Annotated in this window: 101 protein-coding genes and 1 pseudogene (2 of these 102 only partly in view); 45 read left to right on the top strand and 57 right to left on the bottom strand. The window is 65.3% G+C overall.

All coding sequences use genetic code 11. From position 1 onward, the window contains the following. The 5 genes in view from gnd to QRQ56_RS28470 are tightly spaced (at most 27 nt apart) and all read left to right on the top strand, a layout consistent with a single transcriptional unit that may run on beyond the window. Nucleotides 1–919, top strand: partial view of a phosphogluconate dehydrogenase (NAD(+)-dependent, decarboxylating) gene (gnd, locus tag QRQ56_RS28490; protein ID WP_438744502.1) — the 3' portion only. The gene continues 80 nt to the left of window position 1, outside the view; only the last 919 of its 999 coding nucleotides appear in the window; its start codon lies beyond the left edge, outside the window; it ends in the stop codon at nt 917–919. Nucleotides 920–946: 27 nt separating this feature from the next. Then, nucleotides 947–2,458, top strand: coding sequence for a glucose-6-phosphate dehydrogenase (gene zwf, locus QRQ56_RS28485; protein ID WP_438744501.1), 1,512 nt, complete (start codon nt 947–949; stop codon nt 2,456–2,458). After that, nucleotides 2,455–3,204 (top strand): 6-phosphogluconolactonase, encoded by a 750-nt coding sequence (pgl, locus tag QRQ56_RS28480; protein WP_438744500.1) that lies wholly within the window; start codon nt 2,455–2,457, stop codon nt 3,202–3,204. The genes zwf and pgl overlap by 4 nt, the downstream gene beginning before the upstream one ends. Continuing rightward, the gene (locus QRQ56_RS28475; RefSeq protein ID WP_438744499.1) at nt 3,191–3,721 is read left to right on the top strand and encodes a gluconokinase; all 531 of its coding nucleotides are present in this window, start codon (nt 3,191–3,193) and stop codon (nt 3,719–3,721) included. The genes pgl and QRQ56_RS28475 overlap by 14 nt, the downstream gene beginning before the upstream one ends. 25 nt (nt 3,722–3,746) lie before the next feature. Then, the gene (locus tag QRQ56_RS28470; RefSeq protein WP_438744498.1) at nt 3,747–4,559 is read left to right on the top strand and encodes an HAD family hydrolase; all 813 of its coding nucleotides are present in this window, start codon (nt 3,747–3,749) and stop codon (nt 4,557–4,559) included. Nucleotides 4,560–4,725: 166 nt separating this feature from the next. Here QRQ56_RS28470 and QRQ56_RS28465 read toward each other — a convergent pair whose 3' ends face one another. Beyond that, nucleotides 4,726–6,528, bottom strand: a complete 1,803-nt coding sequence (locus tag QRQ56_RS28465; protein WP_438744497.1) for a glycoside hydrolase family 15 protein — start codon at nt 6,526–6,528, stop codon at nt 4,726–4,728. 43 nt (nt 6,529–6,571) lie between these two features. Then, the gene (malQ, locus tag QRQ56_RS28460) at nt 6,572–8,533 is read right to left on the bottom strand and encodes a 4-alpha-glucanotransferase (protein WP_438744496.1); all 1,962 of its coding nucleotides are present in this window, start codon (nt 8,531–8,533) and stop codon (nt 6,572–6,574) included. A gap of 204 nt (nt 8,534–8,737) precedes the next feature. On the opposite strand from malQ, the gene QRQ56_RS28455 reads away from it, so the two are divergent. The 6 genes from QRQ56_RS28455 to treY are packed head-to-tail and all read left to right on the top strand — an operon-like array spanning nt 8,738 to nt 22,738. After that, nucleotides 8,738–10,684, top strand: a complete 1,947-nt coding sequence (locus QRQ56_RS28455) for a maltotransferase domain-containing protein (protein WP_438744495.1) — start codon at nt 8,738–8,740, stop codon at nt 10,682–10,684. An 11-nt stretch (nt 10,685–10,695) separates the two neighbouring features. After that, on the top strand, nt 10,696–13,986 hold the full coding sequence (gene treS, locus QRQ56_RS28450) for a maltose alpha-D-glucosyltransferase (RefSeq protein ID WP_438744494.1): 3,291 nt from the start codon (nt 10,696–10,698) through the stop codon (nt 13,984–13,986). Next, entirely contained in the window at nt 13,979–16,117 is a 2,139-nt protein-coding gene (gene glgB / locus QRQ56_RS28445; protein WP_438744493.1) for a 1,4-alpha-glucan branching protein GlgB, read from the top strand. The genes treS and glgB overlap by 8 nt, the downstream gene beginning before the upstream one ends. A gap of 3 nt (nt 16,118–16,120) precedes the next feature. Beyond that, nucleotides 16,121–18,199: a glycogen debranching protein GlgX gene (gene glgX, locus QRQ56_RS28440; RefSeq protein WP_438744492.1), complete on the top strand. Its 2,079-nt coding sequence runs from the start codon at nt 16,121–16,123 to the stop codon at nt 18,197–18,199. Next, nucleotides 18,196–19,950, top strand: a complete 1,755-nt coding sequence (gene treZ / locus QRQ56_RS28435) for a malto-oligosyltrehalose trehalohydrolase (RefSeq protein ID WP_438744491.1) — start codon at nt 18,196–18,198, stop codon at nt 19,948–19,950. Before glgX ends, treZ begins: the two co-directional genes overlap by 4 nt. Nucleotide 19,951: 1 nt before the next feature. Beyond that, nucleotides 19,952–22,738, top strand: a complete 2,787-nt coding sequence (gene treY / locus QRQ56_RS28430) for a malto-oligosyltrehalose synthase (protein WP_438744490.1) — start codon at nt 19,952–19,954, stop codon at nt 22,736–22,738. 3 nt (nt 22,739–22,741) lie between these two features. Here the strand turns inward: treY and QRQ56_RS28425 are convergent, their stop codons facing one another. After that, nucleotides 22,742–23,059 carry a polyhydroxyalkanoic acid system family protein gene (locus QRQ56_RS28425; protein ID WP_438744489.1) on the bottom strand — a complete coding sequence of 106 codons (318 nt, stop codon included), beginning with the start codon at nt 23,057–23,059 and terminating at the stop codon, nt 22,742–22,744. Between the two features lie 182 nt (nt 23,060–23,241). Here QRQ56_RS28425 and QRQ56_RS28420 point away from each other — a divergent pair, with 182 nt between their 5' ends. Next, a complete protein-coding gene (locus QRQ56_RS28420; RefSeq protein ID WP_007595743.1) occupies nt 23,242–23,406 on the top strand; it encodes a DUF3309 family protein in 165 nt (54 codons plus the stop codon). A gap of 123 nt (nt 23,407–23,529) precedes the next feature. Here the strand turns inward: QRQ56_RS28420 and ligD are convergent, their stop codons facing one another. Then, nucleotides 23,530–26,205, bottom strand: coding sequence for a DNA ligase D (gene ligD / locus QRQ56_RS28415; RefSeq protein WP_438744488.1), 2,676 nt, complete (start codon nt 26,203–26,205; stop codon nt 23,530–23,532). A gap of 118 nt (nt 26,206–26,323) precedes the next feature. Between ligD and QRQ56_RS28410 the strand changes: the two genes are divergently transcribed. Next, nucleotides 26,324–27,211, top strand: coding sequence for a Ku protein (locus QRQ56_RS28410; RefSeq protein WP_438744487.1), 888 nt, complete (start codon nt 26,324–26,326; stop codon nt 27,209–27,211). Between the two features lie 118 nt (nt 27,212–27,329). Here the strand turns inward: QRQ56_RS28410 and QRQ56_RS28405 are convergent, their stop codons facing one another. From QRQ56_RS28405 to QRQ56_RS28380, 6 genes are all read right to left on the bottom strand, one after another. Further along, a complete protein-coding gene (locus QRQ56_RS28405) occupies nt 27,330–28,019 on the bottom strand; it encodes a response regulator (RefSeq protein ID WP_438744486.1) in 690 nt (229 codons plus the stop codon). Next, complete coding sequence (locus QRQ56_RS28400; protein ID WP_438744485.1) at nt 28,016–30,736, bottom strand: DUF4118 domain-containing protein; 2,721 nt, start codon at nt 30,734–30,736, stop codon at nt 28,016–28,018. The genes QRQ56_RS28405 and QRQ56_RS28400 overlap by 4 nt, the downstream gene beginning before the upstream one ends. A gap of 40 nt (nt 30,737–30,776) precedes the next feature. Continuing rightward, nucleotides 30,777–31,382, bottom strand: coding sequence for a K(+)-transporting ATPase subunit C (locus tag QRQ56_RS28395; RefSeq protein ID WP_438744484.1), 606 nt, complete (start codon nt 31,380–31,382; stop codon nt 30,777–30,779). Between the two features lie 161 nt (nt 31,383–31,543). Further along, entirely contained in the window at nt 31,544–33,658 is a 2,115-nt protein-coding gene (gene kdpB, locus QRQ56_RS28390; RefSeq protein WP_438744483.1) for a potassium-transporting ATPase subunit KdpB, read from the bottom strand. 17 nt (nt 33,659–33,675) lie between these two features. Further along, complete coding sequence (gene kdpA, locus QRQ56_RS28385; protein ID WP_438744482.1) at nt 33,676–35,379, bottom strand: potassium-transporting ATPase subunit KdpA; 1,704 nt, start codon at nt 35,377–35,379, stop codon at nt 33,676–33,678. A 112-nt stretch (nt 35,380–35,491) separates the two neighbouring features. Then, the gene (locus QRQ56_RS28380; protein WP_035698142.1) at nt 35,492–35,581 is read right to left on the bottom strand and encodes a K(+)-transporting ATPase subunit F; all 90 of its coding nucleotides are present in this window, start codon (nt 35,579–35,581) and stop codon (nt 35,492–35,494) included. Between the two features lie 559 nt (nt 35,582–36,140). On the opposite strand from QRQ56_RS28380, the gene QRQ56_RS28375 reads away from it, so the two are divergent. The 8 genes from QRQ56_RS28375 (at nt 36,141) to QRQ56_RS28340 (ending at nt 39,610) form a co-directional block, all read left to right on the top strand. Beyond that, the gene (locus tag QRQ56_RS28375; protein WP_438744481.1) at nt 36,141–36,608 is read left to right on the top strand and encodes a hypothetical protein; all 468 of its coding nucleotides are present in this window, start codon (nt 36,141–36,143) and stop codon (nt 36,606–36,608) included. A 22-nt stretch (nt 36,609–36,630) separates the two neighbouring features. Next, nucleotides 36,631–36,909 carry a hypothetical protein gene (locus QRQ56_RS28370; protein ID WP_438744480.1) on the top strand — a complete coding sequence of 93 codons (279 nt, stop codon included), beginning with the start codon at nt 36,631–36,633 and terminating at the stop codon, nt 36,907–36,909. Between the two features lie 135 nt (nt 36,910–37,044). Further along, nucleotides 37,045–37,299: a hypothetical protein gene (locus QRQ56_RS28365; RefSeq protein ID WP_438744479.1), complete on the top strand. Its 255-nt coding sequence runs from the start codon at nt 37,045–37,047 to the stop codon at nt 37,297–37,299. Between the two features lie 24 nt (nt 37,300–37,323). Further along, a complete protein-coding gene (dapA, locus tag QRQ56_RS28360; RefSeq protein WP_438744478.1) occupies nt 37,324–38,241 on the top strand; it encodes a 4-hydroxy-tetrahydrodipicolinate synthase in 918 nt (305 codons plus the stop codon). Between the two features lie 24 nt (nt 38,242–38,265). After that, nucleotides 38,266–38,664, top strand: a complete 399-nt coding sequence (locus QRQ56_RS28355; protein WP_438744477.1) for a hypothetical protein — start codon at nt 38,266–38,268, stop codon at nt 38,662–38,664. Between the two features lie 112 nt (nt 38,665–38,776). Further along, nucleotides 38,777–38,965, top strand: coding sequence for a hypothetical protein (locus tag QRQ56_RS28350; protein ID WP_438744476.1), 189 nt, complete (start codon nt 38,777–38,779; stop codon nt 38,963–38,965). 48 nt (nt 38,966–39,013) lie between these two features. Then, complete coding sequence (locus QRQ56_RS28345) at nt 39,014–39,391, top strand: hypothetical protein (protein ID WP_438744475.1); 378 nt, start codon at nt 39,014–39,016, stop codon at nt 39,389–39,391. A 90-nt stretch (nt 39,392–39,481) separates the two neighbouring features. After that, complete coding sequence (locus QRQ56_RS28340) at nt 39,482–39,610, top strand: hypothetical protein (protein WP_438744474.1); 129 nt, start codon at nt 39,482–39,484, stop codon at nt 39,608–39,610. Here QRQ56_RS28340 and QRQ56_RS28335 read toward each other — a convergent pair. Then, nucleotides 39,607–40,188, bottom strand: coding sequence for a TetR/AcrR family transcriptional regulator (locus tag QRQ56_RS28335; protein WP_438744473.1), 582 nt, complete (start codon nt 40,186–40,188; stop codon nt 39,607–39,609). The genes QRQ56_RS28340 and QRQ56_RS28335 overlap by 4 nt on opposite strands. Before the next feature lie 86 nt (nt 40,189–40,274). Here QRQ56_RS28335 and QRQ56_RS28330 point away from each other — a divergent pair, with 86 nt between their 5' ends. The 3 genes from QRQ56_RS28330 (at nt 40,275) to QRQ56_RS28320 (ending at nt 43,328) form a co-directional block, all read left to right on the top strand. Next, complete coding sequence (locus QRQ56_RS28330) at nt 40,275–41,015, top strand: crotonase/enoyl-CoA hydratase family protein (protein ID WP_438744472.1); 741 nt, start codon at nt 40,275–40,277, stop codon at nt 41,013–41,015. Between the two features lie 69 nt (nt 41,016–41,084). Then, a complete protein-coding gene (gene upp / locus QRQ56_RS28325) occupies nt 41,085–41,720 on the top strand; it encodes a uracil phosphoribosyltransferase (protein ID WP_438744471.1) in 636 nt (211 codons plus the stop codon). Nucleotides 41,721–41,753: 33 nt separating this feature from the next. Next, nucleotides 41,754–43,328: an AMP-binding protein gene (locus QRQ56_RS28320; protein WP_438744470.1), complete on the top strand. Its 1,575-nt coding sequence runs from the start codon at nt 41,754–41,756 to the stop codon at nt 43,326–43,328. Nucleotides 43,329–43,475: 147 nt separating this feature from the next. Here the strand turns inward: QRQ56_RS28320 and QRQ56_RS28315 are convergent, their stop codons facing one another. The 11 genes from QRQ56_RS28315 to QRQ56_RS28265 all read right to left on the bottom strand — a co-directional run bounded on the left by QRQ56_RS28315 (nt 43,476) and on the right by QRQ56_RS28265 (nt 53,631). Continuing rightward, nucleotides 43,476–44,387: a flagellin gene (locus QRQ56_RS28315; RefSeq protein ID WP_438744469.1), complete on the bottom strand. Its 912-nt coding sequence runs from the start codon at nt 44,385–44,387 to the stop codon at nt 43,476–43,478. A 17-nt stretch (nt 44,388–44,404) separates the two neighbouring features. Next, nucleotides 44,405–46,177 carry a flagellar hook-associated protein FlgK gene (gene flgK / locus QRQ56_RS28310; RefSeq protein WP_438744468.1) on the bottom strand — a complete coding sequence of 591 codons (1,773 nt, stop codon included), beginning with the start codon at nt 46,175–46,177 and terminating at the stop codon, nt 44,405–44,407. 19 nt (nt 46,178–46,196) lie between these two features. After that, complete coding sequence (locus tag QRQ56_RS28305; RefSeq protein WP_438744467.1) at nt 46,197–46,652, bottom strand: flagellar protein FlgN; 456 nt, start codon at nt 46,650–46,652, stop codon at nt 46,197–46,199. Between the two features lie 15 nt (nt 46,653–46,667). After that, on the bottom strand, nt 46,668–46,928 hold the full coding sequence (locus QRQ56_RS28300) for a hypothetical protein (protein WP_438744466.1): 261 nt from the start codon (nt 46,926–46,928) through the stop codon (nt 46,668–46,670). Nucleotides 46,929–46,931: 3 nt separating this feature from the next. Beyond that, nucleotides 46,932–48,197, bottom strand: coding sequence for a flagellar hook protein FlgE (gene flgE / locus QRQ56_RS28295; RefSeq protein WP_438744465.1), 1,266 nt, complete (start codon nt 48,195–48,197; stop codon nt 46,932–46,934). Nucleotides 48,198–48,228: 31 nt separating this feature from the next. Further along, complete coding sequence (locus QRQ56_RS28290; RefSeq protein ID WP_438744464.1) at nt 48,229–48,897, bottom strand: flagellar hook assembly protein FlgD; 669 nt, start codon at nt 48,895–48,897, stop codon at nt 48,229–48,231. Between the two features lie 432 nt (nt 48,898–49,329). Next, nucleotides 49,330–49,602, bottom strand: coding sequence for a hypothetical protein (locus tag QRQ56_RS28285; RefSeq protein WP_438744463.1), 273 nt, complete (start codon nt 49,600–49,602; stop codon nt 49,330–49,332). A gap of 167 nt (nt 49,603–49,769) precedes the next feature. Then, nucleotides 49,770–50,198 (bottom strand): flagellar export chaperone FliS, encoded by a 429-nt coding sequence (gene fliS, locus QRQ56_RS28280; protein ID WP_438744462.1) that lies wholly within the window; start codon nt 50,196–50,198, stop codon nt 49,770–49,772. A gap of 21 nt (nt 50,199–50,219) precedes the next feature. Next, nucleotides 50,220–51,902, bottom strand: a complete 1,683-nt coding sequence (gene fliD / locus QRQ56_RS28275; RefSeq protein WP_438744461.1) for a flagellar filament capping protein FliD — start codon at nt 51,900–51,902, stop codon at nt 50,220–50,222. Nucleotides 51,903–51,963: 61 nt separating this feature from the next. Then, nucleotides 51,964–52,788: a flagellin gene (locus QRQ56_RS28270; RefSeq protein ID WP_438744460.1), complete on the bottom strand. Its 825-nt coding sequence runs from the start codon at nt 52,786–52,788 to the stop codon at nt 51,964–51,966. A gap of 144 nt (nt 52,789–52,932) precedes the next feature. Next, on the bottom strand, nt 52,933–53,631 hold the full coding sequence (locus QRQ56_RS28265) for an RNA polymerase sigma factor (RefSeq protein WP_438744459.1): 699 nt from the start codon (nt 53,629–53,631) through the stop codon (nt 52,933–52,935). Between the two features lie 513 nt (nt 53,632–54,144). On the opposite strand from QRQ56_RS28265, the gene QRQ56_RS28260 reads away from it, so the two are divergent. The 3 genes from QRQ56_RS28260 to QRQ56_RS28250 are packed head-to-tail and all read left to right on the top strand — an operon-like array spanning nt 54,145 to nt 58,490. Beyond that, a complete protein-coding gene (locus QRQ56_RS28260) occupies nt 54,145–56,559 on the top strand; it encodes a hypothetical protein (RefSeq protein ID WP_438744458.1) in 2,415 nt (804 codons plus the stop codon). A gap of 60 nt (nt 56,560–56,619) precedes the next feature. Further along, nucleotides 56,620–57,939, top strand: a complete 1,320-nt coding sequence (locus QRQ56_RS28255; RefSeq protein ID WP_438744457.1) for a hypothetical protein — start codon at nt 56,620–56,622, stop codon at nt 57,937–57,939. Nucleotides 57,940–57,953: 14 nt separating this feature from the next. Then, entirely contained in the window at nt 57,954–58,490 is a 537-nt protein-coding gene (locus tag QRQ56_RS28250) for a hypothetical protein (protein ID WP_438744456.1), read from the top strand. Between the two features lies 1 nt (nt 58,491). Here QRQ56_RS28250 and QRQ56_RS28245 read toward each other — a convergent pair whose 3' ends face one another. Genes QRQ56_RS28245 through QRQ56_RS28220 form a run of 6 tightly spaced genes read right to left on the bottom strand, consistent with a single transcriptional unit; the run spans nt 58,492 to nt 65,421 of the window. Next, nucleotides 58,492–59,736, bottom strand: coding sequence for an acetyl-CoA hydrolase/transferase family protein (locus QRQ56_RS28245; protein ID WP_438744455.1), 1,245 nt, complete (start codon nt 59,734–59,736; stop codon nt 58,492–58,494). Nucleotides 59,737–59,743: 7 nt separating this feature from the next. Next, a complete protein-coding gene (locus tag QRQ56_RS28240) occupies nt 59,744–61,297 on the bottom strand; it encodes an AMP-binding protein (protein WP_438744454.1) in 1,554 nt (517 codons plus the stop codon). An 18-nt stretch (nt 61,298–61,315) separates the two neighbouring features. Beyond that, nucleotides 61,316–62,482, bottom strand: a complete 1,167-nt coding sequence (locus QRQ56_RS28235) for an acyl-CoA dehydrogenase family protein (RefSeq protein WP_232954111.1) — start codon at nt 62,480–62,482, stop codon at nt 61,316–61,318. A gap of 29 nt (nt 62,483–62,511) precedes the next feature. Continuing rightward, nucleotides 62,512–63,801, bottom strand: coding sequence for a TRAP transporter large permease (locus QRQ56_RS28230; RefSeq protein ID WP_438744453.1), 1,290 nt, complete (start codon nt 63,799–63,801; stop codon nt 62,512–62,514). A gap of 9 nt (nt 63,802–63,810) precedes the next feature. After that, nucleotides 63,811–64,359, bottom strand: a complete 549-nt coding sequence (locus QRQ56_RS28225) for a TRAP transporter small permease (RefSeq protein ID WP_438744452.1) — start codon at nt 64,357–64,359, stop codon at nt 63,811–63,813. 33 nt (nt 64,360–64,392) lie between these two features. Then, a complete protein-coding gene (locus tag QRQ56_RS28220; RefSeq protein WP_063201605.1) occupies nt 64,393–65,421 on the bottom strand; it encodes a TRAP transporter substrate-binding protein in 1,029 nt (342 codons plus the stop codon). 226 nt (nt 65,422–65,647) lie between these two features. On the opposite strand from QRQ56_RS28220, the gene QRQ56_RS28215 reads away from it, so the two are divergent. The 4 genes and pseudogenes from QRQ56_RS28215 (at nt 65,648) to QRQ56_RS28200 (ending at nt 68,965) form a co-directional block, all read left to right on the top strand. Further along, nucleotides 65,648–66,850 carry a CaiB/BaiF CoA transferase family protein gene (locus QRQ56_RS28215; RefSeq protein ID WP_438744451.1) on the top strand — a complete coding sequence of 401 codons (1,203 nt, stop codon included), beginning with the start codon at nt 65,648–65,650 and terminating at the stop codon, nt 66,848–66,850. A 32-nt stretch (nt 66,851–66,882) separates the two neighbouring features. Then, nucleotides 66,883–67,350 (top strand): annotated as a pseudogene (locus QRQ56_RS28210) (MaoC family dehydratase); the annotation flags it as partial. Then, nucleotides 67,350–68,201, top strand: coding sequence for an HpcH/HpaI aldolase/citrate lyase family protein (locus QRQ56_RS28205; protein WP_438744450.1), 852 nt, complete (start codon nt 67,350–67,352; stop codon nt 68,199–68,201). The pseudogene QRQ56_RS28210 and the gene QRQ56_RS28205, both read left to right, overlap by 1 nt. Before the next feature lie 23 nt (nt 68,202–68,224). Next, the gene (locus QRQ56_RS28200; protein ID WP_438744449.1) at nt 68,225–68,965 is read left to right on the top strand and encodes an IclR family transcriptional regulator; all 741 of its coding nucleotides are present in this window, start codon (nt 68,225–68,227) and stop codon (nt 68,963–68,965) included. Nucleotides 68,966–68,972: 7 nt separating this feature from the next. On the opposite strand, the gene QRQ56_RS28195 is transcribed toward QRQ56_RS28200, so the two are convergent. The 3 genes from QRQ56_RS28195 to QRQ56_RS28185 all read right to left on the bottom strand — a co-directional run bounded on the left by QRQ56_RS28195 (nt 68,973) and on the right by QRQ56_RS28185 (nt 72,073). Then, nucleotides 68,973–69,764, bottom strand: coding sequence for a transporter substrate-binding domain-containing protein (locus QRQ56_RS28195; protein ID WP_438744448.1), 792 nt, complete (start codon nt 69,762–69,764; stop codon nt 68,973–68,975). A gap of 91 nt (nt 69,765–69,855) precedes the next feature. After that, nucleotides 69,856–70,647 carry a fumarylacetoacetate hydrolase family protein gene (locus tag QRQ56_RS28190; protein ID WP_438744447.1) on the bottom strand — a complete coding sequence of 264 codons (792 nt, stop codon included), beginning with the start codon at nt 70,645–70,647 and terminating at the stop codon, nt 69,856–69,858. Between the two features lie 124 nt (nt 70,648–70,771). Next, on the bottom strand, nt 70,772–72,073 hold the full coding sequence (locus QRQ56_RS28185) for an MFS transporter (RefSeq protein WP_438744446.1): 1,302 nt from the start codon (nt 72,071–72,073) through the stop codon (nt 70,772–70,774). A 522-nt stretch (nt 72,074–72,595) separates the two neighbouring features. On the opposite strand from QRQ56_RS28185, the gene QRQ56_RS28180 reads away from it, so the two are divergent. From QRQ56_RS28180 to QRQ56_RS28170, 3 genes are read left to right on the top strand one after another with little or no spacing between them, the layout of a single operon-like run. Then, nucleotides 72,596–73,810 carry an ABC transporter substrate-binding protein gene (locus tag QRQ56_RS28180; RefSeq protein ID WP_438744445.1) on the top strand — a complete coding sequence of 405 codons (1,215 nt, stop codon included), beginning with the start codon at nt 72,596–72,598 and terminating at the stop codon, nt 73,808–73,810. A gap of 7 nt (nt 73,811–73,817) precedes the next feature. Continuing rightward, entirely contained in the window at nt 73,818–75,551 is a 1,734-nt protein-coding gene (locus tag QRQ56_RS28175) for an FAD-dependent oxidoreductase (RefSeq protein ID WP_438744444.1), read from the top strand. Between the two features lie 22 nt (nt 75,552–75,573). Beyond that, complete coding sequence (locus QRQ56_RS28170; protein ID WP_438744443.1) at nt 75,574–76,368, top strand: IclR family transcriptional regulator; 795 nt, start codon at nt 75,574–75,576, stop codon at nt 76,366–76,368. A gap of 176 nt (nt 76,369–76,544) precedes the next feature. Here the strand turns inward: QRQ56_RS28170 and QRQ56_RS28165 are convergent, their stop codons facing one another. From QRQ56_RS28165 to QRQ56_RS28135, 7 genes are all read right to left on the bottom strand, one after another. Then, on the bottom strand, nt 76,545–77,324 hold the full coding sequence (locus QRQ56_RS28165) for an SDR family NAD(P)-dependent oxidoreductase (RefSeq protein WP_438744442.1): 780 nt from the start codon (nt 77,322–77,324) through the stop codon (nt 76,545–76,547). A 181-nt stretch (nt 77,325–77,505) separates the two neighbouring features. Then, nucleotides 77,506–78,198, bottom strand: coding sequence for a GntR family transcriptional regulator (locus QRQ56_RS28160; protein WP_438744441.1), 693 nt, complete (start codon nt 78,196–78,198; stop codon nt 77,506–77,508). Between the two features lie 114 nt (nt 78,199–78,312). Then, nucleotides 78,313–79,056: an aspartate/glutamate racemase family protein gene (locus tag QRQ56_RS28155; protein ID WP_438744440.1), complete on the bottom strand. Its 744-nt coding sequence runs from the start codon at nt 79,054–79,056 to the stop codon at nt 78,313–78,315. Nucleotides 79,057–79,065: 9 nt separating this feature from the next. Beyond that, nucleotides 79,066–80,331: an NAD(P)/FAD-dependent oxidoreductase gene (locus QRQ56_RS28150; RefSeq protein WP_438744439.1), complete on the bottom strand. Its 1,266-nt coding sequence runs from the start codon at nt 80,329–80,331 to the stop codon at nt 79,066–79,068. Between the two features lie 4 nt (nt 80,332–80,335). Beyond that, the gene (locus QRQ56_RS28145) at nt 80,336–81,997 is read right to left on the bottom strand and encodes a thiamine pyrophosphate-binding protein (protein ID WP_438744438.1); all 1,662 of its coding nucleotides are present in this window, start codon (nt 81,995–81,997) and stop codon (nt 80,336–80,338) included. 161 nt (nt 81,998–82,158) lie between these two features. Beyond that, nucleotides 82,159–83,076 carry an NAD(P)-dependent oxidoreductase gene (locus QRQ56_RS28140; protein WP_438744437.1) on the bottom strand — a complete coding sequence of 306 codons (918 nt, stop codon included), beginning with the start codon at nt 83,074–83,076 and terminating at the stop codon, nt 82,159–82,161. Nucleotides 83,077–84,280: 1,204 nt separating this feature from the next. Beyond that, on the bottom strand, nt 84,281–85,015 hold the full coding sequence (locus QRQ56_RS28135) for a metallophosphoesterase family protein (RefSeq protein WP_438744436.1): 735 nt from the start codon (nt 85,013–85,015) through the stop codon (nt 84,281–84,283). A 221-nt stretch (nt 85,016–85,236) separates the two neighbouring features. Here QRQ56_RS28135 and QRQ56_RS28130 point away from each other — a divergent pair, with 221 nt between their 5' ends. Beyond that, the gene (locus QRQ56_RS28130; RefSeq protein WP_438744435.1) at nt 85,237–85,926 is read left to right on the top strand and encodes an aspartate/glutamate racemase family protein; all 690 of its coding nucleotides are present in this window, start codon (nt 85,237–85,239) and stop codon (nt 85,924–85,926) included. Here QRQ56_RS28130 and QRQ56_RS28125 read toward each other — a convergent pair. Beyond that, nucleotides 85,890–87,404 carry a carboxylesterase/lipase family protein gene (locus tag QRQ56_RS28125; RefSeq protein ID WP_438744434.1) on the bottom strand — a complete coding sequence of 505 codons (1,515 nt, stop codon included), beginning with the start codon at nt 87,402–87,404 and terminating at the stop codon, nt 85,890–85,892. The genes QRQ56_RS28130 and QRQ56_RS28125 overlap by 37 nt on opposite strands. 19 nt (nt 87,405–87,423) lie before the next feature. Continuing rightward, nucleotides 87,424–88,764 carry an MFS transporter gene (locus tag QRQ56_RS28120; protein ID WP_438744433.1) on the bottom strand — a complete coding sequence of 447 codons (1,341 nt, stop codon included), beginning with the start codon at nt 88,762–88,764 and terminating at the stop codon, nt 87,424–87,426. Between the two features lie 206 nt (nt 88,765–88,970). Here QRQ56_RS28120 and QRQ56_RS28115 point away from each other — a divergent pair, with 206 nt between their 5' ends. Beyond that, the gene (locus tag QRQ56_RS28115) at nt 88,971–89,627 is read left to right on the top strand and encodes a TetR/AcrR family transcriptional regulator (protein WP_438744432.1); all 657 of its coding nucleotides are present in this window, start codon (nt 88,971–88,973) and stop codon (nt 89,625–89,627) included. Nucleotides 89,628–89,837: 210 nt separating this feature from the next. Here the strand turns inward: QRQ56_RS28115 and QRQ56_RS28110 are convergent, their stop codons facing one another. From QRQ56_RS28110 to QRQ56_RS28085, 6 genes are read right to left on the bottom strand one after another with little or no spacing between them, the layout of a single operon-like run. After that, nucleotides 89,838–90,623: an ABC transporter permease gene (locus tag QRQ56_RS28110; protein ID WP_438744431.1), complete on the bottom strand. Its 786-nt coding sequence runs from the start codon at nt 90,621–90,623 to the stop codon at nt 89,838–89,840. Then, nucleotides 90,620–91,477, bottom strand: a complete 858-nt coding sequence (locus QRQ56_RS28105; protein WP_438744430.1) for an ABC transporter permease — start codon at nt 91,475–91,477, stop codon at nt 90,620–90,622. Before QRQ56_RS28105 ends, QRQ56_RS28110 begins: the two co-directional genes overlap by 4 nt. A 24-nt stretch (nt 91,478–91,501) precedes the next feature. After that, nucleotides 91,502–92,548, bottom strand: coding sequence for an ABC transporter substrate-binding protein (locus QRQ56_RS28100; protein WP_438744429.1), 1,047 nt, complete (start codon nt 92,546–92,548; stop codon nt 91,502–91,504). 22 nt (nt 92,549–92,570) lie between these two features. Then, nucleotides 92,571–93,878 carry an NAD(P)/FAD-dependent oxidoreductase gene (locus QRQ56_RS28095; RefSeq protein WP_438744610.1) on the bottom strand — a complete coding sequence of 436 codons (1,308 nt, stop codon included), beginning with the start codon at nt 93,876–93,878 and terminating at the stop codon, nt 92,571–92,573. Between the two features lie 15 nt (nt 93,879–93,893). Beyond that, nucleotides 93,894–94,610, bottom strand: a complete 717-nt coding sequence (locus QRQ56_RS28090; protein WP_438744428.1) for an HAD family hydrolase — start codon at nt 94,608–94,610, stop codon at nt 93,894–93,896. 48 nt (nt 94,611–94,658) lie between these two features. Continuing rightward, nucleotides 94,659–95,738, bottom strand: coding sequence for an ABC transporter ATP-binding protein (locus tag QRQ56_RS28085; protein ID WP_438744427.1), 1,080 nt, complete (start codon nt 95,736–95,738; stop codon nt 94,659–94,661). A 211-nt stretch (nt 95,739–95,949) separates the two neighbouring features. Between QRQ56_RS28085 and QRQ56_RS28080 the strand changes: the two genes are divergently transcribed. After that, on the top strand, nt 95,950–96,888 hold the full coding sequence (locus QRQ56_RS28080) for a LysR family transcriptional regulator (protein WP_438744426.1): 939 nt from the start codon (nt 95,950–95,952) through the stop codon (nt 96,886–96,888). A 195-nt stretch (nt 96,889–97,083) separates the two neighbouring features. On the opposite strand, the gene uxuA is transcribed toward QRQ56_RS28080, so the two are convergent. The 6 genes from uxuA to QRQ56_RS28050 all read right to left on the bottom strand — a co-directional run bounded on the left by uxuA (nt 97,084) and on the right by QRQ56_RS28050 (nt 103,308). Further along, complete coding sequence (gene uxuA / locus QRQ56_RS28075; protein ID WP_438744425.1) at nt 97,084–98,274, bottom strand: mannonate dehydratase; 1,191 nt, start codon at nt 98,272–98,274, stop codon at nt 97,084–97,086. Between the two features lie 13 nt (nt 98,275–98,287). Beyond that, nucleotides 98,288–99,337 (bottom strand): L-idonate 5-dehydrogenase, encoded by a 1,050-nt coding sequence (locus QRQ56_RS28070; RefSeq protein ID WP_438744424.1) that lies wholly within the window; start codon nt 99,335–99,337, stop codon nt 98,288–98,290. Next, nucleotides 99,334–100,740 carry a TRAP transporter large permease gene (locus tag QRQ56_RS28065; protein WP_438744423.1) on the bottom strand — a complete coding sequence of 469 codons (1,407 nt, stop codon included), beginning with the start codon at nt 100,738–100,740 and terminating at the stop codon, nt 99,334–99,336. The genes QRQ56_RS28070 and QRQ56_RS28065 overlap by 4 nt, the downstream gene beginning before the upstream one ends. Nucleotides 100,741–100,744: 4 nt before the next feature. After that, the gene (locus tag QRQ56_RS28060) at nt 100,745–101,323 is read right to left on the bottom strand and encodes a TRAP transporter small permease (RefSeq protein WP_438744422.1); all 579 of its coding nucleotides are present in this window, start codon (nt 101,321–101,323) and stop codon (nt 100,745–100,747) included. A 126-nt stretch (nt 101,324–101,449) separates the two neighbouring features. Next, complete coding sequence (locus QRQ56_RS28055) at nt 101,450–102,415, bottom strand: sialic acid TRAP transporter substrate-binding protein SiaP (RefSeq protein ID WP_438744609.1); 966 nt, start codon at nt 102,413–102,415, stop codon at nt 101,450–101,452. Nucleotides 102,416–102,498: 83 nt separating this feature from the next. Continuing rightward, the gene (locus QRQ56_RS28050; RefSeq protein WP_438744421.1) at nt 102,499–103,308 is read right to left on the bottom strand and encodes a FadR/GntR family transcriptional regulator; all 810 of its coding nucleotides are present in this window, start codon (nt 103,306–103,308) and stop codon (nt 102,499–102,501) included. Nucleotides 103,309–103,450: 142 nt separating this feature from the next. Between QRQ56_RS28050 and QRQ56_RS28045 the strand changes: the two genes are divergently transcribed. Together QRQ56_RS28045 and QRQ56_RS28040 are read left to right on the top strand one after the other, a co-directional pair. After that, the gene (locus QRQ56_RS28045; protein ID WP_438744420.1) at nt 103,451–104,950 is read left to right on the top strand and encodes a mannitol dehydrogenase family protein; all 1,500 of its coding nucleotides are present in this window, start codon (nt 103,451–103,453) and stop codon (nt 104,948–104,950) included. Between the two features lie 98 nt (nt 104,951–105,048). Then, nucleotides 105,049–105,456 (top strand): nuclear transport factor 2 family protein, encoded by a 408-nt coding sequence (locus QRQ56_RS28040; RefSeq protein ID WP_438744419.1) that lies wholly within the window; start codon nt 105,049–105,051, stop codon nt 105,454–105,456. Nucleotides 105,457–105,505: 49 nt separating this feature from the next. Here QRQ56_RS28040 and arsC read toward each other — a convergent pair whose 3' ends face one another. The 4 genes from arsC to QRQ56_RS28020 are packed head-to-tail and all read right to left on the bottom strand — an operon-like array spanning nt 105,506 to nt 107,865. Next, nucleotides 105,506–105,907: an arsenate reductase (glutaredoxin) gene (gene arsC / locus QRQ56_RS28035; RefSeq protein ID WP_438744418.1), complete on the bottom strand. Its 402-nt coding sequence runs from the start codon at nt 105,905–105,907 to the stop codon at nt 105,506–105,508. A gap of 17 nt (nt 105,908–105,924) precedes the next feature. After that, nucleotides 105,925–106,980 carry an ACR3 family arsenite efflux transporter gene (gene arsB / locus QRQ56_RS28030; protein ID WP_438744417.1) on the bottom strand — a complete coding sequence of 352 codons (1,056 nt, stop codon included), beginning with the start codon at nt 106,978–106,980 and terminating at the stop codon, nt 105,925–105,927. Between the two features lie 2 nt (nt 106,981–106,982). Then, the gene (locus QRQ56_RS28025; RefSeq protein ID WP_438744416.1) at nt 106,983–107,510 is read right to left on the bottom strand and encodes an arsenate reductase ArsC; all 528 of its coding nucleotides are present in this window, start codon (nt 107,508–107,510) and stop codon (nt 106,983–106,985) included. Then, nucleotides 107,503–107,865: an ArsR/SmtB family transcription factor gene (locus QRQ56_RS28020; protein ID WP_438744415.1), complete on the bottom strand. Its 363-nt coding sequence runs from the start codon at nt 107,863–107,865 to the stop codon at nt 107,503–107,505. Before QRQ56_RS28020 ends, QRQ56_RS28025 begins: the two co-directional genes overlap by 8 nt. Before the next feature lie 114 nt (nt 107,866–107,979). Here QRQ56_RS28020 and QRQ56_RS28015 point away from each other — a divergent pair, with 114 nt between their 5' ends. Genes QRQ56_RS28015 through QRQ56_RS28000 form a run of 4 tightly spaced genes read left to right on the top strand, consistent with a single transcriptional unit; the run spans nt 107,980 to nt 112,160 of the window. Then, nucleotides 107,980–108,297: an ArsR/SmtB family transcription factor gene (locus QRQ56_RS28015; RefSeq protein ID WP_438744414.1), complete on the top strand. Its 318-nt coding sequence runs from the start codon at nt 107,980–107,982 to the stop codon at nt 108,295–108,297. A 49-nt stretch (nt 108,298–108,346) separates the two neighbouring features. Further along, entirely contained in the window at nt 108,347–109,720 is a 1,374-nt protein-coding gene (locus QRQ56_RS28010; RefSeq protein ID WP_438744413.1) for an NAD(P)-binding domain-containing protein, read from the top strand. After that, the gene (locus QRQ56_RS28005; RefSeq protein WP_438744412.1) at nt 109,717–110,904 is read left to right on the top strand and encodes an MFS transporter; all 1,188 of its coding nucleotides are present in this window, start codon (nt 109,717–109,719) and stop codon (nt 110,902–110,904) included. Before QRQ56_RS28010 ends, QRQ56_RS28005 begins: the two co-directional genes overlap by 4 nt. A gap of 56 nt (nt 110,905–110,960) precedes the next feature. Further along, the gene (locus QRQ56_RS28000) at nt 110,961–112,160 is read left to right on the top strand and encodes an MFS transporter (RefSeq protein ID WP_438744608.1); all 1,200 of its coding nucleotides are present in this window, start codon (nt 110,961–110,963) and stop codon (nt 112,158–112,160) included. A 100-nt stretch (nt 112,161–112,260) separates the two neighbouring features. Here the strand turns inward: QRQ56_RS28000 and QRQ56_RS27995 are convergent, their stop codons facing one another. Next, nucleotides 112,261–113,007 (bottom strand): HAD family hydrolase, encoded by a 747-nt coding sequence (locus QRQ56_RS27995; RefSeq protein ID WP_438744411.1) that lies wholly within the window; start codon nt 113,005–113,007, stop codon nt 112,261–112,263. 145 nt (nt 113,008–113,152) lie between these two features. Between QRQ56_RS27995 and QRQ56_RS27990 the strand changes: the two genes are divergently transcribed. Next, nucleotides 113,153–114,001 (top strand): SDR family oxidoreductase, encoded by an 849-nt coding sequence (locus tag QRQ56_RS27990; RefSeq protein WP_438744410.1) that lies wholly within the window; start codon nt 113,153–113,155, stop codon nt 113,999–114,001. 124 nt (nt 114,002–114,125) lie between these two features. Further along, a protein-coding gene (locus tag QRQ56_RS27985; protein WP_438744409.1) for a serine hydrolase domain-containing protein crosses the window boundary here: on the top strand, nt 114,126–114,541 show its 5' end (the start). 853 nt of this gene lie beyond the right edge of the window; the window shows 416 of its 1,269 coding nt (coding positions 1–416); the start codon lies at nt 114,126–114,128; the stop codon falls past the right edge of the window.

Raw genomic sequence — 114,541 nt, 5'->3', positions numbered from 1 at the left:
GGTCTACGACAAGGACGCCAAGGCCGTCGCCGGGCTTGCCGCCGACGGCGCGGTGGGCTCGGCGACGCTCGAAGAGTTCATCTCGAAGCTCGAGCGTCCCCGCACGGCCTGGGTGATGCTGCCGGCCGGCCACATCACCGAGACCACGATCGACACGATCGCAAAGGTGATGCAGGAAGGCGACGTCATCATCGATGGCGGCAATACCTTCTGGCAGGACGACGTCCGCCGCGGCAAGGCGCTGAAGGCGCGCGGCATCCATTATGTCGACGTCGGCACGTCCGGCGGCGTCTGGGGTCTCGACCGCGGCTATTGCATGATGATCGGTGGCGAGAAGCAGGTCGTCGACCGGCTCGATCCGATCTTCGCCGCGCTCGCGCCCGGCGCCGGCGACATCCCGCGCACGGAGGGGCGAGATGGCCGCGATCCCCGCATCGAGCAGGGCTACATCCATGCCGGCCCCGTCGGCGCAGGCCACTTCGTCAAGATGATCCACAACGGCATCGAATACGGCCTGATGCAGGCCTATGCCGAGGGTTTCGATATTCTCAAGAATGCGAACATCGACGCCTTGCCGCAGGATCATCGCTACGATTTCGATCTCGCCGACATTGCGGAAGTGTGGCGGCGCGGCAGCGTGATCCCGTCCTGGCTGCTCGACCTCACCTCGACCGCGCTCGCCGACAGTCCGCAGCTCACGGAATATTCCGGCTTCGTCGAGGATTCCGGCGAAGGACGCTGGACCGTGAATGCGGCGATCGACGAGGCGGTGCCGGCCGAAGTCTTGACCGCCGCGCTCTACACACGTTTCCGTTCACGGCGGGAACACACCTTCGCCGAAAAAATTCTCTCTGCGATGCGTGCGGGGTTTGGCGGCCACAAGGAGCCGAAGCAACCGGGCGCGACGAAGCCGAAATAAGACGCAACAAGCGAAGGCCAATCGTTCGTGACAAAAGACCCGCAAGCCAAGCGCAAGCCGGAAAATTGCGCCTTCGTCATCTTTGGTGTGACCGGTGATCTCACTCACCGCCTGGTGATGCCATCGCTCTACAATCTGGCAGCCGAGCACCTGTTGCCTGAAAAATTCTGCGTCGTCGGCGTGGCCCGCAAGAGCCAGTCCGACGACGAGCTGCGCGAGAGCCTGATGAAGGGCCTGCGCCAGTTCGCGACGCGTCCCATTGACGACGACACGGCCAAACGACTTCTGCAATGCGTCACTTTCGTCGAGGCCGATCCCAAAGATCCGCCGTCATTCGATCGCCTGCGCGAGCATCTGGATTCTTTGGAATGCGCGCAGGAGACTGGCGGCAACCGCCTGTTCTACCTCGCCACGCCGCCGGCTGCGTTCGCGCCGACCGCGCGCGAACTCGGCCGCACCGGCATGATGAAGGAGAACGGCGCCTGGCGCCGCCTCGTGATCGAAAAGCCGTTCGGCACCGATCTCGCATCGGCCAAGGCGCTCAACGCCGAACTTCTGAAGATCATGGACGAGCACCAGATCTACCGGATCGATCACTATCTCGGCAAGGAGACGGTGCAGAACATCCTGGTGCTGCGCTTTGCCAACGGCATGTTCGAGCCGATCTGGAATCGCAACCACATCGACCACATCCAGATCACGGTCGAGGAGAAGCTCGGCGTCGGCCATCGCGGCGGCTTCTACGATGCCACCGGTGCGCTGCGCGACATGGTGCCGAACCACCTGTTCCAGCTGATGTCGCTGGTCGCGATGGAGCCGCCGGCACGCTTCGACGCCCATTCGGTCCGCTCCGAGAAGGCGGAGGTGCTGACGTCGATCCAACTGCCGAGCCGGGAGGATGCGCTGAAAAATTCGGTCCGCGCGCAATATCTCTCAGGCCGCATCGGCGACGACGATGTTCCGGACTATCGCAAGACCGAGGACGTCAAGCCCGGCAGCACCACCGAGACCTTTGTTGCGCTGAAGCTGATGATCGACAATTGGCGCTGGGCCGGCGTCCCCTTCTATCTGCGTACCGGCAAGGCGCTCGGCCACAAGCGCACCGAAGTCGCGATCAAGTTCAAGCAGGCGCCGTTGTCGATGTTCTCGGGGACCGACGTCGACCGCCTGTCGCAGAACTTCCTCACCATCGGTATCGCGCCGACCGAAACCATCGAGCTGCAGTTCAACGCCAAGATCCCGGGGCCGAGCATCACGATCGATGGCGTCGAGATGAAATTCAAGTACGGCGACTATTTCCAGGCCGATCCCTCGACCGGTTACGAGACGTTGATCTACGACTGCATGATCGGCGACAACATCCTGTTCCAGCGCGCCGACGGCATCGAGGCCGGATGGCAGGCGGTGCAGCCGTTCCTGGACGCCTGGAAGAGCGCGGGCACCAACGGCATCGAGACCTATGAGGCCGGCAGCGACGGGCCGGCCTGTGCCGACGAGCTGCTGCGGCGCGACGGGCGAAGCTGGCGGAAGTTTTCGTGACGGACGCAGCACAGCCAAAGCTGATCGTTGCCGCCGATGCGGAGGCGCTGGCGCAGGCCGCGGCAGAGCGGGTGATGGCGCGCATCGCCGCCAATCCCGGCCGCATCGCAATCTGCCTCACCGGAGGCTCCAGCCCGAAGAAGCTCTATCAATTGCTCGGCAGCGACGCGTATCGCGGCAAGATCCCGTGGGAGCGCGTGCATTGGTTCGTCGGTGACGAGCGCTTCGTCCCGGAGAGCGATCCGCTCAACAACATGGCGGTCGCCCGCGCGACGTTTCTCGATCGCAACGCGCCCTCCGGCCATGTCCATCCGATCCCGACCACCGCCGACAATCCCGATCGCAGCGCCGAGGCATATGCGCGCGAGCTGCGGGCCTTTTACGGCGCCGAGAACCTTGATCCGGCGCGCCCCCTGTTCGACCTCGTCCTGATGGGCGCCGGGCCGGACGGCCACACCGCCTCGCTGTTTCCCGGCTTCCCCGAAATCGAGGAAACCGAGCGCTGGGTCGTTGGCGTCCCCAAAGCCAATGTCGCGCCGTTCGTGCCGCGGGTCTCGCTCACCCTGCCCGCTCTCGCCTCGTGCTACGAAATGCTGTTCGAGATTGCCGGCCACGACAAGCAACCGATCTTGACGCGCCTCCTCAATGGCGAGACTCTGCCGGCATTACGCGCGCGCTCGAAGGGTGAGACCGTCTGGCTGGTCGACAGGGCCGCGCTTCCGGAGGAAATTCGTGGGCCGCGTTGAAGCACCTTGTGCATTGATCGTGATGGGCGTGTCGGGCTCGGGCAAGAGCACGATCGCGGAAGCGCTCGGCCAGCGGCTCGGCTGGCGCTTCGAGGACGGTGACAGCTTCCATCCCGCCAGCAATGTCGAGAAGATGCGGGCCGGCCATCCCCTCACCGACGAGGACCGCTGGCCCTGGCTCAACGCCATCGCCGACGAGATCGGGCGGGTCTGCGGACAAGGCGGGCACATCATCATCGCCTGCTCGGCCCTGAAACACACCTATCGCGACGTGCTGCTGCGCGGGCGCGACGATGTCCGCTTCGTCTTCCTGAAGGGCACGAAAGAGCTGATCGCCGAACGGCTCGCGCAGCGCAAGGGCCATTTCATGCCGCCCGGGCTGCTGACGAGCCAGTTCGACACGCTGGAGCCGCCCGAGACCGGCGAGCACGTCATCACCGTCTCGATCGACGAGACCGTGGAGGCGATCGTCGACGGCATCGTGCGGCAACTGAAACTGGGCGGCGCGAAACGCTGAGCCAAAAGGAACGTTAGGTCCTGCCATGACGCAAATCTCACTCGTGGTGTCCGACGTCGACGGCACGCTGCTGACCAAGGACAAGACGCTGACGGATCGCGCCAAGTCCGCGGTGCAGCGGCTGCACAAGGCCGGCATCGGCTTCACCATCACGTCCAGCCGCCCCGCCATCGGCATGCGCTTCCTGATCGAGCCGCTGGCGCTGTGGCTGCCGGTCGGCCCGTTCAACGGCTCCTCCATCATCGATCCCGAGATGACGCCCGTCGAGCAGCACCTCATCCCCGCCGGCGCTGCCGAGCGATCCCTGCAAATCCTTCGCGAGTTCGGCGCCGACATCTGGCTCTTCACCGCCGACAAATGGCTGATCGACAATCCTGGCGGACGCTATGTCGCCCATGAGCAGCACACGATCCGCGCCGACCCGACCATCGTGACCGACTTCTCGCCCTACCTTGCCCGCGCTTGCAAGATCGTCGGCGCCAGCGCCGATGCAGCGGGCCTCGAGGCTTGCGAGAAGGCAATGCAGTCAGCGCTCGGCAGCGAGGCCACCGCGGTGCGCTCGCAGACTTACTATCTCGACATTACCCCGCCCGGCTTCGACAAGGGTACCTTCGTCAAGGCGATGGCGAGGCGCCTCGGCATCTCCCTGGATGCGGTCGCCACCATCGGCGACATGCAGAACGACCTCGCCATGTTCGCCGTCAGCGGCACCTCGATCGCCATGGGCAATGCCACCGACAGCGTCAAGGACAAGGCGACCAACGTCACCGCGAGCAACGAACAGGACGGTTTTGCGGAGGCGATGGAGATGATCCTGAAACGGAATGGGGTGGGCTGAGGTGTTTCAACCTCTCCCGCTTGCGGGAGAGGTCGCCGCGGAGCGGCGGGTGAGGGCTCTCTCCTCTTGGGGGTTCTTGCCAGCGGAGAGACCCCCACCCCAGCCCTCCCCCGCAAGCGGGAGAGGGAGTGCACCTACGCTCTGGATACAGTAGCGGCACCCACTGTCACTGCTTCGACCGCTGCATCGCCGGCTTCTCGCTCTTCTGCCTCGCCGCCGAAAGATTATGCGCGGTGTTGATCAGCGCGATGTGGGTCAGCGCCTGCGGGAAATTTCCGGTCTGGCGCCGGGCAACGGAATCGTATTCTTCGGCCAAGAGCCCAACATCGTTGGCGATGCCGGCTATGCGGTCGAGCAAGACTTGCGCCTTGTCGAGATCGCCCGCCAGTACATGAGCATCGGCCAGCCACAACGTGCAGGCCAGAAACGCGCCTTCGAGCGGCGGCTGTCCCGAAGGCAGCTCGCGCGGATCGTGCCGCAGCACGAAGCCGTCGCGCACCAGGCGGGCCTCGACGGAGGCGATGGTGCCGCGGATGCGCGGATCGTCCGCCGGCAGGAAGCCGACGGCCGGCAGCAGCAGCACGGATGCATCGAGCAGTTTCGAGCCGTAGGATTCGACGAAGGCATTCTCCTCCGCGTCAAATCCCCTGTTGCAGACGTCGCGATGAATGACCTCGCGCAAGGCGCGCCAGTGCAGCAGTGGCGCCTTGAAGCCGAAGGTCTCGGCGCTCTTGATGCCGCGGTCGAAGGCGACCCAGGTCATGACCTTGGAGAACACGTAGTGCTTGGGTTCGCCGCGCCGCTCCCAGATGCCGTGATCGGGCTGATCCCAGACCTCGGCCAGATGATTGAGCACGGCGCATTCCAGCGCCCAGCTTTCCTCGTCGAGCTTGAGCTTGGCCATACGCGACTGGTGGAAGGCGTCGATCAATTCGCCATAAACGTCGAGCTGAAGCTGCGCATGCGCAGCGTTGCCGACGCGCACGGGCTTTGCGCCCTCATAGCCGTCGAGCCAGCCTGCCTCCCATTCCAGGAGCCGGCGCTGGCCCCAGATGCCGTACATTATCTGCATGTTCGCCGGCGAGCCTGCCGCCGCGCGCAGCAGCCAATTGTGCCAGGCCGACGCTTCCTCGGTATAGCCCGAGTTCATCAGCGCCAGCAGCGTGAAGGTGGCATCGCGCAGCCAGCAGAAGCGGTAGTCCCAGTTCCTGCTGCCCCCGAGCTTCTCGGGCAATGACGTGGTGGGCGCCGCGACGATGCCGCCGGTCGGGCCGAAAGTCAGCGCTTTGAGCGTGATCAGCGAGCGCATGATCAGCTCGCGATAGTCGCCGTCGCGGGTGCAATGGCCGCACCAGTCCTTCCAGAATTTTTCGGTCTCCTCGAGTGCGACCTCCGGATCGATCGGCTCGGGCGGCGCGAGATGAGAGGGACCATAGGTCAGCACGAACGGCATGGTCTCGCCGGCCTTCACCTCGAAGTCGGAGACCGTGGTCAGATCCTCGCCGCGCGTCTTCGCCGGCGTGCGCAGCACCGTCATGTCCTGGCCGGCGATCGCCATCAGGGAATGATCGATCCGCCGCACCCAGGGAATGTCCACGCCGAAGCCGAAACGGATCACGAGCTCCATCCGCATCTTGACGGTGCCCTCGAGGCCGCGCACCAACCGCACGATGTCCGACGCCTTGCCGCGCGGCGGCATGAAATCGATCAGCGCGACGGCGCCGCTCCTGGTCTCGATGCGCGTTTCCAGGATGAGGGTGTCGCCGAGATAGCGGCGCGACGTCCCGGTGACGTCCTCGCTCGGTGCGATCAGCCAGCGGCCGTTCTTGTGGGTGCCGAGGATGGCGGCAAAGCAGGCGTCGGAATCGAAGGCCGGCCAGCACAGCCAATCGATCGAGCCGTCGCGCCCGACCAGCGCCGCGGTCTCGCAATCACCGATCAGCGCGTAGTCTTCGATCCTCTGGGACAATATCCTGCGAGCCTGGAAATCGAGCTTGGGAAGCCCTCGCCGATCAACTGCCGCCGGGCAACGAACGTTCCCGCGTCGCCGCTCGCAAGGCCGTGAGGTCGACCTTTGCCGCGATCTTGTCGAGCGCGACGGGAAGACGCTGGCGCCAATTCGGGTGCTCGTCGATCGTGCCGGGAATGTTGGGCTGGTCGATCACGCCCAAGAGATCCTCCATCGACACCGCGAGCAGCCGCGACGGCGTGCGCGACAGGAAGGCGAGCACGGAATAAAGGTCGTTGGCCTTGATGCCGTTCTGGCGCAGGATATCGTCGAGCCCGCCGAGCGCATCCCAGCGCGCCTGGTCGTTCTCGCCGGGATCGAGCCCGAGCGAACGCTTCATCTTGAGATCGCCGAAGGAGCGCCAGCCGGCATAGGTCGACAGATCATGCGTGTTCAGCGTGACCAGCGCATTGGGCCGGTAATGGTCGACGTTGCGGAAATGCCCGGCTTCGTCACGCTCGAACATCATGACCAGATAGGACCAGATGCCGAAATCCTGCATCATCTCGCGGAAACCTTCCGGTACGGTGCCGAGATCCTCGCCGATCACGATGCATTTGTGGGCGGCGCTCTCGCGTGCCACCGCGCCCAGCAGCGCCTCGAACGGCATCTGCACATAGGCGCCATTGTCCGGCTTGAAGCCGCGCGGCACGAGATAAAGCCGCTTCAGGCCGAGCACGTGGTCGAGCCGGATCGCGCCGGCATGGCGCATCGAGGCCGCGAGCATGTCGGCGAACGGCACGAAGGATTGCGCTTCCAAACCGCCAGCATTGAAGCCGGCAAGACCCCAGTCCTGGCCGATGGTGTTGAGCACGTCAGGCGGCGCGCCGACGGCAAGATGACGGGAGATCGCCATCTGCTCGTTCCAGGCATCGAAGCCGTTGGACTGCACGCCGACGGCGACGTCGAGATAGAGCCCGACCCGCATGCCGAGCTGGCTGGCGAGCTCCTTGGCCGCATGCAGCTGGCTGTCCGCCGTCCACTGCACGAATTCGACGAATTCGACCTCGCGCTTGTCAGGACCGTTGCGAAGCTCGGCGCATTTGGCCTCGTCCGGCTGCTGCCATTCCTGCGGCCATTCCCACCACGGCGCGTTGAAGCGATGGCGCAACACCTCGAAACAGGCAAAGCGCGACAGCAGCGGCGCGCGTTCGGCGCGGAAGGCGTCGAACGCGTTGCGACGGACGCCGCTCGCGCTCTTCGTGAAGCTGTCGAAGGCGGCGCGCAGGGCCAGCCATTTCAGCGCGGCCATGTCGGCATAGGGCACGCGGTCGCCTTCGCGCAGACGGGCCGCGGTCGCAGCCGCGTCGGGCACGAGGTCCGCGGAGAATTCGGCAATGGCCTCGACGTCGATATAGAGCGGATTGAGGAACAGCCGGCTGTTGGGCGAATACGGGCTGCAATCGGCCGGATGGTCGTCGAACAGAACGTGCAGCGGATTGAGCCCGACACCGTCGGCTCCGAGCTGCTTGGCGAGCCGCACCAGATTCGCAAGATCAGTGAAATCGCCGATGCCCCAGTTGCGGTCCGAACGGACGCTGTAGAGCTGCACAGCGAGCAGCCAGCCGCGGTCGAAATCGCCGCCGAAGGCCCGCTCCGGCGCCACGATCATCGGCACCTCTTCCGTCACACCCTTGGCATCGGTCAGCGTCAAGCGGTGATAACCGAGCGGCAGGCCGGCGGGCCAGGCGATCACGGGCTCGCGCGTCTCGCCCTGCGCGATCACATTGCCGTTTCCGGCCAATGTCCATTTCAGCGGCGGCGCGCCGACGGCCGCCAATTCCGTGCGCGGGTGTCCAAGCGCCCGAACCACGACCGGGCCGCTGACGAAGCGGTACACCCGCTTTTCTGGCAGGGCGTCGAGGATGGATTTGAGAGCCACGGGATCAGTGACCCGCAGCTTTCCGAGGGCATCGGTGAATTCGGACTGAACGCCCTTGATCTGGGCTTGAGCTAAAAGATCCATTCGGCACGCAGCTTGCAGGCCATTGTAAGGCCGGGGGCATCGATTTTTACGAGGCGACGGAAGACGTTAGTCAAGGGTAACTCACGAGCCGCACCTGCCGTTCCCGAGGGAACCAATGACACACAAGCGGCTTTCTATAGTGGTATCAAGCGTAGGTTCCCGACAAGGGAAACGGGCCCCTGCTTTCTTGTCAATGGCATCACCGTGAACAAGACAATTCAAACTGTCGAAAGTGCCGCAGCCGGCAGCGCTTTCCTCATCGAAGACGTCTATCCCGCGATCGATGGCGGTCGCTTCGCCGTGAAGCGGATCGCGGGCGAGCGCGTTGAGGTCTGGGCTGACGTCTATCGCGACGGCGAGGCCGTGGTCAGCAGCGCGCTGCTGTGGCGCCCAGAGCAGGACCGGGACTGGCGGCAAGAACCGATGATTCATCATGGCAATGACCGCTGGTCCGGCGCCTTCACGCCGATAGAGCCGGGCCAGTATGTCTACGCGATCGAGGCCTGGACCGACGAGTTCGCCACTTGGTCCCACTCGATCCTGCGCAAGCAGCGAGCCGGCGCCGACGTCAGCCTCGATGCGATCGAGGGCGCCGGCCTCCTGACCAAGGCCCATGGCGCCCAGCAGGCTGCCGCCGCGGTCATCGTCAGGCAATGCGAGGATTATCTGCAGACCGGCGATGTCACCTCGCTGCTTGCGAGCGAGCTCGGCGATGCCATGGCCGAGAGCCAGTCGCGGCCCGACCTGACCCGCTCCCAGCCCTTCCCGCTGACGGTCGATCGCGACCGAGCGCGATTTGGCGCCTGGTATCAGATGATGCCGCGCAGCCAGAGCCGGATTCCCGGCCAGCACGGCACGCTCCGCGACTGCATCGCCCGCGTGCCTGATATCGCGGCGATGGGTTTCGACGTGCTCTATTTCACTCCGATTCACCCGATCGGTCACAGCCGCCGCAAGGGCCGCAACAATGCGCCAACGGCCGGCGAAGGCGAGCCCGGCTCGCCCTACGCGATCGGCGCCGCCGAGGGCGGCCACGATGCGCTGCATCCCGAGCTCGGCACCATCGAGGATTTTCGCGCACTGGTCGCGACCTGCCTGGAATATGGCCTGGAGATCGCGCTCGACTTCGCGGTGCAATGCTCGCCGGACCATCCCTGGCTGACGCAGCATCCGGAATGGTTCAAATGGCGGCCGGACCGTTCGGTCCGGACGGCAGATGGCGCCTATTCGGACATCGTCATCCCCGATTTCGCCTCGGTCGACCGCATCGGACTGTGGAATGCGTTCCGCGACGCCATGCTGTTCTGGATCGACCATGGTGTCACCATCTTCGCCATCGACAACCACGACACCGCGCCGCTGGCGTTCTGGGATTGGCTGATCCGCGACATCCGCCGCCGGCATCCAGAGGTGATCCTGTTCTCCAAGACCTATGCACGGCCGAAGCTGATGAAGGGCCTCGCCAAGCTCGGCTTTGCGCAGTCCTTCACCTATTTCCCCTGGCGCACCTCGCGGTCGGAGCTGGAGCAATATCTCGGTGAGCTGACGCGTTATCCCGAACGCGACTTCCAGCGCCCGAACCTGTTCGTCAACACGCCCGACCTTCTGCCCTATCATCTCCAGAGCGGTGAGGCCTGGGCGTTCAAGTCGCGCGTTGCGCTGGCAGCGACATTGTCGGGCAGTTACAGCGTCTACAGCGGGTTTGAGCTGCTGGAGCACGACGCGATCCCCGGCCGCGAGGAATATCTCGATTCCGAAAAGTACCAGATCAAGCAGCGCGACTGGGACAGGCCCGGCAACATCAAGTCCTACCTTGCCGACCTCAACCGCATCCGCAACGACAACGGCGCGCTTCAGCAAACCGCGAACCTGCGTTTTCTCGGCGTCGAAGACGGCGAGACCATCGCCTTCGTCAAGGATGCGGCCGAGCCCGCCAACACCGTCGTCGTCGTGATCGCCCTCTCCCGCCACATCCGCGAATGCTGGCTGCCGCTCGGCGACGTCACCGTTGACGTCGGCGGGCAGCGACACCATGTGACGACACTCGAAAACCTGCTCACCGGCGAACAGTCCCGCATCGAATGGGGCGGGATCAAATTGCGTATCGATCCCGACCGCGATCCGGCGCTCCTGTTCCGCTGCCTGGCGTAAGGGGTCACGCCATGAATGTTCTATCTTCCGTCGACACCAAGAAGGCCGAGGCTGCCGAGATCGTGGATGAGCTCTGGTACAAGGACGCCATCATCTACCAGCTCCACGTCAAGGCCTTCGCCGACAGCAACAATGACGGCATCGGCGATTTCGCCGGCCTGACCGAGAAGCTGCCTTATCTGCAGGAGCTCGGCGTCACCGCGCTGTGGCTACTGCCGTTCTACCCCTCGCCCGGCCGCGACGACGGTTACGACATCGCCGACTATGGCTCGGTCAATCCCGATTTCGGGACCATGAAGGACTTCAAGCGCTTCATCCAGGAAGCGCAGAAGCGCGGCTTGCGCGTCATCACCGAACTCGTCGTCAACCACACCTCGGATCAACACAACTGGTTCAAGCGCGCGCGCCGCAGCCCCGCAGGATCGAGCGCCCGCAACTGGTATGTCTGGAGCGACACCGACCAGAAATACCAGGGCACGCGCATCATCTTCACCGACACCGAGAAGTCGAACTGGACCTGGGATCACGAAGCCGGCGCGTTCTACTGGCACCGCTTCTTTTCGCACCAGCCGGACCTGAACTTCGACAATCCGCGCGTGGTCAGCGCGCTGATCCAGGTGATGAAGCGCTGGCTGGACGCCGGCGTGGACGGTTTCCGCCTCGACGCCATTCCCTATCTGTGCGAGCGCGACGGCACCAACAACGAGAACCTCCCCGAGACGCACGCGATCATCAAGCGGCTGCGCCAGGAGCTCGACTCCTACTCCAAGGGCAAGCTGCTGCTGGCCGAGGCCAACCAATGGCCGGAGGACGTGCAGGAATATTTCGGCCGTGGCGACGAGTGCCACATGGCCTACCACTTCCCGCTGATGCCGCGCATCTACATGGCAATCGCGCAGGAGGACCGCTTCCCGATCACCGACATTCTGCGCCAGACGCCGGACATTCCGGCGAGCTGCCAATGGGCGCTGTTCCTGCGCAACCATGACGAGCTGACGCTCGAGATGGTCACTGACGTCGAGCGCGACTATCTCTGGACAACCTACGCCAACGATCCGCGCGCCCGTATCAATGTCGGCATCCGCAGGCGCCTTGCGCCGCTGATGGACAACGACCGGCGCAAAATCGAGCTGATGAACTCGCTGCTGCTGTCCTTCCCCGGCACGCCGATCATCTATTACGGCGACGAGATCGGGATGGGCGACAACATCTATCTCGGCGACCGCAACGGCGTGCGAACGCCGATGCAGTGGAGCCCGGACCGCAACGGCGGCTTCTCGCGCTGCGACCCGGCACGCCTCTACGCCCCGCTGATCATGGATCCGGTCTACGGCTACGAGTCGGTGAACGTGGAGGCACAGTCGCGCAGCCTGTCCTCGCTGCTCAGCGCCACCAAGCGGCTGATCTCGGTGCGCAAGTCGACGCTCGCCTTCGGCCGCGGCACCATGACGTTCATCCGCCCGTCCAACCGCGCGGTGCTCGCCTATGTCCGGCAATACCGCGACGAGGTGATCCTGTGCGTCGCCAATCTGTCGCGCGCGGCGCAGGCGACCGAGCTCGACCTGTCGCCGTGGAAGGACCGTATCCCGCAGGAGATGCTCGGCCGAACGCGTTTTCCGGCGATCGGCGAGCTGCCCTACATGATCACGCTGGGACCCTACGGTTTCTACTGGTTCCAGCTTCAGGAGCGCGACAAGTCCGAGCCGGTGACGCCGCGCGCGGTGCCGGAGTTCGAGACGCTGGTCGTGCCGGTGAACTCCAACTGGGTGTCGCTGGCCCGCGAGCGCGGCGTGTTCGAGCGCGACGTGCTGCCGGGATTCCTGTCGCGGACCCGGTGGTATCCCGAACACAATCCCAAGCACATCGAGGCCACGCTGACCTCGGCGGTGCCGTTCAGCGACATCGGCGACAACAGGCCCTGGATCGCGTTCTTCGAGACCAGGCGGGACGACGTGACCACGCGCTACGTGCTGCCCATGCAGATCGAGTGGGTGCGCTTCGACCGCGAACGCTTCAACCCGAAGGCGCTCGCCGCCGTGCGCCAGGGCGCGCGCGAGGGCACGCTGCTCGACGTTGCGACCGACCAGATTTTCATCGGCCTTTTCCTGCGCGGCCTGTCGCAGAACCTGGTGGTGGACGAGAACAATCTGCGGCTGGAGTTCAAGGCGACCAGCCGGTTCGGCGATTACACCATCAAGGAGCCCGAGCGAATCCGCGCGATCGAGCAGTCGAACAGCACCGCGCTGGTCGACAACCAGTACGTCGCCAAGATCTACCGCCGGCTGGAAAGCGGCATCAGCCCCGAGATCGAGATCGGCCATTATCTCACCGAGGTCGCGCGCTTTGCCAACACGCCGGCATTGCTCGGCAGCGTCGAGCTGGTCGAGGGTGAGCGGCGTAGCGCGCTCGGCATGCTGCATGCCTTCGTCGAGAACCAGGGCGACGGCTGGACCGTGACCACGGGTTATCTCGATCGCTATATCGACGACCAGCGCGTGCTGGCGGCCGGCGAAGCGCCCCGCGAGACCCAGGAGCAGGCGATTTACCTGCACTTCATCGCACAGATCGGCAAGCGCCTTGCCGAGATGCATGTCGCCCTCGCCGCGGCGAAGGCGGACGATCTGGCCCCTGAGCCGATGGTTGCTACGCATGTCGACGGCCTCGTCTCCGGCCTCAAGGTGCGGGCCGAACGGGTCCTTCAGCGACTGGCCGACGGCCGCGACGGCCTGCGGGAGGTGGACCGGACGCTGATCGACCGGCTCGTGGGCTTGCGCGGGACCCTGCTTGGCCAGATCAATGCGCTCTTGCCTTCCGGAATGGGCGGGTTGAACATCCGTCATCATGGCGACTTCCGCCTCGGGCAAACTCTGATCGTGAAGGACGATATCTTCATCATCGACTTCGACGGCGATCCGCGTCTGCCGCTGGCCGACAAGCGGCGCAAGCTGCCGGCCGCACGCGACGTCGCCGGCCTGATCCGCTCGATCGATCTTTCGGTTAACGCTGCCCTGAACCGCGCGCTGACCGGCGCCTCGGACGAGCATGACCGGCTCGCGTTGGCCCTCGGGGGATGGCGTGAGCGTGCCACCGCGACCTTCCTGTCCGCCTATCGCGAGGCCATGACCGACCGCCGGCTGTGGCCGCAAGATACCGCTGCCGCGGAAGGCCTGTTAAGGTTTTTCCTGCTTGATCAAGCCTTCGACGAAGTAGAGTACGAGCTGTCCCACCGGCCCGAGGGGCTTCATGCGCCGCTGACCGGACTGCTTCGCATTCTGTCCAATGAGAGCGAAGCCCATGCCTAAACTGCCAGCAGAAGCCTACGCGATCATCGAGGGGCGCCACTCCGACCCCTTCCACTATCTCGGCCTGCATCCCGAGGGCGGCCGAAGCGTGGTGCGCGCGTTCTTGCCCGAGGCTTCCAATGTCGAGGCGGTCGGCGAGCATGGCGAGGTCGCCTCGCTCGACCGCGTGCACGATGCCGGGCTGTTCATCGGCGCCCTGCCCAACGGCTCCAGGCACTACCAGCTGCGCGCGAAATTCGGCAACGACGTCGTCGAGTTCGAGGACGCCTACCGTTTTCCGCCGATCCTGACCGATTTCGACCTGTATCTGCTCGGCGAGGGCACCCACCAGCGGCTCTACGACAAGCTCGGCGCGCATCCGATGCGGTTGGAAGGCATCGACGGCATCGGCTTCGTGGTACTGGCCCCGAATGCGCGGCGCGTGTCCGTGGTCGGCGATTTCAATTTCTGGGACGGGCGGCGGCACCCGATGCGGGTGCGCGGTGCCGGCTATTGGGAATTGTTCATCCCGCACGCCAAGGCTGGCAATCACTACAAGTTCGAGATCATCGGCCCGCACGGTCATCTGCTGCCGCTGAAATCCGATCCCATGGCGTTTGCGAGCGAGGTCCGTCCGAAGACGGCTTCCATCGTGTTCGACGAAGCGCATCTGCCGCGGCCGCGTCCTGCGCCCGACGGCATCAACGCGCTGTCGGCGCCGATGTCGATCTATGAGGTCCATCTGGGCTCGTGGCGGCGCAAGAACGGCGATGAATGGCTCACCTATCGCGAGCTCGCCGAGCAATTGCCGGCCTACGCCCGCGACATGGGCTTTACCCATCTCGAATTCCTCCCCGTGAGCGAGCATCCGTTCGACGGCTCATGGGGCTATCAGCCGACTGGACTCTATGCGCCCACCAGTCGCTTCGGCACTCCTGAGGATTTCGCAGCGCTGGTCGATGCCTGCCACCGCGAGGGCGTCGGCGTCCTGCTCGACTGGGTGCCTGGTCACTTCCCCGACGATCCGCACGGGCTCGGCAGCTTCGACGGCACTGCGCTGTTCGAGCACGCCAATCCGCTGCAGGGCCGCCACCTCGATTGGGGAACGCTGATCTACAATTACGGCCGCACCGAAGTGACCAACTTCCTGGTGTCGAATGCGCTGTTCTGGATGGAGCGTTACGCGATCGACGGCCTGCGCGTCGATGCGGTCGCCTCCATGCTCTATCTCGACTACAGCCGGCCGCCCGGCGCGTGGATTCCGAACCAGTATGGCGGCCGCGAGAACATCGAGGCCATTAACTTCCTGCGCCGCTTCAACACCGAGGTGTTTGCCCGCTTCCCGCAGGCGACCACCGCGGCCGAGGAGTCCACCGCCTGGCCGCAGGTCTCGCGCCCCGTCGAATTCGGCGGTCTCGGCTTCGGCTACAAGTGGAACATGGGCTGGATGCACGACACGCTGAACTACATCAGCAAGGATCCGGTTCATCGCAAGTATCATCACGACGAGATCCTGTTTGGCCTGCACTACGCCTTCTCGGAAAATTTCATCCTGCCGCTCTCACATGACGAGGTCGTGCACGGCAAACGCTCGATCCTCGGACGCATGCCCGGCGACGAGTGGCAGCGCTTTGCGAATTTGCGCGCCTATTACAGCTTCATGTTCGGCCATCCCGGCAAGAAGCTGCTGTTCATGGGCGCCGAGATCGCGCAGAGCCGCGAATGGAATCACGACCAGTCGCTCGACTGGCACCTGCTCGAATACAAGGTCCATTCAGGCGTCCAGTCGCTGATCCGGGATCTCAACCGGCTCTACCGGGCGGTGCCGGCACTGCACCAGATGGACTGCGACCCGGCCGGCTTCGAGTGGCTCGTCACGGATGATGCGAGCCGCAACGTGTTCGCCTGGCTGCGCAAGGGATTCGACGAGCACGCAAGGTGCCTCGTCATCGTCAACTTCTCGCCGAACGTCTACCAGAACTATCGCATTCGCGTGCCGCTCGGCGGCAAGTGGAAGGAAGTGCTCAACTCGGACTCCGCCCATTATGGCGGCAGCAATGTCGGCAATGTCGGCGAGGTCCATGCCGAGGGCGGCGAGCTCCGTCTTACCATTCCACCGCTCGCCGCGATCTTCCTCGTTCCGGAAGGCTGACACATGCGCTTGACTGCCGGATCGCCCGCACGCCTCGGCGCAAGCTGGGACGGACGCGGCACCAATTTCGCGCTGTTCTCCGCCAACGCACAGAAGGTCGAGCTCTGCCTGTTCGACACGCAAGGCCGCCGCGAGCTCGAGCGCGTCGAGCTGCCGGAGAAGACCGAGGACGTCTGGCACGGCTACCTCAACGACGTCTCGCCGGGCCAGCTCTACGGCTATCGCGTGCACGGCCCCTACGAGCCCGAGCACGGCCATCGCTTCAATGCCAACAAGCTGCTGCTCGATCCCTATGCCAAGCGCCTGGCGGGACGTCTGGTCTGGAGCGACGCGCATTTCGCCTACCGCACCGGCTCGCCCCGCGAGGACCTGTCGTTCGACCGGCGCGACAACGCGCGCGGCATGCCCAAGGCCGTCGTGGTCGACGAGACCTTCAACTGGGGCCGCCGCGAGATCCGTCCCAACATTCCCTGGGAAGACACCGTCATCTACGAGGCTCACGTCAAGGGCCTGACGCAGAAGCGCGACGACGTGCCGCCGAACCTGCGCGGCACTTATGGCGGGCTGTCCTCGCCGGCGATGATCGAGCATTTGAAGAAACTCGGCGTCACCACGGTCGAGCTCTTGCCGGTGCACAGCTTCGTCGACGACCGCATCCTCGTGGAGAAAAAGCTCGCCAATTACTGGGGCTACAATTCGCTGTCCTTCTTCGCGCCCGAGCCGCGCTACGCCCAGGACAACGCGCTGGATTCCTTCCGCACCACCGTGGCACGGTTGCACGATGCCGGCATCGAGGTGATGCTGGATGTCGTCTACAATCACACCGCCGAGGGCAATCATCTCGGGCCGACGCTGTGCTACCGCGGCATAGACAACGCTTCCTATTACTGGCTGAACCGCGAGAACCCGCGCTATTACGACGACTTCACCGGCTGCGGCTCGTCGGTCAACCTCACCCATCCGCGCGTGCTGCAGATGGTGATGGACAGCCTGCGCTACTGGGTCGAGGTCTGCCATGTCGACGGCTTCCGCTTCGACCTCGCCACCACGCTGGCGCGCGGACCGAACGGCTATGATCGCGGCATTTCGTTCCTGACCGCGATCCGGCAGGATCCGGTGCTGGCGACCGTCAAGCTGGTCGCAGAGCCCTGGGATCTCGGTCTCGGCGGCTACCAGGTCGGCGCATTCCCCTCGCAATGGTCGGAATGGAACGATCGCTATCGCAGCGCCATGCGCCGCTACTGGAGCGGCGAAGGCAGCCTGATCGGCGACATCTCCAGCCGGATGACGGCATCCTCCGACCTGTTCAACCACGACGGACGGCGGCCGCGCGCCAGCATCAACCACATCACCGTCCATGACGGTTTCACGCTCGCCGACCTCTTCAGCTACAATGAGAAGCACAACGAGGCCAACGGCGAGGACAATCGCGACGGCTCCAACGACAATCACAGCAACAATTGCGGCGTCGAGGGGCCGACGGACGATCCTGAAATCATCGGCCTGCGCCGCCAGCTCCGCAAGAACGTGTTGGCCTGCCTGATGCTGGCGCAAGGCGTTCCGCTCATCCTCGCCGGCGATGAGGTCGGCAACTCGCAATCCGGCAACAACAACGCCTATTGCCAGGACAACGAAACCGGCTGGGTCGGCTGGGACAATCTCGGCAAGGAGGGCGACGACATGGTCGATTTCGTCGCCCATCTCGCCGACATCCGCCGCCGCTTCTCGCAGCTCCGCAGCCATCGCTGGCTCGATGGCCGGCCCGCGGACGGCGTGTCCTACGGCGCGCTGTGGCTGACGCCCGCCGGCGACGAGATGACGGAGAACGACTGGAAATTCCCCGAAGGAAGATTCCTCTCCTATGTGATGGGCCCGATGGAACCGGGGGGAGCCGCGATCTTTATCGTACTGAACGCCGCCCCCGAAGAGATCGCATTCAAATTGCCAAAAATGACCGAATACAAGAGCTGGCAGCAGATCCTGAACACCACGGATGCCAAGCTGAATACGATCGACTTCCCGCCCGGAACCGATAGCAAGGCCACGCCGCGCTCCGTGCTCGCCTTCGCGGGGGCGCTATGAGGCCATCCTTCGGGGCGAAGCCGACGAAGGACGGCGTGTCGTTTCGCCTGTGGGCCCCGGCCGCACGCCGTGTCGACCTGCTGCTCGACCGAAGGCACGCGATGCAGCGCCGGCAGGATGGCTGGTACGTAACCGAGATCGCCGGCCTCACCGCCGGCAGTTCCTACAAATTCAGGATCGACGACGAGGTCGACGTACCAGATCCGGCGTCGGCCTTCCAGCCGGATGACGTGTTCGGCCCGAGCGAGGTGATCGATCACGATGCCTATCCCTGGCGCGCGCGCGATTGGCGCGGCCGTCCCTGGGAAGAGACGGTGCTGATCGAGACCCATGTCGGCACCTTCACCTCGCAAGGCACTTACCGCGGCATGATCGACAAGCTCGATCATCTCGCCGCAACCGGCATCACCGCGCTGGAATTGATGCCATTGGCGGATTTCGCAGGACGCCGCGGCTGGGGCTATGACGGCGTGCTGTGGTATGCGCCCGACAGCGCCTATGGGCGCCCCGAGGACCTCAAGACGCTGATCGACGAGGCCCATCTGCGCGGGCTGATGGTATTCCTCGACGTGGTCTACAATCATTTCGGCCCCGAAGGGAATTACATCGGCCGCTACGCGCCGACCTTCTTCACCGATGCGCATACGCCGTGGGGCAGCGCGATCGATTATCGCGTGCCGCAGGTGCGGGCCTTCGCGGTCGAGAACGCGTTGTCCTGGCTCACCGACTATCGTTTCGACGGGCTCAGGCTGGACGCAGCCAACCACATCATGGCGATCCCGGGTGAGCAGTCGATGCTGCAGGACCTCAGCGTCGCCGCCGGCGAGCTTGCCAGGGCTACCAAGCGGCACATCCATCTCGTGCTGGAGAACGGCGACAATCGCGCCAGCCTGCTCGATGCGGCGCAGGATCCGCCGAACGGCAAGTATCGCGGGCAGTGGAACGACGACTATCACCACGTCTGGCACGTGATGCTGACCGGCGAACTCGCCGGCTATTACGCCGACTACCAGACGCCGCGCATGGACCTCGCCCGCGCGCTCGGCTCGGGCTTCGTCTACCAGGGCGAGATGTCGGAGTTCTGGGGCAAGAAGCCGCGCGGCGAGGCGAGCGGCGAGCTGCCGCCGGCGACCTTCGTCAACTTCCTGCAGAACCACGACCAGATCGGCAACCGCCCGCTCGGCGACCGGCTCGAAAGCCTGGCTTCGCCGCAGCAGATCGAGGCGGCACTTGCCGTGACGCTGCTCGCGCCGATGGTGCCGATGCTGTTTCAGGGCGAGGAATGGGGCTCCACGGTGCCCTTCCCGTTCTTCTGCGACTTCCAGGGCGGCCTCGCCGATGCCGTCCGCAAGGGGCGCAAGCAGGAATATGCCTGGGCCTATGAGAAGTACGGCGACGAGGTCCCCGATCCGCTCGATCCGGCGACGCTGCAATCGGCGGTGCTGGACTGGACCGGCCGCTCGCCCGCACAGGAGGCCCGGCTCGCGATGGTGCGAGAGCTGCTCGTGCTTCGCCGCAAGGAGATCGTACCGCGATTGAAAGGCACCAGCTTCGGCGTGGCCGAGGCGGCCGACAATGGCCTGCTCACCGCGCATTGGCGGATGGGCGACGGCGCCACATTGCGGCTGGTCGCCAATCTCTCGGACAAGGACATCGCGCGTCCTGACGGCGCAACGGGCACACCAATCTGGGGCGATGCGAGCGGCGAGCGCCTGCCGCCATGGTCGGTGATCTGGCACCTCGGAGGTTAACATGCCTCCCGCCATTCCTCTTGCAACCTATCGGCTCCAGCTCACCGCGGATTTCGACTTCGACAAAGCCGCCGCCGTCGTGCCGTATCTGAAGGCGCTCGGCATCACGCATCTCTACACCTCGCCGGTGATGAAGGCGCGCAAGGGCTCGACCCACGGCTATGACACCGTCGATCACGGCCAGTTCAATCCGGAGCTCGGCGGCGAGGCCGGCTTTGGCCGGCTGAGCGACGCCCTCAAGGCAAACGACATCGGCCTCATCATCGATTTCGTGCCCAACCATGTCGGCGTTCATTTCGCCGACAATCCCTGGTGGCTGGACGTGCTGGAATGGGGCCAGGCCTCGCCGCACGCCATCTCCTTCGACATCGACTGGGACCTGTTGCCCTATCGCGCCCGCGGTGGCGTGCTGCTGCCGATCCTGGGCGCATCCTATGGCGAGGCGCTGGAGCGCGGCGACATCGAGCTGCGCTACGATGCCGCCGAAGGCAGTTTCTCCGCCTGGTATTTCGAGCATCGCTTACCCGTCGCGCCCGAGCGCTATGGCGAGATGCTGCGCATGATCGTCAAGGAAGCCGATGCCGCCGAGACGGAGGCCGGCCAGCGCCTGCTGTCGCTCGCGGCGCGCTACACCGGGCTGCGACGCCCCAACCGCAAGGAAGCGCCCGCCTTCAAGGCCGAGCTGAAGGAGATCGCAGGAGCCGCCGACATCATCGAACGCGGTCTTGCCGCCTATCGCGCCGGAAAGGACCGCCCCGCGCAGACGCTGGCGCTGCATCATCTGCTCGAGCGTCAGCACTACAAGCTTGGGCACTGGCGGCTCGCCTCCAGCGACATCAACTACCGGCGCTTCTTCGACGTCAACGGGCTCGCGGGCCTGCGCGTCGAGGACGCGAGCACCTTCGCCGCCACGCACCAGCTGGTGAAGCAGCTCGTCGCCGGCGGCAGGCTGCAGGGCATCCGGCTCGATCACATCGACGGCCTGCGCGACCCCGCGCAATATTGCCAGCGGCTGCGCCGGCTGGTCCGCGACGCGCAGGGCAACACCAAACCGTTCTACACCGTGATCGAGAAGATCCTGTGCGAGCACGAGCGCCTGCAACACTTCGCGGGCGTTCAGGGCACCACCGGCTATGAGTGGATGAACGTCATCACGCAGGTGCTGGTCGACGCGAAGGGGCTGGAGCCGCTGGACGAGACCTGGCGGCAGATCAGCAACCGCTCGCCACGGCTTGCGCCTTACGTCAAGGATGCCAAGCGGCGCGTGCTGGAGACGTTGCTGACCAGCGAATTCACGGTGCTGACGCGCCTGCTCGCACGCATTGCCAACGGGCATTACTCGACCCGCGACTTCTCCGCCGACAGCCTGCGGCAGGCGCTCGAGCTCTATGTGCTGCACTTTCCGGTGTACCGCACCTACCTGACCAATGGCGGACCGACGGCGCCCGACCGCAAGCTGATCGACGACACCATCGCGCGCGCCCGCGCGGAATGGTTCGCCGCGGACGAAGGCATTTTCGACTTTCTGCGCGATGCCCTGACCATGGAGTTGCTCAAGCCCGGACGCCCGCCGCACAGCGCCCCGCGCGTGCGCCGCTTCGCGCTGAAGGTGCAGCAATTCACCGGGCCGATGATGGCGAAGTCGCTGGAGGACACCGCCTTCTACCAATTCCACAGGCTGCTCGCGCTGAACGAGGTCGGCGGCGATCCCGCAAGCGCCGGCCTTTCGATTTCCGCCTTCCACGAGACCATGCGGACCCGCGCCAAGGAATGGCCGCTGGGAATGACGGCGACCGCCACGCATGACACGAAACGCGGCGAGGATGCCCGCGCGCGTATCGCGAGCTTGAGCGAAATCCCCGGCGAATGGACCAGCACCGTGGCGCGGTGGAAGGTGCTGAACGCGCCGCATCTGGCGCTCCGAGGCACCTTCCGCGCGCCATCGGCGACGTTCGAATACATGCTGTATCAGACCCTGCTCGGGGCCTGGCCGCTGCAGGGACCGCTCGATGCCGGTTTCGTCGAGCGCATCCAGGCCTATGCGCTCAAGGCTGCGCGCGAGGGCAAGGAAGAGACGAGCTGGCTCAATCCGCACGAGGCCTATGAGAGCGGCGTCAACAGCTTCATCGCGAAGATCCTCGATCCCGTGCAATCGGGCGAATTCCTGGATTCGCTGCAGACGATGGCCCGGCGCGTGGCGCTGCTGGGCGCGCTGAACGCCATGAGCCAGCTCACGCTGAAGGCGACGCTGCCCGGCGTGCCCGACTTCTATCAGGGCACCGAGTTCTGGGACTTGTCGCTGGTCGATCCCGACAACCGCCGTCCGGTCGACTTTGCCGCACGGCATTCGGCGCTGGGCTCACTGGACGATCCGGATTGGACCGACCTGATGAAGAGCTGGCCGGACGGCCTGATTAAGCTCGCGTGGACGCGGCGTCTTCTCAAGCTGCGCAACGAGCTCGCCGACGTGTTCGCGCAGGGCGACTACCAGCCGCTGGCGGTGCGCGGCACCCATGCCGATCATGTCATTGCCTTTGCCCGCCGCCACGGCCGCGCCGCCGCGATCGTCGTGGTCGGGCGTCATTTCGCGCCGTTCACGCAAGCGGGCCGGGAATGGCCTGCGCCGGAAAGATTTGACGCCACCGTCGACATCACCGGCTACAGCGCGCCGGGCCTCGCCGGCAACGACTTGCCGCTCGCGCAGGCATTCCGGGATTTTCCCGCTTTCGTCGTCGAAGCCCGCGCGGCCAATGCGATCAGGCCATCGCGGCCGCGCGTGCGCACCTGAAACTCACTTTCCGCCGTCCTTGGTCAGCAGCAACTGCCCACGCTTCTTGATCGTGGCCTGCGCCATCTCGGCAAAGCGCTGCAAAAGCCAGGGCAGCACGACCTGAACCTTGACATGGTCGTCCGCGACATCGACCTGCCCCGTCGCGATCTGCCCGAGCGCGCGAATGCGAAAGGCCATGCTGTCGCCGGTCCAGCGCTCCTCCTCGACCTGCATCACGGGGATGCTGGCCGCGGCGCGGCCGAGGCCGGTCTTGAGCCGGCGCGCCGCCTCTTCGCGGCCGAGCCGGTGCGGAATGGAAACGACGAGTGGTTCTGACATGGCCGTGCCCCGTGATGATTGATCCCTCACATAGTCATGCCGAGCGCACCTTCAAAGGTTCCATGCAAGTTGAGCCGCCGGGCCGTGTTTCATCGCGGGAACTTTAAAACATGCGGCAAGTTGCCCTCGCACCACGGGACAGGTGCAAACGTCCCTTCAATGAAGGGCTGGAGGAGATTCGCATGTCTATCGGCACGATCATTCTGATCATTCTGGTCATCGCCCTGCTGGGCGGATTCAGCGGCATCGGCGGTGGCCCGTTCTATGGCACCGGCTATTACGGCGGCGGCGGCCTCGGGCTCGTCATCGTCATCCTGCTGATCCTGCTGTTGCTGGGACGGATCTAGGCGATATCTCGTGGGGTGGGCAAAGGCGCTCTTGCGCCGTGCCCACCTTCTCGTCGTAACGAAGGAGACCGTGGGCACGCTTCGCTTTGCCCACCCTACGGGAGTTGCGCCCGTGGCAGCTATTTACTTCACTTTCCCCGCAAGCTTCTTTGCCGCCGACTTGATCGACGCCGCCGCATCGTCGTAGCCATCCCAGGCCTTCGAACGCGGCAGCAAGCCCGGCACGGTCCGCACCGTATATCGCTTGGGATCGAGATCGCCCTTTACCTGAGCCCAGGTCACCGGCATCGACACAGTCGCTCCCGCGCGGGCCCGCGGCGACAGCGGCGCAACCGCCGTCGACATGCGGTCGTTACGGAGATAGTCGAGGAAGATCTTCCCCTCGCGCAGCTTCTTGGACATGTTGAGCAGATAGCGTTCGGGATCGTCGTCCGCCATCCACTGGCAAACGCCCTGCGCGAACGCCTTGGCTTCCTTCCAGCTCACCTTGTCGCGTGCGCCGTGCAGCAGCGGCACCACCACATGCAGGCCCTTGCCGCCTGTGGTCTTGCAGAAGCTTTCCATGCCGATGTCGGCGAGCCGCTGGCGCATGTCCTTGGCGGCGTCCACGACGTCGGCGAATGCGACATCAGGCGCCGGGTCGAGGTCGAACACCAGTCGGCCCGGCGTATCGTAGGCGTTCGGCGCGCAATTCCAGGGATGCAGCTCGACGCCGCCGATCTGCGCGACGGCGGCAAGCCCCTCGACGCGGTCGATCTGCAAGTAAGGCTTGCGATCGCCGGAGACCTTGGCCAGCTCGAGCAGGCTCGAGGTGCCCTGCATGGCATGACGCTGGAAGAAGGTTTCCCCACCGATGCCGTCGGGCGCGCGCACGATCGAGCACGGACGCCCCTTCAGATGCTCGATCATCCAGCTGCCGATCGCCTGGAAATAGCGGGCGAGATCGAGCTTCGTCACGCCCTCGCCGTCGCCGCCATCGGGCCACAACTCCTTGTCCGGCTTGGAGATGACGACCCCCATCACCTCGGCCGTACCCGTGTTCTTCGACCGCTTGGCCGTTTTCGCCGCGCGCTTGCGCGCCTTGGGTTCTGCGAGCTTCGTGTCGACGGGCGTCTCCGCCTCAACCTCTTCGGCGGGCTTGTCCTGCCGCAGACCCTTGAACGCGGCCTGGCGGATATTGCCGTCGGCGGTGAAGCCGGCGAACTCGATTTCGGCGACGAGCTCCGGCTTCAGCCAGTGCACCTCGCGGCTCTTCTTCGGCGCGTTCTTGCCGCCGAAGGGACTTTCGTTGGCCGCCATGGCCTTCAACGAGGGCATGATGCGCTTGACCTTGTCGGCTCCGAAGCCGGTGCCGACCATGCCGACGAAAGCGAGATGATCGCCGCGATGCACGCCCGCCATCAGCGAGCGGAATTTGCCGTTTGTGGTCTTCCAGCCGCCGATCACGACCTCATGGCCCGCGCGGCATTTGGCCTTGGTCCAGCTCTCGGTGCGGCCGGATCGATAGGGCGCGTCCAGCTTCTTGGACACGACACCTTCCAGCTCGAGCTTGCAGGCCGATTGCAGCACGGCATCGCCGCCGCTCTCGAAATGCTCGACATAGCGAAGCTGGCTCGCCTTGCGCTTGCGTGCCTCCAGCAGCTTCTTGAGCTGCGTCTTGCGTTCGCTAAGCGGCAGGCGGCGATAGTCCTGCCCCTCGGCGAACAGCAGGTCGAAGGCGAAGAAGATCAACTCTTCGGTCTTGCCGTCCGACAGCGCCGCCTGGAGCGAGGAAAAATTCGGCGCGCCGTTGTGATCGAGCGCGACGATCTCGCCGTCGATCATCACATCCGGGAGCGTTGCAGCTTCTTTCGCGATCGCAGCGAACTTGTCGGTCCAGTCGAGGCCCTTGCGCGTCTTCAGCGTTGCCTCGCCGTCCTCGACCCGCAGCTGCACGCGATAGCCGTCGAACTTGATCTCGTGGCACCAGCCTTCGCTTCCCGGCGGCCGCTCCACCGAAGTGCAGAGCTGCGGCGCCACGAAGTCCGGCATCTCCGCGACCTTCCTGGCGTTGGTCGCGGTCGTGGCCTTCTTCGTCCTGCTCTTGGTGGCCTTGCCGGCTTTCAGCGCCGCGCGCGGCGCTGGCTTGACCGTGCGCCCCTTCGTCTCTTCGGCGCGGTTGGATTGCCAGACCGCGTCGGCCTTGCCCTTGGCGCCCTTCACCAGCATGAACGGCTTCGGCGCGCGGCCCTTGCCGCCAGCAATCTGCGCCATCGCGCGGCCGGAGGCGACCGACTTATCCTCCGCCAGAATATCCTCGTCCTCACTGGCATATTCGTCGCGATGCTTGATCAGGAGCCAGTTGGTGCGCTTGCCGCCGCTGCGGTCGTGCCGCATGCGGACCAACACCCAACTTCCCTGCAACTTGTCGCCATGCAGGGTGAACTTCAGATCACCCTTCTTGAAGCCGGCTTCCGGATCCTCCGATTCCCAGGTGCCGCGATCCCACAGCATGACCGTGCCGCCGCCGTATTGGCCTTCTGGAATCGTGCCTTCGAAATCGCCGTAGTCGAGCGGATGATCCTCGACCTCGACCGCCAGGCGCTTGTCGTGCGGGTCCAGCGAAGGCCCCTTCGTCACCGCCCAGGACTTGAACACGCCGTCGAATTCGAGCCTGAGGTCGTAATGCAGCCGGGTCGCGTCGTGCTTCTGGATCACGAAACGCCGTTGCTTCGAGGGCGCCACTGCGGTCTTGCCCGATGGCTCCGGGGTCTTCTCGAAATCGCGTTTCTTGCGGTAGGTGGAGAGTTTTTGCAGCACGACCGGTCCCGCTTTTCGTTCGGGGATTGAAGCCTATCACGGCCAAAGTCCCATCCGGAACCAAAACCCTGCGGCAGGGTTGGGGTTCCAAAATGCCTTGAAAACGCTGGAGAATGGAATGGCCCCGCGCGCCTATTGGAAGGGAACGTTGAAGCTGTCGCTGGTGAGTTGCCCGGTCGTGCTTTATCCGGCGACCACGTCTGCCGAGAAGACGCGGTTTCACCTGATCAACCGCGAGACCGGAAACCGGCTCAAGCAACAGATGATCGATTCCGAGACCGGCGACGTCGTCGAGAGCGACCAGAAGGGGCGCGGCTACGAGCTGCGCAAGGGCAAATATGTCGAGATCGAGCCCGAGGAGCTCGAGGCGGTCCAGATCGAGAGCAACCACACCATCGACATCGAGAGCTTCGTGCCGAGCGAGGAGATCGACCAGCGTTACCTCAACCATCCCTATTACATCGCGCCCGACGGCAAAGCCGCGGTCGATGCGTTTGCGGTGATCCGCGATGCCATGAAGGACCAGGACCGCGTGGCGCTTGCCAAGATCGTGCTCACCAATCGCGAGCACGTCATCGCGATCGAGCCGCTCGGCAAGGGCCTGCTCGGCACCACGCTGCGCTTTCCCTACGAGCTGCGCGAGGAGGATGAGTTCTTCGACGACATCAAGAGCCCGAAGGTCACCAAGGACATGGTCGAGCTCGCCAGCCATATCCTGCAGACCAAGGCGGCGCATTTCGACCCCGGCAAGTTCAAGGACGAGTACGAGACGGCGCTGAAAGCGCTGGTGAAGCGCAAGGCCAGCGGCAAGAAGATCGAGCTGGCCGAGCCCGAGGAGCGGCCGAGCAACGTCGTCAGCCTGATGGACGCGCTGAAGCAGAGCCTGAAAGGCGGCAGCCGTGGCAAAAAGACCGGGGCGAAGTCGCACGCGCGGCGCTCAACCGGCGGGCGGCGAGCCGCGAAGAAGACGCAGCGGTCGACGGCGCGACAGCGGAAGGCTGGGTAGCTCTCCTCGTCATTCCGGGGCGCCTCGAAGAGGCGAACCCGGAATCTCGAGGTTCTCAGGTGCGCAGGCGCGCACCATAGTTCGATGCTTCGCATCGCCCCGGAACGACGGCCGGTGCCTAATCCCCCGCCTTCAGCCTGTACCCGATCCCCGTCTCGGTCAGAACGAACTGCGGCCGCTCCGGGTCGGCCTCGATCTTCTGGCGAAGCTGGCGGACATAGACGCGCAGATATTGCGCGTCGGTCAGCTCGTCCCAGAGCTCCCTCAGCAGAAACCGGTGGGTCAGCACCTTGCCGGCGTGCTGCACCAGCACGCGCAGGAGATCGTACTCCTTCGGCGACAGCTTCACCTCGCGCTCGCCGACCTTGACGATGCGACGGACGAGATCGACCGAGAGATCGCCGGTGCGGAACACCGGGCGCTCGCCCTGGACCTGGAGTTGGTGGCGCAGCGCGGCGCGCAGGCGCGCCAACAGCTCCTCCATGCCGAACGGCTTGGTCAGATAGTCGTCGGCGCCGAGATCGAGCGCCTGCACCTTGCCGGCCTCGTCGCCCCGGCTCGACAGCACCACGATCGGGACGGCCTCGTTGCGGGAGCGGATGGTGCGCAGCAGCTCGTGGCCCTGCACATCGGGCAGGCCAAGATCGAGGATGATCAGCGCCGGCTCTTCAGCGAGCTTCTCCAGCGCAGTCTTGCCGTTCGGGGCTTCCAGTATCTCGTAGCCCTGCGTCGTCAGCCCCATCCGCAGCAATTTGCGGATCGGCGGCTCGTCGTCGATGACCAGGACCTTGATCGGGGCAGCGCTCATGCGGCGGTATCCAATGCGCTTCTCTCTGCCGGAACGGGAAGACGGATGGTGAGGACGGCGCCGCTCCGGTCGCTGCGGTTGGCGGCCGAGATCGTGCCGCGCAGCGCCTCCACGAAGCCGCGCGAGATGGCAAGACCAAGCCCCGTGCCGGGGCGGACGTGATCCCCCTTCTGCACGCGGTAGAACTTGTCGAACACGCTCTCTAGCTCGTCGGGCGGGATGCCGGTCCCCTCGTCGGAAATCTGGAGCACGACATGGTCGCTATCGCGCCGGCTGCGAATCGAGATCGTCGTGTCGGGCGGCGAGTATTTGGCGGCGTTGTCGAGCAGGTTGAACAGCGCCTGCTCGAACAGCACGGCGTCCAGCTCCAGCATCGGCAGGTCGGCCGCCAGCGCCAGCTCGACCTTGTGATGGACGAGGATCTTGCTCGCCCGCCGGAGCGCGCTGCCGACGATCTCGCCGAGATCATGCCGCGCCGTATTGGGCACGATGGCGCCGGATTCGAGCTTGGTCATGTCGAGCAGATTGGCGATGAAGCGGTTGAGGCGTTCGGACTCGTCGATCACTGTCGCGAGCAGATCGCGCTTCTCGGTGTCGGAGAGCGCGCCGGCGAGATCGCGCATGGTCGAGGCCGCGCCCAGAACCGAGGCGAGCGGCGTCTTCAGATCGTGCGAGATCGACGTCAGCAGCGCCGAGCGCAAGCGTTCGGACTCGACGGTGCGCTTGACGCGGTCCATGTCCTCGACCAGCAGCACGCGCTCGATCGCCAGTGCGCCCTGATCGACCAGCGCATCCAGCAGCCGGCCCTGGTCCGGCGTCAGCAGCGGCCCGGTGCGGTCGTTGTCGATCCCGATCACGCCGATCGACCCGCGCCCGGTGCGCATCGGCAGGAACAGCCGTTTGGCGCCCGGCAACGTATCCGAACCGCGGCCTGCGGGCCGGTCATTGCTCCAGGCCCAGTTGGCGGCGGCGAGATCGGCCTGGTCGAGATCGTCTTCCGGCGGATAGCCGGATTTCACCGTCAGGCGACCTTCGTCCGGCAGCAGCAGCACCACGCGGACCTTCAACATCAAGGCGATCTGATAGGCGGTGGCCCACAGCACGTCGTCCAGCGTCGCGGTGCCCGCGAGCTTGCGGCTGAAGGCATGAAGCTGCTCGGTCATCCTGATCCGGCCGATGGCGGCATCGGCCTGGACACGCACGCGCGCGGCGACGTTGGAGACGAGCATGGCGACCACCATGAACAGGAAGAACGCCGCGACGTTGGTCGGATCGGTGATCGTGAAGGTGTAGATCGGCGGGATGAAGAAGAAATTGTAGCAGAGCGAGGCCGTCACCGTCGCCAGCAGGGACGGCAACAAGCCGTAGCGCACGGCAACGGCCACGACCGAGGTGAGAAGAACGAGATCGACGTTCTCGATACCGAAATAGGGCTGGATCAACTTGGCGGCACCGAGGCCGATCAGCACCATCCCGAGAGCTTTGACATAGGGCAGCGGATTGAACGGCTCGGATTGCGCCGCGGTCTGTATCGCCGTCTTCACGTCCTCGGCCGACAATTCGTCGCCGGGGATGACGTGAACGCTGATATTGCCGGCACGACGAACCAGATCGTGCACGACCGAGCCGTGCAACAGCTCGAACCAGCGCGAGCGGGTCGACTTGCCGATCACGATCTGCGTGACGTTGTTGCCTTGCGCGAAGTTGATGACGTCTTCGGCGATACGGCGGCCGACCGCGGGAATGGTCAGCGCCTCGCCGCCGAGCGATTCCGCGAGCCGCAGCGTGTCGGCGAGCCGGTCGCGCTGCTGATCGGACAATTGCAGGGTTCGTCGCGTCTCGATCGAGATCGCGGTGAACGGCGCGTGCAGGCGGTCCGCCAACCGCTTGGTGTAGCGCACGAGCCCCGGAGCCCGCGGATCCTCGCTGACGCAGACGAGGATGCGCTCGCCCGCGGCCCAGGGGCCCGCGATGGCGTTCGCCTGCATGTGGTTGAGCAGCTGTTCGTCGACCCGTTCGGCCGTGCGCCGCAGGGCCAGCTCGCGCAGCGCGGTCAGATTGCCCGGCGAGAAATAATGCTCCAGCGCCCGCTCGGCCTGCCGGGGCACATATACCTTGCCCTCCTTCAGGCGCTGAATCAGATCGTCCGGCGTGAGGTCGATCAGCTCGATGGCATCGGCACGGTCGAACACGGAATCCGGCACCGTCTCGCGCACCCGCACATGGGTGATCTGGGCGACGACGTCGTTCAGGCTCTCGATATGCTGGATGTTGACGGCGGTGTAGACGTCGATACCGTGGGACAGCAATTCCTCGACGTCGAGATAGCGCTTGGGATGGCGGCTGCCGGCTGCGTTGGTGTGGGCGAGCTCGTCCACCAGCGCAATCCGCGGCCGGCGCGCGATCACCGCATCGAGGTCCATCTCCTCGACGATCTGGCCGCGGTAGTCGAGCCGCTTGCGCGGGACCATCTCGAGCCCGCGCACCAGCGCGTCGGTCTCGGCGCGGCCATGGGTCTCGACAAAGCCGACCACGACGTCGATGCCGGCCTTGCGCTTGGCGTGGGCGCTTTGCAGCATCTCATAGGTCTTGCCGACGCCGGGGGCGGCGCCGACGAAGATCTTCAGCTTGCCGCGCTCACCTTCCTCCCGGCGCGCAGCTTCCAGCAGCGCCTCGGGAGACGGACGTTGTTCGGGATCGCGGCGCTGTTGAACCATCAGGCCAATATAATCATCCGGGCAATCCCAGCCTAGACCGCTACTTCGCCGGCGCACGATCCAGCGCGAGATTCAGCGCCAGAACGTTAACCCTGGGTTCGCCGAGCAGGCCGAGCATGCGGCTCTGAACATTGGAGACCACAAGCTGCCTCACCGCGTCTTCCGGCAAATTCCGCGCCTTCGCCACCCGCGGCACCTGGAATTGCGCCGCTTCGGGCGAGATGTCGGGATCAAGCCCGCTGGCCGAGGTGGTGACCAGATCGACCGGGACGGCGGCGTTCGGATTCTCGCCCCTGAGCTTGTCCACATCTTCCTTGAGCCGGTCGGCCAGAGCCTTGCTGGTCGGGCCGAGATTGGAGCCGCCCGAATTGGCGGCGTTGTAGGGTGCCGGGACCGTCTTGGAGGAATCGTTGGGGTCCGGGGCCAGCGTCGCCGACAGGCGGCCGTGGAAGTATTTGTCCTCCTTGAATTCCTGCCCGATCAGGGCGGAGCCGACGACCTTGCCGTCCTTCTCGATCAGACTGCCTTGTGCCTGGGCCGGGAAGATCGCACCGGCAATCGCTGTCATCGCGAGCGGATAGGCGAGGCCCGTAATGGCGGTGAGTACCAGCAGGAGGACGATGGCGGGACGGATTTCTCTGAGCATGTGCTTTCTCCAATTTCTTCCGTTATTGCGAGGAGCGAAGCATCTCTGCAGTCGTTCCGGGGCGATGCGAAGCATCGAACCCGGAACCTCGAGATTCCGGGTTCGCCTCTACGAGGCGCCCCGGAATGACGGAGAGATTCGCTTCGCCCGCAATGACGAATTCAAGCCAAGTGCAGGGCGGTCACCACGAGGTCGATCGCCTTGATGCCAATGAAGGGAATGACGATGCCGCCGAGGCCGTAGATCAAGAGGTTACGACGGAGCAGCGCGCCGGCACCGACCGCCCGATAGGCGACGCCTTTCAGCGCCAGCGGAATCAACCCGATGATGATCAGCGCATTGAAGATGATCGCCGAGAGGATGGCGCTCTGCGGGCTCGAGAGGTTCATCACGTTCAGCACGTTGAGCTGCGGGTAGAACGCCAGGAACATCGCCGGGATGATCGCGAAGTATTTGGCGACGTCGTTGGCGATCGAGAACGTCGTCAGCGCGCCCCGTGTCATCAGGAGCTGCTTGCCGATCTCCACCACCTCGATCAGCTTGGTCGGGTTGGAATCGAGGTCCACCATGTTGCCGGCCTCGCGGGCGGCTTGCGTGCCCGTATTCATGGCAACGCCGACGTCGGCCTGCGCCAGCGCGGGCGCGTCGTTGGTGCCGTCGCCGCACATGGCCACCAGCTTGCCCTTGGCCTGCTCGTCGCGGATCAGCTTGAGCTTGTCTTCAGGGGTTGCCTGCGCCAGGAAGTCGTCGACGCCGGCCTCCGCCGCGATCGCAGCCGCCGTCATCGGGTTGTCGCCGGTGATCATGATGGTGCGGATGCCCATGCGGCGCAGCTCGGCGAAGCGCTCGCGAATGCCGCCCTTGACGATGTCCTTGAGCTGGATCACGCCGAGCAGCTTGCCGTCTTTGGCGACCGCCAGCGGCGTGCCGCCGGCTTTCGAGATCTCGTCGGCGATGGCCTGGACCTCGCGGCCGAGCTCGGAGAGCCCGCCGGGCTGAATGGCCCGCGCGGTGTTGCCGGAAGCGACCGCCAACGGCGCTCCGCCGCCGACGAAATTGAGCATCGCATCGACCGCGCCCTTGCGCACGGACGAGCCGCCGGCATCGACACCGCTCATGCGGGTCTGCGCCGTGAACGGGATGAACGTCGCGCCAAGCTCGGCCATGTCGCGGCCGCGGATGCCGTATTTCTCCTTCGCCAGCACGACGATTGAGCGGCCTTCCGGCGTCTCGTCGGCGAGCGAGGCGAGCTGGGCAGCATCGGCCAGCTCCTGCTCGGTCACCCCGCGCACCGGGCGGAAGGCAGTGGCCTGGCGGTTGCCGAGGGTGATGGTGCCGGTCTTGTCGAGCAGAAGCGTGTCGACGTCGCCGGCGGCCTCGACCGCACGGCCGGACATCGCCAGCACGTTGAAGCGCACCAGACGGTCCATGCCGGCGATGCCGATCGCCGAGAGCAGCGCGCCGATGGTGGTCGGGATCAGCGTCACGAACAAAGCGACCAGCACGATCACCGAGATCGAGCCGCCGGCATAGGCCGCATAACTCGGAATGGTGACGGTGGCGAACACGAAGATGATGGTGAGGCCGGCGAGCAGGATGTTGAGCGCGATCTCGTTCGGCGTCTTCGCCCGCTCCGCGCCCTCGACCAGCTTGATCATGCGGTCGATGAAGGTCGAGCCTTGCGCGGCCGTGATGCGGACGCGGATCCAGTCGGACAGCACCTGCGTGCCGCCGGTGACGGCCGAACGGTCACCGCCGGATTCGCGGATGACGGGTGCGGATTCGCCGGTGATGGCGGCCTCGTTGACGGAGGCGACTCCCTCGATCACCTCGCCGTCGGAGGGAATGGTGTCGCCGGCCTCGACCAGCACGATGTCGCCGACCTTCAGGCTTGTGCCCGGCACGAGCTTGAAGTCCTTGCCAGCGCCGCTCAGGAGCTTGGCCTGGCTCTCGGTGCGCGTCTTGCGCAGCGAATCGGCCTGCGCCTTGCCGCGGCCTTCGGCGACGGCCTCGGCAAAGTTCGCGAACAGCACCGTGAACCAGAGCCAGATGATGATCTGGAAGGTGAAGCCGAGGTTTGCGCCGCCTGTGACGAGGTCGCGCAGGAAGATCACCGTGGTGAGCGCGGCCACGATCTCGACCACGAACATCACGGGGTTCTTGATCATCAGCCGCGGGTCGAGCTTGGTGAACGAGCCGCGGATCGCCGGCATCACGATCTTGGGGTCGAGCATCGCCGAGACGGCAGCGCGCTTTTGCGATTTCAGGGTATCCATGGAGGTCGCTCCAACAATCAGAACAGGTTGCCGGCGTTCATCGCCAGATGCTCGACGATCGGGCCGAGCGCCAGCGCCGGGAAGAAGGTCAGGCCGCCCATGATCAGGATCACGCCGACGACGAGGCCGACGAACAGCCCGCCGGTGGTCGGGAACGTGCCCATCGACGGCGGGATCGATTTCTTCGCCGCAAGCGAGCCCGCGATCGCCATGGCCGGAACGATCATGAAGAAGCGGCCGACAAACATCGCGCTGGCGAGCGTGAGGTTGTAGAAGAAGGTGTTGCCGGTGAGCCCCGCGAAGGCCGAGCCGTTGTTCCCGGTCGCGGAGGTGAAGGCATAGAGCACCTCGGTGAAGCCGTGCGGGCCCGCATTCGCCATGGACGCGACGGCCGCCGGATAGACCACGCCGACAGCGGTCCAGCCCAGGATCATCAACGGCAGCACCAGGATGGCCAGCATCGCCATCTTGACCTCGCGTGCCTCGATCTTCTTGCCGACATATTCCGGGGTGCGGCCGACCATCAGCCCTGCGACGAAGATCGCCAGGATGACGAACAGCAGCATGCCGTACATGCCGGCGCCGACGCCGCCGACGATGATCTCGCCGAGCTCCATGTTGATCAGCGGGATCATGCCGCCGAGCGCGGTAAAGCTGTCATGCATCGCGTTGACCGCCCCGCACGAGGCGGCCGTGGTGATCACGGCGAACAGCGAGGACGCGACGATGCCGAAGCGGACCTCCTTGCCTTCCATGTTGCCGCCGGTCAGGCCCAGCGCCTGCAGCGTCGAGGTGCCGCTGGCTTCCGCCCAATAGGTGACGGCGACGCCGGCCAGGAATAGCACGCCCATCACAGCGAGGATCGCCCAGCCCTGGCGCTGGTTACCGACCATGCGACCGAACACGTTGGTGAGCGCCGCGCCCAGTACGAAGATCGAGAGCATCTGCACGAAATTCGAGAGCGCGGTCGGGTTCTCGAAGGGATGCGCAGCATTGGCGTTGAAGAAGCCGCCGCCATTGGTGCCCAGCATCTTGATCGCAACCTGCGAGGCCACCGGGCCGACCGCGATGGTCTGCTTGGCGCCCTCGAGCGTGGTTGCCTCGACATAGTCGCCGAGCGTCTGCGGCATGCCCTGCCAGACCAGGAACAGCGTGTAGACGATGCAGATCGGCAGCAGCACGTAAAGCGTACAGCGGGTGACGTCGACCCAGAAATTGCCGACCGTGCGCATCGAGGCACGCGAGAAGCCGCGGATCAGCGCCATCGCCAGTGCAATGCCGGTTGCCGCGGACAGGAAGTTCTGATGCGTCAGCCCGAGCATCTGGGTCAGATAGGACAGCGTGCTTTCGCCGCCGTAATTCTGCCAGTTGGTGTTGGTGATGAAGGAGACCGCGGTGTTGAAGGAGAGATCCTCGGCAACTGCGCCCTGCCCGGCCGGGTTGAACGGCAGCACGGCCTGCAGCCGCATCACGCCGTAGATCACGAGGAAGCCGCCGACATGGAACAGCAGCATGGCGACGGTATAGGTCAGCCAGTGCTGCTCGCGCTTCTCGTCGACACCGGACAGCCAGTAGATGCCGGCCTCGATCGGCCGCAGCACCGGCGACAGGAACGTCCGTTCGCTGCCGAACACGCGCGTCATGTACCAGCCGAGCGGCTTTGCGAGCGCGACGATGATGATGCAGAACAGAATGATCTGGAGCCAACCGATCATGGTCATGGTATCAACCCTTCAGACTTTGGGTCCGGCGCAAAAGCGGCAGGAGCAATGCCAGCAGGCCCGCGACAAGCACGGCGTCGGCCAACAGCAATTCGACAAGCAGCAGCACGGGTCAGAACCGCTCGGGCCGCAGCAGCGCGTAGGTGAGGTAGATCAAAAGACCGAACGAGACCGCACCGGCGAGCGCATAATCGAAGATCATGATCCGCTCCGTCACAGCCGTTCGCAGACGTAGGTGTAGCCGATCGCGAGCGCAAAGAAGCCGAAGCCCAGCGCCAGCATCAGAATGTCCGTCATCGCATTGCTCCTCGTTGCGCCCTTACGCTTGGCGCAACTTTCTTCTCTCTTGACCGTGCTGAAGTGCCAGCGCCGGCATAGGTTTTCGAGATGAGGGCTATGGTGACGTTATAGGAATCTCATAAAGGCCGGGCAGATGGCGCTCGCGAGGCAATCTCACTGTCGTCCCGGACAAGCGCGCTTCCAGCGCGCGCCGATCCGGGACCCATAACCACAGGGAGTAGTGTTGCGAAGGCTCGGGGTGACAAGCTTCGTACGACAACTGCTCCCTGTGGTTATGGGTCCCCGCGTTCGCGGGGACGACAATCGTGATTGAGGCAACACACTGCCCCCTCGCCTCTCCCCACCCACACTTATGAAATCCCTATATCTCGCGCCCGATCCCCCTCTCGTTTTCAAATGCCCTTGAGGCCCATTCTGGCGATGCCGGCCGACTGACCGACGCCATTTCCAGGAGGCCTGACATGACCGCCCTTCTTCGACGCCTCGACCCACCCTCTCTCAGCCAGCAGCTTCGCACGGCCGCGGCGATGACACGCCCGCTGATGGCAGAGATCATCGACAAGGCCTGCCGGCGCGTCGCTTCGCCCGGCCAGAGCGAGCGCAGCACCCGGCTCATGCGCCTGATCGATTCCGAGGCGTGGACCGACGCGGCGCTGGCGCTGATCGAACTCGAGCTGCCGATGTGGCAGGTCCGCCGCATCGCCTATGACGAGGGCGAATGGCATTGCGCGCTGTCGCGCGAGCGCGAGCTGCCGGACTGGCTGGACGCCGCCATCGAGGCGCGGCACGCAGACCTTGCACTCGCCTTGCTGTCGGCCTTAGTCGAGGTCCGGGCTTTGGCCACCGACGCGACGCGGCCGATCGTCCCCTCGGTCCGCCCGCTGCTGGATCCGCTGTTCCAGCCGGTCGCCTGCGACAATTTCAGCTAGGGCCAGCGGAGGGATCGGCGCCATGCCGCAAGCTCCGGACCTGCCGCACATGCTGAGCCCGTCGCGCGTCATCGCGCGCTTCGCCGTTCGCCTCTCGCTGCTCATGGGCTTTGCCGCATTCGGCGGCGTCGGTTTTGGCCGGAGCCTCGCCGTCCTGCTCTGGATCTCGATCGTCCTGTGCGCGCTTGCCAGCCTCGTCAGGCGGGAGCCGCTGTTCGGAGCCACGCTCAATCATTGGGACGAGGCCGTCGCCTTCGGCGCGCTGTTTGCGCTGGTCCATGTCGTCATTGATCCGGCCTGAACAAGTCCCGGCCTTATGACCTTCCTATGAGATCGCCTTGCACCCGCCCTCGAAATCATATTCGCGACTGAGGATATTGAGCACGCCGGCGCGGACCTGCGTCCGAAGCCGGCGCCGTTCAGAAGGAATACATCCGTGAAACTCGTCGAACCTCCCTCGTGCAGCACGCCTTCGACCCTCGTCTTCATCGGCAGGAATCGCCGGGGACAATGGGTCGCTCAGGAGCAGCACGGCCTCTATGGCGGTCTGTTCATCAGCCGCGCCCAGGCCATCAAATATGCCCTGTTCGAAAACGGGCAGCATCCCGAAACCATCGTCGAGCTGCCGCGCGAAATCGAGCTCGACATGGGCAGGCGCCCCAGCACCATCTTCGCGCAGCGCGCGGCCTGAGCCGGCGACAACAGGCGAACAATCATGTTCATCCCGCCCTCCGCCTGGTTCACCGGATTCATTCCGGACCTGCCGACCCCGTTCGACGCAGCAGATGCGATCGATCTCGAAGCGTTCGCCACACTGTGCGAGCGACAGGTCGCGGCCGGCGTTCCCGCCATCGTCGTCTGCGAGACGGCCGGCGAGGCACCGACGCTCTCGCCGGCCGAGCAGGAGCTTGTCATTCGCACCGCGGTCGACGCCGCCCGTGGCCGCGTACGGGTCATTGCCGGGACGATCTCCAATGCCACCAGCCACGCCATCGCGCTTGCGCGACGCGCGGAGGCCGCGGGCGCCGACGCCGTCATGTCAGTCGTGCCCGCCTACAACAAGCCGATGCAGGAGGGCATGCTCGCGCATTTCCGCGCCATTGCCGGCGCGATCGGACTGCCCGTGATCCTGCACGACAATCCGTCCCGCACGCTGCGGCCGCTGGCCGACGAGACGCTTCTGCGGCTGGTCGAGTCCCGGCAGTTCGTCGGCTTGCGCGACGGGAGTGGCGACATCACCCGTCCGATGCGACTGTCCCGCAACCTGCCGGCAGGTTTTCGCTTCCTTTGCGGCGACGACACCACGGCCTTCGGCTTTATCGCGGACGGCGGCGACGGCGCGATTTCGGAGGTCGCCAACATCGCTCCGGATCTCTGCCGCACGATCTTCTCGCATCTCAGGCAGGGCCGGCTGCAATCCGCCCGCTATCTGCACAAACGCCTGATCCCGCTCATCGCCTGCCTGTCCGGGGAAAGCCCGGCCGCGCTCAAATACGCACTCAGCATCCTTGGCCTGACGTCGGCCGCAACCAGGCTTCCGATCGTGCCGCTGGACGCGGCCGCGCAGCGAGCCGTGGTGCGCGCATTCGCGGCGATCGCCGACGAAGAACTGATCGACAGCGTCGGAGCCTGACGCGGCGAGGCCGCCTGGAATGTCATGCCCGGTCTGGTCGATGGATCTCGCAGTCTGCTCGGCGCCTGGAAGCTGGCGTTGCTGCGCTTTACGGTGACGCAGGACGAAGCCGACAGGCTCAACGTTGCCGCCCTTGCGGCGGAGCTTGACCGCCTTGGAGGACGGCGCTCCACCGACGACACGTTCCACTTCTTTCGACGAACCAGCTCCCAACTTTGCGCAGCGATCAGCGGGCAGCCGGAGAATGTGGCGGGCATTCTGGACCGCTTCTGCGAGCAGATCGAGGAACCGCGGCTGCGCCGCGCCTTTGCCGCAGCGGCCGGGGTGACCCCTTCGGATCCCGCGCCGTCCCGGACCCGCCGGCTGAAGCAGAACCTCGATCTCTTCAGAGGGCTGCCGGCGCGAGGGCCGGCATCTTTATGACATTCCTATGCGGATGCGCCGGCGCTCATCTCGCAATCCTACGCAGCGGTGGACATCATGCACGGGAGATTGGAGCAGCCGCCGCGCTGCGCCAAGGACGAGGATTTCCACCATGTCGATCCTGACACATGATTTCGACCGGTCCTTCGGGGCCGAACGCACGAGGCGCATCTCCGAAGCGCGCGAGGCCCAGCTCAAGCACATCGCGCTCCAGGCGTTCGGCCTGCTCGCGATGGGCAGCGTGCTCACCGCGCTGATCGCGCTGAGAACCGCAATCTATGTCTGGCATCTCCCGGCCTGACCCGGCGTGGCAGATATCATGACCTTGCAGATGTCTGAGGAGGCCGCCATGGCCGCGATCGCCCTTCAAGCCGTGCATCGCCAGCCGGTGACGCGACCGGCTCCAGTCGAGACCGGGACGACGGTACTCAATCCGCTCGATCCCGACGTCGTCAGCGCCGCCATTCCCGCTTTCCTCATCGGGCACAACCAGGCCGGGCTCTGGGTCGCCCGCGAGGCGAAGGGGCGCGCCGGTGGCCTCTTCCTGTTCAAGAGTTCCGCGATCGATTTCGCCAACCGCCGGAGCGCGCCAGAACGATGCGCACTGGTCTTTCCCGCCGAAACCTTCGAGCTCGACATCGAGAACCAGGGCAACCCGCTGGTCGCGCTCTCGGCGCGATGGCTGGGCCGGGTGAGGCGATATCTCACGCGCGAGGTCACGACATGATCGAGCTTAAGATCATCATCCTGGTCGCGTTGATGAGCGCATTGCTGCTGGGCACGCGCATTATCGCAGGCCCCGCCCCGGACCGCTAGCATGCCGATCCTCAAGGGAAATCTCGAGCAAATGGTCACCGTGACCATCCTGACCATGACGCTCAGCCTGATCTGGGGCGCGATCCTGACGCTCGTGATCACGCTGGTCGCGCGCGGGATCGGCGTCTAGCTTTTCGCTTCCCTCTCGATCAGCCGCGCCAGTTCCGCAGCCGTCACCTCGATCGGTCGGCCGCTGCGCTCGACGCGGGCCTGGATCAGCGCGCCCTGGAGCGCCGAGGTGCAGAGCATGGCGAGCGCTTCCGCGCGAGGTCTGGCGAAACCGTCCGCGAGAAGCTTGTCGCGCAGAATGGACAGCCGCGCCGCATAGGCCTTGCGGCCGGCATCGGACACCGCGCGCTCGCGCGGGGCAAGCTCGAGCAGCACGGTCGTGATCGGGCAGCCATTGCGAAAGCCGGAGCCCTGCATCCAGCCCGCCAGGAGCCTGGCGTGCGCTCGCAAGAGGTCGGCGGTCGAACCGCATTCTTCCGCGAGCCAGGCGACCGTCGCCGCGACGCGGCGGCCCGCCTCCTCCACCGCCGCCACCGCGATCGAGGATTTTCCGTCCGGAAAGTAATGATAGAGCGACCCCTTCGGCGCACCGCTGACGTCGACGATGTCGTTCAGCCCGGTCCGGCCATATCCCTGGCGGCGGAACAGGGTCACCGCGGCATTGATGATGGGCTGGCGGTGTTTCGGCACGGCCGGCATGGCGCTCTCCCTTTCGTTCGAGATTATATTGATTGGTCTACATCAGCCTCCGACAGTCAAGCCTGGTCCATGACAGGGAGAGCCAGATGGCAATGGGAGTGAGCTTCGAGGTGAACGAGGGCGTCGCGCGGATAGAACTCGACGACGGCAAGGTCAATGTGATGTCGACCAGGATGCTGGCCGAGATCGGCGCCGCCCTCGACCGGGCCGAGACGGAAGCCGAGATCGTGGTGCTGCGCTCGGCGAGGCCCGGCATTTTCTCGGCCGGTTTCGATCTCAAGGTGTTCGCCTCGGGCGATGCCGCCGGGAGCCTCGAGATGGTCCGCGCCGGCGCCGAGCTTGCCTTGCGGCTGATGTCGTTTCCGCATCCGACGATCGGTGTTATGGAAGGCCACGCCTTTCCGATGGGAACGTTCCTGCTACTCGCCTGCGACATCAGGCTGGGCGCGCGCGGGCCGCATCGCATGGGCTTGAACGAGGTCGCGATCGGCATCGCGCCGCCGAGCTTTGCCATCGAGCTGGCGCGCAGCCGGGTTCATCCAGCCTGGCTCAGCCGCACCGCCACGCTCGGTGAGATGTACCAGCCCGAGGAAGCGCTGACCGCGGGCTTCCTCGACCGCGTGGTGGCGCCGGACGCCATCGATGGCGCCCTTGCCGAGATCATCGCCGCGCTGCGCGCCATCCACAAGCCCTCGCATGCTACCGCCAAGCAGCGCCTACGTCAGCCGGCGATGGACGCGATGCGCGCGGCGATCGACCGAGAGTTGACCATGGCTGCCTATACCGCGAGCAGCCGGGCGCGCAGCGCAGTGGCGATGCCCGGTTGAGGCCACTGCCTACGCGGAAAAGGCTTGGCCGATCTGGCGCAATTCGAGGGAACCGTGTAGAGCGGTTTCATGAGCACTGGCAATGTCAACGTCGTCGCCCACCCCCTGGTCCAGCACAAGCTCTCGCTGATGCGGGAGAAGGATCGCTCGACCAAGAGCTTTCGCGAGATCCTGAACGAGATCGGGATGCTGCTCGCTTACGAGGTGACGCGCGACCTGCCGCTGGAGCTGGTCGAGATCGAGACGCCGATCGCGCCGATGCAGGCGCCCAAGATCGCCGGCAAGAAGCTCACGTTGGCGCCGATCCTGCGCGCCGGCGTCGGCTTCCTCGATGGCATGCTGGCGCTGATGCCCTCGGCGCGCATCGCCCATATAGGGCTCTACCGCGACCCTGAGACATTGCAAGCCGTGGAATATTACTTCAAGGCGCCGCAGGACTTGTCCGACCGCACCGTGATCCTGATGGACCCGATGCTGGCGACCGGCAACTCGGCCTGCGCCGGCGCCTCCCTGCTCAAGGCCCGCGGCGCCCGCGACATCCGCTTCGTCTGCCTTCTGGCCGCGCCCGAGGGCATCGCCCAGTTCCAGAGCGAGCATCCCGATGTGCCGATCTGGACGGCTGCGATCGACGAGCGGCTCAACGACCACGGCTACATCGTGCCGGGCCTCGGCGATGCCGGCGATCGGATGTTCGGCACCAAGTAGACAGGTTGGCTCGATCGGGTTACTTCGATTGCCATGAGTGCCAACGCGTCCTCGCTGCAATCGCTGCTCCGGTCTGAGTCCGCCGCCGATCCCGCCTTCGTCGTCGACGGCACGCCGGTCTCGCGCGCGGAATTCTCGGTGAGGATCGAGCAGACCGCCGCCTGGCTCGCAGCGCAAGGCATCGGCAAGGGCGACGTGGTCGCCGTCTGGCTGGTCAACCGGATCGAGTGGCTCGCGCTGCTGTTCGCCGCCGCCCGATGCGGCGCGATCGTCGCCGCCGTCAATACGCGCTATCGCAGCGCGGAAGTCGCACACCTGCTTCGATTGTCCGGCGCCCGGCTGATGGTGGTCGAGGCCGCGTTCCGATCGATCGATTTTGCCGCCATCCTCGCCGACCTCGCCAGGGATGAGGTTCCCGCGCTGCAGAAGCTCGCGGTGGTCGGAGCCGACGGGATTCCGGCGCATTGGCCCTGCGTCCGCTTCGACGCTTTCGACACGCCCTATCCGCCGGCGCCGCCAGCGCAGGATGACGTCGACCTTCCGGTGCTGCTCTACACGACATCAGGCACCACCAAGGGGCCGAAGCTGGTGGCGCATTCGCAGCGGACGCTGGCGGGCCATGCTGCTTCCGTCGCCAAGGCGCTTCGGCTCGACCCGCAGCGCCATTCGCTGCTGGCGATGCTGCCGTTCTGCGGCACTTTCGGCATGACGAGCCTGCTCGGCTTCGTCGCGGCCGGTGCAACCATTCACGTGGTCGACGCCTTCGAGGCGGCGCCGGCGCTGAAGATTCTCAGCGCGCATAGGATCACGCATTCGTTCGGCTCGGACGAGATGTTCCGCCGCATCCTAGCCCTCAGCGATTTGCCCCGGCCGTTTCCGCATCTCGAACTCTGCGGCTTCGCCGCGTTCCAGCCCGGCTGGCGCGAGCTCGCCGCAGAGGCCGAGGCGCTCGGCCTGCCGCTGTTCGGCCTTTACGGGTCGAGCGAGGTCCAGGCCCTGTTCTCGATCGCTAGCGCCAGCGACGCCTTCTCCGATCGCATCGAGGGCGGCGGCTGGCCGATGTCGGCCGACGCAAGCGTGCGCGTACGCGACACCGAGACCGGCGAGCTTGCGGCCGAAAGCATCTCCGGCGAGATCGAGATCAGAGCGCCGTCGCGCTTCCTCGGCTATTTCAACAATCCCGACGCCACGCGCGAGGCGATCACTGCGGACGGATTCTTCCGCACCGGCGACCTCGGCCGGCTGCGTGGCGACGGCTCCTTCGTCTACGAGACCCGTGCGGGCGATGCCATGCGGCTCGGCGGCTTCCTCGTCGCGCCCGGCGAGATCGAGGACGAGCTCAAATCCTATGAAGGCGTCGCTGACGCCCAGGTGGTTGCGGTGGACCTGAAGGGCCAGGCGCGCTGCGTCGCCTTCGTGATCCCGGCCAAACAACAGCCAACGCAGGAGACGCTGATCGCGCATCTGCGCGAGCGGCTCGCCGGCTACAAGGTGCCGGCGCGGATCTATCTCGTGGACGCCTTTCCCGTCACCGACAGCGCCAACGGCGTGAAGATCCAGCGCGCCCGGCTCCGCGCCATGGCGATGGAGCGGATCGCCGCGGAGTAGCGTCCGGCGAGCGGCATCCACACACGCGCCGTCATACCCCGCGCAGGCGGGGCATCAAGTAATCCAGAAACGGCGGTGATAGAATCGAGAAGCCGCGGCGTACTGGATTCCCCGCCTTCGCGGGGAATGACACCGAGTATGTTGAGCCTACTTTAGGTAGCTCGCGAGATTGATGCTCAGGATCTTGGCGAGCGCCGAATAGGACGCGGTGAGCTGCGCCTGGTAGGTCGAAAGTTGCGCCGTGATGGCGGCGACGTCGACGCCGGTGAGGTCGTTCGACAGCGTCTCGGCATAGCTCTTGTAGTCGGTCTGGCGGGCGCTCGCGGTCTCGATCGAGGATGCCGCGTTCGAGAGCCGCGCCTGCACCGCCGCGGTATCGTCCAGCGCAGTGCCGGCGAGATCGAGCGCACTGGAAATGTCCGACGACGACAGCGAGGTGCTGTTGGCGACAAACTTCAAGACGCGCATTACCTCCTCGAACGCCGAATTGTCGGCGGTGACGCCGTAGGACACCGTCTGGTCGGCGGCAACGCGGACCGAGGCGATCTCGTCGTCGCCCTGATAATAGCTGGTGTCGCTCGTGGTGGTGGACGCCGTTCCGGTTGCGAAGCTCGTGAGATCGACCGGTGCGGTCTCGGTCTTGCCGCCAGCAAACACATACTGGCCGTCATACTGCGTGTTCATCAGCGAACCCATCTCCTGCAGCACCTGCTGGGCGGTGGTGATCACCGAATTGGACTCGGTCGAGCTGCCGGTAGAGGCGGCGCTGAGCTGGGAGCGGAGCTGGGTGAGAATGTCGGTCATCGACCCGATCGCCGAATACATCACCTGGATCTTGCTGTCGGCGAGCGTCGCGGCATCGACATAGGATTGCGCGCGCGTTACCGAAACCTGGAGGTTGACGACATGCTGCGCGTCCGAGCCGTAGCCGCCGAAATCGGTCGAGATCACGCCCGTCGATTCCTGGATCTGCTTGTTGGCCATCACCGACTCCACGCGCATCGCGTCGGCGATCATCCTGTTCGACTGTGCGAAAGTGGCGACCCGCATCGCGACCATGAGCGTGCCCTTAGCTGTTACGACTGAACGGCGGACAGCAGCGCCGAATACATGGTGTTGATGGCCTGGATCAGAGCGGACGCCGCGGTATATTTGTTCTGGAGCGTGCTGAGCTTGGCGGATTCCTCGTCCAGGTTGACGCCGGATTGTGACGACAGCGAATTAGCATAGGTCGACTGCGCGGTTTCCTTCGCCGTGTACGTGGTGGACGCCTGCGACGCCTTGCTCGCGACATCGGACACGATGGCCGAGGCATAGTCGGCCAGGGAGCCGGTGGTCGCCGCCAACCCTCCGGTGGACGCGAAGGTTCGGGACGTCGTCAGTGCATCGTAGAAGGCGTCGACCACGCTGGCCGAGCCCGACGACAGCACGCTGCTGCCGACGGTCAGGGTCGACGAGGAATCCAGCGTCGCGAGCTGGAGCTCGTTCGTCCCCGACAGGATCTTGCTGTTGACCGCGATATCCGCCGCGCTGGTTCCGGTCACGAGGTCGTTGAGGCCGAAATAGTCCGAGAACCCCTCGCTTGAAGCTCCGACCGAGCTCGTCATCTCGTTGATGGCGACGCCGTTACCCGAGCCGGTCGCACTGATCGCGAGATGGCCGTCCGCATCGACCGATGCCGACAATCCGGAAATGCCGTTGATGGCGGTGACGAGGTCTCCGACGGTGGAATAGGACGACAGGTCGAGATCGCTGTACGAGACCAGGTTGCCGCTCTGGTCGGTCACGGCAAGCCGCACCGTGCCCGAGGCGGACAGCGCGGTGCCGCTGGTGACGCTGGTCGTGCCGGTCAGGCTCGTCGGCGCCGGCACCGCGGAGGCGCTGTTCGAGACGCCGTTCATCGCGGACGCCAGCTGCTGGGCGAGCTGGTCGAGCTGGGACTGCGCGTTCGGCAGGGTTTCGTCGCGGAGCGTGATGAGCGCGCCGATGTCTCCGCCCGATATCTGCGAGGTGATGTCGACGCCGTTCACCGTAATCGCGCTGAACCCGCTCGACGAGGAGCCGGCGGCATATGTGGTCGACGCCGTCACATTGGATGCGGCCGTATAGCTGATCGCATGCGCGGAGCTGTCGACCAGCGCTTGGCCGGACTTGGTGTAGATCTGGATGTCGCCGTTCGACGCGGTGAAATAGTTGATGTTCATCCTCGAGGCGAGGTCTTGGAGCGCGGTGTTGCGCTGGTCCTCGAGATCCGCGGTCGACTGGCCGGTTGCGGCCGTCTGCTTGATCTGGTCGTTCAGATCCGCGATCTGCTGCAGGTCGGTATTGACGTCGTCGATTGCGGACGCGATGTCCTGGTCGGCGTCGGCGCGGAGCTTCTGGATGCTGCTCGACGTCTCCCGCAACTGGCTCGCGACGTCGTCGAGCGCGCTGACGACGTTGGATTGCAGCGAGGCGCTGCTGGGCGTGCTCGCCAGCGACGACAGCGCCGATTCCAGCGAAGCGATGCTGTTGGCGAGCGAGGTCCCTGTTGACGACGTGTCGGTGCTGCTGGTCGAGCCATAGAGCTTTCCGAGCGACGTCAGGTAGGTATTCGTGGTGCCCGCGGATCCGAGCTCGGATGTCGCCGAGATCAACGATTTCAGCAGCAGCTTGTCCACCGTCGAGGTGATACCCGTCACCGTGACGCCGGTACCGACGCCGTTGGTGACGCTGCTCGACTGGTTCGCGGTCTTCGCGGTATAGCCCGTCGTGTCGGCGTTCGAGATGTTCGACGACGTCACGCTGATCTGCACGGACGTGGCCGACAGCCCGCTGAAGGCGATCGATCGTGCGATATCGAGTGACACGGCGGGCTCCCTCGCTAGGTCAGGCGCTGCGGCTGGTGCCGCTGGACACGGCGCGCGCGGCGAGACGGCCGGAGGCGCCATAGGGCGACACCGCCGCGATCTGCTCGCGGATCGCCTGCATCACCGCCTCGATCCGGCGGTTGCTGGCTTCGATCGCCGCGCGCAGGCGCAGCAGATTCTCGTCCATGGCGCCGCGCAGCTTCAGGATCCGCTCCAGCAGCTGCTCGCGCAGCATCCGGTCCCGCACGGTCAGGCTGGTCGTGCCCGCCGCGCATTCGGCAACGGTCCGCTCGAAGATCTCCGCCAGCCGGTTCTTCTCGTCGACCTGCTTCAGGCGCGAAGCCGGCAGGCCCTTGGCCAGCTCGGCGTTCTCCTCGGCGACCAGCGCGGTCAGCGTGTCGATCAAGGCGATCAGCGACTTGATCCGGACGTCGCCATTCGCGGGATTGGTCATCTTGGCCTGGGCTGCACTCATTGTTCTCGCCTTCTTCTAATGCTGCGATTTGCCGCGACCGACTTGCGAACTGCGCAAATAGGCGCCGATCGCGGTGGTCCTGGCGGTGGCCTGCTTCATCTGTCCTTCGATCTCCGCGCATTCGCGCAAGAGACCGCGCCGGGTCGTCTCGAGGTCATCGAGCAGCGCGAGCAATTGATCGCGATCGGTGACCTTGACCCTCTCGGCCCACGCCATGAGCCGCCGCAGCCGGCGCAGCAGCGCCTCCCCGGCTGCGTTTGCCGTTTCGCCGGACATCGCTCACCTCATCGCCGAGATCAGGGTGTCGTACATCTTGTTGACAGTGGAGATGACCTGGGATGCGGCGGAATAGGCTTGCTGCGCCGAGATCATGCTGGAGAACTGGCTCGAGGTGTCGGTGGTCGAGGATTCCAGCTCGCTGCCATAGACCGTGCCCGCGCCGTTCTCGCCGGAGGCCTGCAGGGCAGCGTTGCCGGAGGTCACGGTCGCCGAATAGATGCCGTTGCTGGACGCGGAGAGCCCGTTGGGATCGGCGAAGGTCGCCACCGCGATCTTGTAGATCGCGATGGTCTCGCCGTTTGAATAGGTGGCGTCGATGACGCCGTTCTTGCCGATCGAGATGCTGGACAGCTTGCCGTAGGACAGGCCGTCCGAATCGATGCTGGTGACGTTGACGTCGGGCGTAGTCTCGCCGGAGGCGTATTGCGTGAGGCCGTCGGTGCCGCCGACCGTGCCGAGATCGAGCGTGATCGTGCTGTCGGCGGCGCCGTCGGTCCAGCCCGTCACGGCGACCGTCGCAGGATCCGGGCTCGTACTGGCAAGCGATCCGTCGCTGTTGAAGGTGATGTCGATCGTACCCGAGGCCGTGCCGGTCGCGGTCGTGGTGTCCGAGGACGAGGTCGGGTTGGCGAAGCTGGCGCTCCAGGTGTTGGTGCCGGTCTTGCTCCAGGTGATCTGCATCGTGTTCGCCGCACCCAGCGAATCGTAGACCGTCATCGAGCTGGTATAGGTGTCGCCGGTCGCGGCATCCGAGGGCAGGTTCGCCGCGATCGTGGTCTTGGTGGTGGCGCTGCCGCTGGTCGAGGCGACTTGCGTGTTGATCGCTGCGAGATTGCTCGCCGATTCACTGCCGACGACGTTTCCGTCCGCATCCGTGCGCCAGCCCTCGAGATAATAGCCGTTGTTCTCGAGATAGCCGGCATTGTTGATCGTGAAGGCGCCGTTGCGCGAATAGGCAACGGTGCCGCCGGACGTCGCGTCGGTCACCACGAAGAAGCCCGAGCCCTGGATCGCGACGTCGGTGGCGTTGGAGGTCGCGGCGAGCAGGCCCTGCTGGGTGATGTTGGCGCGGCCAGAGACGGCGACGCCGCCCGAAGCGTAGGAAGTCGCGTTGCTGGAGGCCGTCACCAGCGCGTCGAACATGGCCGACGTCGTCTTGTAGCCCGTCGTGTCGGAATTGGCGATGTTGTCGCTGATCATCGACAGGGACTGGCTCTGGGCGCTGAGCGCCGAGATCGCCGAGGACAATGCACCGGTGAGACTCATGATGAAACTCCGAGGAAGTCGGGAAACGGGATCAGGACGTGACGCCGAGGATGTTCGCGGCGCTGACGGAGACGCCGTTCACCGTGAGCGAGGGCGTGGAGGTCGAGGTGTCGATGCCGGTGACCGTGCCGGTGACGGTCGTGTAGTTGAGCACCGAGTTGCCGGCGGAGTCGGTCGCGGTCACCGAGATGGTGTACTTGCCGCCGTCGGAGAGCTGGTTGCCGCTGGAATCCTTGCCGTCCCAGGTGAAGCTGTTCGAGCCGGAATTCGCCGTGCCGGTGCCGGTGTAGACGACGTTGCCCGAGGAGTCCGAGATGCTGATCGAGACGTCCGATGCGGCCGAGGACAGCGAGTAGCCGAAGGTCGCCGAGCCGTTGCTCAGCGTCGCCGTGTCGGTCTTCGCCTCGACGGTGTGGCCGATATAGTTCACCGAGTTGAGCGTCACGAGGCTCGAGAACGAGCTCGCGAGCGACGACATGTTGGAGTTGATCGACTGCTGCTGGGTGAAATTGGCGTAAGAGGTGAGCTGATTGATGAAGTCGGTGGTCGAGGTCGCGTTCAGCGGGTCCTGGTTCTGCAGCTCGCTGACCAGCAGGCTGAGGAAGTCGCTCGAGGTCAGCGACGACGAGGACGACGTGCTCGACGACGACGATGTCGTGGTGGTCGCAGTCGTTGCAGAACTCACGGCGGAAACGGTCATCAGAAACTCCGGCTTTCTCGCGCTGCCGGCAACCAGGTGCTGGTCGGCACGCTTGAAATCTGTGTGCTGATGAAACGGGTGGGCGCGCGGATTCAGGCGGCGATTCACGCGCGCGAAAACGGCTTTCGACACGGCAAAATCTGCCGTCGCTTATCGGACCGATTTTCGCTTGCGGCCATCCTTCGAGACGCCCGCCGGTGGCGGGCCCTCAGGATGAGGACTGAGTGCGTCGGGCTACTTTCAAAGAGCGCAAGTGCCGCTTAGCCTCATCCTGAGGAGACCGCGAAGCGGTCGTCTCGAAGGACGAGGCGCGCGCTCAGGTCGCGCAAGATGCTGTATGCGACACGCTATCCCTTACCCGGATTGAACCGACCTCTTCCCGTAAGCGGGACCCGATGAAGGAAGAAACGAGTCCCGGTCGAGAGAAGCCGCTCAGCTCCCCGCCGTCTCGCCTTCGGTGCGAGGCTCCGCGGCGTCGCTCTTCATCCTCGCCGCGGCAGCGGCGATGCGGTCGGCGAGGCCTGCGGGGGCGCGGACCGGGGGCGCCGCGAGCGCCTGGCGCAACGTGCGCGCCTCCTCGAGCAGCGCCTGCGCCGCGGGCGAGCGGGCAAGCAGCTCTTCAGCGGGCACACGCCGATCGTCGGGCCAGAGGGAAATATCCTCGCCCAGCCGATCGATCAGTTCCTCAAACTCGGTGACGTCCATCGTCCGCCGGTCCCGCCATGGTCCGGCCCGTCATAAAGCATTGCGCGTGCGCCGGAAACCGGTTTCAGGCCGGCTTTGGCGCCAAAACGGCCCGCCGCACTACGGAAAACCGGGGAAATGGGAGGGCGGCGTCATCGGCCGCCCCTCCGCATGGGGCAACCGCCGCCTCAGCCCCTGCGCGCCGAATCGACCGGCGCAGCGCCCGCAGCCCGCGATGTCGCGTCGACGAACTCCCAGGCCTCCCGAAGCTCGGAAAGCCCGGCGATGATCCGTCCGAAACTTGCGCGCGCATGCGGACGGCCGAACGCCTTGAGGCTTGCCAGGATCATCGCATTGTAGGTCTGGAACACTTGTTCCGCGACCGCGCCGCCCCTGGTGAAATCGAGATTGTGGCTCAGCCCGCGGAGGATCGCGGTCGCCCGCATCAGGTGCTCGTGCCCCTCTTCGAAGCGGCGGGCCTCCTGCGCGGCCAGCGACTTCTGCAGAAAGGTGATCGCACCGCCGAGCAGCATCGAAATCGCCTTGAGCGGCGGCACGCTCGTTGCCGCGCCCCGATAGGCCTGGTTGGCCATGTACGCCATCTGGTTATGCATCATCGATCACTCTGTCTTACTGGATCAATCGCTCGAGGAGCTGCTCAGCAGCGCCTTGAGATAGGTCAGCGTGCTGTTGGCGCTCTCGATCGCCGCCTGGTATTTCGCGTATTGGGTCTGGAGCTGCGATTGCAGCGTCGCGGCCGCGCTGTTGATGTCGTCGACCTTCTGCTGAAGGTCGTCGTCGCGCGTCGTCAGGTTGGTGATCAGCGTCTGCAGCACGCCGGTCGACGAGGAATAATTTTTCGCGATCTGATAGAGCTGCGTCGCGATACCCGAGGTCGAGGTCACCGTGATCGATTGCGAGGTCGATCCGCTATAGGTGAAGGCCATGCCGGCGTAGATCGAGCCTGCGGCGCCGATGATCGTGGTGCCGCTGACCGTGAACAGCGTCGAATCGCCGCCGACCGACGCCGAGGCCAGGTTGCCGTCGGAATCGACCGTCAAATCCAGGGTGAAGGACTGCGGCGACGTGCCGGTGTTGACGACGCTGAGCTGGCTCGACGACGTCGTGGTCTGAGCCGACAGCAGCTTGGTCACGCCGCTCAAATTCGTGCTCAGGATATCCGACAGGGTCGAGGTGTCGAGCTCGAGCTCGTTGCTCTCGTTGAAGGACAGGCCGAGATCAGCCATGGTCATGCCGCCGACGGTGCTGTTCAGCGCATTCTGCAGCGCATCCATGATGTTGCGCATCGTTCCGTCGCCGAACAGCACCGCGCTGGAATCAGCGGTGCCGTCGGTGGCGGTCGCCTGCTGGGCGACGACTTCGTCGCGGAAGGCATTGTAGTTGGTGACGAACGTCTCCAGGGCCGACTGGATCTGGCTGGTGTCGGTTTCGATGCTGATGTTCAGCGACGTTCCGTCCGGCGTCGCCTGGAGCAGGCCGAACGTGACGCCGCTGAGGACATCGGAGATGTCGTTGGTGTCGCGGGTCATCGAGATGCCGTCGAGCGTGAATTCGGCCGACTGCGCCTCCTGGATGACGTTGGTAAAGCTCCCCGAGCTGTCGGTCACGCCGAGCTCGCTCATGATGTCGTCGCCCGAGGTGCTGGAATAGCTGATGTCCGCGGCATCCTCGGTGCCGGTCAGGACCAGCCGGTACGACGTGCTGGAGACCTGCACGATCGAGGCCTGGACGTTTGTCGTCGAGGTCTGTGCATTGATGGCATCGGCGACGTCCTGGAGCGACATCGTGCTGGTGACCGTGATGTCGGCTGTCGTGCCGCCCTCAAGCCCGATCGAGAAGGCGCCGGAATAGCCGAGTTCGTCGGTCTGGCTCGATTGCGAGGTGCCGGCCACCTTGTGCGCAGTCGCGAGCTGACTGATCGTCAGGGTGTGATCGCCTGTCGCCGCCCCGCTCTTGATCGTCATCGAGAGCGCCGAGGAGGCGCTGACGTCCCCGGTCGCACTGATGCTGGCGGAGCGCGTGGAAAACGCGCTGGTCGAGAGCGAGTTGACCACCGCGGTCGACAGCGAGGCCAATCCCGAATACAGCGTCTTCAGATCGCTTTGCAGCGTCTGATAGGCCGAGATCTTGGCCTCGTTGTTCGTGATCGTGGTGGAGATCGTGTCCGCCTGCGCGGTCTTGGCGTCGACGGCGGCCTGGATCAGCGCCGACCAGTCGATACTGCTCGAATTGGTCGTCCCGCTCGTGGTGACGGAGACCCCCGAACTTGTGCTGCTGCTGGTCGAGCTGACGCTGGTCACTTTGGCTGACTGTCCCTGGTAGAAAGCGGGCCGGCATCATGCCGGCCCGCTCGTATCGTCATCAGCCCAGCAGCTTGAGCAGGTACTGCGGCATCTGGTTCGCCGCAGCGAGCGCTGACACGGCGGCCTGGGTCTTCACTTCCGCAGAGGAGAGCTTGGACTGCTCGGCCGCGATGTCGACGTCCTTGATCGCCGAATTGGCCGACTGCAGGTTCTGGGTCTGGGTGGAGATCGAGTCCGCGCTGAAGTTGAAGCGGGATTCCTGGGCACCGATGCTGGCGCGGGCGGCGGAGACCGTGTCGATCGCCGTGTCCAGCGCGGTCAGCGCCGAGGTCGCGTCCGACAGCGAGCTGACATCAAGCGAGGACACGCCGAGCGACGAAGCCGTGAGGCTGGTGAGCGTGATGGTGATGGTGTCCGAGCCGGAGGAGCCGACCAGTACCGACACGCCGGAGGCGAACACGCTGGAGCCGTCGAGCAGGCTCTGGCTGGAATAGCGCGTGCCGGAGGCGATCGAATCGATTTCGCTTGTGAGCTGCGTGAATTCCGAGTTGATGTAAGCGCGGCTGGAGTCGGTCGTGGTGCCCGAGGCGGACTCGGAAGCCAGCGACTTCATGCGGGCGAGAATGTCGGAGATGTTCGAGGCGCCGCCGTCGGCGGTCTGCAGGATGGCGTTGGCCTGTGAGGCGTTGGTCGCGGCCTGCTGCAGCGTGGTGACGTCCGAGGAGATGCGGGTGGAGATCGCAAGACCGGCCGCGTCGTCGGACGCCGACGTGATGCGCGAGCCGCTCGACAGCTTGGAGAGCGAAGAAGTCTCCTGCGACGAGTTGATGTTGAGATAGCGTACCGCGGCATTGGCGGCGGTATTGGTGTTGATTGCGGGCATTGGAAGCTCCTGTGCTGATGGGCATGGCGTGCCGCATCGTTGAACTCGACTTACGACGACGCGGACCGCAGCCCCGTCCGTTCGCTCAAACGGCGGAGCGCAAGCAGATCAGGCGCGAAAGTTTTCGCGAGCCGAATTTTATGGTTAGCAATCGGTAAACGCGGTGCGGATGTCGCGTTCGTGCTTGCGCAGAAGCTGACGCAGCTGCTGGCGTCCACGCTTGAGCAGCGACTCGACGGCGGCGACCGTCGTGTCCATCACCTCGGCGATCTCGCCGTTGCTCATGTTCTCGTGATACGAGAAGATCACCGCGATGCGCTGCTGCTCGGGCAGACGCTGCATCGCGATCTCCAGCATGCCGTTCAGCTCGTTGCGCTCGATGATCTCGACCGCGCCGGGCTGGCCGTCGGCGACTTCCGGAACGGTCTCGACGTTCTCGGTCCGCGGCTTGCGGCGCAGATCGATGCAGCGGTTGGAGATGACACGATAGAGCCAGGTCGAGAACTTGGCGCGGCCGTGCTGCCAGCGACCGCGATGGCTCCAGATCTTGAGCATGGTGTCCTGCACCACGTCCTCGGCGTCCGCAGCGTTGCCGACGATGCGCAGCGCGATCGCATAGGCGCGATCGATGTGACGTTCGACCAGTGCACGGAAGGCAAATTCGTCGCCGGTCGCGAGCCTGTCGAGCAGTTCGCTGTCCTCGTCGTAAACGACATCGACCGCATCCAGCGCGCTGTCCGGCGCGAGCGGCACGGAGGGCATCACCGGCACGATCGCCTCGGCCGGCATGGTCGTCGTGATCTCGGCCTCGGCGGGAGCCCAGACATCAGCAGCGTAACTCATCCCGCAACCTCCAACCCGCAATGCCGCTGGCGCACATGCCACACGGCTTCCAGGCGTTGAACGCGGGGCCAAAACAATCCAGGCGGATAATTTTTGTTATTTTTCAAGATGTTAGCCGGTATCTTTTGCCGAGTATCGGGCAATAATTGCCGACCGCGCGATCGTCTCGCGCATCAGGTCTGCAATCGTCACATCGTCTCGCGCCATGGCGGATCATTCATCCTGAACAGATGTAGCGGTGAGAAAACGCTGAAGTTACGCGGCACTAGGTGATCAAACGCAACGCGCGCGTGGCGCATCAAGAAGCGATTGTTTCCGAGTGTGAATGAACGCGAGACGACTTTCGCACTCGGCAATTTTTTCCGAATCACCTTTTTCGAACCTAGCGATTTTTTTAAATCTGTCAGTCGCGACGAACACGATTTTGAATCGCGCGTTACTTTTTTTCGCATCTCGAGCGCCTGACTCCACGCATGCGCGCGTTAATCACGTTGGTGGACGGGGAATTGCAGCATGAAGTTGGCTACGGCCGGCGCTGAGCGCCGCGCGCAAATTGTTTCTGCTTGGTCGTTCGATGTTTTCGATACATTTCTGCTGCGCGCATGCACGACGCCGGATGGCGTATTTGAAAGGACTTACGAGCTATCCGGCATTTCACGAACTTGTCCGGATGTTTCCGCCAGTTTCGTTCAGCATCGCATCCAGGCCGAATCGCGCGCACGCCGGACCGCGAAGGAGAAACGCGGCGCGAGCGAAGTGCACATCGACGAGATCTATTCCTTTTTTCCGTTCAGGCTGTTCGGTCTTTCCCGCGGAGACCTGAACGACCTCGTCGACGCCGAGTTCGCCGCCGAGATCGAGCTCTGCCGCGCCAACCCGGACATGATCAGGCAATATCTGGACATGAAACGCGCCGGCCATCGCGTCGGATTCATCTCGGACACCTATTGGGACACGGACCGGCTGGCGCGCCTGCTGCGCGCGTGCCATCCCGGGCTCGACTGGGACTTCCTCTATGCGTCCTGCGACCATGGCAGCGGCAAGAGCGAAACCCTGTTCGCCACCTATCTGTCCGAACAGGGAATCGACGCCGGCGCCTCCTTTCACGTCGGCGACAATGACAAGGCCGATATCAAGGGCGCGAAGCGTCACGACATTCACCCCCGCTATTATCCGCAGGCAACCGCGCAGCTCGCCTCGACGTTTCAGCGCGAGACGGCCCTGTTCGAGCTGCTGTGCGCGGGCGCGCCGTCGCGGCTCGATCATGGCGCACGAACGCTGCGGCGCGTGGTTGCCGCCCGCGGCGCCGAGAGGTCTCAGGCCTTCCACTTGGGGATGACCGTGCTCGGCCCTGTCATGACCGCATTCGACGCCTTCGTGACGCGGCGTTGCGCGGAAATTGCCGAGCCCGGCCGGCGGGTCGCGCTCGGCTTTCTCGGCCGCGACGGCTTTCTGCCGCACCGGGTCTGGCAGGGACTTCATGGCTCCTCGTCGGCCTATCTCGAGATCAACCGCCGCGTCGGCCTGATCGCCTCCGCCGACACGATGCAGCCGCTCGTCGATCTCTTCAGCAAGGTGTTCAAGATCGACGCGCCGACCTTCCAGGACATGATGAAGATGATGCCGCCGAAGGTCGCGGCGTTCTTTGCCACCTGTCCCGGCGGCATCGCCTCCGGCGAAGACCTCGCCGCGGCGCTTCCGACATTGATCGATCCTGCCGAGATCGTCATGCTCGCCGCGGGTTTGCGCGTCCGGCTGCTGGCCTATCTGCGTCAGGCCATCCCCGGCTTTGACGACTGCACCGATCTCGTGCTGGCCGACCTCGGCTATTCCGGCAGCGTCCAGAAGGCGCTGCGTCGCATCTTCGACCTCGAGGGGCTCGAGATCCGCCTGCATGGCGCCTATCTGATGTCGCTCGACGACGCCTTCGACGATGTCGCCGAAGATGACAGCGCGGCAGGCTTCATCTCCGATCTCGTGGTCACCCCGCACGTCAAGCGCATGATGATCCGCAACATCGCGCTGCTGGAGCAGATCTGCTGCTCCGCCGACGGCTCGGTGCGCGACTATGACGGCGACAAGGTGCTGCGCGAGATCAACCCGCGCCCCGAGAACCAGATCGTACTGGCCGCCGAGATCCAGGCCGGCGCCCTCGCCTTTGCAGGGGCTGCCGAAGAGGTCGCGCTCGATTTCCGCCTGAGTCCCCATGCCGCGCCCGATATCTCCGCGCGCTGGTGCGCGGCGACGTTGGCGCGGCTGCTGCTGCTGCCCGACGACGACGAGCTGACGCTGCTCGGCGATTTGAAGCACGACGTCAATCTCGGCACCCACGCGCTGGCGCCGATGATCGATAGCAGCTTCATCCGCCGCCAGATCACCGCCCGCGGTCTCTCCGCTGCCTGCACCGTCGCGGCGCCGCCGATGTGGCTGGCGGGCTGCTTTGCGCAGCTGTCGCCGTCCCATGCCTATCTCTATGCCCTGTTCGGCGCCAACCGCCTGCCCGCCGACGTCTTCGAGGAGAGCCCCTGCGCGTCCGTCCAGATCGGCCTGTTCCGCGGGAACGGCGAAGCGACGCTCGAAACGGTGACCGTTCATCGCACCGGCCTCGGTGAGCTGCGGGTGCGCATTCCCCTCTCGCGCGCCATGGGCATCACCATGATTGCGTTGCCGCTGGCGAAATTCGCCCCGGAAGGCCTGCTGCATGGCGTGACCATTCAATCCGCCGACGGGGTCCGCGACGCCGCCGAGAGCCAGGACGCGGTCGGCATCGCCGCCGAAAGCCTGACCTTTGCCGGCGTGCAGCGGACCGGCTCGCATTATCGCGCCGAGAACGAGGACGGCTGCCTGCTGATCCCGGTCGCCCCGATGACCGAGGAGATTGCAGTCTACGCCGTCGCAATCACCCCGCTCGGAGCCCGCCCGAAATAGTGCGCCTGATCGCGTCAGCCCGGCCGTTGAAGTCCCAGGGGTTGACGAGGGGGCACGGAATTGCGGGACGCGACGCAGGCTAAACTGGATCAGGTGCTGCAAGCCGGCGGCATCAGGCTGGGCCGGGCCCAGCACGACCGCCTGAGCTGGTTGGTCGGCCAGTATGGTGCCCCCATTCTCGATGACGTCCCGGACGGACGGCGCAGCGGCGTCGTGATCCTGAAGGAGCCGCCGAGCGGCGCGGCGGCCGAGCTGTTCTACCGCTCGCTCAGTCCCGCCTGCGCTGTCATCATTCCCGGAGGAGAAAATCCCGGCTTCGACTTCCTCAAATCCAAGCTGACCGAATTCGGCACCGTCGGCCCCTGCGGCGCCGATGGCCCGCATGAAATGTGGTGGGGCGGCATCGGCTGGGCGCGATTTCTCGCCGCCGCCGACGCCTGCACCGTTCGGCCCCGGATCGTTGCCTGCCATCCGCGCGGCGGCGACGAGGCAGCGCCCCTCCGTCTCCGCCAATCGCTCGAACGCCTGCAGCTCGACTGTCATATCGAAGCGATCGACACCCAGCTCGATGACCGCCTGCTCTGCTTCGAGACGGCGGAGTTCATGGTGCGGATGTGGAACAAATATCGCGAACCGCTGCTGTTCGTCGATGCTGGCGCCATCTTGCGCGAAGCGCCGCTGCTGCCGTCTTTCCTCGGTTGCGACGTCGCCCTGCACAAATGGAATCGCTGGGAGATGTCGGCACGCACGCTCTATCTCGGCCGCTCCGCGCATGCCGAACGGCTGCTTCGCGCCTGGCAGCAGCTCGCCGCCGCCTATCCCGCGATCTGGGAAGGCTATCTGCTGGACCAGGCCTGGAGCCTGACATCGTCGCAGGTTCCGCTCGATACGGTGTGGCTGCCGCGCTCCTATCACGCGCTGAAGGGCGACCTCGGCGCCTCGCGCGCGACCATCCTGCACGACCAGCAGACGACGACGCTTGAGCTCGGCCCCGATCCCGGCTTTGCGAGCATCGTGCGCACGGCGCGCCGCGCCGGCCGCACCGGCGCCCGCGACGCCTTCATGGTGATGACCTCGAGGGCCGCGACCGGGGGCGGCATCGCCGTGATCCTTCGCGACGTCTCGGCCAGCGATGCCGGCGCCGTGGCGGCGACCGTCGAGGCCGTGACCGGCGCCTATGCCGCCGATTGCGGCGGATACGGCCGGCTCGAGCTCTCGCTCTGCGCCTGGCAGGACGATGTCGGTGCCGCGCGCGAGGCGGCGAGCCACGCGCGCTACCGCATCCTCGAGATCGCACCCGGGCAGCGCATCGCCAACGACTTCTTCGCCAGCCACGCGTCCGACGATGCGGTCATGACCGCACGCCAGCTTTTCCCCTGAGGGAGACCTTCACGATGCTCAAGACCATCATCCTGCTCACCGACACCGTGCAACAGCAGCAGCCGCTGGCCAACCTGCTGCGCGAGCACAATCGCAATCTCGGCTTCTGCTCGGCGCTGCGCGCATCGGACCTCGGCGCGATCGATCCGGACGTGCTGAGCGAGGCGCGGCTGGTGTCCTTTGCCGCCGATGTGGCCGTGCCCGAAAAATTCCTGCTCAAGCTCGGCTACGGCGCCTACAAGTTCTTCGCCACCCCGACGCAATATCCGGGCCTGCCGTCGGCGCCCGACGAGAGCGAGGACGATCCGCGCTGCTATTCCGTGATCGCACAGTCGATGACGATCTGGCCGGACTTCAAGAAGGTGGTCGGGCTGGAGACGGTAACGATCCCCGATGGCACCGTGCCCGCCGAACGCGAGCGGCTGGTGTTCTCGCGCCTCGCCCACCTGTTCTGGGGCATGTCGCACATGATCGCCGGCGAAGCGACGGACCTTCCGGGGATCATCGGTTCCGGCGAGAGCCAGCGCCCGACGGCTGCGATGATGAACTGAGCTAGCGCGCGCGAAGCTGCGCCGACAACCCCTCGCGGTGCTCGGGTGCGGCAATCGCGATCATGCGGCGCGCCCGCTCGGCAAGGCCGCAGCCGCGCAGCTCGGCGATGCCCCATTCGGTGACGATGGCATCGACATCGGCACGCGGCGTCGTCACCGTCTCGACACGGCCGACGATCCGACTGGTGCCGTCGGACGCCGTTGCCGGCAGCGCGATGATCGCCCTGCCTCCGGGCGAGGCATTGGCCCCGCGGACGAAATCGAGCTGCCCGCCGATCGCACCGATGGCAACACCGTTCAGCGTCTCGGAATTGACGCTGCCGTCGAGCCCGACCTGGAGCGCCGAGTTGATCGCGACCAGCCGGTTGACCTGCGCCAGCACGTTCTGGCCGTGCGTGTAGGACGTCGGCCGCACCGCGACCGTCCTGTTCTCGTGAACGAAGCGATAGAGCCGCTGCGTGCCGATCACCTGGTTGGTGACGGTGATCCCGGCATCGATCCCCTTGTCCGCATTCGTCACCGCACCGCACGCGATCAGATCGACGACGGCATCGTTGATCAGGCCGGAATGAATGCCGAGATTGCGCAGATGGGAGAGCGTGGAGAGGATCGCGTCCGGAATTCGCCCGACACCGAACTGCAGCGTGCTGCCGTCCGCGATCAGGCTCGCCGCATGCACGGCGATGCGCCGGGAGACGTCGTCAGGCGGCGTCGAAGCCAGCTCGACCGGCGGCCGGCGCGCCGCCACGCGCAGATGGATCGGCACCTCGTCCGGCCATTCCGCACCGAACGTGAACGGTGCATCCGGATTGATCTCGGCGATGACGCGGCGTGCGCCGCGCGCGGCGTCGATGACGTAGTCGTTGGAGAGGCTTGCGCTCAAGCGGCCACCGCCTCCTTCCGCAAGCTGCACCAGCACGACATCGGCCCTGTGGCGACGCGCGGCGAAGTCGGCGCAGAAGGCGCTGTAATTGCTGGGGATCACGTCGAGCCGCCCGGCCTTCGCAAGCCGCCGCGCATTGCCGATCACGCCATAGCTCTGAAACGCAACGTTGGGTGGACATGTCGCGGAGAACGTGTCCGAGAACACCGGGCCGATCATCATGCGAAACGGCGGAAGCTGCGCCGCCTGCGCCATCAGCGCTTCGGTCAGGGTGACGGGCTCGGCCGTCGCCTGCCCGCACACGACGAGATCGCCCTCGCGGATCAGGCCGGAGAAATCGATCGGGGCCGCGGGCTCGGGCATGACCGCGTCAGTCCATCGGCGAAAGGCGCGCGGAGGACTCGGCGAGCAGCGTCCGCAGCTCGGTCTTCACGATCTTGCCGTAACTGTTCTTGGGCAGCTCATGGATCGCATAATACTGCTTCGGCCGCTTGAAACGCGCGATCCAGGCATTGCACATCTGGTCGAGCTCGTCGCGCGCGAGAGCCCTGCCCGCGACGGGAACGACGACCGCCACCACTTCCTCACCCCACTCCGGATGCGGCCGGCCGATCACCGAGACCTCGGCGACGGCCTCGTGCCGCAACAACACTTCCTCGACCTCGCGCGGATAGATGTTGGTGCCGCCGGAGATGATGACGTCCTTGGAGCGGTCCTTCAGCGTCAGGAAACCGTCGGCATCGAAGGCGCCCATGTCGCCGGTATAGAGCCAGCCGTCCCGCAGCGTGTTCGCGGTCGCATCCGGGTTCTGCCAGTAGCCGGACATGACGGTGTCGCCGCGCACGATGATCTCGCCGACCTCGTCCGGCGCAACGTCGCGGCCCGTCTCGTCCACGGTGCGCACCTGCGCAACCCCTTGGGCGATGCCGACCGAGGCGAGGCGCTCCTCATAGCGGGGATACCCGGTGTCGGCATGCATGCGCTTCGGCAGGTACGTGATGGTCATCGGTGTCTCGCCCTGGCCGTAGATCTGCGCGAGCTTGGGCCCGAATACCGCGAGCGCCGCCTTGCAGTCGGCGACATACATGGGGCCGCCGCCATAGATGATGGTCTTCAGCCCCGGCGCGGTCGCGCCCACAGCTTCCGCCGCGACCGTCAGGCGGCGCACCATGGTCGGTGCGGCGAAGAACGAGATGCCGTCGCGCTTTTCCGTCAGCGCCAGAATCTCGTCCGGCTCAAACCGGCCGCTCTCGGGAATGATCTGCGCGCCCATGCCGAGCACATGCGGCACCATGTAGAGGCCGGAGCCGTGCGACATCGGCGCGGCGTGCAACAGCGCCTCGCCCGGCACCACCGGATTGATCTCGGCGAGATAATTCAGCGACATCGCCAGCAGATTGCGATGGCTGAGCACCGCGCCCTTGGGCCGGCCCGTGGTGCCGCTGGTGTAGAAGATCCAGGCGGGATCGGTGACCGCAACATCCGCAATGCCAATGCCGTCCGCCTTCGCGAGGGCGCGATGTTCGGCCGAGCCGATCTCGATCACTGGCGGATTGACGGTCGCGAGCGCCAGCGCCTCCGATGCAACGCTTGCCATGTCCTCGGTCACGAACACGATCGCGGCGCCGGCATTGTCGAGAATGAACGCGACCTCGCGCGGATGCAGCTTTGCGTTGATGGGCACCGCGACCAGCCCGGCATGCCAGCAGGCATAGAGGCAGGCGACATAGTCGGGCACGTTCTTCATCAGCAGCGCCACGCGGTCGCCGCTGGCGAGGCCGAGACGTTGCCGCAGCGCGCCCGCGAGCGAGGCCACCGTCGCGGCGAGCCGGCCGTAATCGGCGACCGGCGTCAGACCCTTGAGCAGGGCCGGCGCGGAGGCGTCCGCCTTGGCGGCGCGCAGCAGATGATGAGCGAGGTTCACGGCGATGCTCCCCGGGCCCTAGTACGATTTGGCGAGCCCCAGCACCTTTTCCGCGATGAAGCTAAGCGCGAGCTGCGGGCTGACCGGCGCGATGCGCGGGATCAGCACCTCGCGCAAGTAACGTTCGACGTGGAATTCCTTGGCGTAGCCGAAACCGCCATGCGTCATCACCGCCTGCTCGCAGGCATGGTAGCCGGCCTCGCCCGCAAAATATTTCGCCGCGTTGGCGCCGGCGCCGCAAGGCAGGCCCTTGTCGTATTGCCAGGCGGCCTGCATCACCATCAGCCAGGCCGCTTCGAGCTCGACCCAGTTCACCGCGAGCGGATGCTGGATGCCTTGATTCTTGCCGATCGGCCGATTGAACACGACGCGCGTCTTGGCGTATTCGGTCGCACGCGAGAGCGCGAGCTTGCCCAGCCCAACGGCTTCCGCCGCGATCAGGATCCGCTCGGGGTTCATGCCTTCGAGGATGTACTGAAAACCCTTGCCCTCTTCGCCGATGCGGTCCTCCATCGGGATCTCGAAATCCTCGAAGAACAGCTCGTTGGAATCGACGATCTTGCGGCCCATCTTCTCGATCTCGTGGACCTTGATCCTGGTGCGGTCGAAATCGGTGTAGAACAGGCTGAGGCCATGGGTCGGCGAGCGCACCTCTTCCAGCGGCGTGGTGCGCGCCAAGAGCAGGATCTTGTGCGCGACCTGCGCGGTCGAGATCCACACCTTCTGGCCGTTGACGATGTACCGGTCGTTCTTGGCGACCGCCCGGGTCTTGAGCTGCGTCGTGTTGAGGCCGGTGTTGGGCTCGGTGACGGCGAAGCACGCTTTCTCGCGGCCTTCGACCATCGGCGGCAGCATGCGCTTGCGCTGTTCTTCGGTGCCGAACACGACGACGGGATTGAGGCCGAACACGTTGATGTGCACCGCGGACGCGCCGGACATGCCGGCGCCGGACTCCGCGATGGTACGCATCATGATCGCGGCTTCAGTGATACCGAGGCCCGAGCCGCCATATTCCTCGGGCACGCAGATGCCGAGCCAGCCGGCGTCGGCCAGCGCCTTGTGGAAGTCGTGCGGGAAGCCGCCGTCGTGGTCCTTCTTCAGCCAATAGGCATCCGGAAAGCCCTCGCAGATCTTGGCGATGGCGTCGCGAATGGCTTCCTGCTGATCGGTGAGCGCGAAATCCATGATGGTCTCCTTGTGGAGGCTCGTTGTTCCTAGCGCCCCATCTGCGAGGGCAGCCAGAGGATGATAGACGGAAACGCCACCAAAATCGCGATGGCGATCAGGTGCGCGATGAAGTGCGGGAAGGTGCCGTGGAACACCTCGGCCACCGGCCGCTTGGCATAGCGGGCGACGATGAAACAGTTGAGGCCCACCGGCGGCGTGATCATGCCGACCTCGGCGGTGACGATCTTGATGACGCCGAACCAGATCGGATCGAAGCCGAGCGTCTTGATCAGCGGCAGCACGATCGGCACGGTCAGGACCAGGATCGCGATCTGGTCCATGAAGGAGCCCAGCACGATATAGCCGAACAGGATCAGCGTGATGATCACCCAGCGCGAGGTCTGCAGCGAGCCGATCCAGGCGACGAGGTCCTGCGTCACATGGGTGAGCGTGAAGAAATAGCCGAAGATCGAGGCGCCGACGAGGATCGTCACGATCATGCAGGTGCCGTGGGATGCGCTGAGCAGGGCCTTGTAGAGCGATCCCGGTGTCACCCTGCGCCTGGCAATGGCCAGGCCCAGCGCTCCCGCGGCACCGAGCGCAGAAGCCTCGGTCGGTGTCGCCACGCCGAGATAGATCGTGCCGGTGACGAGCGCGAACAGCAGCACCATCGGACTGACTTGCCACAACAATGCAAATCGTTTCCGCCACGGTACCGGCTCCACGCGCGGGGCGCGCGAAGGATCCTGCCAGACCAGGAAGTAGATCGTCGCCATGATCGTCGCGGTCACGAGGATCGCGGGAATGATGCCGCCGATCAGAAGTTGCCCAATGTTGACTTCCGCGAGCAGACCGAAAATCACCAGCGCCACGCTGGGTGGAATCAGCATGGCGAGCGTTCCCGAAATGGCGACGACGCCGGCCGCCATTTTCGGCTCATAGCCCTGCTTGATCATCGCGGGGAGGCTCGTTGCCGACAGCGTCGCCGCGGATGCCGTCGAAGTCCCGCAGATCGCGCCGAAACCGGCGCCGGCCAGCGCCGTCGCCATGCCGAGCCCGCCGGGAATTCGGCCGATCCAGGCAGACGCCGTCTCGAACATGTCGTCGGCGACGCCCGACAGCAGGACCAGCTCTGCCATGAGCAGGAACATCGGGATGGTGATCAGTTCGTAGGACGATACCGTAGAGAGCGGCGCCGTCTGTAGGATGCCGAACAGCGTGCTGGTGCCACCGACCATCAGGAGGCCGACCGAACCTGAAAACCCCATCGCAAAACCGACCGGTGTACCGATCGCCAGCAGGAGGAAGAGCAGCCCGAGTACGAGAAAAACAGTCATTGTGCCGCCCTATTCGAAGCTGCGGGCTTCGTCGGTCACCGACGGAAGTGGGAAGATGTCTCTGCCGGAGACGAGGCTGACCGCATGGCCCACGAGCTGCAACGCCAGCCGCAGCACGAGCACGCCGCAGCCGAGCGGCACGAGCACCGCGGAGATCCAGGTCGGCCACGGAATGGCGCCGGAGAGCACATCGTGCTGTTCATAGTTCTCCAGCGCGCGATCGAACCCGACCTTGCTGATGAGGACGAAGACGAACAGTCCGGTGAGGGCGGTGACGATTTCGGAGAGCCGCCGGCCTGCCGGCGGGAAGCGCGACGCCAGGACGTCGACACCGACATGCGCATGCACGCGTAGCGTATCCGACAGTGTCAGAAAGAATGCCCCCGCGAGCAGATAGAGACCGATCAGGTCATAGGTGAAGGAAAGGGGGCTATTCAGGACGTAGCGCATGAAGACGTCGACCACGACAAGCGTCATGATCGCGAAGAGGCAGATCGCCGCGATCACCGTAAGTGCGCGCTCCAGCACGCCGAGTAGATCCGTTGCTCGCCTGATCACCTCTGGCCCCCTCCTATGCCGAATCCGGTCGAACTACTTGGCGCCGCCGGCAGCGAGCAGGTCTTCGAACTCCTTCAACGCGGCGGAGGCCTGCTTGCCGCGGCTGTCTAGCCCGCTCGCCCATTCCTTGCCGACGCCCTTGAGCTTGTCCTTCATCTCGGCACGCGTCGCTTCCGGCAGCGGATCGAAGCTGATGCCTTCGTCCTGCATCTGCTTCTTGGTGGTTTCGCCTTCCTTTTCGACGCCGGCGCAGGCCTGCGGCGTGATCGCCTCGGAAGCCTCGTTCATCGCCTTCTTTACGTCGTCGGGCAGCTTGTCCCAGACTGACTGGTTGATGGAGTAAGCAACGATGAAGCTGCCGAAGCTGACGCCTTCGGTAGCGTGCTTGACCAGCTTGTCGAGACCATAGGACACGACGCTGTCGAGCGGGAAAAGCAGCCCGTCCATGGTGCCGCGCGACAGCGACTCATAGGCATCGGGCGCAGCCATGCGCACCGGTACGGCGTTGAGCGCACGCAGCGTCAAATCCTGCGCGCCGCCGGTGGTGCGCAGCTTCAGGCCCTGCATGTCCTTGGTGGCTTCCACCTTCGACTTGACGGTCCACACCTGGTAGGGCGGCAGCACGACGGCCATCAGCAGCTTGATCTTGTTCGGCGCGTATTCCTGCTTGGCCAGAATGCCTTCGCGCGCGCTCTTCCAGTAGGCGAGCGTGCCCTGGCAACTGGTCGCGAACGCGCCCGGCAATTGCGCGACTTCCGACAGCGGCATCTTGTCGGACACGTAGGACGGCCCGATGTAGCCGATGTCGACCACGCCGGACTGGGTCAGCCGCAGCATGTCCGCGGCTTTGCCGATCTGCTGGTTCGGATAATAGGTGAAGGTCACCGCGCCGTTGGTGCGCTTGGTGACGTCGTCCATCCAGGGCTTGAGCATCAGGCGGACGAGGTAGTGACCGGCGGGGAAGCTGTCGGCGACCTTCAGCTCCAGCGCCTGCGCCGACCATGTCGAGACCGGCAAAGACAGCGCGAGCGCGGCGACAATCCGGACCAGGTTCTTCTTCATTTCATTCTCCTTGACGCGTCCCCACGCCGAAGGCGGCAGCCGATCGCTGCGGCACCTACGGCCTCGCTCCACTTCTTGCTTGAGGAAAATGTACATATACGTGAATTTATTTGTCAAGTATATGAACTATGCATGGAGCTATGCGCTCGGGACCCCGAACCGCGAATTGACACCTCCGTTTTATGAACTCTAATTCCACGTATATGAATTTATCCCACGAGGCCCCATGGGACCGCTCGCCGGCTTCACCATTCTCGACCTGACCTCGGTGCTGATGGGCCCTTACGGCACGCAGGTGCTGGCCGACATGGGCGCCGAGATCATCAAGGTCGAAAGCCCCGAGGGTGACATCGTCCGGCAGATCGGCCCCGGCCGCACGCCCGGCATGGGCGGCATGTTCCTCAATGCCAATCGCGGCAAGCGCAGCATCGTGCTCGACCTCAAGAAGCCCAAGGGCCGCGACGCCCTGCTGCGGCTGGCGAAGCGCGCCAACGCGCTGGTCTATAATGTGCGCCCGCAGGCCATGGCGCGGCTCGGCCTCGATTACGAGACGCTCCGCGCGATCAATCCTGCCCTCGTCTATGTCGGCGCGTTCGGCTACGGCCAGTCCGGGCCCTACGCGGCCAAGCCCGCCTATGACGATCTGATCCAGGGCGCGGCGACGATTCCGACACTGCTCGCCGCAGCCGGCGATGGCACGCCGCGCTACGTCCCCGTCACCATCGCCGATCGCATCGTCGGGCTGATGATGGTCAACGCCATCATGGGCGGACTGATGCACCAGCAGCGCACGGGCGTCGGCCAGCGCATCGACGTGCCGATGTTCGAATCGATGACCGAGTTCGTCCTGGTCGATCATCTGGGCGGCCTGACCTATGACCCGCCGCTCGACCATGGCGGCTATCCCCGCCTGCTGTCGCGCTACCGAAAGCCCTACAAGACCAGCGACGGCTATCTCTGCGTCCTCATCTACAACGACAAGCACTGGCGCAGCTTCTTCGAGGCGATCGGGCAGCCGGAGTTCCTGCAGCAGCCGCGCTTCGCCAACCACGCGGCGCGCACCAGGCATATCGACGAGATCTATGCGGAGATCGGCCAGATCTTCACAACGCGCACCACCGCGGAATGGCGCGAACTGCTGGAGCGCGCCGACATTCCGGTGATGCCGATGCACACGCTGGAGACAATTTTGGACGATCCCCATCTCGATGCGGTCGGTTTCTTCAGGACGGTCGATCACCCCGTGGAAGGCCGCATCCGCCAGATGCGCGTGCCCTCGACCTGGAGCGAGACCCAGCCGGAACCGGCAGGCCCTGCACCCACGCTTGGCCAGCATGGCCGCGACATTTTGCGCGAGGCCGGCTTCTCGACCGAGGAGATCGAGCAGCTCGCCGAACAAAAAGCAGTTCACCTGGCCGCGCCGCCTTAAGCCGCAGCGCTGGCCATAATCGCAGGACATACAGGGAGGAAACCGCAATGGCCGGACTTTATTTCGAAGACTTTTCCGTGGGCCAGGAGTTCAGGCATCCGCTGACCCGCACCGTCACGGAGATGGACAACACCATGTTCAGCCTGCTGACGCTCAATCCGCAGCCGCTGCATATCGACGCGCATTTCTCCGAAAAGACCGAGTTCGGCCAGCGCATTTTCAACAGCCTTTACACCCTCGGCATCATGATCGGCATGACGGTCTATGATACGACCATGGGCACCACCGTCGCCAATCTCGGCATGACCGACGTCACCTTTCCAAAGCCGGTCTTCCATGGCGACACCTTGCGGGCGACGACGAAGGTGCTTTCGTTGAGGGAATCCAAATCGCGCCCGAAAGCGGGCATCGTCGAGTTCGAGCACCACGCTCTGAACCAGAACGACGAGATCGTCGGAAAATGCCGCCGCATGGCGATGATGCACAAGAGGCCGGTCTGATGCGTTCGATGCTGTTCGTGCCGGGCGATTCCCCGCGCAAATTCGAGAAGGCGAGCGAAGGCAAGGCCGACGCGCTGATCATCGATCTCGAGGATTCCGTCGTCACCGACAAGAAACCGGAGGCGCGCACCCTGACGCTTGCGATGCTGAAGGGCCGCCCCGGCCCGCACCAGCTCTATGTCCGCGTCAACGCGCTCGACACCGGCATGACCCTGGCCGATCTCGCCGCCGTGCTGCCGGGCAGGCCCGACGGCATCGTGCTGCCGAAATCGCAAGGCGGCGACGACGTGCGCCAAGTCGCGACCTGGCTCGAAGCGCTCGAAACTGCGGCCGGCATCGCGGTCGGCACCACCCGCATCGTCTGCGTGGCGACGGAAACCGCGAGCTCGATCTTTGGCCTCGGCAGCTACAAGGGCTGCTCCCCTCGCCTCGCCGGATTGATGTGGGGCGCGGAAGACCTCTCGGCCTCGCTCGGCGCCACCGAGAAGGCATCTAGCGGCGTGTTCCACAGCCCCTATCGCCTCGCGCGCGATCTCTGCCTCATGGCGGCGGCCGCAGCCGAGGTCGCACCGATCGACACCGTCTATACCGACATCGACAATCTCGCCGGCCTCGAGCAGGAAACGCGCGCGGCGCGGCGCGACGGATTTTCGGCCAAGGCGCTGATTCATCCCAAGCATGTCGATGTCGTCAATGCGGCGTTCGCACCGACCGACGCCGAGCGCACGTGGGCCGAGAAGGTGATCGCGGCGTTCGCGAGCAACCCGAATTCCGGCACGCTGCGCCTCGACGGCCAGATGATCGACAAGCCGCATCTTCGCGCCGCGAAGAAGATCCTCGGCCAACCCTAAGGAAGCAGGACGCAAAGCCCGCGATGATCGTTCGCCAAGCCGCCAACGTGCTGGAGATCATGGAATTCTTCGCGCAAGCGAGGAAGCCGGCGACGCTTGCGGAGATCGCCGATCATTTCGGCTGGCCGCGCTCGTCGACCTTCAACCTGCTCGCGACGCTGTCGGAGAAGGGCTATCTCTACGAACCTCGCCCGCGCGCCGGCTTCTATCCGACGCCGCGCTGGCTTGCCATGGCGCGGATGATCTCTGAGGTCGAGCCTCTGCCGCAGTGGACGCATCAGTTGATCGCCGATCTCTCCGCCGAGACCGGCGAGACCGCGTCCATCGTAGCGCCGGCCGGCGTCATGGCTGTCTTCATCGACGTGGTCGAATCCGCGGCCGCGATCCGCTATTTCGCGACCATTGGCCACCGCGTGCCGATCCACGCCACCGCAAGCGGCCGCGCGCTGCTGCTGCAATATTCTCCGGAAGAGCGCGATTCCGTCTACCGCAAGATCGAATTCAAGCAATACGGCCCGTCGACACCGATCAGTATCGACGCCGTGGAGACCGAGCTGCGCAATTCGATCGCGCGCGGCTACTGCCAGAGTTTTGCGGATTACAGCCGCGATCTCGCCGGCGCCGCGATCCCGCTGCCGATCGGCGATCGCCGTCTCTCGGTCGTCGTCGCCGGACCGGAGTTCCGCATCGGCCCGAAGGTGGCGGACGTTGCCGCACTGATCGCGCGGGCGGTCGACCGGCTGCGACCCAAGACGGCGGCCTGACGCGAAGCTACGGCGCGACCTTGTCGCCGGTGAAACCATTGCCATCCAGCGCGCGTCGCACCGTGCCGTCCGCCTTGGCGTCATCGAGGAAATGCGTGGCCCAGACCTTCGCTGCGGCCTTGCCTTTCGGCACCACCACGACCACGCCGGTCGACTGGATCACCTCGTCCAGCACCTTCGTTCCCGGCAGCTTCCGCGACAGGTCTTCGAGCGCGCCCATGCCCATCGCGAGCGCATCGAGCTCGCCCTTGCCGATCAGCTCGGCGGCCTGCTCCGGCTTCACGAACTTCGTCAGCTTTGCCTGCTTCAGCGACTTTTCGACCGTACGCGACGTCGACGTCCCCTCGATGCAACCGACCCGCATGCCGGCGCGATCGACATCCGCGGCCGAGCGGATGTCCGAACCGGCGCGCACGAGGTACCCGCTCATATAAGCGACGTAAGCGGGCCCCTGGTCGACGAACTGCTCGCGCTTGACGTCCGCCGGCATGAAGGAGAGATCCCAGACGTCCTTGCTGCCGGCGGCCGCAATCTCGTCGGAGCTTTGGTATTCGACGAGCTGCAACGGCATATGCAGCTTGTCCGCCGCAACTTTTGCCAGCTCGACGGTGACGCCGCGCGGCTTGCCGGTCGAAGCATCGCGCGTGGTCCAGAACGCCGAGGCAGCGGGGCCGACGGCCACCGCCACGCGCAGTGTCCCCGTTGGGGCGACGTCTGCGGCGCCTTCGGCTTTCGCATCAGGGACAGCGGTCATGAGACCGATCAACCCCAATGCGAAGATCAAGCTGAGCCGCAACATGTCACGCCTCCAGAATTGAAAATTCGCCCGATTGCGGGTGGTCTATTCCCTCGCCCAGTTCCTACGGGGCGAGGGAAAGGAAGCTCCCGCCTCAGACGATCTTGATCGACATATCCGGCAAGCCCTCGAGCTTGCACAGCAGCACGTCGCCCTTCACGACGGGACCGACATTCTCCGGCGTTCCGGAATAGATGATGTCGCCGGCCTTGAGCTCGAACGCTTCCGATAACTTTGCGATCTGCTCGGCCACGCTCCAGATCATCTTGCTGAGATCCGAGTTCTGCTTGATCGTTCCGTTGATGGCGAGCGAGATCGCGCCCTTCTCGAAATGGCCGGTCTTGCTGGCCGGATGAATCGGACCGATCACCGCGGCGTGGTCGAAGCTCTTGCCGATCTCCCAGGGTTTCTTCTCCGCGGCCATGCCGTTCTGAAGATCGCGCCGGGTCATGTCGAGGCCGAGCGCGTAGCCATAGACATGGTCGAGCGCCTTGTCGGCGGGAATGTTGGTACCGCCGGATTTCAGCGCGGCGACCAGCTCGACCTCGTGGTGATAGTTCTTGGTCAGCGACGGATAGGCGTGATCGGCGACCTCGCCGATCGCGACGTTCTGGATCGCGTCCGTCGGCTTCTGGAAGAAGAACGGCGGCTCGCGGTTCGGATCGGAGCCGCGCTCGATCGCGTGCGCCGCGTAGTTGCGGCCGATGCAGTAGATGCGGCGGACCTGGAACACCTCTTTCTCGCCGACGATCGGGATCGTCACCATCGGCACCGCAAAGATCGGCTTCGGTCCGGCCTGCGCTGCGGCCGGCGTCGCATCGGTGAGGCCCGCCGCGGTCATCGCGGCAGCGGCAGTGAGGACGTCGCGTCGAGAGGTCTTCGTCATGGTTTCGTTCCCTGGCTTGGGGAGTTGTTTCCTCATGGCGTTCTTAGAGCCAAACGGGCACGGGGCCAATACCGGTCCGCAGCGTCTCGCGACGCGGTCGCCCCTCCAGCGCGATCGCCAGACTTCAGGATCGCAGCGCGTCCCGCGCCGTCTCCGGCGCCAGCAGCGTTGCGATGATCGTGATGATCGAGAGCGCGATGATGTAGACCGACACGGCCCAGGAGGAACCGGCCCATGCCAGCAGCGCAGCGGCGATCAGCGGTGAGAAGCCGCCGCTCAATGCCGCCGCGACATTGGCGCCGAGCGAGGCGCCGCTGTAGCGGACCTGGGTGCGGAACAGCTCCGGCATGAACGCGGCCTTCGGCCCGAACAGCAGGGCATGCGTCAGCGTCATCGTGACGACGAGCGCCAGCGTGATCAGCGCCGGCTCCCTGGTGTCGAGGAACCAGAACAGCGGAAACGCCAGCGCCACCGAGAATACGCCGCCGGCGAGATACAGCGCCTTGCGGCCGAAAATGTCGGACAGCCAGCCGGCGAGCGGCAGCGTCGCGAACTCGACGAGGGCGGCGTAGACCACGGCGTCCAGGATCACCTGTCGCGGCAGGCCGAGTTTCGTCGTGGCGTAGACGACTGTGAAGACGGTCAGCAGATAGGCAAGGCCGACCTCCGACACCGTGATGCCGATCGCCAGCAGGAAGCTGCGCCAGTCGCGGCGAAGCACTTCCCAGACCGGTTGGGCCAGCACCTCCTTGCGCTCGACCACCTCCTTGAAGTGCGGCGTCTCAGCAAGCTTGAGCCGCACGACGAAGCCGACACCGACAAGCAGGATGCTGATCAGGAACGGCACGCGCCAGCCCCAGCTCAGGAAGTCGGCCTCGGGCAGCTTCGTCATCAAGCCGAAAATGCCGGTCGAGGCGGCAACGCCGACGGGAAAGCCGATCTGCACCAGGCTGCCGTAGAAGCCGCGGCGATTGCCGGCATGCTCGACCACCATGACGACCGCGCCGCTCCATTCGCCGCCGAGGCCGATGCCCTGAACGAAGCGCAAGGCTATGAGCAGGATCGGCGCCCAGACGCCGATCTGGCTATAGGTCGGCAGGCAGCCGATCAGGAAGGTGCCGAGCCCCATCGCGATCATGGTCGCGACCAGCATGGTCTTGCGGCCAAGCCGGTCGCCGTAATGGCCGATGATCGCGCCGCCGATCGGCCGCGCCACGAAGCCGACCGCATAGGTCGAGAACGCGACCAGTGTGCCGACGAATGGATCGAAGCTCGGGAAGAACAGCTTGTTGAAGACCAGCGCCGCCGCCGTGCCGTAAATCAGGAAATCGTACCATTCGATCGCAGTGCCAAGCGCGCTCGCCCACACTACATGCGCCGTCGTCGATTTCTCCGCGGACGCGGAGACCCCTGCTGCTGCTGTCATTGCCCTGCCCCGCAGATTCCAGAGCACATCATGGCCAATCGCAGGAGGGCTTGCAACCTGTGGGAGCATGATGCGTCTCGTGCCCCGGACGCTGCGCAGCACCTAAAGCGCGGTTACGCGCGTCTTCGACGCACTATGGTGATGCGCCGCAGAGCCGGGGCCCATGCGGCGTCGAAACGGGCTCGGCGGCATGGGTCCCGGCTCTGCGCAGCAGCGCAAGAGCGCTGCAGCGCGTCCGGGACACAGGAGTGTTGGGTGTCGCTGCTCGCCACACCCGTCATTGCGAGGAGCACTTGCGACGAAGCAATCCAGACTGCTTCCGCGGAAAGCCTCTGGATTGCTTCGCTGCGCTCGCAATGACGAGCGTGGCGGCGGTTGCGCCCATATCCCCGCAGCGCCGGCGCGGCCGCCACGCCCCTTCGGCAGGCGCTATTCGCCATTGACAAAATCATTCGCCAATATCTAATTTACCTCCGAACCAGCCAGCCGCGCCATGCGGCCAATAAAACAGAGGGAACAATCATGAGAGGGCTTCTGGCCTGCGCCATGCTCGCGGCCATGACTTCGACAGCCATGACCACTGCCGCAACCGCGCAAGTCTCCGACGATGCGGTGCGGATCGGCGTGTTGACGGACCTGTCGAGTTGGGGTCGCGACAATTCGGGACCGGGCTCGGTCGAGGCAGCCAAAATGGCGGTGGAGGAGTTCGGCCCGACCGTGCTCGGCAAGCCGATCGAGATCATCAGCGCCGACCACCAGATGAAGACCGACGTCGGCGTGCAGATCGTGCGCGGCTGGTTCGACAACGGCAAGGTCGACGCCGTCGTCGACATTCCCAATTCCGGCATCGCCATCGCCGTGCACAACATGGTGCGCGAGCGCAACAAGATCGCCCTGCTCTCGGGCCCAGGCGCGAGCTCGCTGACCGACGAGCTGTGCAGCCCGAACACCGTGCACTTCACCTACGACACCTACGCGCTGTCGAAGGTGACGGCCTCCGCCGTGATCAAGGAAGGCGGCAAGTCCTGGTATTTCATCACGGCCGACTACGCCTTCGGCCAGCAGCTCGAGAAGGACGCGACCCGCTTCATCAACGAGATGGGCGGCAAGGTGCTCGGCGGCGTCAAGCATCCAACCAACACCGCGGACTTCTCCTCCTTCGCGCTGCAGGCGCAGGGCTCGAAATCCGACGTCGTCGCCTTCGCCAATGCCGGCCAGGACACCGACAACGCCATCAAGCAATCCGGCGAATTCGGACTCGTCCAGGGCGGCCAGAAGCTCGTGGGCTTGCTCATGTTCGACACCGACGTGCACGCGATCGGCCTCAAGGCCGCGCAAGGCACCTACATGACCACTGCCTCCTACTGGAACATGGACGAGGCGACCCGCGCCTGGTCGCGTAAGTTCTACGAGCGGACCAAGGTGATGCCGACCATGATCCAGACCGGCGTCTACGGCTCGGTGCTGCATTATCTCAAGGCCATCAAGGCCGCCGGCACCGACGATCCGGCCAAGGTGATGGCCAAGATGCGCGAGCTGCCGATCGAGGATACATTCGTCCACGGCGGCAAGCTGCGCGAGGACGGCCGCGTCATCCGCGACATGTACCTCGCCAAGGTGAAAACGCCCGAGCAGTCCAAGGAGCCCTGGGATTATCTGGACATCGTCAAGACCGTGAAGGGCGAGGACGCCTTCCGCCCGGTCTCCGAGTCCAAATGTCCGCTCCTGAAGAAGTGAGGCCCCAATGACCGGCAACGAGCATAGCGCAATTGAGACTTACGAGTGCGACGTGCTCGTGGCCGGATCGGGTTGCTCCGGCATGTCGGCCGCGATCACCGCGGCTTCTCGCGGCCTGAATGTGCTGATCGTCGAGAAGGAGCCGCGCTTCGGCGGCACCACCGCCCGCTCCGGCGGCTGGCTGTGGATTCCCGGCACCTCGCTGGCGAAGGCCTACGGCATCGCGGAGACGCCGGAGCAGGCGCGCACCTATCTGCGGCACGAGGCCGGCAACAATTATGATGCCGCACGTGTCGATGCTTTCCTCAGCGCCGGTCCCGAGGCGGTCGATTTCTTCACGACCAGGACCGCGCTGCGCTTTGACATGCCGCTGGTGTTTCCGGACTATCACGCGGAGGCGCCGGGTGGCGCGCAGGGTGGCCGCTCCATGGTGACGCGCCCGTTCGATGGCCGCGAGCTCGGCGATCTCATCAAGACGCTGGGCATGCCACTGCCCGAGCTCACCGTGTTCGGCATGATGTTAGGGTCCGGCAAGGAGATCATCCACTTCATGCGGGTGACGAAATCGCTGACCTCGGCGGTCTATGTCGCCAAGCGCCTGTCGCGGCACCTGATGGACGTGCTGCGCTACGGCCGCGGCATGACACTGACCAACGGCAATGCGCTGGCCGGGCGTCTCGCCAAATCCGCGCAGGATTTGAAGGTCCCGATGTGGCTGTCCTCGCCGGTGCGCGAGCTGACGGTCGAGAACGGCGCGGTCACCGGCGCCATCGTGTCGCGCGACGGACGCGACGTGCGTGTTCGCGCGCGCCGCGGCGTCGTGCTCGCCTGCGGCGGCTTCCCGCATGACGTCGAGCGGCGCAGAAAAATGTTTCCGCATGCGCCGACCGGCAATGAGCATTTTTCGCCGGGTCCGACCGGCAACACCGGTGACGGCCTGCGGCTTGCCGAGAGCGCCGGCGGTCACGTCGAGGACCGTCTGCCGAACGCGGCGGCCTGGGTGCCGGTGTCGCTGACCACGCGCAAGGACGGCTCGAAGGGCGTGATGCCGCACTTCATCGACCGCGCCAAGCCGGGCGTGATCGCGGTGATGCGCGACGGCAAGCGCTTTGCCAATGAAGGCAATTCCTATCACGACTTCGTCCAGGCCATGGTCAAGGCCGCCAAGCCCGGCGAGGAGATCGCGGCCTATCTCGTGTGCGACCACCCGACGCTGCGCAAATACGGCCTCGGCTGCGTGCCGCCGTTCCCGATGCCGCTGGGTCATCACCTCGATACCGGCTACCTCATGCGCGGCGATACGCTGGACGCGCTGGCGGCGAAGGCCGGCATTGATGCCAAGTCCTTCACCGAGACGGTCAGGCAGTTCAATGCCACCGCGCCGCTCGGCCACGACGCCGCCTTCGGCAAGGGCTCGAAGGCCTATAACCGTTACCAGGGCGATGCCATGCATGGCCCTAATCCCTGCATCGCGCCGATCGAGAACGGCCCGTTCTATGCCATCAAGATGTTGGTCGGCGATCTCGGCACCTATGCCGGTATCGTCACCGACGAGAATGCGCGGGCGCTGGACGCCGAGGGCAACGTGATTCCCGGGCTCTACGCCGCCGGCAACGACATGGCGAGCATCATGGGCGGCAATTATCCCGGCGCCGGCATCACGCTTGGGCCGGCGCTGACCTTCGGCTACATTGCCGGCCGTCATCTCGCCGACAGCGCCGCCAAGCGCGACGCGGCGTAAGCCGGCCCACGCCAGGAGGCGCATGAAGAGAGAGAGTCGCGGCATCCAGTCGATCGAGGTCGGCGGAGAATTGCTCCGGGCGCTCGCCAGGAGCGGCGAGCCGATGATGCTGCGCGATCTCGCGCGCGAGGCCGGCATGGCGCCGGCGAAGGCGCATCCTTATCTCGCCAGCTTCTCTCGTATCGGGTTGATCGAGCAGGACGAGACCACCGGCCGCTACGAGATCGGCGCGCTCGCGCTGGAGCTCGGCCTGATCAGCCTGCGCCGCCTCTCGGGCGTGCACATCGCAAGGCCGAAGATCGCCGCGCTCGCGAGCCAGATCGGACATGCGGTGTCTCTCGCCGTCTGGGGCACGCACGGCCCGACCGTGGTCCAGCTCGAGGAGCCGGCCCAGCCCGTGCACATCGTCATGCGCGTCGGCTCGGTGATGGCGCTGCTGGAGACCGCGACCGGCCGAGCGTTTGCGGCGTTCCTGCCGGAGAAGACGATCAACGCCGCGCTCGAGAGCGGCCTCGACCGTCATGGCGTCGGCTACAATCCCAAGCGCGCCGTGAAGGGAGCCAAGGTCGCGGAGATGCTGACCGAGGTGCGCAAGCACGGCCTCGCCCGCGCGCTCGGGGATCCCCTGCCCGGCGTCAACGCCTTCTCCGCGCCGGTGTTCGATCATTCCGGCCATGTCGCGCTGGTCATCACCGCGATGGGGCCCGAAGGCACGTTCGATGCGCGCTGGGACAGCCCGATCGCGCACGCGCTGCGCGACTGTGCGGGAGGCATCTCGAAGCGGCTGGGTCATGGGATCAATGTCGCGGCGGAGTGAGGGGCACACAGCCCGCCTCACAACGACTGTCATGCCCCGCGCAGGCGGGGCATCCAGTACGCCGCGGCCTATCGCTTCGATCACCGCTGTCTCGGAGTACTGGATCGCCCGGTCAAGCCGGGCGATGACATCGAATGTGTGGCGGGCGACGACAGCGCGCGTGTGGTAAGCGCACCCTACTTATCCTTCACCGGCACCGTGTAATTCAAAATCAGCCGCCCGCCGTCCGGATAGATCGTCTGTCCGGTGATGTAGGACGCATCGTCGCTGGCGAGGAAGGCAACCACGGACGCCACCTCGCTCGGCTCGCCGCCGCGCCCCGCTGGTGTACGAGACATCACGGTCTTGCGAGCGTCTTCGGAAGTATAGATCGACGACGCCACCATGTCGGTCAGGATCGTGCCCGGCCCGACCGCGACGACCCGGATATTGTGCGGGGCGAGCGCGACGGCGGCGACCGAGGTGAGCTGCTTCATGCCGCCCTTCGACATCGCATAGGTCGCAAGCGCCGGGATCGCCAGCAACGCATTCACCGAGGACATGTTGACGATGACCCCGCCGCCGCCTTGCGCGATCATCTGCTTCGCTGCGGCCTGCACGCCGAAGAACGCGCCCTTCAAATTGATGCCGATGATCTCGTCGAATTCCTCTTCGGTGATCTCGAGGATGTCCCGGTTGCGGGCGACGCCGGCATTGTTGACCATGATGTCGAGCCGGCCGAACTCCTTCACGGCGGTGGCGACGAGCTGGTCGACGTCCGCGCGTTTGGCGACGTTGCCGACGACGGTGCGCAAGGCATCCGGCCGCCCGAGCTCGGCGGCGGTCGCGGCGAGGCCCTCGGCATCGACGTCCGAGATCACGACCTTGACGCCGTCGTCCAGAAATCTCTTCGCGCAGGCCTTGCCGATGCCGCGCGCCGCGCCGGTGATGGCGGCGACCTTGCCGGATAGCTTCATTGTCTCACTCCAGAATGCTGCGCCCTCTCCCCTTGTGGGAGAGGGCATCACCGCAGGAAGACACGAACTCGCTTGGGTGAGGGGTCTGTCTCGGCACATTCATGTGCATTCGCGGACAGATACCCCTCATCCGGCGCTTCGCGCCACCTTCTCCCACAAGGGGAGAAGGAAGAAGAGCACCTCAGTTCGCCGCCGACTTTGCCCCGGCCGGCATGTAGATCTGTGCGTAGCCTTCCTTGATCGCGGCGGTGATGCGGTCGAGGCGGCGGTCGATGTGCTTTTCCAGCACGGAGGCGCAAGTCGCCTCGTCGCGCGCCTTGAGGCCCTCGACAACGGCGCGGTGCTCCCCTTGGGTGTTGGAGCGGTTGACGCGGTCCATGTCGATCCAGCGCACGAAGCGGATGCGGGCATTGACGTTGCGCAGCACGCGCAGCATCTCGGAATTGCCTGACATCGCCATCAGCCGCTCGTGAAAGGTCTCGTCGAGCTCGACCTGCTCCAGCGAGGAGCGCTCGCCCGGATCGGGGCCGGTCGCTTCGAGGAATTTCAGCAGCGCATCGATGTCCTCGTCCTGCGCGCGCTTGATGGCGAGACGGATCGAGGCAACCTCGATCGACTTGCGCAGCTCATAGAGATCGAAGATCTCCTGCGCATCGAGCTCCCGGCAGAAGAAGCCCTTGCCCGGCGTGAAGCGCAGAAAGCCCTCGGTGTTGAGGCGGTTGAGCGCCTCGCGGAGCGGCGTGCGGCTAACGCCGAGCCGCTTGGCGAGTTCACCCTCGTTGAGCCGCTCGCCCGGCTTGAACGCGTAGGTCACGGCCATCGCCTTGAGCTGTTCATAGACGCGATCGACGATGCTGTCGGAAGCCAGTTCCACGTTGCTCTTCATCAGCTGCAATTGTACTCGACGCGAATATAGCGGTGCCACGGGCGATAGCAATGCACCGGGTACATCCAGCACAAGTTGTTCAAGCCTTTGCGACCATCGGAATCAGGCAAACACGCGCGGACGCAGTCCGGCATGAAACCAGGTGATCATCGAATAAATGTCATAAACCGGCAGTCCGACCTCGGCCTGAAGCGCGGCCGCGTAGGGCGGCATGTTGGTGCATTCGAGCACGATGGCGCCGACGTCGGGGTTTTCAGCGACAAGCTGCTTGCCGGCCTCGACCACGTCGCGCTCGGCCTGCGCGATGTCCATGTCGTCCTTCTCGGCCTTGATCAGCACGCGAAAGAACTCCTTGCCGTTCTCGGTGCCGACCAGCGGCGTGTCGAGCGGCACGCCGGCACCTTCGAGATGGGCCGGCGTCAGGGTCGAGCCCGACACCGTGACGAGGCCGACGCGCTTGCCGGGCGGCAAGGTCGCCTGCACCCACGGCACCTGCATCAGCGAGGAGGTCGCGACGGGAACGCCGACCGCGGCCGCGATCTCCTTCTGAAACAGCGAGAGGAAGCCGCAATTGGTGGTGATGGCCTCGGCCCCGAGCCGCACCAGGTCCTTCGCCGCATCGATGAAGTCAGGCAGCAGGCCGGCAGCGCCCTTCAGCACCACCTTCTCCGGCGAAGCGCCGCTCACCACGCGATACAGCACCGGAAACGGCCAGGTCGTGCCGTTGCCCATGTCGCCGGGAATGCGGGGGAAGCGCGCTTCCAGCATTAAAATGCCGAGCGGCGCGCCATAGATGGCCTTGCCGCCACGGGCGATGCGGGAAGATGCGTTGGCTGCAGGAGTCATGCCGCGACCTCAGAGGAAACGTTCGGGCGAAAACGGAGCGAGCGGAATTTCCGGCTGCTTGCCGCTCAACAACTGCGCGACGAGCCGGCCGGTACGGGCCGAGCCGACCAGGCCGATATGGCCGTGGCCGAAAGCATAGACGATATCGCGCGAGGCGCGGGCATGGCCGATGCAGGGACGTCCATCCGGCATGCTCGGCCGATGGCCGAACCAGGTCTTGATGCGCGAGGCCGGAATGTCCTTCGGCAGTTTCGGGAACATGCTGAAGAGGTGATCCCGCAGGATCTCGGCGCGCTTCCAGTTCGGCGCCGCCTCGAGGCCGGCAATCTCGACCGTGCCGGCGGCGCGCAGGCCCTTGTCGGTCCAGTTCACCACCATCTTGGCATCAGATGCCATCATTGAGCTGCGCGGCCCGGATTCCGGATTCTCGATCATGACGTGATAGCCGCGCTCGGTCTCCAGCGGCAGGGCATCGCCGACCGATGCCGCGAGCTGTCTTGAGCGGGCGCCGGCTGCGACGACGGCGGCATCGCAAGCGATCTCGCCGCTCTCGGTGACGACAGCCACGAGCTTGTTGCCGTTGAGCCTCAAGCCGGTCGCCTTGGCGCGCACGTGCTCGACGCCACCTGCAATCGCATGATTGGCGAGCGCCGCGACATAAGCGCCGGGATCGCGGCAACGCCCGGCCTCCTCCACCACGACACCAAAGGTGTAGCGCGGATGCAGCTCAGGCTCGCGCTGACGCATCTCGTCGGCGTTGAGCTCCAGCCATTCGACGCCGACCTTCTTGCGCAGGCGCCAGCCGAGATCGTTGTCGAAATTGCCGCGCGACGGAAACACATGCATCACGCCGTTGCGCTCGATCAGCTCGGGGACGCCAGCTTCTTCCGCGAGCTTCCGGTGCAGCAGCGGCGCGTCCTTGAGCAGATCGCGCAGCGCAAACGCGGTCGTCTCGACGCGCGCGGGGGTCCAGCCGGAAAGCAGATATCTGATCAGCCAGGGCAGCGCCTTCGGCAGGTAGGACCAGCGGATCGCGAGCGGGCCGAGCGGATCCAGGAGATAACCAGGCACCTTCTTCCAGATGCCCGGCTCGGCCGGCGGGATCACCGAATGCGACGACAGCCAGCCGGCATTGCCATAGCTTGCCGCCTGCTCGCCGCCGGGTTCACCGGGATCGATCAGGGTGACGCGATGGCCCCCGCGCAGCGCCTCGATGGCGCTGATGACGCCGACCGCGCCGGCGCCGATGATCGCAACGTGGCGACCCGCCGTCATCGCTTTAAGCCTTCACCGCAGGCGTGAAATCCTTGCCGACCGAGATCGCCCGGGGATCGATGATGCAATGGAGGATCGACGGCTTGCCCGAGGCGAGCGCGCGCTCGAACGCAGGCGCGAACTCTTCGGTGCGCTCGACGCGTTCGCCATGGCCGCCGAACGCCTTCGCGTACATCGCGAAATCAGGATTCTTGAGCTGGGTGCCGACGACGCGGCCGGGATAGTCGCGCTCCTGGTGCATGCGAATGGTGCCGTATTGCGAATTGTCGACCACGATCACGACCAGCGCTGCGTCGTACTGCACGGCGGTCGCGAATTCCTGACCGTTCATCAGGAAGCAACCGTCACCGGCAAAGGCGACGACGGTGCGATCCGGATATTGCCGCTTTGCCAGCACGCCCGCCGGCACGCCATAACCCATCGAGCCCGAGGTCGGCGCGAGCTGGGAGGCAAAGCTGTGGAAGCGGTGATGGCGATGAATCCAGCCGGCATAATTGCCCGCGCCGTTGCAGACGATGGCGTCCTTCGGCAGCCGGTCACGCAGCCAGGTCATGACCTGGCCGTACTGAAACGTGCCCGGCAGCTCGCGCGCCTTGTCGGTCCAGGCGAGATAATCGGCGTGCGCCTTGGCAGCCTCGCCCTTCCAGGCGACCGCGCCTGACGGCTTCAGCGCCTCGACCGCCGCGGCGAACGCGGCAGGGGTTGCCTGGATCGCGAGCTCGGGCTGATAGACGCGGCCGAGCTCTTCGGAGCCGGGATGCACGTGGATCAGCTTCTGCTTCGGGTTGGGAATGTCGAGCAGCGTATAGGACGAGGACGGCATCTCCGACATGCGGCCACCGACGAGGAGAACCACGTCGGCGTTGTCGATGCGCGCCTTCAGGCCCGGGCTCGGCCCGATGCCGAGATCGCCGGCATAGTGCGAATGGTCGGCGTCGATCAGCGAGGCCCGGCGGAACGAGGTCGCGACTGGCAGGTCGAAACGTTCGGCAAAGTGCGCGATGCTTTTGGTGGCTTCATCGGTCCAGCGCGAGCCGCCGAGAATGACGAGCGGCGCCTTGGCGCTCGCGAGCATGGCACCGACGCGCTCGATGTCAGTCGGCGCGGGCCAGCTCACCGCCGGCTCGATGCGCATGGCGTCGGCAATTGCGGCGGTCTCGGTCAGCATGTTCTCCGGCAGCGCGATCACGACGGGACCGGGACGGCCCTGCATCGCGACGCGGAAAGCGCGCGCCACCAGCTCCGGGATGCGATCGGGGCGATCGATCTCGACGGCCCATTTCGCCATGGTGCCGAACACCGCCTTGTAGTCGAGCTCCTGGAACGCCTCGCGCTCGCGCATGCCGGTGTCGACCTGGCCGACGAACAGGATCATCGGCGTCGAATCCTGCATCGCGATGTGAACGCCATGGCTGGCATTGGTCGCGCCAGGGCCGCGGGTGACGAAGCAGACGCCCGGCCGTCCGGTGAGCTTACCATAGGCCTCCGCCATCATGGCGGCGCCGCCCTCGGCACGGCAGATCACGACGTCGATGGGGCTGTCATGCAGCGCATCGAGCGCGGCGAGATAGCTCTCGCCCGGCACGCAGGTGACGCGGTCGACGCCTTGCGCGACCAGCTGATCGATCAGGATCTGGCCGCCGGTGCGGCTGTTGCGGATGGTCATGTCGGCTCCTTCAAGGCTCGGGCGATCAGGTTCGGGCAATGCGCCTCACCACCTCGCGAAAAATCTGTTCGAAGCTGGGGTAAGGCAGGCGGACAGGACGCGCAAGATCGAAAGGCTTTTCGCACCCTGCGCAGGGATCATGCCCGCCCCTGCCCTTTGCACTACCGCCCGCTCGCGATGATGCGGCGGCAATGATCGAGCGCGGCCCCGATCAAATTGTCGCTCGCTTCGGGCGTGCGAAACGCCGAATGCGCCGACAGCGTCACGTTCGGCAGTTTCGTCAGCGGATGGCCCGGCGGCAGCGGCTCGACGGTGAAAACGTCGAGCCCGGCATGGGCGAGGTGGCCCGAGCGCAAGGCGTCGAGCATCGCGTCCTCGTCGACGAGGGCACCGCGCGCGGTGTTGATCAGGATGCTGCCGGGGCGCATCTGCGCGATGCGCTCGCGCGACAGAAAACCCTTGGTGTCGTCGTTGAGCAGCAGATGCAGCGAGACGACGTGGCTCTCCGCGAGTAATCGCTCCAGCGGCACGAACTCGACGCCGGGATGCGTCTTCGGCGTCCTGTTCCAGGCGATCACCTTCATGCCGCAGCCAGCCGCCATGCGCGCCGCTTCCGCCGCGATGCCGCCGAAGCCGACGAGGCCAAGCGTCTTGCCGGTGAGCTGCAGCGCGTCGCGGCGCAGCCAATTGCCCTCGCGCATGCCGCGGTCCATCTCGCCAAAGTTCTTGGCGGACGCCCACATCAGGGCGATCGCACATTCGGCGACCGCGGTGTCGCCATAGCCCTTGATGGTGTGAACCGCGATGCCGCGCTCGGCCAGCTCTTCCGGATTCATATAGCTGCGCGCGCCGGTGCCGAGGAAGACGACGTGCTTGAGCGCGGCGCATTTCGCGGCAATTGCCGTCGGCACCGCGGTGTGGTCGACGATCATGATCTCGATGCCCTCGAGCAGGCCGGGCAAATCGTCGGGCTTGATGGAGGGATTGCGATTGATGCTGACGGGAAGCGGCTGGGATCGCAGCAGCCTGTCGGTCACTTCCGCCAGGGTGTCGTTCGCATCGACGAAGAGCGCGCGCACGGGGGTGATTTTCCGGGTTTGAAGTTGAAATCGAGCTGCATACTAACCTGAATACAGACAGAGTCCAGAGGGAGGGCCGCGTGTCCCGGACGCGGCGCAGCGCCTCTTGGCGTTGCGGCGCAGAGCCGGGATCCAGAGACAACACGCACGCGGCGAGATGGGCCGGCTCTATAGCGCACCACCCCCGACGATGCTCCGCATCGCCGTGCGCGCTGCGCTGCGTCCGGGCACCGAGAATTGTGTGCGGCGCTTGCTCTCTCCACGTCATTGCGAGGAGCCCTTGCGACGAAGCAATCCAGAATCCCTCCGCGGAAAGATTCTGGATTGCTTCGTCGCTTCGCTCCTCGCAATGACGGAGTATGAGGCGGCAGCTTGCTTCTCCAACTTCCCCTGTCATTCCCCGCGAATGCGGGGAATCCAGTACGCCGCAGTTTCTCGATTCAACAACAGCCGTCTCGGCGTACTGGATCGCCCGGTCGAGCCGGGCGATGACAGTTGTGTGTGTCGCAGGCACGGTCCCGTGGGTGTGACATGCAGACATGCCTTCGCCTTCTCGCGGCCTGTTTCGCCCGAGTTTTGCTGTCCTCTTCACGCCCTCAACAGAAAGGGCGCAGGGAAGGCCGGGCGCCGGCTGGCACCCGCTTGTCCGTCGTGCGATGAAATGCACACGCAAATGCACAACGGATGACAGGTGAAGCCGGAAACGTCCGGCCTTCCCTGCGCGATGTTTGACGGCGTATGGCGCGCTCTCCCGGGAGCCGAACTTTCCTTTGGCCTCCCTCGTCCTCGCAGATTGGCGGCGCGCTTTGCCCGGTTGGGCGCGGCGCACCTCCGCAAGGCTTGGCTGTAGCAACGACAGCCAGGACCACGCGATTTTGCCGTACGCTTCAGCGCCGCTCGTCCGCACGCGGCCGGGATCTCACGGGGTTGATCCCGCCCTGCTCCCGCCTCTCGTGCACGACGCTGCCTGCGTCCACCGCTCCCCGATCCGCGGTTCGAAACGACGTACGACCGCCCCTTTCGCCGGATCAGGATGGGCTCACACATACGCCGAAACCGAATTTCGGTAAAGCGGAATATTTTCGCGCGTATGGATTGACAGCGGGGCGACACAGGCACGATCGCGTAGCCCGTGTGAGCGAAGCGATACCCGGGACCCGTGCGGCAGACGCGAAGGCCCCGGATGTCGCTCCGCTCATCCGGGCTACGAGACCCACCCCGTCGCAATCGCGTTCGCCCAGATCTTCATGCCCTTGCTGCGCGCCAGTGCCGCCATGGCCGTGGGATCGTAGGGCACGTAGCGGATCGTCGCGGACCAACCTGCCGCGGCGTGCTCGATGATCGCATAGCACGCGTGCGGTGTGCCGACCTCGACCACGTAGGGAACGGGCAGCTTGCCGTCATAGCCGGGCAATCCGACGCTGCCGGGGTTGACCACCAATCGCCCGTCTCGCAGGCGAGCGACCCGTGGAATATGCGTGTGCCCGCACAGGATAATCTCGGCGTTGACCCCGGCGGCCTCGGCCTCGACCGCCCCGATCGGGCTGGCACGCACGCTGCCCTCCGCCGTGATGGTGTCGAGCCAGAACGCGGCATCGTCGGTCGGCGAGGCATGGCACAGGAACACCCGGTCCTTGTAGGTCAGCGTCGCCGGCATGCTTGCCAGCCAGTCGAAATGCCTGTGCTCGAGCTGCCGGAAATCACTGCGCGCCGAGCCGCCCGCCTGCCAGAGCTCGACCAGAATGCGGTCCTGATCCCCCTGCACCGACGGAAAGCCGCGCGCGATGAGAAGGTCTGCCGTTGCGGCCGCCTCGAGCGGTCCGCTGACATGGTCGCCGAGGTTCACGACCTCGTCGATGCCGAGCGCGGCGATATCGGCAAGCACGGCTTCAAGCGCCGGACGATTCCCGTGCACATCGGCGATCGCAGCAAACTTCATGGGCCCTCTCCGTTCGAGATGGCCGACGACTTCACGCAATGCGGGACGATGCAGAGGATGGCGATCTCTTTAGCTGCATTTGTAGAAGCGCCCGCAAGCTGAGTGTCAAATCGGCGCTGGCGGAACATTGACACACCCAGGCGGCCGCAATCAAGCGGCGGCTACCGGGCGTCGCTGTTTTCGTCTACGGTCCGGACAAACCTGACGTCGAGGACAAGGTAATGCAGACTATCGGCCTGATCGGGGGCATGAGCTGGGAAAGCACGGCGCTGTACTACAAGCTCATCAATGAGCGGGTCCGCGACCGCATGGGCAAGCTGCATTCGGCGCCGCTGCTGCTCTATTCCTACGATTTCGAGGAGATCAAGCAGATGCAATATGGCGGCCGCTGGAGCGAGGCGGCAGCCAGCCTGACCGAGGTGGCACGGCGTCTCGAAGGCGCCGGCGCGCGGGCCATCGTGCTGTGTACGAACACGATGCACAAGCTCGCGCCCGACATCATCTCCGGCGTCGGCGTTCCCTTCATCCATATCGGCGATGCGACGGCGCAGTGCATTCGGGCAAAGGGATATCGCCGCGTCGGGCTGCTCGGCACGAAGTTCACGATGGAGGAGGATTTTTACATCGACCGGCTGCGCGCGCACGATCTCGACGTGCTGGTTCCTCCCGCTGAGGCGCGCGCCGACGTCAACCGCATCATTTACGACGAGCTGTGCCTCGGCATCGTCACCGAGCCGTCACGCCGCCGCTATCAGGAGGCGATGGCCGCGCTCGTCGCCGCCGGCGCGGATTGCATCATCCTCGGCTGCACCGAGATCACGATGCTGGTCGGCCCCGAGGACACCTCGGTCGAGACGTTCGACACCACGGCCATTCACGCCGAGACGGCGGCCGATTTCGCGATCGGCTGATCACGGTGCGTGCCGGATTGCGCCAGCAGCTCCGTCCACAGCAGCGACCGCGCGCTGTCCTCGAGTGAGACGACGCGGAACGGCTGATCGAACAGCGCGAGCGGCTCGTTGCCATGCGTGAAGCGCGGCCAGATCTCCGCCGCGTCAGGTATACCGGTCACAACGAAGCGGAGCACGTCGGCCTGGAAGCGTGCCGCGACCTCCACGTCGCCTGACGTCATCGGACCACCCTTGCGCTTCAGGATCGGGCGATCGACGAAATCAGGCAGGTGCGCCCAGAGACAGGCATTGTCGGCGCCGTGGGTCGGGCCTTGCGAGAGGAACGGCTCCAGCGACGGACGATGATCGAACCGGCTCAGCCATACCGCGCCGCCTGCTTCGGCATGCACCCGGGCAAGATCGGCCATCGGGCGATGCCAGAACGCATCCGACAGCAGCGCCTCGTAAGGATCCTCGTCGGGACGCGCGGTGGTGCGATAACACGACAACAAGCGTTCCCAGCCGGCATCGCCGAATGAAGTGCGCAGCTGCCGCTCGGTGGTGCGGATCATCGCAGCCGGCGGCGTGCTCTTCAGGAACATCACCATCTCGTCGCGGCAGGAGCCGAGCCAGAGCGGAATGTCGCGCAACGTCCCGTCGGCGAAGACATCGCGCGGCTCGCGCGGGATCACCATGCCGTCCAGCACCGGCCCGAACAATGTGCCCTGATCCGTCTCCTCCGCGAGCCTGCGGCCGACGTGCTCCACCGCGGCAAACAGTTTCGGCAATGCCACGGACGCGATCGCAGCCGGATCGCGCGTCAGCTCGAGCTCGGCGAGCACACGGCGCGCGATATCGTCGGCGCGATCGGCGCTCATGATATTGCGCCCGGGCGCGCTGAGCGCGAGGGCGCGGATGAACTTGCCCCTGGCCTGCGGCAGCGTCGCCAGCGCGATCACCATGGAGGCGCCGGCCGACTGGCCGGAGAGCGTGATCGCATTGGGATCGCCGCCGAAATTCGCGATATTGGCACGCACCCAATCGAGCGCGGCGAGCGTGTCCTGGAGCGCGAGGTTGCTCGCCTCTCCAAAACCATGGCGATGCAGTTGCAGGAAGCCGAGCGGGCCGAGCCGGTAGTTGATGGTGACGATGACGGCCGGGCCGTGCGTGGCGAGGAAGGCACCGTCGTAATCGGCTCCGCCGCCGGTGACGAAGGCGCCACCATGGACGAAGAACAGCACCGGCAGCGGACGATCCGCCGCCGGCGCCCAGATGTTCAGGCTGAGGCAGGACTGTTCAAGCGCATGATCGAGATGACCGGGCTGCGGCGCATAGGCGCCGTAATCCGTGCAGCTCAGCGGCTCCGTCCACGCAAGCGGCGGTAGGGGCTTTCCGAAGCGCCGCGCGGTCGCATAGGGCAGGCCCCTAAAGACGCGCATGCCGTTCTGCTTGACGCCCGTGACCGGACCGCTCGTGGTCGAAATGGCTTCGCTCGGCATGCGCAACCTGCCCCTGCTCTTAACTACGCCGCTTGCCGAGATCGGCGATGTCGACGGTATGGGTTTCGCGCGCGGTGGCCGCGGCCGCTGCCGAGATCACGCAGCAAGAGGCGACGAAGATCGCGACCGGAATCCACCCCCGCGGTCCCTCGCCGACCAGGCTCGCGCTCACCAGCGGCGTGAAGCCGGCGGCGAGGAAGCCGAGCTGGGTGCCGATCGCGGTGCCGGAATAGCGCACACGTGCTTCGAACATCTCGGCATAGAACGACGGCCAGATCGCGTTCGGCGCGGCGTAGACGATGCCCGAGAGAATCATCGCCGCGGCGAAAATCGCCGGCGTATGGCCTGAGGTCACCAGCATGAAATAGGGGAACACGAGCACGGCGCAGCCGAGCACACCGCCGATGAACACCGGCTTGCGCCCGATCTTGTCGGCAAGCAGCGCCCACAGCGGCTGGGTGATCAGCGCGGTGACGTTGCCGAGCACGCCGGCCCATAGCATGGTCGGACGCGCGACGCCGAACTTTGAGGTCGCATAGCCGAGCGCGAACACGGCCGTCATGGTGCTGACGGTCGCGATCAGCGCACAGACGATGACGCGCAGCACGTCGGGCCAGTAGTCGCTCAGCAGCGCGACCACCGGGAAGCGCGCGACCTGCGCCTTGTCCTTGATGTCCTCGAACACGGGGGTTTCCGGCATGGTCCGCCGCACCAGATAGGCGACGACCAGCACGAAGAAGGACAGTAGGAACGGAACGCGCCAGCCCCAGCTCAGGAGCTGGTCTTCCGGCAGGCTCGAGACCGGGATGAACACCAGCGTCGCCAGGATCGCGCCGGCCTGAGTGCCGCTCAGGGTCCAGCTCGTGAAGAAGGCCCGGTTGGAATTGGCGGAATGCTCTAGCGTCAGCGAGTTCGCCCCGCTCTGCTCGCCGGCGGCGGAGAGGCCCTGCAGCAGGCGCAGCAGCGTCAGGATGACAGGCGCGGCGTTGCCGATCGATTTCGCATCCGGCAACAGCCCGATCGCAAGCGTCGAGCCGCCCATCAGAACGAGCGTGAACAGCAGCACCGTCTTGCGGCCGATGCGGTCGCCGAAATGGCCGAGGATGACGGCGCCGACGGGCCGGGCGATGTAGCCGATGCCGAAGGACAGCAGTGCGAGCAGCGTCGCCGTGCCGGGATCGACATTGGCAAAGAAGACCTTTGGAAAGATCAGCGCCGCGGCGGTGCCATAGATGAAGAAGTCGTAGTATTCGAGCATGCTGCCGACGAAGCTGACCAGCGCGGCGCGCTTGGGCAGCTTGTCCGGCGTGGCTTGCGCATCGGATGTCGCGCGCAGTGGCGCGGTTGACGTCAACGTCATCAGAATCTCCTCCCCGTGTGTCCCGTGCGGTTCGCGTCAGGCGGTCCGCCTCGCGCGTTTTCTGGTTTTGATTGCCGCAAGCTTGGTTCGGGATCATAATGTACGAACTAGTACGTTTATGCAATACGCGTTGGATGGGTACCCGGAAGGGCCAAATTTGCCTTCACCTTCAAGGTGATCCATGGAAACTGGCGGGAGAAACAGTAATGCTCGAGCGCATGCCGCCTCCATCGAAGCGCACCAACGACCCGGAACGCACCAAGCGCGACATCCTCGAAGTGGCGATGGCCGAATTCGCCTCGGAAGGCTATTCGGGCGCGCGCGTCGATGCGATCGCGGCGCGGACGCGCACGTCCAAGCGCATGATCTATTACTATTTCGGCGGCAAGGAGCAGCTCTACCTCGCGGTGCTCGAAGAGGCCTATCGCAGCATCCGCGCGCTGGAGGACCAACTCGACATCGCAAGCTGCGACGCCCGCGAGGGCCTGCGCCGGCTGATCGAGGCGACCTTCGACCACGACGAGCGCAACCCGAACTTCATCCGCCTCGTCTCGATCGAGAACATCCACCACGGCAAGCATTTGAAGCAGAATTTGCAGTTGCGCCAGCTCAACGCCAGCGTGATCGCGACCCTCGACGGCATCCTGAAACGCGGCCGTGCCGAAGGCGCCTTCCGCGACGACGTCGACGCCATCGATTTGCACCTTGCCATCTCCTCCTACTGCTTCTTCCGCGTCGCCAACCGCCACACTTTCGGCGCGCTGTTCGACCGGGATCTGAGCGAGCCGAAGGTCCTGGCAAAGAGCCGGACGCAGATCGTGGAGATGATCTTGGCGTGGCTGGGGGCGAAGCAGGTCTCGTAGCCCGCATGAGCGAAGCGACATGCGGGGACTTCTGTCCCGGATATCGCTGCGCTCATCCGGGCTACGGCAGCGCGCCGCGAACAAGACTGTCATTCCCCGCGAAGGCGGGGAATCCAGTACGCCGCAGCCCATCGAAGACTCACAACCGCCTCGGAATACTGGATCGCCCGCCTTCGCGGGCGATGACACCGAGAGTGCCGCGACAGCGCCTCACCCGCTCCTCTTCTGCCGCGTGCTTGCCAGCAGCACCAGCATGAACGACGCCGCCGTCATCAGGGTCGAGATCGCAGCGATGGTCGGGTCGATCTCATCGCGGAGCGCGGTGAACATGCGCTTGGTCAAGGGCTGATACTGCCCGCCGGAGATGAATAGCGCGACGATGGTCTCGTCCATCGCCGAGATGAAGGCAAAGATGCCGCCGGCGGTCACGCTGGACTTGATCTGCGGCAGCGTCACCGCAAAGAAGCTGCGCAGGCGGTTCATGCCGAGGCTGCGCGCCACCATCTCCTGCGCGGGATCGAAGCTCTGCAGCCCCGCCAGCACGGAGATCACGACATAGGGCAGGCCCAGCATCACGTTCGCCAGCACGAGGCCGGGCATGGTCGCGACCAGGCCGACCTTGGCATAGACGAAGAAGATGCCGACCGCGGTGATGATGATCGGCACCACCAGCGGCAGCAGCAGCGCCATGTGGATCGCGCGCATGATGCGCAGCTTCGACTGGCTGATGGCGTAGGCGGCGGCCACGCCGCACGGCGTTGCTATCACCACGGTCAGCAGCGAGACCGTCAGCGTTACCCAGGTTGCCTGCATCCAGGCGTTATTGGAGAAATATTGCTGATACCAGCGCGTCGAGAACGACGGCGGCGGGAAGGTCAAAAAGCGCGCGCTGGAGAATGAGATCGGCGCGATGATCAGGACGGGAAGGATCAGATAGACCAGCACCAGTGCGCTGATCACGTAGAGGGCGATCCGGGCGGGCGAGACGCGCATCATTTCTGCCCCAGCACGCGATCGAGCGAGATGAAGCGGCTGACGACGAAGAAGATCGCGAGCACACCGAGGAGCAGCACCACCGCGACGGCGCTGGCGGCGCCGAACTGGTTGTAGAGCTCGACATTGCGGCTCACCAGCATCGAGACCATCACGGTACGGCCGCCGCCGAGCAATTCGGGCGTAATGTAGAAGCCGAGGCAGAGCACGAACACCATGGTGCAGCCAGCGAGCACGCCGGGCAGCGACAGCGGCAGGAACACGCGGAAAAAGGTCAGCGACGGGCTCGCGCCCAGGCTGGCGCCTGCCTGCATGAGATCTCCGGGGATCTTCTGCATGGTCGCATAGAGCGGCAGCACCATGAAGGGCAGCAGGATGTGCACGGTCGCGACCACCGTGCCGAAGGTGTTGTGGACCAGCGCCAGCGGCTCGGAGATGACGTCGAGATAGCGCAGGAACTGGTTGATCACCCCGGTGCGCTGGAGCAGCGCCAGCCAGGCATAGGCACGCACCAGCACTGACGTCCAGAACGGCAGCACGACCAGCGACAGGATCAGGATGCTCCAGCCCTTCGGCACGGAGTTGGCGAGGTAGGCGACGGGATAGCCGAGCAGCAGCGCGATCACGGTGACCGCGAGGCTGATCTCGAAGGTCAGCGCGAAGCTGCGCCAATAGATGTCCTCCGTGAAGATGCGGCGGTAGTTCTCCAGCGTGAAGCCGTCGTGATAGATCGACTGCCAGGCGAGCCAGCCGACCGGCAGCACGATCAGAGCCAGGATCACCAGCAGCGCCGGCGACACCAAGGCCAGCATCAGCGCATGCTCACGGCGCTGATGTTTTTGCGAGGTATCTGGCATGGATGTCGCCAAGGCTGATCCCGCCTACTTCTGCATGAACGAGGCCCAGCGCTTTTCGGCGGCTTCGCCCGCGGGCGAGGACCACCAGGCGTAGGACATCAGCGCCTGCTTGGCGGCGTTGGCCGGCTCGCTCGGCAGTTGCGCGGCGCGCTCGGGCTTGATCACGTTGGTCTCGAACGCCTTGGGATTGCCCGGGCCGTAATCGATCTGGAGCGGCAAATTGGCCTGGTGCACGGGATCAACGGCCTCGTTGAGGAATTTCACCGCCGTGGCGAGGTTCGGCGCACCCTTGAGGATGCAGAGCGAGGTGCTCTGCAGGATGCCCTGGTTGTAGGTGAAGGACACCTTGGCGCCTTCCTTGGCGACGGCGCTGACGCGGCCGTTCCAGGCCATCTCCATGTCGACTTCGCCGTCATTGAGGAGCTGCGCCGATTGCGCGCCCGAGGTCCACCACACCGTGACGTGCGGCTTGATCTCCTCCAGCTTCTTGAAGGCGCGGTCGACGTCGAGCGGATAGAGCTTGTCCGGCGCGACGCCGTCGGCCATCAGCGCGGCCTCGAGCGTTGCGAACGGATGGTTGCGCAGCGCGCGGCGTCCGGGGAATTTCTTCACGTCCCAGAAATCGGCCCAGCTGTTCGGCGCGTCCTTCGGGAAGGTCTTCTGGCTGTAGGCCAGCACGCTCGAATAGAACTCGTAGGAGACCGAATAAGGGCTGCGATAAGCCTCGGGCATCGCCGCACCGTTCGGAATCTTCGAGAAATCGAGCTTCTCGATCAGCCCCTGCTCGCCGCCGCGCAGGCAGTTTCCGGTCGGCGTGTCGACCACGTCCCAGATCGGCTTGCCGCTGCCGACCTGCGTCTTGATCGCGGGCCAGGCGTCGGGAATTGAATCCTGGTTGATGGTGATGCCGAGCTTCTTGGCGGAGGGATCGAGGATCGCCACTGTCTGCGCCTGCTGATAGGCGCCGCCCTGCGAGACGAAGGTGATCTGCTCGGCGGCCTGCGCCGCGCTGGCCAGTCCGATCGCGCCCAACAGGGTGCAGCCCAATCCAAACTTCTGCGTCATCGTCATCCTCACCTCCTCCAAATCAATCTCACTGGCCGATCGCATCGAGAAACTGGTACCAGCCCGCGACCATGCGCACGGCGGGCTCGCGCAGCGGATAGAACGGGATCGTCTTCATGCGGGCGATATCGAGCAGGCCGACGTCGGGCGTCTCGCCGCGCGCGAAGGCGGCGAGATAGCGGCCCATCAGGCTCGACATCGCAACGCCGGCGCCGTTGTAGCCGAGCGAAACCAGCGTGCGGTCGTCGAGCCGGCCGATATGCGGCACCGAGTCCAGCGTCATCGCGACGAGGCCGGACCATTGGTAGGCGAGCGGGATATCGGCAAGATCGGGGAAGATGCCAACCATGGCCTTGCGCAGGGCATCGAACGCGGCCTGCGAGTCCTCTTTGCCGAACGCGCCGCGGCCGCCGAAGATGACGCGGTTGTCGACCATGCGGAACCAGCGCATCATGCGTTTGGTCTCGGTGTAGGTGCGCCCCGACGGCATCAGCTTCCCCGCAAGATTGCGCGGCAGCTGCTCGGTCGCGACCATGGCGCTGCGGAACGGGATCAGCGTGCGCTGCAGATGCGCGGTGGCGCTGGTGAGATCGGAATAGCTGTTGGTGGCGATGATCGCCTGCCTCGCGCGCACCGCGCCTTGCGGCGTCTCGGCGACGATGCCGTCCTTCTCGCGCCGCAGCTTGACGACCGGGGATTCCTGGAAAATCGGCACGCCGCGGCCAGCCACGCCCTTGGCGAGACCGCGCAGATAGTTCAGGGGATGGATGCCGCCCGAGCCTGGATTGAGCACGCCGCCGACGAAGATGTCCGAGCCGGTCTCCTCACGCACGCCATCCTTGTCGAGGATGCGGACCTCGGCCGAACCCATCTCGCGCGTCATCCAGTTGGCTTCGTCGATCGCGGCCCGGAGCGTGGTCTCGTTATGCGCGGCCTTGACCTGGCCGGTGCGCACGAGGTGTGCGCCGGCGATACCGTATTCGGAGACCAGCTCCTCGACCATGTCGGTCGATTCATGCGCGATCTCGTACATGCGCTTCGCCATGGCGCGGCCGTGGGCGGCGTCGACCTCGCGGAAGGACAGGCGGAATTTCGCGGTGATGACACCGCCGTTGCGGCCGCTCGCACCCCAGCCGGGGCGGTTGGCCTCGAGTACGATGGGCGCAAGGCCGCTCTTGGCGAGATGGTGCGCGGCAGACAGGCCGGTATAGCCGGCACCGATGATCACCACGTCCGCCTGCTGCTCGCCCGACAGCACGGGAAAGTCGCGCGCCGGCTCCGCCGTGGCTTCCCACAGCGAATTGACCGATGGCAAGGCGCTCCAGTCCCGTGTCATGCTCATGCTCACCAATCAGGCCGCCGGTCCGATCGCCGCGTCCGCCAGCGCCTTCAGCGTCGGGTAATGGAAGTCCGGCTTGGTCAGCGTCTCCACCGCCGGCGTGCCGCCGAACCCCGCGATGCCCTGGCGGCGCTCGATCCAGCACACCTTGTAGCCGAGCTTCCGCGCGATCCCGATGTCGTGGTACTGGCTCTGCGCGACGTGCAGGATGTCGGACTGCTTGTAGCCGAAGGCGGATTGGCGCCCCTTGTTGTAGGCGAAGAACTCGGGATTGGGCTTCGCCACGCCGGTGTCGTCGGCGCAGACGGTGTCGTCGAAGGGATTGCCGAGCGCGTGCGCGTAAGCGGAGAGCGCGACGCGATCGGCATTGGTCATCGCGACCAGCCGGAATTTCGTGCGCAGACGCTTGAGCGCCTCGACCGAATCCGCGAACGGCCCCCAGCGCAACACCGCGAGCTGGAACATGTCGCACGCGGCGTCGTCGGCAGGCAGTCCCAGCTCCTTGGCGAGATGGCGGTAGACGTGGAACATCGCTTCGCTGGAGCGTTCATAGTGCTTGTCGCGGCCGCGCTTGTAGGGCTCGAAGATCTGATCGTCGCTGAGCTCGGAAGACGTCTTGCCCGAGATCTTGCGCACCGCGTCGATCACCCCGGTCTCGAAATCGATCAAGGTGCCGACGACGTCGAAGGTGAGAACCTTGAAGTTGCTGAACGCGGCTTGGGTCGACATGTCGGTTTCTTCTTTCGGTTGGTCAGGTTTTGGTTCAGTTCACCCTTTTCAGTCCACCCTGGGCACGACGATGGTGTCCTCGGGGTGAAGGGTGACGGTGAGGCGGCCGCCGAGCGGCGGGATGCGGCTGTAAGCCTGGTGGTAGCTCGGCTGGCGCAGGCTGAGCGCGACCCCGCCTTCGAGCGCCAGGAAGATGCGCAGGCTTTCGCCCTGATAGACGATGTCGGTAATCGTGCCGGTCAGCCGGTTGCAGCCGATATCCTGCGCGTCGTCGTCGATCAGGAGCTTTTCGCTGTGGACGGCGAGCATCAGGGCATCGCCGTCCGGAATGACGCGGGCGCTGCGCAAGAGCTCATTGCCGAGCGCGACGCTGGAGGCATCGACCCGGCGCACGGGAAGCATGGTCGCCTCGCCGATGAAGCTCGCGACGAAGGAATCGGCGGGATGGTCGTGCAGCCGCTCGGGCACGTCGATCTGGATCAGGCGGCCGTCCTTCATCACCGCGACGCGGTCGCTCATGGTCAGCGCCTCGCGCTGGTCGTGGGTGACGTAGATGATGGTAGCCTGGATGCGCTTGTGCAGCGCGCGCAACTCGATCTGCATGGATTCGCGCAGCTGCTTGTCGAGCGCCGAGAGCGGCTCGTCCATCAGGATCAGCCGCGGCTCGAAGATCATGGCGCGCGCCAGCGCGACGCGCTGGCGCTGGCCGCCGGAGAGTTGCGCGATGCCGCGATCCTCGTAGCCGGCGAGCCCAACCATGCCGAGCGCCGCGCGTACCTTGTCGGGCCAGCTTGCTTTCGGCAGCCGCCGCGCACGCAGGGGAAAGGCGACGTTCTCGCCGACGCTCATATGCGGAAACAGCGCGTAGTTCTGGAAGACAACGCCGATGTCGCGCTTGTGCGGCGGCATGTAGGTGACGTCGCGGCCGCCGAACAGGATCGTGCCCGCGGACGGCAGGATGAATCCGCCCAAGATACCGAGCAGCGTGGTCTTGCCCGATCCGGAGGGGCCGAGCAGCGAGACGAACTCGCCGGCGCCGACACTAAGCGAAACGTCGTCGAGAGCGCGAACGGCGCCATACGCCTTGCTCGCGGACCTGATCTCGACGCTTTCCGCTCGTTTGTCCAACGGATCGACCTCGCCCGTCCCTGCAATGGCGTGCCTCACTGCGCGCCATAAGCCTGCTTTATAGACAGCATTTGGGAGCTTTCAGCGGCGCAGCGTGCGCTGCACCAAATCTTCTCCCGATCACCCTGTCTTTAGGCTGTGATGCCAATGACAACAGACTTGGCAAAATCCGGCAATTGCCAAATTCTCACCCGGCTCATAACATGGCGTTATGCCTGAGCTGCGACGGATGCTGCCCTCGAGTAACGCCCTGTTCGTCTTCGACGCAGCGGCACGCAATGGCAGCTTCACGGCTGCGGCCGCCGAGCTGAACGTCACGCAACCGGCGGTGAGCCGCATGCTCGGCCAGTTCGAGGAGCATCTCGGCGTTCGCCTGTTCGACCGCAAGGCGGGTCGCGCGGTGCTGACCGAGGAAGGCGAGCTGCTCTATCGCCGCGTGCTCGACGGCTTTCGCAGCATCGAGAGCGGCCTCGTCGAGATCGAGCGGCGCCGCAAGGGCACCGAGACGGTGACGCTGTCGGTCTCCTCCGCCTTCACCACGCATTGGCTGATGCCGCGCATCGACAAGCTGCAGAAGCAATTCCCGCAGGTGGATCTGCGCTTCCAGCTGATCTCCGGCGCGCTGCGCGGCCCGGTGGAGAATGTCGACCTCGGCATGCGCTTTCGCGACCGCGAGGAGCCGTCATCCGGCGGCACGCTGGTGATGAAGGAGGTCATGCTGCCGATGTGCAGCCCCTCCTATCTCGGCGAAACCGATCGTGCCGAGGGCAACACCATCATCCGCCTCGCCGAGACGCCGGGCGACTGGGCGGCGGATTATGCGTCGCTCCTCACCGGCCGCCGCGGTGCGGCCAAAGGGCTAAGCTTCACTGACTATGCCGTCGTGGTGCAGGCCGCCCTGCTCGGCCAGGGCATCGCGCTCGGCTGGCTGACGGTCGCCTCGCACTGGCTCTTGACCGGCGCGCTGGTGCCGGCCTCCGACCGGCTCACCACAACGCGCCGCATCTGCGAATTCCTGCCGCCGCGCAACCGGGCGATGCGCCCGATCGCCGCCGAGATCCGCGACTGGATCATCGCGCAGATGCACGGCGAGATCGCCGCGATCGACAAGCTCTATCCGAAGCTCGGCGCGATGGACGCGTGTTATTGAGCGGGCGAAGCAACACTCCCGCTCCCGGATGCGGGCGTCATGCCCGGGGCTTGTCCCGGCCATGACGCCGTAGAAGCATCGGCCCCGCTCTCTCCACGTCATTGCGAGCGCAGCGAAGCAATCCAGAGTCTTTCCGCGGAGGGATTCTGGATTGCTTCGCTACGCTCGCAATGACGATGTGGAGAGAGCTGTGCCCTACCGATGCTCGATCGCCCTGATCGCGCCGCGGAGTTCGGCGAGGCCGCGGAGGCGGCCGATGGCGGTGTAGCCGGGGTTGGTGCGCTTGGTCGCGGCGAGATCGTCGAGCATGCGGTGACCGTGATCGGGACGGAACACGATTTGCTTGCCCGGTGCGCGCTTAGCGTTCTCCTTCAGCAGCGCCTTGAGCACCGCGACCATGTCGACGTCGCCGTCGAGATGATCGGACTCGTAGAACGACAGCCCGTCGGCCTCGCGCTTGGTCGCGCGCAGATGCGCGAAGGCGACGCGCGGACCGAAGCGCTCGGCCATCTCAGGCAGATTGTTCTCCGCCCGCGCGCCGAGCGAGCCGGTGCACAGGCAGATGCCGTTGGCCTTGGACGGCACGGCGTCGAACAGTGCCTGATAGTCGTCGGCGGAGGAGGCAATGCGCGGCAGCCCGAACAGCGGCCGCGGCGGATCGTCCGGATGCAGGGTCAGGGACACGCCGAGCTGCTCGGCAACGGGCGTGACCTGCGCGAGGAATTCCGCGAGATGCTGCCGCAGTATCTTTGGCGAGATGTCGCGATAGGTCTCCAGCCGGTCCCGGAATTGCGGGATCGTCATCGGCTCGGTGGTCGAGCCAGGCAGCGCGCTGGCGATGACCATGACGAGATAGTCGATGTCGGCCTGGCTCATCTTCTCGAACAGGGCTTTCGCGCGCGCCTGCTGCTCGGGCGAATATTCCTGCACGGCGGCCGGACGCTTCAGGATGTGCAGCTCGAAGGCGGCAAAGCGGTCCTGGTCGAAGCGCATGGCACGGGCGCCATTCGGCAGCTCCCACTCCAGATCGGTGCGGCACCAATCGACCACGGGCATGAAATTGTAGCAGATGATCTTGATGCCGGCGGAGGCAACCGCCTCCATGCTGGCGATCCAGGCCTCGATCGACTTCGTCGCCTTGCCCCCGAGACGCTTGACGTCGTCGGGGATCGGAATCGACTCCACCACCGACCAGGTCAGCTGCGAGCGGCCGGGCTGGCCGTTCTCGATGAAGTTCTTGCGCTCCTCGACCGCCTTGCGTGTCCAGGCCTCGCCGATCGGCACCTGATGCAGCGCCGAGACGATATCGCTCGCCCCGGCCTGCCTGACATCGTCGAGCGAGACCGGATCATCGGGCCCGTACCAGCGCCAACCTTCGAGCATCATGAATCGTCTCCGATCAGTTGGCGGTCAGCACGACCTTGACGCTCTGCGAGCGGTCAAGCGCCAACCGCAGCGCATCGGGCGCGGTGGAGAGCGGACGCTCGGCGGTGACCAGCGACAGCACGTCGACGCTGCCGGCCGAAATCAGCTCCACCGCGGTCATGAACTCGAGGCCGAAACGGAACGAGCCGCGCAGGTCGATCTCCTTGGCCATCACCGCATTCGACGGCGTCGGGATCTGGCCGCCCGGCAGATTGCCGATCTGCACCACCACGCCGCCGCGCCTGACGATGCCGATCGCGCTGGCAAGACCCGCGGCCGTGCCGGAGACTTCGAAGGCGACGTCGTAGGGCCGAGATGCGGCCTGCGCTTTCAGTCCGTCCTCACCGCCCGAGACGTTCTCGACATGCGAGGCGCCGAGCCGGGTCGCGAAGGCGAGCGGGGCCGGCGCGATGTCGGCGACGGTGATATCAGCCATACCGCCGCGATGCGCGGCGAGCATGGTCAGCAGCCCGATCGGGCCGGCGCCGAAGATGATGCCGCGCTTGCCTTCGATGTTGCCGGCGCGCGCGACCGCGTGCAGGCAGACGGAAAGCGGCTCCGCGAGCGCAGCCGCCTGATAGGACACGTGATCCGGGATCTTCACGCACTGGGCCGGGATCGCATCGAAATAGTTGGCAAAGCCGCCCTGCATGTGCGGCGTCTTCGAGGCCGAGCCCATGAAGTAGATGTTCTCGCAAAGGTTCGGCCGGCCCTCGCGGCAGGCGGTGCAATGGCCGCACCAGCGCGACGGATTGACGGCGACGCGGTCGCCGACCTTCAGATTGGCCGCGGAGCCCGCGATCTCCACGACCTCGCCGGAGATCTCGTGGCCGAGCACCAGCGGCGACTTCACCACGAAATCACCGGTCCGGGCATGGCGGAAGTAATGCATGTCCGAGCCGCAGATGCCGCCGGCGCCGAAACGGATGCGCACCATGCCGTCTGCGAGCCTGTCGAGCGGATGCTCGACCATGCGCAGATCTTCGGGACCGAACAGGGTGGCGGCGAGAGCGGTCGAGGTCATTTGGAGAGTCCCATGTATTTAGGCAGCCAGAGGGTCAGTTCGGGGATGTAGGTGATCGCGATCAGCGCGAGCATCAGCGGCACCAGCCAGGGCAGGATCGCCACCGTCGTGCGCTCGACCGAGAGTTTTGCGACGCGGGCGAGCACGAACAGCACCATGCCCAAGGGCGGGTGCAAGAGGCCGATCATCAGGTTCAGCGTCATGATCAAGCCGAAATGAATCGGGTCGATGCCGAGCTTGAGCACGATCGGCAGCAGGATCGGCACCAGGATGGTGATCGCCGCCGTGGTGTCGATGAAGCAGCCGACGAACAGGATCAGGACGTTGGCGAGCGCCAGGAACACCCATTTGTTGTGGGTGACGCTGAGCATCCAGTCCGACAGGGTCTGCGCGGCCTGCGATACCGTCAGCAGCCAGGCGAAGATCGAGGCGGCCGTGACGATGAACAGCACCGAGGCCGTGGTCTCGATGGTGTCGAAGGTCGCCTTCGCCACCGTCTTCAAGGTCATGGTGCGGTAGCGAACGAGACCGAGGAACAGCGACCAGATCACGGCGGCGACGGCCGCTTCGGTCGGTGTGAACCAGCCGAGCGTCATGCCGCCGATCAGGATCACCGGCGCCATCAGCGCCATCACCGCCGAGAAGTCGAAGTACCAGTCGATGATCAGCAGCGTGCCGAGACCGATCACGACCGCGACGTTGACCGAGAGGCCGGCCAGCACCATCAGCCAGATCGCCATCGGGAACGAGAGCACGATCAGGATCTCGAGGCCGGCCGAACCGAGCTGCGGCCAGGAGAACGGCGTGTCGCTGCCCCATTTGTTCTTGTGCGCGAAGTAGGTGACCGTCGCCATCATGAACAGCGTCAGCACGATGCCCGGGATGACGCCGCCGAGGAACAACGCGCCGATCGAGACGTTCGCCATCATGCCGTAGATCACGAAGGGCAGCGACGGCGGAATGATCGGCCCGAGCGTCGCCGAGGCCGCGGTGACGCCGACGGAGAACTCGGTGGTGTAGCCGTGGTCCTTCATCGCCTTGATCTCGATGGTGCCGAGGCCGGCCGCGTCCGCGATCGCGGTGCCGGACATGCCGGAGAAGATCACCGAGCCGATGATGTTGACGTGGCCGAGGCCGCCGCGCATCCAGCCCACCAGCGCCACGGCGAATTTGTAGATGCGCCCGGTGACGCCGGCGATGTTCATGAGGTTGCCGGCCAGGATGAAGAACGGCACGGCGAGCAAAGGAAAGCTCTCGACGCCGGCGATCATGCGCTGCGCCAGCGTGACGTCAGGCGTTACGCCGCTGACCAGGATGTAGAGCAGCGACGACGCGGCCATGGCGATCGCCACGGGAACGCCGAGCAGCATCAGGATGAGAAAGCCTCCGAGCAACAGCAGCATGATGTCAGATCTCCGATCCGTCGTAGGCACCGGGGCGTTCGAGGACCGAGTAGCCCTGCCGCCAGTGTTGCAGCGCTGCCTGCAACGAGCGCAGGAACATCAGCACGAAGCCGAGCAGCACGGCGTAATAGACGTAGTTCTTGGGAAAATTGATCGTGGTCATCTGCTCGTCGCCGATGATCTGGATGTAGACCCAAACCAGCTTGACGGCGTAGCCGAAGAAGGCGATCCGGATCAGGTCGATTACGGTCGACAGCGCGCGCCCCACGGGCTGCGGCAGATAACGGTAGAGCAGGTCGACCTGGATGTGCCGCGACAGCCGCACGCACATCGAGGCGCCGATGAACACCACGCCGATCAGACAATAGGTCGCGATCTCCTCGGTCCAGGCGTAGCTGTCGTTGAGCACATAGCGGGTGAAGAACTGCAGGAAGACGGCAAGCGCCATCACCCAGAAGATCGCGAGCGCCACCCAGTCCTCGAAAGCATAGACGCCGAGATCGACCTTCGGCGTCGCCTCCTCCTCGAAGGTATGGGCGATCTCGTCCGCGGTGATCTGCCGGTGGATTTCGGCGGTGGACATGGGGTTGCTCCTGAAACTTGCTGCACGTGATTGACTCACGTCGTTCCGGGGCGACGCGTCAGCGTCGAACCCGGAACCTCGAGATTCCGGGTTCTCGCTTCGCGAGCCCCGGAATGACGGCTGTGGTTATTTCACCGCCTGGATCTTTTCCCAGTCGGCCTTGCGATAGCCAAAGGTCTCGAACGCGACGTTCTTCAGCACGGTGTCGCGGAACTCGTTCTTGTCGACCTCGGTCACGGACAGGCCCTTCTCCTTGAAGAAGGCGACCAGCTTGGCTTCGTTCTGCTTGATCTCGCCGGTGGCCTTGGCGGCGGCTTCCTGCGCCACGTCGGTGAAGATCTTCTTGTCCTCATCGGACAGCTTCTTCCACAGCGCGCCCGCGATCACGGTGTTGAGGTGATCGACGATGTGGCCGGTCAGCACGATGTGCTTCTGCACCTCGTAGAACTTCTTGGCCTCGATCGTGGTGAGCGGATTCTCCTGCGCCTCGACGGTGCCGTTCTGGAGCGCGAGATAGACTTCGGCGAAGGCGATCGGCGCGGTGTTGGCGCCGCAGGCGCGCGGCATCGCAAGATAGGCCGGCACGTCGGGCACGCGCATCTTCAGGCCCTTCATGTCGGCGCAGGTCTTGATCGGCTTGTTCGACGAGGTCTGGCGCACGCCGTAATAGGTCACCGCGACGATGTGGTGGCCGCTCTTGTCCTCATAGCCCTTGGCGAGCTCCTTGAAGATGTCGCTCTTGGTGTAGGCGAGCAGATGGTCGGCATCGCGGAAGGTGTAGGGATAGTAGGTCACGCCGATCGGCGGGAAGCTCTTGGCCGCAAAGCTCGAGCCGGAGATGATGATGTCGACCGAGCCGAGCGAGAGGCCCTGGTTGATATCGGCTTCCTTGCCGAGCTGCGATGCCGGATAGACGTCGATCGCATAGCGCCCGTTGGTGCGCTTGCCGATCTCCTGCGCGGCCCACACCGACGCCGTGTGGAACGGCTCGGAGGTCTCGTAGACATGGGCCCATTTCAGCTTGGTCTGCGCCATGCCGGCCTGTGTGGCAGCCAACAGCGCGGTCGCGGACATCACCGCGGCAATCGTCATTTTCTTCAACACTGACTTTTCCTCCATCTTTCAAGTCTGCTTCTTGTTCGCCCGCGTCCGAAACGGATGCGGGCCGCCCAATCTCATCGCCGGGCGCCGCCCGTCGCACGTTTTGTCTTCGATGCCGGTTTCGGCTTCGATGGTTTTGCCGGCGATCGCGCTGCCCTGCTCCGGCCCGAAGGCTGTCCTGCCGCGCTCTCGGCGCCGAAGTTCTGCGCGAAACGCTCCTGGGATCGCGCCAGATGATCGCGCATCGCCTTGCGTGCGGCATCGGGATCATGCGCCGCGATCGCGTCGCGCACGGCGCGATGCTCGTCGAGCGCGGTGCGCCACGTGCCGGGACTTTCGAAGTAATGTGCGAGCTTGGCGAAATACGGATTGAGGCGCTGGTCGAACAGTTCGCCGACCACGCGCACCAGGACGGCGTTGCCGAGACTGCCGGCGATCGCGACGTGGAAGGCACGGTCGTGCACCATCGAGGCTTCGCCGGGATGCTCGACATTCTCCATCGCGATCAGCGAGGCGTCGATGCGGGCGATATCGTCCTTCGTCGCGACGCGCGCGGCTTGTTCGGCGATGGCACTTTCCAGGAATTCGCGGGCGCGCAGCAGCTCGAACGGTCCCTCGATGACGGAGGCGGCTGCGGGCGCGGCAATTGCCGCGGGCTCGATCACATAAATGCCGGAGCCGACGCGGATGCGAAGGCGCCCTTCGACCTCGAGCGCGATCAGGGCTTCGCGCACCGTCGGCCGCGAGATCTTGAGCTGCTCGGCGAGCTCGCGCTCGGTGGGCAAGCGGCTGCCGACCGCGTACTCGCCGCTGTCGATCAGGCTTCGCAATTGATCGGCGACCTGGCGATAAAGCCGTCTCGCCTCCACAGCTTCCAGCGGCACGCTGGTCCTCCCGAAAGGGTCGCGCGGGGCCTTACCTGCCCGCGGCCCGCCAATTTTGGAAAATTGGTCTTACCAATTGACCGGAGCATTGACCTGATCAGGGCGCCATGTCAAGCAGCGGCAAAGCAAAGGGGAGACGTCCATGCGCCCGGATTCAGCGCGTCTTGGTTCAGCACGTCTTGGTTTGGCCGGTCTCGACCGGCTGCCGCCGGCCGTTCGCCGCCCGGCCTATGACCGCTCGCGCCTTACGCCCGGCATCGTGCATCTTGGCCTTGGCGCCTTTCATCGCGCACATCAAGCCGTCGTCATCGACGACTGCCTTGCCAGGGGCAGCTCGTCCTGGGGCATCATCGGCGCCAGCCTGCGCAGCCCCGACACGCGCGATGCGCTCGCCCCGCAGGCTCATCTCTACACGGTCGCCGTGCGCGCCGCCGAGGGCACCGAGCATCGCGTCATCGGCGCGCTGCTCGACAGCGTCGTCGCGCGCGAGAAGCCGGCCGCGCTGGTCGAGCGGATGGCCGATCCCGCGACCCGCATCGTCTCGCTGACGGTCACCGAGAAGGGCTATTGCCACACGCCGCAGACCGGCGATCTCGACGAGCGGCATCCCGATGTCGTGCATGATCTGAACAATTTCGACGCGCCCCGCTCGGCGCCCGGCTTCATCGTCGCCGCGCTGGCGCGAAGGCGCGCGCAGGGATTGTCGCCCTTCACCGTGCTGTGCTGCGATAATCTCGCCGCCAACGGCCACACGGTGCAGCGCATCGTGACGCAGTTCGCCGCGCTTCGCTCGAGGGAACTCGGCAAGTGGATCGCGGACAATGCCGCTTTTCCTTCCACCATGGTCGACCGCATCGTGCCTGAAACGACGGACGCCGATCGTGAGGCGGTCGCGAACGCGCTGGGGATGCGCGACGCCTGGCCCGTCATGACCGAGCCCTTCACGCAATGGGTGGTCGAGGATCGTTTCACGGCCGGCCGGCCCGATCTTGCCGCCGCCGGTGTGGAGCTCGTTACCGACGTCAAGCCGTTCGAGCTGATGAAGCTGCGGCTGCTCAATGCCAGCCATTCGGCACTGGCCTATCTCGGCTATCTCGCGGGCTATGAGACCATCGCCGACACCATGCAGGATCCGCATTTCGCGCGCCTCGCCGCGCGGGTGATGGAGGACGCCGCGGTGACGCTGACGATGCCCGCCGGCACCGACCTTGCTGCCTATCGGGCCTCGCTGCTCACGCGCTTCTCCAACCCGGCGCTGCATCACCGCACCTGGCAGATCGCGATGGACGGCTCGCAAAAGCTGCCGCAGCGCCTGCTCGGTGCGATGAAAGATCGCCTCGCCAAAGACCTGCCGATCGCGACGCATGCGCTCGCGGTCGCCGGTTGGATGCGCTACGTCGCCGCAACGGACGAACAGGGCCGCGCCATCGACGTGCGCGACCCCCTCGCCGGCGAGTTCGCCGCATTGGCGCGCGAGGCCGGCCCCGTCGCCGAGCGGCTGGCGCCGGCGCTGCTCGGGGTCGAAAAAGTGTTCGGGCCGCTCGGTGCCGAGCCGCGGCTGCGCGAGGCCGTGACCGCGGCGCTCGGCCGTCTTTATAAAGAAGGCGCGCGGCGGGCGGTGGAGACGCTGGTCTCGGCCTGACCACTGAGTGGGCATGCTGCACTGCAGTCCAAATCTCAGCGCGATTTCGGACGGAAGTCGCGCTTGATTTTTGCCTGTCCTTGCCGCACCGGGGAAGCATGACAAAGGACAGCAAGGTTATCGCCGCCAACGCGGCCTTCTACACCGCCTTTTCGACCGGCGACTTTGCCGGCATGGAACGGATGTGGGCGGACGACGACGGCATTTCCTGCATCCATCCGGGCTGGCCGGCCATTATCGGCCGCGCCACCGTGATCGGAAGCTGGCGCGACATCCTGCAAAACCCGGAGCGGCCGCAGATCGTCTGCGCCGAACCGCAGGCGATCGTCGACGGCGACAGCGCCCGCGTGCTCTGCATCGAGATCGTCGACGGCACCGCCCTGGCCGCGGCCAACCATTTCCGCCGCGTCGGCGACGAGTGGCGACTGGTGCATCACCAGTCGAGCCCGATTGCGCAGATTGTCGAGCAGGCCGAGGACGATCGTATGAGCCACCGCGTGCACTGACGGGGCGAACACGCAAGGCCTGACCGGACACTCGCGCACTGCGCGGCAGCTATCGCCCCTCCACGACCTCGCCGTCCTCTTTCACAAAACGGCCGACGGGGTTGTCGAGGAGATCGACGACCGCTTCGGAGGGGCGGCACAAACGCGCGCCCTTTGTCGTCACCACGATCGGGCGATTGATCAATATGGGATGCACGAGCATCTGATTGATCAGTTCATCGTCGGACCATTTGGGATCGCCGAGGCCGAGGTCCTTGTATGGCGTACCCTTCTCGCGCAGCAATGCGCGGACGGTTATTCCCATGGCTGCGATCAATTCTTTCAGCTTTTCGCGCGATGGTGGCGTCTTGACATATTCGATGACGACGGGCTCGACGCCGCTCTGCCGGATCATCGCAAGCGTGTTGCGCGAGGTGCCACAGTCGGGGTTGTGATAGATCGTGACACTCATGGTCGGATCTCCGTGCCTCACTGACGGGCTTCTAGGGCCGTCGAAGCTCTGCTGGCACCGGCCTCGTACCAGCCCCTTGTCGCCTTGACGATGCGGACGACGGACAGCATCACCGGGACCTCGACAAGCACGCCGACCACGGTTGCCAGCGCAGCGCCGGAGTCCAGGCCGAACAAGCTGATCGCGGCGGCGACCGCGAGCTCGAAGAAGTTGCTCGCGCCGATGAGGGCGGCTGGGGCTGCGACGCACCAAGCCACGCCAAATCGCCGGCTCAGCCAGTACGCCAAGCCCGCATTGAGATAGACCTGCACGAGAATCGGCACGGCGAGCATGGCGATGACCAGCGGCTGCCGGACGATCTGCTCGCCCTGAAAGCCGAATAGCAGCACCAACGTCGCGAGAAGCGCAGCCAGTGACAGGGGCTGCAGCGCCCGCATGACGCGATCGAAGCCGGTCGCGCCGCTTCGTAGCAGCACCTTGCGCCACAGTTGCGCGACGATCACGGGAACCACGATGTAGAGCAAGACGGAGAGCAGCAGCGTGCCCCAGGGAACGCTGATCGAAGCAACTCCGAGCAGCAGGCCTACCAGTGGCGCGAAGAGGAACACCATAATCACGTCGTTCAGGGCGACCTGGCTCAGCGTGTAGTGAGGCTCGCCCTCGCACAAATTGGACCACACGAACACCATCGCGGTGCACGGCGCGGCCGCCAGCAGGATCAAGCCGGCGATGTAGGACGAAATCTGGCCGGCCGGCAGCAGCGGCGCGAACAGGTGGCCGATGAAGAAGGAACCGAGCAGCGCCATCGAAAAGGGCTTCACGGCCCAGTTGATGAAAAGCGTGACACCGACGCCGCGCCAATGCTCCCGGACCTGACCGAGCGAGCCGAAGTCGATCTTCAGCAGCATCGGCACGATCATGAGCCAGATCAGCACTGCGACCGGCAAATTGACCTTGGCCACTTCGGCCGCCGCGACCGTGCCGAAGAAGCCGGGCATGACGTGACCCAGCACGACGCCGGCGACGATACAGAGCGCAACCCACAAAGTGAGGTATCGTTCGAAGATGCTCATCGTCAAGCCACGTCGTTTCTGTCCGACGTCGCGCCGTCGGAGCGGCCGATCTCGCGCAGCCGAGTGCCGAGCGATAGCTTGTCGATGCTCCTGAGCGGCAGGTTCACAAAGGTATCGATCCGATTTTTGAGATAGCGGAAGGCAGTGACGAATGCCGCTTGCTTCTCCAATTCGGAACCTTCGGCTGCAGCAGGGTCTTCAATACCCCAATGTGCCGTCATCGGCTGGCCCGGCCAGATCGGGCAAGCTTCGCCGGCGGCGTTGTCGCAAACCGTGAAGACGAAATCCATCACAGGCGCATTGGCAACCGCAAATTCCAGCCAGCTCTTCGAACGCATGCCGTCGACCGGGTAATCCATACTCTCGAGCGTGCGCAACGCGAGTGGATGCACCGCGCCCTTGGGCGTGCTGCCGGCGGAGAAGGCGCGAAAGCGGCCGGCGCCGTCTTTCCGAAGGATCGACTCGGCCAGGACGGATCGTGCCGAATTACCGGTGCACAGGAACAGCACGTTGTAGATGGGGTCAGGCACGGCTTCGTTCCTTCCGTTTCGGCGTGCAGCAGGATTGCAACGTCTCGACGACGGGATTGCAGACCTCCGGTCGCCCGCCGCAGCAATCGCGCAGCAGGAAGAGTGTGACGTCACGGAATTCGTCGAGATTGGCGCGGTAGACGATCGAGCGGCCATGCCGCTCGGAGGAGACGAGGCGCGCCCGGGTCAGGATCGCCAGATGCGCGGAGAGCGTGTTCTGAGGCACCTCCAGCAGGCGGGCGAGGTCGCCCGCGGCAAGGCCGTCGGGCTCGTGCCTGACCAGCGTCTGGAATGCCTCCAGACGGGTCGATTGGGCCAATGCGGCGAGAGCGAGGACGGCTTTTTCGGTTTCCATATATCCAGATTTATGGAACTAAAGGGGCGACGTCAACTCCAATTCTGCCGCACTAATTCGAATATTCTAGAAATATAGTTTGACAAGGTGTGTGAGCGGGCGCACCGTGAGGTCATGAAGATCGCCGATGCAGCTCAACGTTTGGAGGCCCTGGGTAACCAGACCCGGCTTCAGATCTACCGGGCGCTGGTCCGGGCCGGACATTCCGGCATGCCCGTCGGCCGTCTGCAGGAGAAGTTGAAGGTCCCCGCGTCCACGCTGTCGCATCACATCAAGACCCTGGTTGCAGTCGGGCTCGTCAGTCAGGTCAGGGAATCGACGACGTTGATCTGCCACGCCAATTTCGACGCGATGCGGGGCCTGGTCGATTTCCTGGCAGCGGAATGTTGTGCCGACGAAGCGGGATGCAAGGGCGCGCAAACGGCGGCGTGAATCATTTGTCCAATCATTCGATGATTCTAGAAATATGGGAGAACGCGGAATGAACGCCAAGCCAGTCGTCAAGACGGTCGCCATCATCGGAGCCGGGCCGGTTGGCCTCGCCGCGGCGGCACACGTGCTCGAACGCGGACTCGCTCCCGTCGTGCTCGAAGCTGGGCCCGAAGCCGCGCATGCAGTCCGTCAGTGGCAGCATGTCCAGCTTTTCTCGCCGTGGGAATACAATGTCGACAAGGCGGCGGCGCGGCTGCTCGCGCCGACGGGCTGGAATTCGCCGGACCCGCACTCCTATCCGACCGGAGGCGAGCTGATCGAGCGATACCTCACGCCGCTGGCAACGCGCACACCGCTGGGCGAGACGATCCGGACCTCGAGCCGGGTCACGGCGATCAGTCGCGCCGGCTTCGACAAGGCGAAGACCAAAGGCAGGGAGCAGGCGCCGTTCGAAATCCGCTATCAGAACGGCAAGGGCCCCGAGGTGCTTCACGCTGATGCCGTCATCGACGCGTCAGGCACGTGGTTCTCTCCCAATCCCGCTGGCAGCAACGGTTTGCCCGCGATCGGCGAGCGCGACCGCGCCGACCGCATTGCCTATGGCATGCCGGATGTGCGGGGCACTGAACGTGCCAGATATGCCGGCAAGACCGTTGCCGTGCTCGGCGCCGGCCATTCCGCGGTGGGCACCTTGATCGATCTCGTGCAGCTCGCGGCCGAGGGGCCGCCCACCCAAGCGATCTGGTTGTTGCGCGGCGCCGATCCCGCAAAGGCGTTCGGCGGTGGTCGCAATGACAAGCTTGCCGCGCGCGGCGAGTTGGGCTCGACCTTCGCCGCGCTCGTGGCCGCCGGGAAGATCAAGGTCGAAACAGGCTTCGGCGTCACGCATGTGTCTGACTCCGAGGGCCGCCTCAGGATTTCGACTGGCAGCGGCTGCGGTGCGCAAAGCGTGGTGGCGGATCAGCTGATCGTCTCCACCGGCTTTCGTCCCGATCTTTCGTTCCTGTCCGAGCTACGGCTGCGGCTCGATCCGGCGATCGAGGCTCCAGTCGCACTCGCGCCGCTGATCGATCCCAACGAGCATAGCTGCGGCACGGTTCGGCCGCACGGAGCGCGCGAACTCGCACACGACGAGCCGGGCTTCTACCTTGCCGGCATGAAGTCCTACGGTCGTGCGCCGACCTTCCTGATGATGACCGGATACGAGCAGGTCCGCTCGATCGCGGCCGATATCGCCGGCGACAAGAAGGCCGCGGCGCGCGTCGAGCTCGTGCTGCCGGAGACCGGCGTCTGCACCCGCGCCGGTGTCGAGGCGGCGGACGCGGGATGCTGCGGCGGTCCGGCGAAGGCGGAGCCGTCGGCCTGCTGTGCCGCCGATGAAACGGCCAAGACGGAAGGTCGCGCGGGGTGCGGTTGCTCATGACGAAGTTCCCGGCGGGCCGGGGGACCGGTCCGCTCGCAATCGTCTTCGCACTCGGAACCGCGCAGACCATTGCGTGGGCGTCGAGCTATTATCTGCCTGCCATCCTGGCCGGGCCGATTGCGCGCGATCTCGGTCTTGCGCCGACCTACGTGTTCGGCGCGCTGTCGGGTGCGCTCGTCATCTCCGGCCTGCTCGGGCCGCGCGTGGGACATGCCATCGATACGTTCGGGGGGCGTGGTCTGCTTGCGGTCTCGAACCTCGTCTTCGTGGCAGGCTTGCTCCTCCTGTCTCTGGCACATGGCGTTGCAGTGCTGATTGCGGCCTGGGTGTTGCTCGGTATCGGCATGGGCATGGGCCTCTACGAAGCGGCGTTCGCGACGCTTGCGCGCATCTATGGCAGCAATGCGCGGCGGACCATCACCGGCATTACCCTGATCGCGGGTTTCGCCAGCACGCTCGGTTGGCCCCTCACGACGTGGCTGGCCTCCGAGTATGACTGGCGCATCGCCTGCCGGGTGTGGGCGGCGATCCATATCTGTCTGGCACTGCCGCTCAATCTGTCGCTGCCGCGCGCCGTTCCGTTGGACCAGCAGCCGCGGCCGGATCCAGGCGGGGGCCAGATATCCGGACGGCAGAGCGAGACGTTCGCGATGCTGCTGCTGGCTTACATGTTCGCGGCCGCAAGCTTCGTCAGCTCGGGTGTCTCGGCCATTCTGCCGACAATGCTGGTTGCGTTCGGCGCGACGCCGGCGCAAGCCTTGCTCGCAGGCGCCCTGATCGGGCCCGCGCAGGTCGGTGCCCGCCTGCTGGAAGCCGGATGGCTCGGCCGCTTCCACCCGCTGCTGTCGGCCCGGCTCGCCATGCTGATGAATCCGATCGGCGTGGTTGCGTTGGTCGCGGGCGGCCCCGTGCTCGCATCGACTTTCACGGTGCTGTATGGCGCAGGCAATGGCATCATCACCATTGCCCGCGGCACGCTTCCTTTGGCGCTGTTCGGGCCGGCGGGCTTCGGCAGACGTGTCGGCATGATCTCGATGCCGTCCCGGGCCACAGGCGCGCTCGCGCCACTCGCACTCGGGGTCATGGTGGAGCATCTTGGCAGCAGTGCGCTATGGATCAGTGCGCTGGCCTCGATCTCCGCGTTTTTCGCGCTTCTGTTTCTGCGTGCAGACCAGGCAAGATAGGATCCGAGGGGGAGGCGAGCATTCGGAGCTTGAGCGGGAGGCCGCTGATCGCGGTGATGTGTATCGGCCAGCTCGGCAATTTGCTGCCGCACGTCACGCTGTCCGCGAATTTGGCGCAGCATCTGATGCCGGCGTGGGGCCTGTCCGCCGCCGAAGGCGGGCTGATGGCGAGCGGCTATGCGTTCGGCTACATGCTCGCCGTCCCCGTGCTGACGACGCTGACCGATCGCATCGATGCGCGGATCGTGCTGCTGTGCGGCTCCATCGTCAGCGGCCTTGCGACCATCGCGTTCGGCATCTTTGCGCAGGGGTTCTGGTCTGGCACGCTCATCTGGTCGCTCGCAGGCCTGGGCTTTGCCGGCGCCTACATGCCGGGGCTGAAGGCGTTGACGGATCGATTGCCCGCTGGTGACACCTCGCGACCAGTGACGCTGTACACTTCGAGCTTCTCGGTCGGCGTCGGACTGTCATTCCTGGTTGCGCAAGTCCTGGCCGATCGCTGGGGATGGCGGACCGCGTTCTACGTCACCGGCATCGGCCCGATCGCGATGGTTGTTGCATGCCTCCTGATCGAGGGCCGGCGGCCTGTCCCGAAGACGGGACGGTTGCTGGATTTCGCACCCGTATTCGCCAATCGCGACGCGCTCGGCTACATCCTCGGTTACGGCGCGCACTGTTTCGAGCTCTACGGCATTCGCACCTGGCTGGTCGGATTCTGGACCTTCGTCGTTGCGCATCAAGGCGGGCCGTCCTGGATGACGCCCGTGCTGATGAGCTTCTGCTTCGCGGTGATCTCGATGCCCGCCAGCATCCTCGGCAACGAGGCCGCCCTGAAGTTCGGACGGCATCGCGCCATCACGATCGTAATGATCGCGTCTGCCTGCATCGCGCTCGTCATCGGCCTCAACGCAACGGCACCCGCATGGGTGCTCGCGCTGCTGCTGATGCTCTACGGCCTGACGGTACCGGCGGACTCGGGCGCGTTGACGGCAGGCATGTCGGCCGCGGCCGTCACTGAGCATCGGGGTGCAACGCTGGCCCTGCATTCCACGGTCGGCTTCGGCTTGTCAGCTGCCGGCGCGTGGGGAACCGGCGTCGCGCTCGACATCGCCGGCGGTCCGCAGAGCGCGAATGGCTGGCTGCTGGTGTTCGTCGTGCTTGCGATCGGAATCCTGTTGGGTCCGTTGGCGTTGCTTTGGGCGCGCAAGACAAAGGGACCCGCGGAATGGAAAGGCGGCTTGTCCAATAGCCCCTGAGCGCTTCCAAGGTCACCGAAGTTGCTTGCGCGTCGGCAACGCCGGATGGCGCGGACGTCCGCTCCGGGGGCAAGGACCCACGCTCGGGATGAGTACAGGCCTAATGCAAGTCGGGCTGTCTTTCAGGTCTTTGCCCGGCCCCAAGTTCCGATAGATCGTCCAGCACGCACCGCGCCGCGGAAAAATCCTCGTCCCGGAAAAACATGCTCCGGGTGATCAGGACCGGAATGCCGGCGCGTGAGGCCGAGATCAGGCCGTTGGCGGAATCCTCGATGGCGACGCAGCCGGCCGCGCCCAGCTTCAGCCGCGCGAGCGTTTCCAGATAGACGTCCGGCGCCGGCTTCTTGTGCCTGACATCGTCACCGGCGACGATCGCATCGAACGCCGCCGCCCAGCACGGCCCCAGCGCCTGCGCCAGCAGCGCATCGATATTGCCATGCGAGGTCGTGGTCGCGATCGCAAGCCGCTGTCCCCTCGCCTTCGCCGCGGCGAGCAACTCGGCCACGCCCGGCCGCAAGGGGCAGCAGCCGGTTTCGATCAATTCGGCATAATGCGCGGTCTTGATGCGGTGGAGCTCGGCGATCTCAGTATCAGACAAGGGCGGGGCGACCTCCAGCCGGGCGTGATAGGCGCGCATACGCTCCTTGCCGCCGGTCACTCGCAGCAGGTCCTTGTAGACCGCGCGGTCCCATTGCCAGCCGAGACCGCAGCTCGCGAAGGCATGGTTGAAAGCCTGCCGATGCAGCTCCTCGGTCTCGGCGAGGGTGCCGTCGACGTCGAAGATCAGCGCGGCGGCGCGCCGGATCAGCCCGTCCGCCGGCGCCAAGGCGAGCGCTTCTGCCTGCATGTTCGGTGCCTCCCTGTGACAGGCGACCATCGCCCGGGGCGGCAGGCGGGACAAATCGCAATATCTTTTGCTGGACCCAAAAATCTCTTATGAGCGAAGGGCGCGCGGCGGCGTGCCTGGGAACTTCGACCTGCACGGGAGACGCATGCGGCTTTTCATCCTCGGCCTCGGCTACAGCGTCCGGCACTTCGTCCGCCGGTTCGGCGGCGGCTTCTCTCATATCGCCGGCACCGTGCGCGATCCCGCAAAGCGCGACGACCTCGCCGGCATCGCGGTGCACGGCTTTGCCGGCAGCAATCCGTCGCCTCAGACAATCGAGCAGCTTCGCAGCGCCGATGTGCTGCTGGTGTCGATCCCGCCCGGCCCCAGCGGCGATCCCGCCATCGCCGCCTTCGGCGACGTGCTGGCGACCGGCCGCCGCAGAATCGTCTATCTCTCTACCATCGGCGTCTATGGCGACCACGACGGCGGCTGGGTCGACGAAGACACCCCGCCGCAATCCACGCTCGAGCGCGCCCGCCTGCGGGTTTCCGCCGAGCAAGCCTGGATGGACGCAGCGCAAGGCGATGCCGCGATCCTCAGGCTCGCCGGCATCTACGGTCCCGGCCGCAACGCGTTGACGACGCTGCGCGCGGGGACGGCCCGGCGCATCATCAAGCCCGGCCAGGTCTTCAACCGCATCCACACCGACGACATCGCGAGCGCGATCATGGCCGCCGTGAACCATCGTGGCGGCGGCATCTGGAACGTCTGCGACGACGAGCCGACGCCGCCGCAGGACGTGATCGCCTATGCGGCGAAGCTGATGGGCGTTCCGCCGCCGCCCGAAGAGGATTTCGCGACCGCCGAGATGTCGGCGATGGCGCGCAGCTTCTATGCCAACAGCGCCCGCGTCTCCAATGCGAAGCTGAAGCGCGAGCTTGGCGTCACGCTAGCCCACCCGACCTATCGGCACGGCCTCGATGCGCTGTGGCGTACGGACGAAGGACGATAGGTTCCGCCACGTCCCAACCGCCTCCCAGACATGCCCGGTGCGCGCTTGACTTCATTGCAGCCGGGTCGTGATCTAGGCGTCGAGCGAGCCAGCGCCTAACGAGCTCGCGTCCTGGGAGGATGCCATGAACAAGACGATCGCTGTGATCGCGGCGGCGACTGCCGTCATCGCGCTCGGTGCAGCACGCGCCGCGCCGCTGCCCGAAGCAAGCCCCGACGATGTCGGCTTCTCCAAACAGGGCCTCACCCGTCTCGACGATTTCTTTGCGCGGGAGATCGCCGCCAAGCGCGTGCCCGGCGCGGTCGTCGCCATCGCGCGTGACGGCAAGCTCGTGCACTACAAGGCCTATGGCATGCTCGACCCGGACAAGGGCACGCCCATGCCGGTCGACGCGATCTTCGCGCTGGCCTCGATGACCAAGCCGATGGCGGCGGTGGCGGGCCTGACGCTGATGGAGCAGGGCCGGCTGCCGCTGCAGGCCAAGCTGTCCAATTACTATCCCGGCTTTGCCGACATGAAGGTCGGCGTGACCGAGGCCAA

Source organism: Bradyrhizobium sp. U531 (assembly GCF_051710265.1).
Taxonomy (GTDB): Bacteria; Pseudomonadota; Alphaproteobacteria; order Rhizobiales; family Xanthobacteraceae; genus Bradyrhizobium.
Note: the sequence above shows the minus strand (reverse complement) of the source record. Positions and strands in the feature narration are given on the sequence as shown.

What these genes read in the sequence shown, in the direction of transcription:
- QRQ56_RS28470 (WP_438744498.1), top strand. Translation starts at nt 3,747, where the DNA reads ATGACGCAAATCTCACTCGTGGTGTCCGACGTCGACGGCACGCTGCTG.
- malQ (WP_438744496.1), bottom strand. Translation starts at nt 8,533, where the DNA reads ATGGATCTTTTAGCTCAAGCCCAGATCAAGGGCGTTCAGTCCGAATTC.
- treS (WP_438744494.1), top strand. Translation starts at nt 10,696, where the DNA reads ATGAATGTTCTATCTTCCGTCGACACCAAGAAGGCCGAGGCTGCCGAG.
- glgB (WP_438744493.1), top strand. Translation starts at nt 13,979, where the DNA reads ATGCCTAAACTGCCAGCAGAAGCCTACGCGATCATCGAGGGGCGCCAC.
- glgX (WP_438744492.1), top strand. Translation starts at nt 16,121, where the DNA reads ATGCGCTTGACTGCCGGATCGCCCGCACGCCTCGGCGCAAGCTGGGAC.
- treZ (WP_438744491.1), top strand. Translation starts at nt 18,196, where the DNA reads ATGAGGCCATCCTTCGGGGCGAAGCCGACGAAGGACGGCGTGTCGTTT.
- treY (WP_438744490.1), top strand. Translation starts at nt 19,952, where the DNA reads ATGCCTCCCGCCATTCCTCTTGCAACCTATCGGCTCCAGCTCACCGCG.
- QRQ56_RS28425 (WP_438744489.1), bottom strand. Translation starts at nt 23,059, where the DNA reads ATGTCAGAACCACTCGTCGTTTCCATTCCGCACCGGCTCGGCCGCGAA.
- QRQ56_RS28420 (WP_007595743.1), top strand. Translation starts at nt 23,242, where the DNA reads ATGTCTATCGGCACGATCATTCTGATCATTCTGGTCATCGCCCTGCTG.
- QRQ56_RS28410 (WP_438744487.1), top strand. Translation starts at nt 26,324, where the DNA reads ATGGCCCCGCGCGCCTATTGGAAGGGAACGTTGAAGCTGTCGCTGGTG.
- QRQ56_RS28405 (WP_438744486.1), bottom strand. Translation starts at nt 28,019, where the DNA reads ATGAGCGCTGCCCCGATCAAGGTCCTGGTCATCGACGACGAGCCGCCG.
- QRQ56_RS28400 (WP_438744485.1), bottom strand. Translation starts at nt 30,736, where the DNA reads ATGGTTCAACAGCGCCGCGATCCCGAACAACGTCCGTCTCCCGAGGCG.
- QRQ56_RS28395 (WP_438744484.1), bottom strand. Translation starts at nt 31,382, where the DNA reads ATGCTCAGAGAAATCCGTCCCGCCATCGTCCTCCTGCTGGTACTCACC.
- kdpB (WP_438744483.1), bottom strand. Translation starts at nt 33,658, where the DNA reads ATGGATACCCTGAAATCGCAAAAGCGCGCTGCCGTCTCGGCGATGCTC.
- kdpA (WP_438744482.1), bottom strand. Translation starts at nt 35,379, where the DNA reads ATGACCATGATCGGTTGGCTCCAGATCATTCTGTTCTGCATCATCATC.
- QRQ56_RS28380 (WP_035698142.1), bottom strand. Translation starts at nt 35,581, where the DNA reads ATGATCTTCGATTATGCGCTCGCCGGTGCGGTCTCGTTCGGTCTTTTG.
- QRQ56_RS28375 (WP_438744481.1), top strand. Translation starts at nt 36,141, where the DNA reads ATGACCGCCCTTCTTCGACGCCTCGACCCACCCTCTCTCAGCCAGCAG.
- QRQ56_RS28370 (WP_438744480.1), top strand. Translation starts at nt 36,631, where the DNA reads ATGCCGCAAGCTCCGGACCTGCCGCACATGCTGAGCCCGTCGCGCGTC.
- dapA (WP_438744478.1), top strand. Translation starts at nt 37,324, where the DNA reads ATGTTCATCCCGCCCTCCGCCTGGTTCACCGGATTCATTCCGGACCTG.
- QRQ56_RS28355 (WP_438744477.1), top strand. Translation starts at nt 38,266, where the DNA reads ATGCCCGGTCTGGTCGATGGATCTCGCAGTCTGCTCGGCGCCTGGAAG.
- QRQ56_RS28350 (WP_438744476.1), top strand. Translation starts at nt 38,777, where the DNA reads ATGTCGATCCTGACACATGATTTCGACCGGTCCTTCGGGGCCGAACGC.
- QRQ56_RS28345 (WP_438744475.1), top strand. Translation starts at nt 39,014, where the DNA reads ATGGCCGCGATCGCCCTTCAAGCCGTGCATCGCCAGCCGGTGACGCGA.
- QRQ56_RS28340 (WP_438744474.1), top strand. Translation starts at nt 39,482, where the DNA reads ATGCCGATCCTCAAGGGAAATCTCGAGCAAATGGTCACCGTGACCATC.
- QRQ56_RS28335 (WP_438744473.1), bottom strand. Translation starts at nt 40,188, where the DNA reads ATGCCGGCCGTGCCGAAACACCGCCAGCCCATCATCAATGCCGCGGTG.
- QRQ56_RS28330 (WP_438744472.1), top strand. Translation starts at nt 40,275, where the DNA reads ATGGCAATGGGAGTGAGCTTCGAGGTGAACGAGGGCGTCGCGCGGATA.
- upp (WP_438744471.1), top strand. Translation starts at nt 41,085, where the DNA reads ATGAGCACTGGCAATGTCAACGTCGTCGCCCACCCCCTGGTCCAGCAC.
- QRQ56_RS28320 (WP_438744470.1), top strand. Translation starts at nt 41,754, where the DNA reads ATGAGTGCCAACGCGTCCTCGCTGCAATCGCTGCTCCGGTCTGAGTCC.
- QRQ56_RS28315 (WP_438744469.1), bottom strand. Translation starts at nt 44,387, where the DNA reads ATGGTCGCGATGCGGGTCGCCACTTTCGCACAGTCGAACAGGATGATC.
- QRQ56_RS28305 (WP_438744467.1), bottom strand. Translation starts at nt 46,652, where the DNA reads ATGAGTGCAGCCCAGGCCAAGATGACCAATCCCGCGAATGGCGACGTC.
- QRQ56_RS28300 (WP_438744466.1), bottom strand. Translation starts at nt 46,928, where the DNA reads ATGTCCGGCGAAACGGCAAACGCAGCCGGGGAGGCGCTGCTGCGCCGG.
- flgE (WP_438744465.1), bottom strand. Translation starts at nt 48,197, where the DNA reads ATGAGTCTCACCGGTGCATTGTCCTCGGCGATCTCGGCGCTCAGCGCC.
- QRQ56_RS28290 (WP_438744464.1), bottom strand. Translation starts at nt 48,897, where the DNA reads ATGACCGTTTCCGCCGTGAGTTCTGCAACGACTGCGACCACCACGACA.
- QRQ56_RS28285 (WP_438744463.1), bottom strand. Translation starts at nt 49,602, where the DNA reads ATGGACGTCACCGAGTTTGAGGAACTGATCGATCGGCTGGGCGAGGAT.
- fliS (WP_438744462.1), bottom strand. Translation starts at nt 50,198, where the DNA reads ATGATGCATAACCAGATGGCGTACATGGCCAACCAGGCCTATCGGGGC.
- QRQ56_RS28270 (WP_438744460.1), bottom strand. Translation starts at nt 52,788, where the DNA reads ATGCCCGCAATCAACACCAATACCGCCGCCAATGCCGCGGTACGCTAT.
- QRQ56_RS28265 (WP_438744459.1), bottom strand. Translation starts at nt 53,631, where the DNA reads ATGAGTTACGCTGCTGATGTCTGGGCTCCCGCCGAGGCCGAGATCACG.
- QRQ56_RS28260 (WP_438744458.1), top strand. Translation starts at nt 54,145, where the DNA reads ATGAAGTTGGCTACGGCCGGCGCTGAGCGCCGCGCGCAAATTGTTTCT.
- QRQ56_RS28250 (WP_438744456.1), top strand. Translation starts at nt 57,954, where the DNA reads ATGCTCAAGACCATCATCCTGCTCACCGACACCGTGCAACAGCAGCAG.
- QRQ56_RS28245 (WP_438744455.1), bottom strand. Translation starts at nt 59,736, where the DNA reads ATGCCCGAGCCCGCGGCCCCGATCGATTTCTCCGGCCTGATCCGCGAG.
- QRQ56_RS28235 (WP_232954111.1), bottom strand. Translation starts at nt 62,482, where the DNA reads ATGGATTTCGCGCTCACCGATCAGCAGGAAGCCATTCGCGACGCCATC.
- QRQ56_RS28230 (WP_438744453.1), bottom strand. Translation starts at nt 63,801, where the DNA reads ATGACTGTTTTTCTCGTACTCGGGCTGCTCTTCCTCCTGCTGGCGATC.
- QRQ56_RS28220 (WP_063201605.1), bottom strand. Translation starts at nt 65,421, where the DNA reads ATGAAGAAGAACCTGGTCCGGATTGTCGCCGCGCTCGCGCTGTCTTTG.
- QRQ56_RS28215 (WP_438744451.1), top strand. Translation starts at nt 65,648, where the DNA reads ATGGGACCGCTCGCCGGCTTCACCATTCTCGACCTGACCTCGGTGCTG.
- QRQ56_RS28205 (WP_438744450.1), top strand. Translation starts at nt 67,350, where the DNA reads ATGCGTTCGATGCTGTTCGTGCCGGGCGATTCCCCGCGCAAATTCGAG.
- QRQ56_RS28200 (WP_438744449.1), top strand. Translation starts at nt 68,225, where the DNA reads ATGATCGTTCGCCAAGCCGCCAACGTGCTGGAGATCATGGAATTCTTC.
- QRQ56_RS28195 (WP_438744448.1), bottom strand. Translation starts at nt 69,764, where the DNA reads ATGTTGCGGCTCAGCTTGATCTTCGCATTGGGGTTGATCGGTCTCATG.
- QRQ56_RS28190 (WP_438744447.1), bottom strand. Translation starts at nt 70,647, where the DNA reads ATGACGAAGACCTCTCGACGCGACGTCCTCACTGCCGCTGCCGCGATG.
- QRQ56_RS28185 (WP_438744446.1), bottom strand. Translation starts at nt 72,073, where the DNA reads ATGACAGCAGCAGCAGGGGTCTCCGCGTCCGCGGAGAAATCGACGACG.
- QRQ56_RS28180 (WP_438744445.1), top strand. Translation starts at nt 72,596, where the DNA reads ATGAGAGGGCTTCTGGCCTGCGCCATGCTCGCGGCCATGACTTCGACA.
- QRQ56_RS28175 (WP_438744444.1), top strand. Translation starts at nt 73,818, where the DNA reads ATGACCGGCAACGAGCATAGCGCAATTGAGACTTACGAGTGCGACGTG.
- QRQ56_RS28170 (WP_438744443.1), top strand. Translation starts at nt 75,574, where the DNA reads ATGAAGAGAGAGAGTCGCGGCATCCAGTCGATCGAGGTCGGCGGAGAA.
- QRQ56_RS28165 (WP_438744442.1), bottom strand. Translation starts at nt 77,324, where the DNA reads ATGAAGCTATCCGGCAAGGTCGCCGCCATCACCGGCGCGGCGCGCGGC.
- QRQ56_RS28155 (WP_438744440.1), bottom strand. Translation starts at nt 79,056, where the DNA reads ATGACTCCTGCAGCCAACGCATCTTCCCGCATCGCCCGTGGCGGCAAG.
- QRQ56_RS28150 (WP_438744439.1), bottom strand. Translation starts at nt 80,331, where the DNA reads ATGACGGCGGGTCGCCACGTTGCGATCATCGGCGCCGGCGCGGTCGGC.
- QRQ56_RS28145 (WP_438744438.1), bottom strand. Translation starts at nt 81,997, where the DNA reads ATGACCATCCGCAACAGCCGCACCGGCGGCCAGATCCTGATCGATCAG.
- QRQ56_RS28135 (WP_438744436.1), bottom strand. Translation starts at nt 85,015, where the DNA reads ATGAAGTTTGCTGCGATCGCCGATGTGCACGGGAATCGTCCGGCGCTT.
- QRQ56_RS28130 (WP_438744435.1), top strand. Translation starts at nt 85,237, where the DNA reads ATGCAGACTATCGGCCTGATCGGGGGCATGAGCTGGGAAAGCACGGCG.
- QRQ56_RS28125 (WP_438744434.1), bottom strand. Translation starts at nt 87,404, where the DNA reads ATGCCGAGCGAAGCCATTTCGACCACGAGCGGTCCGGTCACGGGCGTC.
- QRQ56_RS28120 (WP_438744433.1), bottom strand. Translation starts at nt 88,764, where the DNA reads ATGACGTTGACGTCAACCGCGCCACTGCGCGCGACATCCGATGCGCAA.
- QRQ56_RS28115 (WP_438744432.1), top strand. Translation starts at nt 88,971, where the DNA reads ATGCTCGAGCGCATGCCGCCTCCATCGAAGCGCACCAACGACCCGGAA.
- QRQ56_RS28110 (WP_438744431.1), bottom strand. Translation starts at nt 90,623, where the DNA reads ATGATGCGCGTCTCGCCCGCCCGGATCGCCCTCTACGTGATCAGCGCA.
- QRQ56_RS28105 (WP_438744430.1), bottom strand. Translation starts at nt 91,477, where the DNA reads ATGCCAGATACCTCGCAAAAACATCAGCGCCGTGAGCATGCGCTGATG.
- QRQ56_RS28100 (WP_438744429.1), bottom strand. Translation starts at nt 92,548, where the DNA reads ATGACGATGACGCAGAAGTTTGGATTGGGCTGCACCCTGTTGGGCGCG.
- QRQ56_RS28095 (WP_438744610.1), bottom strand. Translation starts at nt 93,878, where the DNA reads ATGACACGGGACTGGAGCGCCTTGCCATCGGTCAATTCGCTGTGGGAA.
- QRQ56_RS28090 (WP_438744428.1), bottom strand. Translation starts at nt 94,610, where the DNA reads ATGTCGACCCAAGCCGCGTTCAGCAACTTCAAGGTTCTCACCTTCGAC.
- QRQ56_RS28080 (WP_438744426.1), top strand. Translation starts at nt 95,950, where the DNA reads ATGCCTGAGCTGCGACGGATGCTGCCCTCGAGTAACGCCCTGTTCGTC.
- uxuA (WP_438744425.1), bottom strand. Translation starts at nt 98,274, where the DNA reads ATGATGCTCGAAGGTTGGCGCTGGTACGGGCCCGATGATCCGGTCTCG.
- QRQ56_RS28070 (WP_438744424.1), bottom strand. Translation starts at nt 99,337, where the DNA reads ATGACCTCGACCGCTCTCGCCGCCACCCTGTTCGGTCCCGAAGATCTG.
- QRQ56_RS28065 (WP_438744423.1), bottom strand. Translation starts at nt 100,740, where the DNA reads ATGCTGCTGTTGCTCGGAGGCTTTCTCATCCTGATGCTGCTCGGCGTT.
- QRQ56_RS28060 (WP_438744422.1), bottom strand. Translation starts at nt 101,323, where the DNA reads ATGTCCACCGCCGAAATCCACCGGCAGATCACCGCGGACGAGATCGCC.
- QRQ56_RS28055 (WP_438744609.1), bottom strand. Translation starts at nt 102,415, where the DNA reads ATGACGATTGCCGCGGTGATGTCCGCGACCGCGCTGTTGGCTGCCACA.
- QRQ56_RS28045 (WP_438744420.1), top strand. Translation starts at nt 103,451, where the DNA reads ATGCGCCCGGATTCAGCGCGTCTTGGTTCAGCACGTCTTGGTTTGGCC.
- QRQ56_RS28040 (WP_438744419.1), top strand. Translation starts at nt 105,049, where the DNA reads ATGACAAAGGACAGCAAGGTTATCGCCGCCAACGCGGCCTTCTACACC.
- arsC (WP_438744418.1), bottom strand. Translation starts at nt 105,907, where the DNA reads ATGAGTGTCACGATCTATCACAACCCCGACTGTGGCACCTCGCGCAAC.
- arsB (WP_438744417.1), bottom strand. Translation starts at nt 106,980, where the DNA reads ATGAGCATCTTCGAACGATACCTCACTTTGTGGGTTGCGCTCTGTATC.
- QRQ56_RS28020 (WP_438744415.1), bottom strand. Translation starts at nt 107,865, where the DNA reads ATGGAAACCGAAAAAGCCGTCCTCGCTCTCGCCGCATTGGCCCAATCG.
- QRQ56_RS28015 (WP_438744414.1), top strand. Translation starts at nt 107,980, where the DNA reads ATGAAGATCGCCGATGCAGCTCAACGTTTGGAGGCCCTGGGTAACCAG.
- QRQ56_RS28010 (WP_438744413.1), top strand. Translation starts at nt 108,347, where the DNA reads ATGAACGCCAAGCCAGTCGTCAAGACGGTCGCCATCATCGGAGCCGGG.
- QRQ56_RS28005 (WP_438744412.1), top strand. Translation starts at nt 109,717, where the DNA reads ATGACGAAGTTCCCGGCGGGCCGGGGGACCGGTCCGCTCGCAATCGTC.
- QRQ56_RS28000 (WP_438744608.1), top strand. Translation starts at nt 110,961, where the DNA reads ATGTGTATCGGCCAGCTCGGCAATTTGCTGCCGCACGTCACGCTGTCC.
- QRQ56_RS27995 (WP_438744411.1), bottom strand. Translation starts at nt 113,007, where the DNA reads ATGCAGGCAGAAGCGCTCGCCTTGGCGCCGGCGGACGGGCTGATCCGG.
- QRQ56_RS27990 (WP_438744410.1), top strand. Translation starts at nt 113,153, where the DNA reads ATGCGGCTTTTCATCCTCGGCCTCGGCTACAGCGTCCGGCACTTCGTC.